The 115,343-nt window shown below is 29.3% G+C and carries 127 protein-coding genes, 3 tRNA genes, 2 rRNA genes and 2 other annotated features (1 of these 134 running past the window's edge); of the genes, 120 read left to right on the top strand and 12 right to left on the bottom strand.

Translation table 11 applies throughout. The annotated features are described in order from the left end of the window. The 4 genes from CLTHE_RS12385 to CLTHE_RS12400 all read left to right on the top strand — a co-directional run. Positions 1–125, top strand: a 23S ribosomal RNA gene (locus tag CLTHE_RS12385); the annotation flags it as partial. Positions 126–188: 63 nt separating this feature from the next. Beyond that, a 5S ribosomal RNA gene (rrf, locus tag CLTHE_RS12390) occupies positions 189–305 on the top strand. Positions 306–311: 6 nt separating this feature from the next. Continuing rightward, positions 312–387 (top strand) — tRNA-Phe (locus CLTHE_RS12395). A gap of 6 nt (positions 388–393) precedes the next feature. Continuing rightward, positions 394–467 (top strand) — tRNA-Cys (locus CLTHE_RS12400). 175 nt (positions 468–642) lie between these two features. Here CLTHE_RS12400 and CLTHE_RS12405 read toward each other — a convergent pair. Further along, on the bottom strand, positions 643–1,548 hold the full coding sequence (locus CLTHE_RS12405; protein WP_080023763.1) for a S66 peptidase family protein: 906 nt from the start codon (positions 1,546–1,548) through the stop codon (positions 643–645). A gap of 118 nt (positions 1,549–1,666) precedes the next feature. Next, on the bottom strand, positions 1,667–2,614 hold the full coding sequence (locus CLTHE_RS12410; RefSeq protein ID WP_080023764.1) for a magnesium transporter CorA family protein: 948 nt from the start codon (positions 2,612–2,614) through the stop codon (positions 1,667–1,669). A 275-nt stretch (positions 2,615–2,889) separates the two neighbouring features. Here CLTHE_RS12410 and CLTHE_RS12415 point away from each other — a divergent pair, with 275 nt between their 5' ends. Beyond that, a complete protein-coding gene (locus CLTHE_RS12415; RefSeq protein ID WP_080023765.1) occupies positions 2,890–3,372 on the top strand; it encodes a hypothetical protein in 483 nt (160 codons plus the stop codon). 46 nt (positions 3,373–3,418) lie between these two features. Here CLTHE_RS12415 and CLTHE_RS12420 read toward each other — a convergent pair whose 3' ends face one another. After that, positions 3,419–4,582 carry a zinc-binding metallopeptidase family protein gene (locus tag CLTHE_RS12420; RefSeq protein ID WP_080023766.1) on the bottom strand — a complete coding sequence of 388 codons (1,164 nt, stop codon included), beginning with the start codon at positions 4,580–4,582 and terminating at the stop codon, positions 3,419–3,421. Between the two features lie 128 nt (positions 4,583–4,710). Between CLTHE_RS12420 and CLTHE_RS12425 the strand changes: the two genes are divergently transcribed. The 7 genes from CLTHE_RS12425 to CLTHE_RS12455 all read left to right on the top strand — a co-directional run bounded on the left by CLTHE_RS12425 (position 4,711) and on the right by CLTHE_RS12455 (position 8,301). Beyond that, entirely contained in the window at positions 4,711–4,917 is a 207-nt protein-coding gene (locus tag CLTHE_RS12425; protein WP_143324079.1) for a sigma factor G inhibitor Gin, read from the top strand. Between the two features lie 12 nt (positions 4,918–4,929). Continuing rightward, positions 4,930–5,556 (top strand): dTMP kinase, encoded by a 627-nt coding sequence (gene tmk, locus CLTHE_RS12430; RefSeq protein WP_080023767.1) that lies wholly within the window; start codon positions 4,930–4,932, stop codon positions 5,554–5,556. 75 nt (positions 5,557–5,631) lie between these two features. After that, positions 5,632–5,961: a cyclic-di-AMP receptor gene (locus CLTHE_RS12435; RefSeq protein WP_080023768.1), complete on the top strand. Its 330-nt coding sequence runs from the start codon at positions 5,632–5,634 to the stop codon at positions 5,959–5,961. A 13-nt stretch (positions 5,962–5,974) separates the two neighbouring features. Then, the gene (locus CLTHE_RS12440; RefSeq protein WP_080023769.1) at positions 5,975–6,907 is read left to right on the top strand and encodes a DNA polymerase III subunit delta'; all 933 of its coding nucleotides are present in this window, start codon (positions 5,975–5,977) and stop codon (positions 6,905–6,907) included. A 3-nt stretch (positions 6,908–6,910) separates the two neighbouring features. After that, positions 6,911–7,816 carry a PSP1 domain-containing protein gene (locus CLTHE_RS12445; protein ID WP_080023770.1) on the top strand — a complete coding sequence of 302 codons (906 nt, stop codon included), beginning with the start codon at positions 6,911–6,913 and terminating at the stop codon, positions 7,814–7,816. A gap of 11 nt (positions 7,817–7,827) precedes the next feature. Next, positions 7,828–8,031 (top strand): heavy-metal-associated domain-containing protein, encoded by a 204-nt coding sequence (locus CLTHE_RS12450; protein ID WP_080023771.1) that lies wholly within the window; start codon positions 7,828–7,830, stop codon positions 8,029–8,031. A 99-nt stretch (positions 8,032–8,130) separates the two neighbouring features. Then, positions 8,131–8,301: a DUF362 domain-containing protein gene (locus CLTHE_RS12455; RefSeq protein ID WP_002598944.1), complete on the top strand. Its 171-nt coding sequence runs from the start codon at positions 8,131–8,133 to the stop codon at positions 8,299–8,301. A 37-nt stretch (positions 8,302–8,338) separates the two neighbouring features. Here the strand turns inward: CLTHE_RS12455 and CLTHE_RS12460 are convergent, their stop codons facing one another. Beyond that, on the bottom strand, positions 8,339–9,016 hold the full coding sequence (locus CLTHE_RS12460; protein WP_158082732.1) for an MBL fold metallo-hydrolase: 678 nt from the start codon (positions 9,014–9,016) through the stop codon (positions 8,339–8,341). A gap of 153 nt (positions 9,017–9,169) precedes the next feature. Between CLTHE_RS12460 and CLTHE_RS12465 the strand changes: the two genes are divergently transcribed. The 12 genes from CLTHE_RS12465 to CLTHE_RS12520 all read left to right on the top strand — a co-directional run bounded on the left by CLTHE_RS12465 (position 9,170) and on the right by CLTHE_RS12520 (position 20,648). Beyond that, positions 9,170–9,625 carry a CtsR family transcriptional regulator gene (locus CLTHE_RS12465; RefSeq protein ID WP_080023773.1) on the top strand — a complete coding sequence of 152 codons (456 nt, stop codon included), beginning with the start codon at positions 9,170–9,172 and terminating at the stop codon, positions 9,623–9,625. Positions 9,626–9,636: 11 nt separating this feature from the next. Next, positions 9,637–10,167: a UvrB/UvrC motif-containing protein gene (locus CLTHE_RS12470; protein ID WP_080023774.1), complete on the top strand. Its 531-nt coding sequence runs from the start codon at positions 9,637–9,639 to the stop codon at positions 10,165–10,167. Between the two features lies 1 nt (position 10,168). Then, complete coding sequence (locus CLTHE_RS12475; protein ID WP_158082733.1) at positions 10,169–11,173, top strand: hypothetical protein; 1,005 nt, start codon at positions 10,169–10,171, stop codon at positions 11,171–11,173. Positions 11,174–11,227: 54 nt separating this feature from the next. Continuing rightward, complete coding sequence (locus CLTHE_RS12480; protein WP_080023776.1) at positions 11,228–13,657, top strand: ATP-dependent Clp protease ATP-binding subunit; 2,430 nt, start codon at positions 11,228–11,230, stop codon at positions 13,655–13,657. A 155-nt stretch (positions 13,658–13,812) separates the two neighbouring features. Further along, a complete protein-coding gene (trxB, locus tag CLTHE_RS12485; protein ID WP_080023777.1) occupies positions 13,813–14,748 on the top strand; it encodes a thioredoxin-disulfide reductase in 936 nt (311 codons plus the stop codon). 22 nt (positions 14,749–14,770) lie between these two features. Next, a complete protein-coding gene (locus CLTHE_RS12490; RefSeq protein ID WP_002598937.1) occupies positions 14,771–14,998 on the top strand; it encodes a glutaredoxin family protein in 228 nt (75 codons plus the stop codon). A 242-nt stretch (positions 14,999–15,240) separates the two neighbouring features. Then, positions 15,241–16,131 (top strand): phosphate ABC transporter substrate-binding protein, encoded by an 891-nt coding sequence (locus CLTHE_RS12495; RefSeq protein WP_080023778.1) that lies wholly within the window; start codon positions 15,241–15,243, stop codon positions 16,129–16,131. A 26-nt stretch (positions 16,132–16,157) separates the two neighbouring features. Further along, positions 16,158–17,051, top strand: a complete 894-nt coding sequence (pstC, locus tag CLTHE_RS12500; RefSeq protein ID WP_080023779.1) for a phosphate ABC transporter permease subunit PstC — start codon at positions 16,158–16,160, stop codon at positions 17,049–17,051. Beyond that, positions 17,051–17,932 (top strand): phosphate ABC transporter permease PstA, encoded by an 882-nt coding sequence (pstA, locus tag CLTHE_RS12505; protein WP_080023858.1) that lies wholly within the window; start codon positions 17,051–17,053, stop codon positions 17,930–17,932. The genes pstC and pstA overlap by 1 nt, the downstream gene beginning before the upstream one ends. A gap of 12 nt (positions 17,933–17,944) precedes the next feature. Continuing rightward, complete coding sequence (pstB, locus tag CLTHE_RS12510) at positions 17,945–18,694, top strand: phosphate ABC transporter ATP-binding protein PstB (protein ID WP_002598933.1); 750 nt, start codon at positions 17,945–17,947, stop codon at positions 18,692–18,694. A gap of 14 nt (positions 18,695–18,708) precedes the next feature. Further along, positions 18,709–19,365, top strand: a complete 657-nt coding sequence (phoU, locus tag CLTHE_RS12515; protein ID WP_080023780.1) for a phosphate signaling complex protein PhoU — start codon at positions 18,709–18,711, stop codon at positions 19,363–19,365. Positions 19,366–19,520: 155 nt separating this feature from the next. Continuing rightward, entirely contained in the window at positions 19,521–20,648 is a 1,128-nt protein-coding gene (locus CLTHE_RS12520) for an SLC13 family permease (protein WP_080023781.1), read from the top strand. A gap of 92 nt (positions 20,649–20,740) precedes the next feature. Here the strand turns inward: CLTHE_RS12520 and CLTHE_RS12525 are convergent, their stop codons facing one another. Together CLTHE_RS12525 and CLTHE_RS16785 are read right to left on the bottom strand one after the other, a co-directional pair. Next, the gene (locus tag CLTHE_RS12525) at positions 20,741–20,971 is read right to left on the bottom strand and encodes a glutaredoxin family protein (protein WP_002598930.1); all 231 of its coding nucleotides are present in this window, start codon (positions 20,969–20,971) and stop codon (positions 20,741–20,743) included. 78 nt (positions 20,972–21,049) lie between these two features. Further along, positions 21,050–21,220, bottom strand: a complete 171-nt coding sequence (locus tag CLTHE_RS16785) for a hypothetical protein (protein ID WP_158082734.1) — start codon at positions 21,218–21,220, stop codon at positions 21,050–21,052. Between the two features lie 134 nt (positions 21,221–21,354). On the opposite strand from CLTHE_RS16785, the gene CLTHE_RS12530 reads away from it, so the two are divergent. The 4 genes from CLTHE_RS12530 to disA all read left to right on the top strand — a co-directional run bounded on the left by CLTHE_RS12530 (position 21,355) and on the right by disA (position 25,463). Further along, a complete protein-coding gene (locus CLTHE_RS12530; protein WP_002598928.1) occupies positions 21,355–22,077 on the top strand; it encodes a GntR family transcriptional regulator in 723 nt (240 codons plus the stop codon). Next, positions 22,074–22,802, top strand: a complete 729-nt coding sequence (gene nagB / locus CLTHE_RS12535; RefSeq protein ID WP_080023782.1) for a glucosamine-6-phosphate deaminase — start codon at positions 22,074–22,076, stop codon at positions 22,800–22,802. The genes CLTHE_RS12530 and nagB overlap by 4 nt, the downstream gene beginning before the upstream one ends. Before the next feature lie 210 nt (positions 22,803–23,012). After that, positions 23,013–24,380, top strand: a complete 1,368-nt coding sequence (radA, locus tag CLTHE_RS12540) for a DNA repair protein RadA (protein ID WP_080023783.1) — start codon at positions 23,013–23,015, stop codon at positions 24,378–24,380. An 18-nt stretch (positions 24,381–24,398) separates the two neighbouring features. Further along, entirely contained in the window at positions 24,399–25,463 is a 1,065-nt protein-coding gene (disA, locus tag CLTHE_RS12545; protein ID WP_002598925.1) for a DNA integrity scanning diadenylate cyclase DisA, read from the top strand. A 60-nt stretch (positions 25,464–25,523) separates the two neighbouring features. On the opposite strand, the gene CLTHE_RS12550 is transcribed toward disA, so the two are convergent. After that, entirely contained in the window at positions 25,524–25,922 is a 399-nt protein-coding gene (locus tag CLTHE_RS12550; RefSeq protein WP_002598924.1) for a nucleoside triphosphate pyrophosphohydrolase family protein, read from the bottom strand. 289 nt (positions 25,923–26,211) lie between these two features. Here CLTHE_RS12550 and CLTHE_RS12555 point away from each other — a divergent pair, with 289 nt between their 5' ends. The 65 genes from CLTHE_RS12555 (at position 26,212) to CLTHE_RS12875 (ending at position 76,867) form a co-directional block, all read left to right on the top strand. Next, complete coding sequence (locus CLTHE_RS12555; protein WP_080023784.1) at positions 26,212–27,330, top strand: PIN/TRAM domain-containing protein; 1,119 nt, start codon at positions 26,212–26,214, stop codon at positions 27,328–27,330. A 13-nt stretch (positions 27,331–27,343) separates the two neighbouring features. Further along, on the top strand, positions 27,344–28,024 hold the full coding sequence (ispD, locus tag CLTHE_RS12560; RefSeq protein WP_080023785.1) for a 2-C-methyl-D-erythritol 4-phosphate cytidylyltransferase: 681 nt from the start codon (positions 27,344–27,346) through the stop codon (positions 28,022–28,024). 52 nt (positions 28,025–28,076) lie between these two features. Then, positions 28,077–28,257 (top strand) — a binding site (T-box leader). A gap of 76 nt (positions 28,258–28,333) precedes the next feature. Then, positions 28,334–30,049, top strand: coding sequence for a proline--tRNA ligase (locus CLTHE_RS12565; protein WP_080023786.1), 1,716 nt, complete (start codon positions 28,334–28,336; stop codon positions 30,047–30,049). Positions 30,050–30,067: 18 nt separating this feature from the next. Next, positions 30,068–31,471 (top strand): cysteine--tRNA ligase, encoded by a 1,404-nt coding sequence (cysS, locus tag CLTHE_RS12570; protein WP_080023787.1) that lies wholly within the window; start codon positions 30,068–30,070, stop codon positions 31,469–31,471. 71 nt (positions 31,472–31,542) lie between these two features. Further along, the gene (locus CLTHE_RS12575) at positions 31,543–31,959 is read left to right on the top strand and encodes a Mini-ribonuclease 3 (protein ID WP_080023788.1); all 417 of its coding nucleotides are present in this window, start codon (positions 31,543–31,545) and stop codon (positions 31,957–31,959) included. An 87-nt stretch (positions 31,960–32,046) separates the two neighbouring features. Continuing rightward, entirely contained in the window at positions 32,047–32,949 is a 903-nt protein-coding gene (gene rlmB, locus CLTHE_RS12580) for a 23S rRNA (guanosine(2251)-2'-O)-methyltransferase RlmB (protein ID WP_080023859.1), read from the top strand. A 14-nt stretch (positions 32,950–32,963) separates the two neighbouring features. Beyond that, the gene (locus CLTHE_RS12585; RefSeq protein ID WP_080023789.1) at positions 32,964–33,476 is read left to right on the top strand and encodes an NYN domain-containing protein; all 513 of its coding nucleotides are present in this window, start codon (positions 32,964–32,966) and stop codon (positions 33,474–33,476) included. 104 nt (positions 33,477–33,580) lie between these two features. Continuing rightward, entirely contained in the window at positions 33,581–34,201 is a 621-nt protein-coding gene (gene sigH, locus CLTHE_RS12590) for an RNA polymerase sporulation sigma factor SigH (RefSeq protein WP_080023790.1), read from the top strand. Between the two features lie 79 nt (positions 34,202–34,280). Further along, positions 34,281–34,356: transfer RNA gene (locus tag CLTHE_RS12595), tRNA-Thr, on the top strand. A 60-nt stretch (positions 34,357–34,416) separates the two neighbouring features. Continuing rightward, positions 34,417–35,610, top strand: coding sequence for an elongation factor Tu (gene tuf, locus CLTHE_RS12600; protein WP_002598904.1), 1,194 nt, complete (start codon positions 34,417–34,419; stop codon positions 35,608–35,610). A gap of 194 nt (positions 35,611–35,804) precedes the next feature. Further along, positions 35,805–35,954: a 50S ribosomal protein L33 gene (rpmG, locus tag CLTHE_RS12605; protein WP_040413720.1), complete on the top strand. Its 150-nt coding sequence runs from the start codon at positions 35,805–35,807 to the stop codon at positions 35,952–35,954. Positions 35,955–36,005: 51 nt separating this feature from the next. Continuing rightward, positions 36,006–36,230 carry a preprotein translocase subunit SecE gene (gene secE / locus CLTHE_RS12610; protein ID WP_002598915.1) on the top strand — a complete coding sequence of 75 codons (225 nt, stop codon included), beginning with the start codon at positions 36,006–36,008 and terminating at the stop codon, positions 36,228–36,230. A 29-nt stretch (positions 36,231–36,259) separates the two neighbouring features. Continuing rightward, the gene (gene nusG / locus CLTHE_RS12615) at positions 36,260–36,793 is read left to right on the top strand and encodes a transcription termination/antitermination protein NusG (protein WP_040414221.1); all 534 of its coding nucleotides are present in this window, start codon (positions 36,260–36,262) and stop codon (positions 36,791–36,793) included. Positions 36,794–36,875: 82 nt separating this feature from the next. Continuing rightward, the gene (gene rplK / locus CLTHE_RS12620) at positions 36,876–37,301 is read left to right on the top strand and encodes a 50S ribosomal protein L11 (RefSeq protein ID WP_002598913.1); all 426 of its coding nucleotides are present in this window, start codon (positions 36,876–36,878) and stop codon (positions 37,299–37,301) included. Between the two features lie 53 nt (positions 37,302–37,354). Beyond that, positions 37,355–38,044 carry a 50S ribosomal protein L1 gene (gene rplA, locus CLTHE_RS12625; RefSeq protein ID WP_080023791.1) on the top strand — a complete coding sequence of 230 codons (690 nt, stop codon included), beginning with the start codon at positions 37,355–37,357 and terminating at the stop codon, positions 38,042–38,044. Positions 38,045–38,087: 43 nt separating this feature from the next. Next, positions 38,088–38,211, top strand: a sequence feature (ribosomal protein L10 leader region). Positions 38,212–38,244: 33 nt separating this feature from the next. Then, a complete protein-coding gene (gene rplJ, locus CLTHE_RS12630; RefSeq protein ID WP_080023792.1) occupies positions 38,245–38,748 on the top strand; it encodes a 50S ribosomal protein L10 in 504 nt (167 codons plus the stop codon). 55 nt (positions 38,749–38,803) lie between these two features. Further along, positions 38,804–39,169, top strand: a complete 366-nt coding sequence (rplL, locus tag CLTHE_RS12635; RefSeq protein WP_002598910.1) for a 50S ribosomal protein L7/L12 — start codon at positions 38,804–38,806, stop codon at positions 39,167–39,169. A gap of 356 nt (positions 39,170–39,525) precedes the next feature. Beyond that, positions 39,526–43,227, top strand: coding sequence for a DNA-directed RNA polymerase subunit beta (gene rpoB, locus CLTHE_RS12640; protein WP_080023793.1), 3,702 nt, complete (start codon positions 39,526–39,528; stop codon positions 43,225–43,227). A gap of 20 nt (positions 43,228–43,247) precedes the next feature. Beyond that, positions 43,248–46,784 (top strand): DNA-directed RNA polymerase subunit beta', encoded by a 3,537-nt coding sequence (gene rpoC / locus CLTHE_RS12645; protein ID WP_080023794.1) that lies wholly within the window; start codon positions 43,248–43,250, stop codon positions 46,782–46,784. Positions 46,785–47,062: 278 nt separating this feature from the next. Continuing rightward, positions 47,063–47,437 (top strand): 30S ribosomal protein S12, encoded by a 375-nt coding sequence (gene rpsL, locus CLTHE_RS12650; protein ID WP_002598907.1) that lies wholly within the window; start codon positions 47,063–47,065, stop codon positions 47,435–47,437. A 157-nt stretch (positions 47,438–47,594) separates the two neighbouring features. Beyond that, on the top strand, positions 47,595–48,065 hold the full coding sequence (rpsG, locus tag CLTHE_RS12655; protein WP_080023795.1) for a 30S ribosomal protein S7: 471 nt from the start codon (positions 47,595–47,597) through the stop codon (positions 48,063–48,065). 74 nt (positions 48,066–48,139) lie between these two features. Beyond that, positions 48,140–50,212, top strand: coding sequence for an elongation factor G (gene fusA, locus CLTHE_RS12660; protein ID WP_002598905.1), 2,073 nt, complete (start codon positions 48,140–48,142; stop codon positions 50,210–50,212). Positions 50,213–50,367: 155 nt separating this feature from the next. Continuing rightward, positions 50,368–51,561, top strand: coding sequence for an elongation factor Tu (gene tuf, locus CLTHE_RS12665; RefSeq protein ID WP_080023796.1), 1,194 nt, complete (start codon positions 50,368–50,370; stop codon positions 51,559–51,561). Between the two features lie 749 nt (positions 51,562–52,310). Beyond that, the gene (gene rpsJ, locus CLTHE_RS12670) at positions 52,311–52,619 is read left to right on the top strand and encodes a 30S ribosomal protein S10 (RefSeq protein ID WP_002598903.1); all 309 of its coding nucleotides are present in this window, start codon (positions 52,311–52,313) and stop codon (positions 52,617–52,619) included. Between the two features lie 77 nt (positions 52,620–52,696). Beyond that, positions 52,697–53,326: a 50S ribosomal protein L3 gene (rplC, locus tag CLTHE_RS12675; RefSeq protein WP_002598902.1), complete on the top strand. Its 630-nt coding sequence runs from the start codon at positions 52,697–52,699 to the stop codon at positions 53,324–53,326. Between the two features lie 25 nt (positions 53,327–53,351). Further along, positions 53,352–53,972, top strand: coding sequence for a 50S ribosomal protein L4 (gene rplD, locus CLTHE_RS12680; RefSeq protein ID WP_080023797.1), 621 nt, complete (start codon positions 53,352–53,354; stop codon positions 53,970–53,972). Further along, on the top strand, positions 53,972–54,265 hold the full coding sequence (gene rplW / locus CLTHE_RS12685) for a 50S ribosomal protein L23 (protein WP_002598900.1): 294 nt from the start codon (positions 53,972–53,974) through the stop codon (positions 54,263–54,265). The genes rplD and rplW overlap by 1 nt, the downstream gene beginning before the upstream one ends. 64 nt (positions 54,266–54,329) lie before the next feature. Next, a complete protein-coding gene (gene rplB, locus CLTHE_RS12690) occupies positions 54,330–55,163 on the top strand; it encodes a 50S ribosomal protein L2 (RefSeq protein WP_080023798.1) in 834 nt (277 codons plus the stop codon). A gap of 66 nt (positions 55,164–55,229) precedes the next feature. Further along, positions 55,230–55,505, top strand: coding sequence for a 30S ribosomal protein S19 (gene rpsS, locus CLTHE_RS12695; protein WP_002598898.1), 276 nt, complete (start codon positions 55,230–55,232; stop codon positions 55,503–55,505). Positions 55,506–55,528: 23 nt separating this feature from the next. Further along, entirely contained in the window at positions 55,529–55,864 is a 336-nt protein-coding gene (gene rplV, locus CLTHE_RS12700; RefSeq protein ID WP_002598897.1) for a 50S ribosomal protein L22, read from the top strand. An 18-nt stretch (positions 55,865–55,882) separates the two neighbouring features. Next, positions 55,883–56,551, top strand: a complete 669-nt coding sequence (rpsC, locus tag CLTHE_RS12705) for a 30S ribosomal protein S3 (protein ID WP_002598896.1) — start codon at positions 55,883–55,885, stop codon at positions 56,549–56,551. A 26-nt stretch (positions 56,552–56,577) separates the two neighbouring features. Further along, the gene (gene rplP, locus CLTHE_RS12710) at positions 56,578–57,012 is read left to right on the top strand and encodes a 50S ribosomal protein L16 (protein WP_002598895.1); all 435 of its coding nucleotides are present in this window, start codon (positions 56,578–56,580) and stop codon (positions 57,010–57,012) included. Further along, positions 57,012–57,227, top strand: a complete 216-nt coding sequence (gene rpmC, locus CLTHE_RS12715; protein ID WP_002598894.1) for a 50S ribosomal protein L29 — start codon at positions 57,012–57,014, stop codon at positions 57,225–57,227. The genes rplP and rpmC overlap by 1 nt, the downstream gene beginning before the upstream one ends. 23 nt (positions 57,228–57,250) lie before the next feature. Then, a complete protein-coding gene (gene rpsQ / locus CLTHE_RS12720) occupies positions 57,251–57,505 on the top strand; it encodes a 30S ribosomal protein S17 (protein WP_002598893.1) in 255 nt (84 codons plus the stop codon). Positions 57,506–57,535: 30 nt separating this feature from the next. After that, complete coding sequence (gene rplN / locus CLTHE_RS12725) at positions 57,536–57,904, top strand: 50S ribosomal protein L14 (protein ID WP_002598892.1); 369 nt, start codon at positions 57,536–57,538, stop codon at positions 57,902–57,904. Between the two features lie 15 nt (positions 57,905–57,919). After that, on the top strand, positions 57,920–58,234 hold the full coding sequence (gene rplX, locus CLTHE_RS12730) for a 50S ribosomal protein L24 (RefSeq protein WP_002598891.1): 315 nt from the start codon (positions 57,920–57,922) through the stop codon (positions 58,232–58,234). A gap of 22 nt (positions 58,235–58,256) precedes the next feature. Further along, positions 58,257–58,796, top strand: a complete 540-nt coding sequence (rplE, locus tag CLTHE_RS12735) for a 50S ribosomal protein L5 (RefSeq protein WP_002598890.1) — start codon at positions 58,257–58,259, stop codon at positions 58,794–58,796. A 15-nt stretch (positions 58,797–58,811) separates the two neighbouring features. Beyond that, positions 58,812–58,997 carry a type Z 30S ribosomal protein S14 gene (locus CLTHE_RS12740; RefSeq protein ID WP_002598889.1) on the top strand — a complete coding sequence of 62 codons (186 nt, stop codon included), beginning with the start codon at positions 58,812–58,814 and terminating at the stop codon, positions 58,995–58,997. A 32-nt stretch (positions 58,998–59,029) separates the two neighbouring features. After that, the gene (gene rpsH, locus CLTHE_RS12745) at positions 59,030–59,428 is read left to right on the top strand and encodes a 30S ribosomal protein S8 (protein WP_002598888.1); all 399 of its coding nucleotides are present in this window, start codon (positions 59,030–59,032) and stop codon (positions 59,426–59,428) included. Between the two features lie 61 nt (positions 59,429–59,489). Further along, positions 59,490–60,029: a 50S ribosomal protein L6 gene (gene rplF / locus CLTHE_RS12750; protein WP_002598887.1), complete on the top strand. Its 540-nt coding sequence runs from the start codon at positions 59,490–59,492 to the stop codon at positions 60,027–60,029. A gap of 21 nt (positions 60,030–60,050) precedes the next feature. Further along, on the top strand, positions 60,051–60,410 hold the full coding sequence (rplR, locus tag CLTHE_RS12755; protein ID WP_002598886.1) for a 50S ribosomal protein L18: 360 nt from the start codon (positions 60,051–60,053) through the stop codon (positions 60,408–60,410). Positions 60,411–60,430: 20 nt separating this feature from the next. Beyond that, the gene (rpsE, locus tag CLTHE_RS12760) at positions 60,431–60,928 is read left to right on the top strand and encodes a 30S ribosomal protein S5 (protein WP_002598885.1); all 498 of its coding nucleotides are present in this window, start codon (positions 60,431–60,433) and stop codon (positions 60,926–60,928) included. A 12-nt stretch (positions 60,929–60,940) separates the two neighbouring features. After that, positions 60,941–61,120 carry a 50S ribosomal protein L30 gene (gene rpmD / locus CLTHE_RS12765; RefSeq protein WP_002598884.1) on the top strand — a complete coding sequence of 60 codons (180 nt, stop codon included), beginning with the start codon at positions 60,941–60,943 and terminating at the stop codon, positions 61,118–61,120. A 17-nt stretch (positions 61,121–61,137) separates the two neighbouring features. Next, positions 61,138–61,578, top strand: a complete 441-nt coding sequence (gene rplO, locus CLTHE_RS12770; protein ID WP_002598883.1) for a 50S ribosomal protein L15 — start codon at positions 61,138–61,140, stop codon at positions 61,576–61,578. Positions 61,579–61,580: 2 nt separating this feature from the next. Further along, positions 61,581–62,861, top strand: coding sequence for a preprotein translocase subunit SecY (gene secY / locus CLTHE_RS12775; protein WP_002598882.1), 1,281 nt, complete (start codon positions 61,581–61,583; stop codon positions 62,859–62,861). A gap of 24 nt (positions 62,862–62,885) precedes the next feature. Continuing rightward, positions 62,886–63,530 carry an adenylate kinase gene (locus CLTHE_RS12780; protein WP_080023799.1) on the top strand — a complete coding sequence of 215 codons (645 nt, stop codon included), beginning with the start codon at positions 62,886–62,888 and terminating at the stop codon, positions 63,528–63,530. A gap of 1 nt (position 63,531) precedes the next feature. Next, positions 63,532–64,278 (top strand): type I methionyl aminopeptidase, encoded by a 747-nt coding sequence (gene map / locus CLTHE_RS12785; protein ID WP_002598880.1) that lies wholly within the window; start codon positions 63,532–63,534, stop codon positions 64,276–64,278. A 76-nt stretch (positions 64,279–64,354) separates the two neighbouring features. Then, positions 64,355–64,636 carry a KOW domain-containing RNA-binding protein gene (locus CLTHE_RS12790; protein WP_080023800.1) on the top strand — a complete coding sequence of 94 codons (282 nt, stop codon included), beginning with the start codon at positions 64,355–64,357 and terminating at the stop codon, positions 64,634–64,636. A 7-nt stretch (positions 64,637–64,643) separates the two neighbouring features. Further along, positions 64,644–64,862, top strand: a complete 219-nt coding sequence (gene infA / locus CLTHE_RS12795; protein ID WP_002598878.1) for a translation initiation factor IF-1 — start codon at positions 64,644–64,646, stop codon at positions 64,860–64,862. 42 nt (positions 64,863–64,904) lie between these two features. Continuing rightward, positions 64,905–65,018, top strand: a complete 114-nt coding sequence (gene rpmJ, locus CLTHE_RS12800; protein ID WP_003373491.1) for a 50S ribosomal protein L36 — start codon at positions 64,905–64,907, stop codon at positions 65,016–65,018. 224 nt (positions 65,019–65,242) lie between these two features. Further along, the gene (gene rpsM, locus CLTHE_RS12805; RefSeq protein ID WP_002598877.1) at positions 65,243–65,608 is read left to right on the top strand and encodes a 30S ribosomal protein S13; all 366 of its coding nucleotides are present in this window, start codon (positions 65,243–65,245) and stop codon (positions 65,606–65,608) included. Between the two features lie 16 nt (positions 65,609–65,624). Continuing rightward, positions 65,625–66,014, top strand: coding sequence for a 30S ribosomal protein S11 (rpsK, locus tag CLTHE_RS12810; protein WP_002598876.1), 390 nt, complete (start codon positions 65,625–65,627; stop codon positions 66,012–66,014). Between the two features lie 29 nt (positions 66,015–66,043). Then, on the top strand, positions 66,044–66,664 hold the full coding sequence (gene rpsD, locus CLTHE_RS12815; protein ID WP_002598875.1) for a 30S ribosomal protein S4: 621 nt from the start codon (positions 66,044–66,046) through the stop codon (positions 66,662–66,664). Between the two features lie 78 nt (positions 66,665–66,742). After that, a complete protein-coding gene (locus tag CLTHE_RS12820) occupies positions 66,743–67,690 on the top strand; it encodes a DNA-directed RNA polymerase subunit alpha (protein ID WP_002598874.1) in 948 nt (315 codons plus the stop codon). Positions 67,691–67,702: 12 nt separating this feature from the next. After that, a complete protein-coding gene (rplQ, locus tag CLTHE_RS12825) occupies positions 67,703–68,044 on the top strand; it encodes a 50S ribosomal protein L17 (protein WP_002598873.1) in 342 nt (113 codons plus the stop codon). 292 nt (positions 68,045–68,336) lie between these two features. Beyond that, positions 68,337–69,191, top strand: coding sequence for an energy-coupling factor transporter ATPase (locus tag CLTHE_RS12830; protein ID WP_080023801.1), 855 nt, complete (start codon positions 68,337–68,339; stop codon positions 69,189–69,191). Further along, complete coding sequence (locus CLTHE_RS12835) at positions 69,176–70,036, top strand: energy-coupling factor transporter ATPase (protein WP_080023802.1); 861 nt, start codon at positions 69,176–69,178, stop codon at positions 70,034–70,036. The genes CLTHE_RS12830 and CLTHE_RS12835 overlap by 16 nt, the downstream gene beginning before the upstream one ends. Before the next feature lie 15 nt (positions 70,037–70,051). Continuing rightward, the gene (locus CLTHE_RS12840; protein ID WP_080023803.1) at positions 70,052–70,852 is read left to right on the top strand and encodes an energy-coupling factor transporter transmembrane component T family protein; all 801 of its coding nucleotides are present in this window, start codon (positions 70,052–70,054) and stop codon (positions 70,850–70,852) included. Beyond that, entirely contained in the window at positions 70,852–71,586 is a 735-nt protein-coding gene (gene truA / locus CLTHE_RS12845) for a tRNA pseudouridine(38-40) synthase TruA (protein WP_080023804.1), read from the top strand. Before CLTHE_RS12840 ends, truA begins: the two co-directional genes overlap by 1 nt. 168 nt (positions 71,587–71,754) lie before the next feature. After that, positions 71,755–72,189: a 50S ribosomal protein L13 gene (gene rplM, locus CLTHE_RS12850; protein ID WP_002598868.1), complete on the top strand. Its 435-nt coding sequence runs from the start codon at positions 71,755–71,757 to the stop codon at positions 72,187–72,189. A gap of 30 nt (positions 72,190–72,219) precedes the next feature. Next, positions 72,220–72,612 carry a 30S ribosomal protein S9 gene (gene rpsI, locus CLTHE_RS12855; protein WP_002598867.1) on the top strand — a complete coding sequence of 131 codons (393 nt, stop codon included), beginning with the start codon at positions 72,220–72,222 and terminating at the stop codon, positions 72,610–72,612. 301 nt (positions 72,613–72,913) lie between these two features. Then, entirely contained in the window at positions 72,914–74,533 is a 1,620-nt protein-coding gene (locus tag CLTHE_RS12860; RefSeq protein ID WP_423237266.1) for a Na/Pi cotransporter family protein, read from the top strand. Positions 74,534–74,640: 107 nt separating this feature from the next. Then, complete coding sequence (locus CLTHE_RS12865; RefSeq protein WP_080023805.1) at positions 74,641–75,324, top strand: N-acetylmuramoyl-L-alanine amidase; 684 nt, start codon at positions 74,641–74,643, stop codon at positions 75,322–75,324. 131 nt (positions 75,325–75,455) lie between these two features. Then, complete coding sequence (locus CLTHE_RS12870; RefSeq protein WP_080023806.1) at positions 75,456–76,298, top strand: fumarate hydratase; 843 nt, start codon at positions 75,456–75,458, stop codon at positions 76,296–76,298. A gap of 11 nt (positions 76,299–76,309) precedes the next feature. Further along, positions 76,310–76,867, top strand: coding sequence for a Fe-S-containing hydro-lyase (locus tag CLTHE_RS12875; RefSeq protein WP_080023807.1), 558 nt, complete (start codon positions 76,310–76,312; stop codon positions 76,865–76,867). A 42-nt stretch (positions 76,868–76,909) separates the two neighbouring features. On the opposite strand, the gene CLTHE_RS12880 is transcribed toward CLTHE_RS12875, so the two are convergent. Continuing rightward, complete coding sequence (locus tag CLTHE_RS12880; RefSeq protein WP_002598862.1) at positions 76,910–77,767, bottom strand: YitT family protein; 858 nt, start codon at positions 77,765–77,767, stop codon at positions 76,910–76,912. Between the two features lie 221 nt (positions 77,768–77,988). Here CLTHE_RS12880 and CLTHE_RS16790 point away from each other — a divergent pair, with 221 nt between their 5' ends. From CLTHE_RS16790 to iadA, 11 genes are all read left to right on the top strand, one after another. Then, a complete protein-coding gene (locus CLTHE_RS16790) occupies positions 77,989–78,153 on the top strand; it encodes a hypothetical protein (protein ID WP_158082735.1) in 165 nt (54 codons plus the stop codon). A 114-nt stretch (positions 78,154–78,267) separates the two neighbouring features. After that, positions 78,268–78,951 carry a response regulator transcription factor gene (locus CLTHE_RS12885; RefSeq protein WP_002598860.1) on the top strand — a complete coding sequence of 228 codons (684 nt, stop codon included), beginning with the start codon at positions 78,268–78,270 and terminating at the stop codon, positions 78,949–78,951. Beyond that, positions 78,929–80,857, top strand: a complete 1,929-nt coding sequence (locus CLTHE_RS16555) for a sensor histidine kinase (RefSeq protein WP_143324080.1) — start codon at positions 78,929–78,931, stop codon at positions 80,855–80,857. The genes CLTHE_RS12885 and CLTHE_RS16555 overlap by 23 nt, the downstream gene beginning before the upstream one ends. Further along, positions 80,857–81,213, top strand: coding sequence for an arsenate reductase family protein (locus CLTHE_RS12895; protein WP_080023808.1), 357 nt, complete (start codon positions 80,857–80,859; stop codon positions 81,211–81,213). The genes CLTHE_RS16555 and CLTHE_RS12895 overlap by 1 nt, the downstream gene beginning before the upstream one ends. A 369-nt stretch (positions 81,214–81,582) precedes the next feature. Continuing rightward, entirely contained in the window at positions 81,583–83,805 is a 2,223-nt protein-coding gene (locus CLTHE_RS12900; protein ID WP_080023862.1) for a ribonucleoside-diphosphate reductase subunit alpha, read from the top strand. 13 nt (positions 83,806–83,818) lie between these two features. Further along, a complete protein-coding gene (locus tag CLTHE_RS12905; RefSeq protein ID WP_002598856.1) occupies positions 83,819–84,862 on the top strand; it encodes a ribonucleotide-diphosphate reductase subunit beta in 1,044 nt (347 codons plus the stop codon). A 556-nt stretch (positions 84,863–85,418) separates the two neighbouring features. Next, positions 85,419–87,035, top strand: coding sequence for a phosphoenolpyruvate--protein phosphotransferase (gene ptsP, locus CLTHE_RS12910; RefSeq protein ID WP_080023809.1), 1,617 nt, complete (start codon positions 85,419–85,421; stop codon positions 87,033–87,035). Positions 87,036–87,178: 143 nt separating this feature from the next. Beyond that, the gene (locus tag CLTHE_RS12915; RefSeq protein ID WP_080023810.1) at positions 87,179–87,709 is read left to right on the top strand and encodes a chromate transporter; all 531 of its coding nucleotides are present in this window, start codon (positions 87,179–87,181) and stop codon (positions 87,707–87,709) included. Positions 87,710–87,714: 5 nt separating this feature from the next. Then, positions 87,715–88,242: a chromate transporter gene (locus tag CLTHE_RS12920; RefSeq protein ID WP_080023811.1), complete on the top strand. Its 528-nt coding sequence runs from the start codon at positions 87,715–87,717 to the stop codon at positions 88,240–88,242. 6 nt (positions 88,243–88,248) lie between these two features. After that, complete coding sequence (locus CLTHE_RS12925) at positions 88,249–89,475, top strand: tetratricopeptide repeat protein (RefSeq protein ID WP_080023812.1); 1,227 nt, start codon at positions 88,249–88,251, stop codon at positions 89,473–89,475. Between the two features lie 18 nt (positions 89,476–89,493). Further along, positions 89,494–90,666, top strand: coding sequence for a beta-aspartyl-peptidase (gene iadA, locus CLTHE_RS12930; protein WP_080023813.1), 1,173 nt, complete (start codon positions 89,494–89,496; stop codon positions 90,664–90,666). A gap of 54 nt (positions 90,667–90,720) precedes the next feature. On the opposite strand, the gene CLTHE_RS12935 is transcribed toward iadA, so the two are convergent. Beyond that, complete coding sequence (locus CLTHE_RS12935; protein WP_080023814.1) at positions 90,721–91,143, bottom strand: zinc ribbon domain-containing protein; 423 nt, start codon at positions 91,141–91,143, stop codon at positions 90,721–90,723. Positions 91,144–91,209: 66 nt separating this feature from the next. Further along, positions 91,210–92,178 carry a DUF4003 family protein gene (locus CLTHE_RS12940; RefSeq protein WP_080023815.1) on the bottom strand — a complete coding sequence of 323 codons (969 nt, stop codon included), beginning with the start codon at positions 92,176–92,178 and terminating at the stop codon, positions 91,210–91,212. A gap of 305 nt (positions 92,179–92,483) precedes the next feature. Between CLTHE_RS12940 and pulA the strand changes: the two genes are divergently transcribed. The 4 genes from pulA (at position 92,484) to CLTHE_RS12960 (ending at position 99,023) form a co-directional block, all read left to right on the top strand. Then, positions 92,484–94,463 carry a type I pullulanase gene (pulA, locus tag CLTHE_RS12945; protein WP_080023816.1) on the top strand — a complete coding sequence of 660 codons (1,980 nt, stop codon included), beginning with the start codon at positions 92,484–92,486 and terminating at the stop codon, positions 94,461–94,463. A gap of 24 nt (positions 94,464–94,487) precedes the next feature. Next, positions 94,488–95,468 carry an ROK family protein gene (locus CLTHE_RS12950; RefSeq protein WP_080023817.1) on the top strand — a complete coding sequence of 327 codons (981 nt, stop codon included), beginning with the start codon at positions 94,488–94,490 and terminating at the stop codon, positions 95,466–95,468. Between the two features lie 302 nt (positions 95,469–95,770). Then, on the top strand, positions 95,771–97,339 hold the full coding sequence (locus tag CLTHE_RS12955; RefSeq protein ID WP_080023818.1) for a nitrite/sulfite reductase: 1,569 nt from the start codon (positions 95,771–95,773) through the stop codon (positions 97,337–97,339). Between the two features lie 238 nt (positions 97,340–97,577). Further along, positions 97,578–99,023, top strand: a complete 1,446-nt coding sequence (locus tag CLTHE_RS12960; RefSeq protein WP_080023819.1) for an NADP-dependent glyceraldehyde-3-phosphate dehydrogenase — start codon at positions 97,578–97,580, stop codon at positions 99,021–99,023. Between the two features lie 612 nt (positions 99,024–99,635). Here CLTHE_RS12960 and CLTHE_RS12965 read toward each other — a convergent pair. Both CLTHE_RS12965 and CLTHE_RS12970 read right to left on the bottom strand, forming a co-directional pair. Then, positions 99,636–100,259: a cell wall hydrolase gene (locus CLTHE_RS12965; protein ID WP_080023820.1), complete on the bottom strand. Its 624-nt coding sequence runs from the start codon at positions 100,257–100,259 to the stop codon at positions 99,636–99,638. Between the two features lie 62 nt (positions 100,260–100,321). Then, the gene (locus CLTHE_RS12970; protein ID WP_080023821.1) at positions 100,322–101,311 is read right to left on the bottom strand and encodes a hypothetical protein; all 990 of its coding nucleotides are present in this window, start codon (positions 101,309–101,311) and stop codon (positions 100,322–100,324) included. A 161-nt stretch (positions 101,312–101,472) separates the two neighbouring features. Between CLTHE_RS12970 and cdaA the strand changes: the two genes are divergently transcribed. The 12 genes from cdaA to CLTHE_RS13030 all read left to right on the top strand — a co-directional run. Continuing rightward, complete coding sequence (gene cdaA, locus CLTHE_RS12975) at positions 101,473–102,324, top strand: diadenylate cyclase CdaA (protein WP_080023822.1); 852 nt, start codon at positions 101,473–101,475, stop codon at positions 102,322–102,324. Further along, on the top strand, positions 102,294–103,655 hold the full coding sequence (locus CLTHE_RS12980) for a CdaR family protein (RefSeq protein WP_080023823.1): 1,362 nt from the start codon (positions 102,294–102,296) through the stop codon (positions 103,653–103,655). The genes cdaA and CLTHE_RS12980 overlap by 31 nt, the downstream gene beginning before the upstream one ends. Positions 103,656–103,670: 15 nt before the next feature. Beyond that, positions 103,671–105,266, top strand: coding sequence for an NAD(P)/FAD-dependent oxidoreductase (locus tag CLTHE_RS12985; RefSeq protein WP_080023824.1), 1,596 nt, complete (start codon positions 103,671–103,673; stop codon positions 105,264–105,266). 295 nt (positions 105,267–105,561) lie between these two features. Then, complete coding sequence (gene ptb, locus CLTHE_RS12990) at positions 105,562–106,470, top strand: phosphate butyryltransferase (protein WP_002598839.1); 909 nt, start codon at positions 105,562–105,564, stop codon at positions 106,468–106,470. 24 nt (positions 106,471–106,494) lie between these two features. After that, positions 106,495–107,562 (top strand): butyrate kinase, encoded by a 1,068-nt coding sequence (gene buk / locus CLTHE_RS12995; protein ID WP_080023825.1) that lies wholly within the window; start codon positions 106,495–106,497, stop codon positions 107,560–107,562. Between the two features lie 195 nt (positions 107,563–107,757). Then, positions 107,758–108,069: a YerC/YecD family TrpR-related protein gene (locus tag CLTHE_RS13000; protein ID WP_002598837.1), complete on the top strand. Its 312-nt coding sequence runs from the start codon at positions 107,758–107,760 to the stop codon at positions 108,067–108,069. 61 nt (positions 108,070–108,130) lie between these two features. Next, entirely contained in the window at positions 108,131–109,477 is a 1,347-nt protein-coding gene (gene glmM / locus CLTHE_RS13005; protein ID WP_002598836.1) for a phosphoglucosamine mutase, read from the top strand. A gap of 514 nt (positions 109,478–109,991) precedes the next feature. Then, the gene (gene kdpF, locus CLTHE_RS17240; RefSeq protein ID WP_080023863.1) at positions 109,992–110,069 is read left to right on the top strand and encodes a K(+)-transporting ATPase subunit F; all 78 of its coding nucleotides are present in this window, start codon (positions 109,992–109,994) and stop codon (positions 110,067–110,069) included. A gap of 18 nt (positions 110,070–110,087) precedes the next feature. Continuing rightward, complete coding sequence (gene kdpA / locus CLTHE_RS13015; RefSeq protein WP_080023826.1) at positions 110,088–111,773, top strand: potassium-transporting ATPase subunit KdpA; 1,686 nt, start codon at positions 110,088–110,090, stop codon at positions 111,771–111,773. A gap of 13 nt (positions 111,774–111,786) precedes the next feature. Then, positions 111,787–113,856, top strand: a complete 2,070-nt coding sequence (gene kdpB, locus CLTHE_RS13020; protein ID WP_080023827.1) for a potassium-transporting ATPase subunit KdpB — start codon at positions 111,787–111,789, stop codon at positions 113,854–113,856. Between the two features lie 10 nt (positions 113,857–113,866). Continuing rightward, the gene (locus CLTHE_RS13025) at positions 113,867–114,463 is read left to right on the top strand and encodes a potassium-transporting ATPase subunit C (RefSeq protein ID WP_080023828.1); all 597 of its coding nucleotides are present in this window, start codon (positions 113,867–113,869) and stop codon (positions 114,461–114,463) included. Between the two features lie 43 nt (positions 114,464–114,506). Continuing rightward, a protein-coding gene (locus tag CLTHE_RS13030; protein WP_080023829.1) for a universal stress protein crosses the window boundary here: on the top strand, positions 114,507–115,343 show its 5' portion. 321 nt of this gene lie beyond the right edge of the window; 837 of the gene's 1,158 nt are visible here — the first part of the coding sequence; the start codon lies at positions 114,507–114,509; its stop codon lies beyond the right edge, outside the window.

Here is a 115,343-nt window from a genome sequence, read left to right on the forward strand (position 1 = left end):
AAGATTAGATTTCCCATAGCGTAAGCTAGTAAGATCCCTTGAAGAACACAAGGTTGATAGGTTAGGGGTGTAAGCATGGTAACATGTTCAGCTGACTAATACTAATAGATCGAGGGCTTGACCAATAAAAATATCAACTATTTTCATATACAATTTTCAGAGAACAAACTCTAAAAAAGTAGTTAAGATCTAGTGATGATGGCATAGAGGAAACACTCCTTCCCATTCCGAACAGGAAAGTTAAGCTCTATAACGCCGATGGTACTGCATGGGAGACTGTGTGGAAGAGTAGGAAGTTGCTAGGTAAGTGTGGCTCGATAGCTCAGTCGGTAGAGCAGAGGACTGAAAATCCTCGTGTCGCTGGTTCGATTCCAGCTCGAGCCACCATATTATGGCGCTATAGCCAAGTGGTAAGGCAGTGGTCTGCAAAACCTTGATCCCCAGTTCGAATCTGGGTGGCGCCTCCATTAGAACCTGTAAACACTGTTTACAGGTTTTTTATTTTCAAAAAATATATATAGAAAATAAATTAAAAATGAATCCACAAAATTTAAAATATAATTTATAGTTATCAACAAAAAAATATAAAATTGTGCATAACTAATGATATTATTATATTAATTTGTGGATATTTTATATGAATTAAATAAGAGCATTTTCTGTTATAATTAGTTTTTTAGATTTGCTAGAGTAATGTGCACTTACTCCTAGAGGAAAAGTTAAATTAGGATAATCGTGACCAAAAGGAACATTAAATATTATTGGTATTCCTAATTTATTTAATTTTGACAGTAATAATTCAGAAGTAGCAAAGCTAAATTCTGAATTAGAAGTACAATTTGTAAAATGACCTAATAATATTCCTTTACAATTATTAATAGTTTTCGATAGTAATAATTGAGATAATAAGCGATCAATCACATAAGGTTCTTCATTGATTTCTTCTAATAATAAAATAGAATTTTTAAAATTTATCTCATAAGGGGTTCCCATCATAGAGCAAATAATAGATAGATTTCCTCCTATTAAATTTCCTTGCATATCTTTATTATTTATAACTAAATTATTTTTAAAATCATAAATATAGCCTTTAGAAGGATTTAACATAAAATGTTTTAAAGTAGATAATGTTAAGGAATCTTTTATAAAATCAGATTTTATTAATGGTCCATGAAAAGTAGGTATTTTGTTTTGGGCAAAATAATTTAGTAATACTGTTATATCGCTATAACCACAAAAAAACTTTGCATTTTTTTTTATTATAGATAAATCAAGATAAGGAAGCATACGAATTGCTCCAAATCCTCCCCTAAAGCAAATAATTCCTTCAACATCTTTATCTAAAAACATGTTCATTAAATCATAAGCTCTTGAATAATCATTTCCTGCTAAATATCCATACTTATCATAAATAGCGTTTGTATATTTAACTTTAAACCCAATATTTTTAAAATTTTCAATAAATTGATCAATTATTTTAATATCACTACATCCGGAAGGGGCTAATATACCGATTGTCGAATCTGAAGTCAGCCTTTTGCCACGCATAAAAAAATCTCCTTATAATTATTAAAAAAAGAGCTTCATAAATGAGCTCTCTTTTGTTTATTATAATAATATGCTTAATTTTTCATAATAGTTAAATTTTTTTATAAATATTAAAATTTTATCTGAACATATCTTTTTTGTGAAGAATCCATGCAACTGTTCCACAAATTAATAGAGTTAATAAAGTTATTACATAAAAGGTATTAATGCTATCTGTATTGAATGGAAATACTATATTCATACCCATAATTCCACTAATCATAGTTGGAATTGACATTAGAATAGTAACAGAAGCAAGTACTTTCATAACTATATTAAGATTATTTGAAATTACAGATGCAAAGAAATCCATAGTACTTGCAAGTATATTACTATATATTTCTGTCATTTCAATTGCTTGCTTATTTTCGATAATAACATCCTCTAAAACATCTTTATCTTCTTCATATTTTTGAATTATATCTAGTTTAAGCATTTTTTCTAAAGTAATTTCATTTGCTTTAAGAGAAGTAGAGAAATAAACAAGAGATTTTTCTAATGAATGTAATTGTATAAGTTCTCTATTTTTCATTGATTTATGAAGCCTTTTTTCTATCATAAGACTCTTCTTATCTATTTGCCTTAAATATAATAAAAAATAAGTAGAAACTCTGCTTAATATCTGGAGAGTAAATCTAGATTTTTTATAAGTAAAGAAAGTTTTAACTTTTCCATTTATAAAATCAGTTAGTATTTTACTGTTTTTAAGACAAACTGTAATAAGTATATTTTCAGAATGAATTATTGATAGAGGATATGTATCATAAGTTAAAGAATTATCTTCCATTTCTGTGAATGGTATATCCACTATTACAGACAATATATCGTCTTCAATATCTATACGAGATGTTTCTTCATCATCTAATGAAGCATTTAATAACTCTAATGGAACTGAAGCTTTCTTAGATATTAAAATAAGTTCTTCTTCTGATGGGGCAACTATATTAATCCAACATCCAGGTTCAATATTATCTAAAGGAACTAATTTTAATGGCTTATCATCAAGTGTTTTAAATATCTGTATCATGCCGTCCTCCTAAATCTTTATATTATATATTTTACAATATAAATTAATAAAATTACAGTTTTAAAAAAATACTAAATTTTAGGATTATGACTTAGCGTTCTATTAAGAAAAAGAGAAAGAAATTAAGATATAATAAGAAAATATGAGAATTTCTTATTATATAGCCTTTAAATATAGAAAATAGAATATATTTACTATGGAATAATGTTTTAAATGTTAGTATAATCTCAATATAACATTTAAATTTGCATGTAATTTTCGGGGGATTTTTTATTATGATGCATAGGGAGATAGTCGTCAGGAAAAAGGCGCCTGTTATAGCTATTAGTTTAGTAATTATAACTTGTATGCTTTATATTCATGAAGGACTAAAATTTATAAAGTTTGAAAGTATTAATACTTTAAAGCTTTGTAATATTATTATAATAGCTTTTACTATTTTAATTTTATTAAGAGAAATACTTTCATGTAGCATTTCTTATAAGTATGCTGTTATAGCAGACAAGCTTATAGTAAACAAGATATTTAGATCTAATGAAAGAAATTTAGCTAGTGTAAAGATATCAGATATACAATATATAGGACCTAAATCAGATGCTCCTAAAGGCATTAAATGTAAATCAGTAGGTTCTTTTGCTTGTAATCTATTTGGAAAAAGCACTTGCACTTGCATATATAAAAGAGATAATCAATATTACAGATTTTCATTTGAACCTAGTAGTAAATTTATTTGTAGAATAAATGAAAAATTAATTTAAATTTTAAAGCCTATAGTATATTTAATTAATACTATAGGCTTTAATTTTATTTAGAAATATTTTTAAAAAATTCTTGTTTAGCTTCTGATAAAAGTTCTTTATTAGTTATTAAATCCAATCCTGTTAAAGCTAATGAAATTCCAGCTTTCTTACATTGTTCTAAAGCAAAAGGTTCAACTGTTGCTTTTGCAAATTCTTTAGTACCATATTTTATAGTATCACTTTCTATTATTTTTATATATGAATGTATGCAAGGAACTTTTTTACTTATACAACCTATACCAAGAGAAGCATTTATATTTCTAGATTCACAAATATTTATTATTCCAGATTCTTTTAGATTATTATTTAAAAGTCTGTTTAAAGTAGAATTTGATAATAACTCTTCATTTGGTGGTTCGTATAAAGAAAATTTAGGAGGCATATTCATTAAATCTCCTACTGTTTTAGCAATTATTTTTATTTTTTCTTCACCTTTAGAAGCAAGGCACATATCCTTTGCTCTAATATAGAATTTTCCCTCAACAGTTCCAGGGACTAATAAAGGAGTTTTTCCACCTTCAGATAGTATTGAATGTATTTCTAAATCATTGCAAAATCCTTTTGATAATGTATTTAGGATATTAAATGTAAGTAATATAGCATCTAATGCTGTATATTTTGATTCACTTAAGAAACTTAATTCATTTTTTCCTGTAAACTTAATACTAAGTGGAATAACTGCTGATGAAGTACCACTTTCACAAGTGACTACATCAGGATGAATAACCATGACAGAGTCAATATCATCAAAAACTCCTTGCTTAGCCATTACTTCTTTTGTACCTCCTAAGTACTCACCTGGACATCCTATTATTATAGATGAACCATAATCTAGATTATCTACAGCATTACCTAAACACAGTCCTGCAAGAGTAGAAATTGCAGATAGCATATTATGTCCCGTTATATGTCCTTCATTTGGAATTGAGTCATATTCACAAAGAAAACAAATTTTAGGGTGACCGTTACCTTTATAAGCATAAAAAGAATTTTTTATATCTAAAATATTTTTCTCAACTTTAAAACCATGTTTATTTAAAACTTCACAAATAAACTCTGATGATTTTTCTTCTTTATAGCTTTCTTCAGGGTGACTATAAAGAAATTTACAAATGTTTTCTATATCATTTTCACAAACACTAAGATATTTTTTAACATCATGTTTCATAAAGCTCTCCTCCAAAATAAATATTTATTAATATTTTTACCTAAAAACTCAAAAATATTTATTTTTTATAGATTAAGAAAAATATAGATGGCAATAATTAAAATAAAAGATTTGGAGGGTGGACAAGTATGATTAATAAAGAAATAGAAAAAAGAGTTTGTGTAATTTGTAATATGGAAAATGAAAGTTATTTATATGATAACTACATTGATGGTATAATTGTAAATGGTGAATATATCTGTAGACATTGCGAAAAAGAGATTATAGAAACCAGTGTAGAAGAAAATAAGTATGATGATTATGTAGATAAAATAAAGGTAGTCATATATAAATAAAGGGGAATATACATGAAAAAAGGTTTGTTTGTTGCATTTGAAGGTGGAGAAGGATCAGGAAAATCAACAATTATTGAAAAGATATATATTTGGCTTAGAGAAAGTGGACATGAATGTATTTTAACTAGAGAGCCGGGTGGAATAAAAATATCTGAAAAAATAAGAGCAGTTATTTTAGATAAAGAAAATACTGAAATGGATGGTAGAACAGAAGCACTTTTATATGCAGCTGCAAGAAGACAACATTTAGTAGAAAAAGTTATTCCAGCTATAAATTCTGGAAAAATAGTTTTATGTGATAGATTTGTTGATTCATCGTTAGCTTATCAAGGATATGCTAGAGGGCTTGGCATAGATGAGGTTTTTGAAATAAATAAATTTGCTATTAATGATTGTATGCCAAATATTTCAATATTATTTGATATAAATCCAGAGATTGGACTTGAAAGAATAAGAAAAAATTCTTCAAGAGAAGTTAATAGATTAGATTTAGAAAAAATCGATTTTCATAATAAAGTAAGAGAAGGGTATACTAAAATTTATGAAAATAATAAAGATAGAATGATAAAAATTAATGCTGAGCAATCTATTGACCAAGTTTTTGAAGAAGTAAAAAGAATATTTTTAGACTTACTTTAATAAAAAAATTAATTATATTTAAGTTTAGAAGTTTATGGTAAAATAGGGTAGGGGTTAATTTATGGAGGTATTTATATGAAGTTATTAATTGCTATTGTAAATGATGATGATTCGGATGATTTAATAGATACATTAACAAAAAAGGACTTTAGAGTTACAAAACTTGCTACATCAGGAGGCTTTTTAAAAGCTGGAAATACAACTTTGATGATGGGAGTAGAGGATACTAAAACTGAAGAAGTTATAAGTATAATAAAAGATATTTGTAAGGAAAGAGATGAGATAATTCCATCTCCAATACCCATTACTGAAAGTCCTGAAATTTATATTCAATATCCTATTGAAGTTAAAGTTGGAGGGGCTACTGTATTTATAATAGATGTAGAGCAATTTATAAAAATATAAGGAGAGACTCGTATTGGAAGAATACATTGGACATAATAAAATAATTGATGGATTTAAAAAGAGAGCTGAATCTAATACTTTATCACATGCTCATTTAATAGTGGGAGCTAATGGAATAGGAAAAAGTAAGGTTGCAGATATATTTTCATCATTGATATTAAATAAAGAATTGTTTAAGGCTAATGTAGATTCTATCGAATATAGACCTAAAAAAGCAAGTATTGGAGTAGATGATGTAAGAGAAATTATTGAAGAAGTTAATAAGAAGCCTTATGAAGGAGATAAAAAAGTTATTACTATATTTTCTGGTGAAAAATTAACTATTCAAGCTCAAAATGCGCTTTTAAAAACTATAGAGGAACCACCAAAAGGAGTATTTATAATAATACTAACTACTTCTATAGAAATTATATTAGAAACAATAAAATCTAGATGCCAAATATACAAATTAACACCATTATCAAATGAAGAGATTCAATCGTACATATTAAAGAAATATGGAAATATAAATACTATTGATTTTTCACCAGCACTTTCTTATGCAGGTGGAATACCTGGAAGACTAGAAAAATTTATTGATGATGAAGATTTACAAGAAGCTAGGAAAGTAGTTTTAGAACTTATAAGAGAAATAAATGATAAGAATGTTGAGAGCATTTTAAAATATGAAAAGAAGTTATTAAAATATAAAGATGAAAAAGAAGAGCTATTAGGTATAATTGAAGGATTTATTAGAGACATAATAGTATATAAAGAGGTTAGTGATAAAAAGTTTATAATAAATTCAGATAAGAAAAAAGAAATAGAGGAATTAGTTAATTTAATGTCTTATAAAAAACTTAATAGTATGATAGATGCAGTTAAGGAATTAAGAAGAAATTTGGAATCAAATTCTAATTTTTCAATTAATCTAAACATTATGCTTATGAGCTTTTTGGAGGGATAATTAATGTTAAAAGTTATAGGAGTTAGGTTTAAAAAAGCGGGAAAAATATATTATTTTGATCCTCAGGACCTAAATGTAGAAAAAGACAGTTATGTTATAGTCGAAACTGCTAGAGGAATAGAGTTTGGACAATGCGTAATTGGAGAAAAAATGATAGATGAAAGCGAGATAATTGCACCTTTAAAAACAGTTATAAGAGTTGCAGATGAAAATGATATAGCTAAGCATAAAGAAAATAAAGAAAAAGAAGAAGAAGCACTAAGAATATGCACAGAAAAGATATGGGATCATAAGCTTGATATGAAGCTTATAGATGTTGAATATACTTTTGATAATAATAAAGTAATTTTTTATTTTACAGCTGATGGAAGAGTTGATTTTAGAGAACTTGTAAAAGATTTAGCAACTATTTTTAAAACAAGAATAGAACTTAGACAAATTGGAGTTAGAGATGAAGCTAAAATGATAGGTGGACTTGGTCCTTGCGGAAGAACTATGTGTTGTTCTTCATTTTTAGGTGATTTTACTTCTGTTTCAATAAAAATGGCTAAAGAACAAAATTTATCTCTTAACCCAACTAAAATTTCTGGTATTTGTGGAAGACTTATGTGTTGTCTTAATTATGAGCAAAGTACTTATGAAGATATAAGAAAGAGATTACCAAGAGTTGGATCAATTGTTGAAACTGAACTTGGAACTGGAGAAGTAGTACAAAATAATATTGTAAAAGAATCTGTAAAAGTTAAATTAAGAAATGGCGAAGAAGAATTTATAGAACAATTTAATATAAATAATATAAAGATGATAAAAGGTGATTACGAGGATGTAATTGATGAATCAGACATAAGATTAGAAGTAGACTCACCAGAAGATAAAAAGCTTATAAAACAGCTTATAAAAGAAAAGTAGGAGGAAGTGTAATGAAGGCGGTATTAAAAATAGTAGGAATAAATAATTCTACTGATGTGAGAAAAGCTCAACAAGCTATATCAAGTAATACTGGAGTAATTGCAAGTGAAATCAGTGTTTCTAAGAAAGAAGTTACTATAATTTATAATGAAAGCTATGTAAAATTAGATAATATTATTGATTCAATTGAAGCTTTAGGTTATATCATAATATAATTAGAAAATTATAAATTTATCAAAATAACTTTAAAACTAAAAAAAAACGTGTTAAAATTAAGAAGGTATAACTACCATAAAAATTAGGAGGTGTTTTATATGGCATTTGTAATTCAAGATTCATGCGTAAGCTGTGGAGCATGTGCTGCTGAGTGTCCAGTTAACGCTATAAGCCAAGGAGATACTATATTCGTAATCGATGCTGATACTTGTATTGATTGTGGAAACTGTGCTAATGTTTGTCCAGTAGGAGCACCAGTTCAAGAATAGTATACTAAAAAAAGATCGTGTCTGCGATCTTTTTTTTTTATATAATATTATTTACTTTAATTGGAGATATAAGCACCGTATTCATATATTCAGAGAAATCTTTTTCTAATTTATCTTTATTTATAAAAAAGCTATCATCTTTTATTCTAGTTATATTTTGAGATAAAAGTAAAAATTCTTCAGGTCCCTTAAATATAAAGGAATATGAATTATATTTATAATTCATAGGTATAATTATTTTAGGATTTATTTTTTTAGCTAATTTAAATGCGGTTTTTCCATTTAAAGTGATATTACTTCCTATTGGAAGAAATAAGATATGGCAGTTTTTTAATAATTCTAATGTATCATAACCTAATGTGTGTCCTAAATATCCTAAATGACATATTTTAAGACCATCAATATTATAAATAAATATTGTATTTTTACCTCTTTTCAATCCATTTAAATTATCATTGAATGATGATATTCCTTTTATAATTCCTAAATCAGTGTTAAATTCTCCTTTTTCAGATATTAGTTTAATATCTTGAGATAGATTAGTAATGCAGTCACATTTAAAATCATTAGAGCTTAAAGTAATTATATTTGGATTAAAATCTTCTATTTTGCAACTGTGAAATTTATTTATTGGGTCTATTAAAATTCTTTTTCCTATAGAAGTTTTAATTAAAAAACTAGAATTACCAAGCCAAGATATAAAAATATTAATCACCTCCAATAGATAACATTAATATGTTTCCCAAAAAAATGAAAATAATTCTAAAAATAAAAAATAAAATAAAGAAATAAACTTGATAAGAATTAAATTTAATATTAATATATGGTTAAAGGTCAAAGTAAGTCAAAAGCAAAGGAGAAGATATATATGGCAAGACTAACAGATGTTATAGAAAAATTTATAAAAGATATGATTATTAATGATGATAATCATCAAGCTTTAATACAAAGAAATGAATTAGCAGATCAATTTAGATGTGCACCATCTCAAATAAACTATGTTTTAACAACAAGATTTACTTATGCAAAAGGATATGTAGTAGAAAGTAGAAGAGGTGGAGGGGGATATATAATAATAAAAAGAATAACTCATTCATGCTCTAGTGATATAAAAAGATTAATAAAAGAGTCAATTGGCAATAGTATAACATATCATAATGCAATAGCACTTTTAGATAATTTATTAGAAATAGAACTTATTAATAAAAGAGAATATGAAATCATAAAAATAGCTATAAATGATAATACTCTTACTGTTTCTGATAATAAAAATAAATTAAGATCAGATATTTTGAAAGGAATGGTTATGGTAATAATGGAATAGGGGGTACTTTTATGATATGTGAGAAGTGCAAAGAAAGAGAGGCTATATTAAATTTAAGCCAAATGATTAATGGAGAAATTACTGATATTTGGTTGTGCGAAAAATGTGTTAAAAAATTTGGAAAAACTATTTTTAACGATATTAATGGAGATAGAGAGAATTATGCTTCTTTCAATAATTTGTTAAGTATTATTTTTGAAGATATAGGAAAGAAAAAAGAAAAAGCTAAAATACAATGTATTAAATGTGGAACTACGCTTAAAGATATTGAAAATAGAAGACTTATAGGATGTGAGGAATGTTATAAAATTTTTGAAAAAGATATAACAAAAATGGTTGAAAAAAATAATACTTATAATGAACATAAAGGTGAGATACCTAATAGATTGGGTGAAAAAATAAAGAATAAGAGAATAATTAGAGAGTTAGAAAAAGAATTAGAAATAGCTATAGCTATAGAAGCTTATGAAAAAGCAGCTAAACTTAGAGATGAAATAAAAAGGTTAAAAGGTGAAATGAGAAATTTTGAGGGGGAGAAATAAATTGGAAAGCCTATTAAATAATAAAAATTTGATAAGTAGTAGTGTGATTTTATTTAGAAATGTAAAAGGCATAAACTTCCCTATAACTATGAAAGCGGAAGAAGGAAAGTTGTTTTCAGAAAAAATAATTGAGAAAATATTAGATATTAAAGATGATATGAAAGTTTTCAGGCTTTGGAATGATGAAATAAAATTTGAGAAATTAAAAGAAACTAGAGTTTTAAGAAATAAAACTCTTAAAAACAAAGAAATGGTAGCTTATTTAGAAAGTGAAAAAAATAATTTTAAAATTATTTTAAATGAAGAAGAGCATATAAGATTACAATGTACTAAAAGTGGATATAATATAGAAGAAATATACAATTATGTTAAAGAATTCGATGTGCATTTGGAAAGAAAAATAGATTATCTATTTGATGAAACTATGGGATATTTAACTTCTAATCCAAATCATATTGGAACTGGACTTATATTAGAGGTAATGGTGCATTTGCCTATGTTAACTCTAAATGATAAGATAAGCAAATTATTTTCTCATAAAGATAAATCTATGTTTGAATTAGAAGGTAAATATGGAGAAAAAGGTAAGGCATATGGAAGTATATATATAATAAGAAATACAGCAACTACTGGAATATCTGAAAAAGAATTAATAGAAGAATTAAACGAACTTATATTATATGTTTTAAATGAAGAAAAAAAGGAAAGAGAAAAAGCTTTCGAAAAATATAAAAATGAAATTTCAGATAAAATTCATAGGGCATATGGAGTACTTAAAGAAGCTATAATTTTAGAATCAATAGAAACTTTAGAATTATTATCATATTTGAGATTTGGAGCAGAAGAAGAAATACTAGATATCTCTATAGATGAGATAGAGAAAGCTGTTTTATTTTCTAGAAATCCATTTGTTAAAGAAGCACTGCAAGGAGAAAATAATTTAGAAAAACTAAATTTGAAAAGAGCAGATATTATAAGAGATATTTTGAAACAAAAGGTTTATTAGAGAACATAAATAATAAAACCATATAAATTATGTATAGGAGGATAAAAAGAATATATGAGCGAAAATAGATTCTCAGAAAGGACAGAAACTGTTCTTTTAGAAGCAAAAAAAGAATCCTTAAATTTTAGACATGGGTATATAGGTACAGAACATATATTACTAGGTATACTTAAAGAAGATGGATATGCAAAGGGAATATTAGAAAAAAATGGTGTTGATTATTCAAAAATAAATAAAACTGTAGACAAATATCTTGGTAAAGGAGAAATAGTCATTCCAAAATCTGAATTATTATTTACTCCAAGAACTAAAGTGCTATTTGATGAAGCTTTTAAAGAAGCAAAAAAATTATCTCATAAAAAAATAAATCCAGAGCATTTATTATTATCTATATTAAATGAAAATGACGGAGTAGCATACACTATGCTTACTTTTACAAAAATTAATTTAGATAAATTAAAAAATGATATAAAAGATTTTTTAGAAAGTGATGTGGCAAAAGATAATTCTCAAGAGATCGAGGAAGATGATTTAGATGAAAAAATGCCAATGTTATCAAAGTATAGTTCGAATTTAACTAGACTTGCAAGACAAGGAAAATTAGATCCTGTAATAGGCAGAAGTAAAGAAAATCAAAGAGTATTAGAAATTTTGTGTAGAAGGATTAAAAATAATCCTTGCTTAATAGGAGAACCAGGAGTAGGAAAAACTGCTGTAATTGAAGGATTAGCACAGAGAATAATTGATGGTAATATACCAGAAATATTAAAAGGAAAACAAATTTATTCTTTGGATTTAACGAGTTTAATAGCTGGAGCTAAATATAGAGGTGAATTTGAAGATAGGCTTAAAAAAGTTATGGCAGAGATAAAAGATAATAAGAATATAATAATTTTTATAGATGAAATACATTCTATAATAGGAGCTGGTGGGGCAGAAGGGGCAATAGATGCCTCAAATATATTAAAACCATCACTAGCTAGAGGAGATATACAATGTATTGGGGCCACAACTATAGAAGAATATAGAAAACATATAGAAAAAGATTCAGCTTTAGAAAGAAGATTCCAACCTGTATTAGTTGAAGAGCCAACTAATGACGAAACTTTAGAAATTCTAAGAGGAATTAGAGGTAAATATGAAGAGCATCATAAAGTTAAAATAACTGATGAAGCATTAGAAGCAGCAGTGAATATGTCTGACAGATATGTTTGTGATAGATTTATGCCAGATAAAGCAATAGATTTAATTGATGAAGCATCTTCAAAAATTAGGATTGAAACACTTGTAGATCCGCCTGATTTAAAAGAATTAAATGATAAAATATCAAGAATTAAAAGAGAAAAAGAAAATTGTATTCAGATTCAAGAATTCGAGAAAGCTGCATCTTTGAGAGATGAGGAAAGAAAATTGAAAAATGAATTAGAAGAATTTTCAAATGAATGGACAAAAAATAATTCTGAAAAAATTCTTATAGTTAAAAAAGAAAATATAGCAAAAGTTGTTTCAAGTTGGACTAATATTCCTGTTGAAAAATTAACTGAAGAAGAAAGTAATAAACTTTTGAATTTAGAAGAAAATCTTCATAAAAGAGTAATTGGTCAGAATGAAGCTATAGAACTTGTTGCTAAAGCAGTTAGAAGAGCGAGAGTTGGACTTAAAAATCCTAATAGGCCTATAGGAAGTTTTATATTCTTAGGACCTACTGGAGTAGGGAAAACAGAACTTAGTAAAGCACTAGCAGAATCTATATTTTCTCATGAAAACAATATGATAAGAATAGATATGTCAGAATATATGGAAAAGCATTCAGTATCAAAACTTATAGGTGCACCTCCAGGATATGTAGGATATGATGAAGGGGGTCAGCTTACTGAGGCGGTTAGAAGAAAACCATATAGTGTTGTATTATTAGATGAAATTGAAAAAGCACATCCTGATGTATTTAATATATTACTTCAAATATTAGAAGATGGAAGACTTACTGATGGAAAAGGTAAAGTTGTAAATTTCAAAAATACAATAATAATAATGACATCTAATGTAGGTGCACATAATATTAAAAAACAAAAGAATGTTGGGTTTTTTACAGATGATAATTGGAATAAAGAATATGATAGTATGAAAGAATCTATTTTAGAAGAACTTAGAGCAACTTTTAAACCAGAATTTTTAAATAGAATAGATGATACCATAGTTTTTCATAAGCTTAGAAAAGAGGATATGCTTAAGATAACTAATATAATGCTTAAAGAAGTAAAAAGAAGATTAGATGAAAATGAAATTTATATAGAATTTACTGACGAGAGTAAAGATTATATAATAAATAAATGTGATGTTAAAGAATTTGGGGCAAGACCTTTAAGAAGAGTTATAACAAAAGAAATTGAAGATAAAATAAGTGAAGAACTTTTAAATGGAAAAATAAAAAGATTAGAAGGATATGAAGCTAAAATAAAAGAAGATACTTTAGTTTTTGTATAATTAAATTTTAAGCTATCTCAAATAACTTTTGAATTATTGGAAAGAATAATCAAAGGTAAGAGATAGCTTTTTTGATAAAAATACTATTGAAAAGATAAAAAATAATGTTATAATAATTTTAAAAGATACCCCTAGGGGGTAAAGGAGCTGGGTATATGGAAAAAGAAATTAAAGATATTGATTTGATAATAATTGGTGGTGGTCCAGCAGGATTAACAGCTGGAATATACGCATCAAGAGCAAAAATGAATATGTTATTATTAGAAAATGAAATAGTTGGTGGACAAATAAGAAACAGCTATTTAGTAGAAAATTATCCAGGATTTAAAAAAATTTCAGGTGCTGAACTTTCTGATGCCATACAAAGTCAAGCAGAGGAATGTGGAGCTGTCATTGATGAATTTGATATAATAGAAAAAGTTAAATTTATGGACAATGAAAAAATAATTGAAACTGAGAGCTATATATATAAGCCAAAAGCTGTAATAATAGCAACTGGAGCATCACCAAAAAAATTACCAATAAGAGGTGAACAAGAGTTTTTAGGAAAAGGAGTTCACTATTGTGCAGTTTGTGATGGTGCAATGTATGAAGATAAAATTGTAGGAGTTGTAGGAGGCGGAAAAGCCGCATTAGAAGAAGCAATTTTTCTAACAACATTTGCTAAGAAAGTATATATAATAAGAAGGCATGATTACTTTAAAGGTGAGCAATCAGTAATAGATGAAGCTATAAACAATGAAAAAATAGAAATTCTTTATAATGAAGATATTTTAGCTGTTGAAGGCTCAGATTTTGTAGAGAAAGCAATAATTAAAAATACAAAAACTGGTATTGAAAGAGAATTAGAATTAGAAGCTGTATTTGGATATATAGGAACAGAACCAAAAACAGATTTGTTTAAAGATTATATAGAAATGGATAGTTATGGTTATATAAAAACTGATGAACAAATGAGAACTAATGTAAAAGGAGTCTATGCTGCTGGTGACGTTAGAGTAAAAGAATTTAGACAAATAACAACAGCTGTATCAGATGGAACAATAGCAGCTTTAGGTTCGGAGAAATATGTAAAAGATTTAGAAAAATAATAAAAAGAAAAGGAGAATAATTATGGTAAAAGTTTATTCAACATCTTGGTGTCCAGGATGTATAAAATTAAAAAAATACTTAGATATGAAAGGTATTGAATATGCAACAGTAAATGTAGCAGATGCTCAAGAAGAAAGATTAGAAGTAATTAAAGTTTCAGGTCAAAAAACAGTGCCAGTTTTAGATTATAATGGAGAAATTGTAGTTGGTTTTGATAAAAAAAGAATCGATGAATTAATCCAAAAATAAATTAAATAAAAGTATATATAATAAAATTTTATTTTATAAGGTGTATTACGCATTTAGATTGGAAACAATAAGTTTTGAATCTTGGCATAATACACTTTTTTTATTTTGAAAATTTAGTTGAATTAAAGTTATGTTAAAAAATTTTAATAAAAGTATAATACTATTTAACTTAAAGCTAATATACGGTTAATTTGAGTAGATTATTGTATAAATATAGAGTTATAAGGAGGAATGGCTTTTATATGGGTAATAGAAAAATGAAATTTTTAATTGGATTCTTATCTATAGCGATAATAGGGATCATATATCTTAGTTTTAATGCAAAAAAATTTAAAGATGATGGAAATACTAGATCTATTACTATTAGTGGTTCAACTGCTTTACTACCACTTATGGAGGTATCAGTTAATAATTTTAACAAAATACATTATGGAGACATTATAAATGTTCAAGCAGGGGGATCAGGAACAGGATTAACTCAAGTTTTGGATGGGACAGTTAACATAGGAAATTCTGATATGTTTGCAAATCAAAAACTTACAAAAGAACAATCAGATGAATTAGTAGATCATAAAGTAGTTGGGGAAGGATTTTGTATAGTAGCGAGCAAAGGATGCGGAATTACAAATCTTACTACAAAACAAATAAGAGAAATATTTTCGGGAAAGATAAAAAATTGGAAAGAGCTTGGTGGAAATAATGAACCAATTTTAGTAATACATAGACCTGCATCATCAGGGACAAGAGATACATTTACTAATACTATTTTAGGTGGAAATAAAGATTTAGAAAATGATGGGATTGGTGCAGTTCAAGATAGTAATGGAGCAGTGCTTCAAGCTATGAAAAGAAGTAAAGGTGCCATAAGTTATATGGCTTTAACATATATGAATAATAAAGAAGCAAAGGAAAATTTACAAATAATAAAAATAGATGGAATGAGTCCAACTATAAAAAATATAGAAGATGGTAATTATAAATTTTGGTCTTGGGGGCATATGTACACAAAAGGAAAAGCAACAGGATTAGCAAAAGAATTTATTGATTATGTAATGAGTAAAGAAAATACTAAAGAAGTTGAAAAGTTAGGTTTTATACCTGTGCATAATATAAAAGTACAGCCAATTTTATAAAACAAAAGATGTAAAGGAAGGGAAATATGAAAAAGAGGAGTTTGAAAGAAAAACTTGTTACTGAATATGTTGGGAAAGGATTTTCAACATTATGTGGTTTATTAATAATAGTTGTAACTTTATCTATAATATTTTTTATTGGTTCAAAAGGAATTCAATCTTTTACTAAAAGTGGATTAAATTTTTTTACATTTGTTTTTAGTGATAATTGGAATCCAGCTGGAAGTCCAGCTACATATGGAGTATTAGCATTTGTTTTAGGTTCAACTTTTGTTTCAGTAGGAGCATTAATAATTAGCGCACCTATTGCAGTAGCTTTAGCGGTTTTTACAAATATAATTTCTACTAAGTTTGGTGAAAAGTTAATAAAGCCATCATTAGAGATATTAGTCGGAATACCATCTGTAGTATATGGATGGGTAGGATTAATGGTTTTAGTACCATTTATAAAAAATCATTTTGGGGGAGTTGGATTTTCATTATTAGCAGGTATATTAGTACTTTCATTAATGATATTACCAACAATAGCCACTTTATCTATAGATGCAATAAATGCAGTTCCTAAAATGCATATAGAAGCATCTTATGGGCTTGGAGCAACTAGATGGCAAACTATAAAGAATGTATTAGTTCCGGAGGCTAAAACTGGAATTTTAACTGGAGTGATTTTAGGTCTTGCTAGAGCATTTGGAGAAGCATTAGCAGTTCAAATGGTTATAGGAAATACAGTGAAGATTCCAAATGGAATAATAGATTCCACTTCTACATTAACAAGCATTCTTACTATGGATATAACTAATACAGTAAGTGGAAGTGCATGGAATAATGCGTTATGGAGTATGGCTTTTATACTTCTTATAATATCTTTCATATTTATATTAATTGTAAGATTAGTAGAAAGAAGAGGTACACTTAAATGATAAATCCTAGAAAAGCAGATAAGATAGCAACAGGTATTTTATATCTAATTAGTATTTTTATAGTTTTTATATTAGCTTCATTTATAATTTATATATTTTATAAAGGTGGAAAAATGCTAACACCACATTTTATATTTAGCAAACCTAACATTATTGGAGAAGGAGGGGGAATAGGTCCTCAAATATTTAATTCAATTTATATGCTTATTATATCTTTAATAATAACTGTACCAATTGGAGTTGGAGCAGGAATATATTTAGCAGAATATGCAAAAGAGGGACCTGTAATAAAAATGATAAGACTTTGCTTAGAAGCAATGGCTTCTCTTCCTTCAATAGTAATAGGAATGTTTGGATTATTAGTATTTGTTAATATGGCTGGGTTTGGATATTCAATTTTAGCTGGTGCATTATCAGTAAGTATTTTAAATATTCCAATAATGACTAGAATATCAGAAACAGCAATTAGAAATGCATCTAAAAAAGTAAAAGAAGCCTCTTTAGGTTTAGGAGCTACAAAATGGCAAACAGTAGAAAATGTAATTTTACCTACAGCTGGAAAAGAAATTTTAACAGGAATAATATTAGCTGCTGGAAGAATATTTGGAGAAGCAGCAGCACTTTTATACACAGCAGGATTAAGTTCAAGTGGATTAAATTTTAAAGATGTGAGTTTTGTAGGGCAAACATCAGCTTTCTCACTTTTTAGACCAGCAGAAACTTTAGCAGTGCATATATGGAAATTAAACTCAGATGGAATAGTTCCTGATGCAACACAGATAGCTAATGGGACAGCAGCAGTACTGGTAATAATGGTTTTATTATTTAATATTTTAGCTAAGATAGTGAGTAGAAAATTAGAAAAATCAACGGGGTTATAGGAGGAGATACTAATGAAAGTGATAGAAACTAAGAATTTAAATTTGTATTATGGAACACATAAAGCGTTAAAAAATATAAATATAAGTTTTGAAAAAAATGAAGTAACTGCATTAATAGGACCTTCAGGATGTGGTAAATCAACTTTTTTAAGGACTATAAATAGAATGAATGACTTAATAGATGGAGTTAGAATAGAAGGTAAAGTTTTATTTGAAGGGGAAAATATATTTGAAGATTATGATGAAATAACATTAAGGAAAAGAATTGGTATGGTATTTCAAAAGCCAAATCCATTTCCTATGAGTATATATGATAATGTAGCTTATGGTCCTAGGATACATGGAATAAGAGATAAAAAGAAATTAGATGAAATAGTAGAGAAAAGTTTAAAAGGAGCAGCACTTTGGGATGAAACAAAAGATAGACTTAAAAAAAGTGCAATGGGACTTTCAGGAGGACAGCAACAGAGACTTTGTATAGCAAGAACTCTTGCTATTTCACCAGAAATAATTCTTATGGATGAGCCAACATCAGCTTTAGATCCTATATCTACAGGCAAAGTAGAAGAGCTTATAGAAAATTTAAAGAAAGATTATACAGTAATAATAGTTACACATAATATGCAACAAGCCGGAAGAATCGCAGATAAAACAGCATTCTTTTTAAGTGGAGAAGTAATTGAATATGGAAAGACAGAAGATATTTTCTATAAGCCTAGAGATAAAAGAACTGAAGATTATATAACAGGAAGATTTGGATAAAGGAGAGTAAAAATATGAAAAGAGAGATTCATACTATAAAGATAAATGCTATAAATAGTAAATTAAAGTACATGTCTGAATTAGTAAGTAATCAATTAGAAGCAGCTATGATTGCTTTAAGTGAAAATAATCAAAATCTTGCAGAAGAAATTATGGAAAAAGATAATGAAATAGATGATCTTCAAAAAGAAATAGAGGAGGAATGTATCAAGTTTATTGCTACTGAACAACCCTTAGCTAAAGATCTAAGAAGGGTATTTACAGCATCAAAGATAGTAACAGATTTAGAGCGAATGGCAGACCTTACAGTTGATATATGTAAGATAATTAGCAACAATGACTTCAAAGAGTTTATAGAAGAGGCTAACAGTGTATGGGAAATGGAAAAGGAAATAAAAAATATGTTACACTTATCTATGGAAGCTTATCTAGAGAGAGATACAAGATCAGCATATGACATATGTAAGCTTGATGATAACATAGATTTATACTATAAGGAAGTGTTTAAAAATACATTGAAATATGTAAAAAACAATGAAAATAAAATAACTTTAGGTACTCAAATATTATTCATAAGTAAATATTTGGAGCGAATGGGAGATCATATAACAAATATATGTGAATGGATTATTTTTAGTAAAACAGGTGAATATGTAGATTTAAATGAATAGTTTCAATTATAGAGTGTTAAAATTTTTGGCACTCTATGAATTGCGTTAAAAATGTTAATAATAAATATATTTATTGTTTATTGATATATATTTTTATGCAAGTTAAAATAAAATTGTTAACCTTATTTTAAATTCTACATTGAGAAGGAGACGTCATGAATTTAAACACGCTAGATAAACAAAGGGTGAAAGATTTTTGTAAAAAAGAAATAATATTGCTAATAGCAGTTGTATTATCAATAATTACTTCTTTTATATCTCATCCTAAATTAAGCTACATTAACTTTAAGGTGTTAATATTATTATTTAATTTAATGGTGGTGGTTACAGCATTAAAAAGTTTTAAGTTTTTAGATTATATTGGGACAAGTTTATTACATAAGGATAAAAGTTTAAGAAGTATATATCTTATAATGATATGTTTAACATTCTTTAGTTCTATGTTAATTACAGATGATGTTGCATTAATAACATTTGTACCAATTAGTTTGATATTAGCTAAAAAAGCAAATTTTAATCCTATGAAGCTTATAATATTACAAACTATATCGGCAATATTAGGATGTTCATTAACTCCGATGGGTAGTTCTCAAAACTTATACATTTATACGCACTTCAATTTAACTGATAAGCAGTTTTTTGGGGTTACAATACCAATAACTATAATCGCATTTATAGTTTTATTAATATTAACATGTACGCAAAAAAACAGAAAGCTAAGTGTTACTATACATGAGGTTAAAGTTGAAAAGAAAAGTATGATAGTGGTTTATATAATATTATTCTTAATAGTTCTAGGATCAGTTTTCCATTTAGTAAACTATAAAATTGCGTTTGTAATAGTAATAATAGTGACATTAATTATAGATAGAAAACTATTTCTACACATAGATTATTCTTTAATAATAACATTCACTGCATTTTTTATATTTATAGGAAATATATCAGCAATTCCAGAAGTAAAAAGATTAATATCAGGTTTTTTAGTAAGCGACTTGCATACCTATTTTATAGCACTGGGGATTAGTCAATTTATAAGTAATGTTCCAGCAACGCTGTTATTAGCACCATTTACACATAATTATAAAGCACTTATATATGGAGTAAATAATGGTGGATTATTCTCTTTAATAGGATCAATGGCAAGTATAATATCTTATAAATTTGCTATAGCAAATGGTGAAATAAAATCTTTTGATTATATAAAGACATTTGCATTTTATAGTTTAATTATATTAATAGTACTTATACCGGCATCTATTATACTTATTAAAGTTATATAATTAGAATTAGAGTATTTACAGATTAAAGAAAAACTTTAGTCTGTTTTTTTTATAAATAAAAGCACACAAAGAAATCTTTGTGTGCTTTTCTATTAAGCTTGTGATAAAGCTTCATCTATTTTAGGTTTATCGAAACCTACAATGAATTTCCCGTTTATGTCAAGAACAGGTACACCCATTTGCTTAGTTCCTCTAACCATTTCTTCTCTAGCTTCCATGTCTTCTTGTACATTTAACTCAGTGAATTCTACACCTTTACTCTTTAAGTAATTTTTGGCTTTAACACACCAAGGACAAGATTCAGTTGTATAAACTTTAACCATTTGTCTACCTCCTATGTATTGTTAATTATAATTATAAATTTTACTCCAAAACAAAAGCTTGTTCAAGGAAATAAATGTTTATTCAATAGTATGATCATTATTCAAAGTAGAATTGATTATTAAATTTTCAGCTTCATCTTTATCTTGATTTACATCAAAATTTTGACTGATATTAGTTTGAATTGGTGATTTAAGTGGATTTTCAACAATAGAGTTTTTGGGATTTAATAAGTTTAATTTATTAAACATAGTAGCACCTCCTAAATAGTTGTATAATTATTATTTGTATAAAAAAATAATTTATTCAAATAATAAAAATAAATTGTATAGTGGTCTAGACAACTATATAAATTTTATATATAATTTAATTAGGAGGAAAACTTATGATAGATAAAAATAGTCCAATACCTGTTTATTATCAAGTAAAAGAAGAAATAAAAGAAAAAATATCAAAAGGAATATGGAAGGTAAATGAATGTATAGCAAGTGAAAGAGAGCTTGTAGAGCAATATGAAGTAAGCAGAATGACTGTGAGACAGGCTTTAGGAGAATTAGTCCAAGAAGGAATTCTTGTTAGAGAAAAAGGAAAAGGAACTTTTGTATGTGAACCTAAAGTGAAACAAAAAGATGTTATGAGCTTTACAGATATAATTAAAAAATCTGGTGGAGAATTAGAAACAGAAGTTTTAGAGTTTGACTTAATAGATACACCAGAAGAACTTATTGATGTTTTAAAGTCAAAAAAAGTTTATAGAATTAATCGTATGAGAAAAGTAAATAACGAATGTATTGCAAATGAAATCGTACATATTCCAGAGAAAACTTGTAAAAATTTAAGTAAAGAAAAATTAAAAGGATCTTTATTTAAAATAATAGAAGAAAATGGATATGTCATAGATCATTCAGAATCAGAAATAACAGCATTAATTATGGATGATTATTATAAAAAAATATTTAATTTATCAGAAGTTGCACCACTTATAAGAACATATGGAAAAACATTAGATGACAAAAAAAATATACTCTTTATTGAAGAGTCAATATATAGATCAGATAAATATATTTTAGAAGTAAATATTTCAAGACGAGAGGGGATTTTAAAATGAGATTAATTGTTGTTAAAGACTATGATGAAATGAGTAAAGCAGCTGCAAAGGAAATGGCGGCAGTAGTTAATTTAAATCCAAAAGCTATATTAGGGTTAGCAACTGGAGGAACTCCAGAAGGAATGTACAAAGAATTAATAAGAATGAATAAAGCAGGGGAAATTGATTTTAAAGATGTTACTTCAGTAAATTTAGATGAATATGTAGGACTAGGAGGAGATCATCCTCAAAGTTACAGATATTTCATGAATAATCATTTATTAGATCATATAAACATAGATAAATCTAGAACTTTTGTACCAAATGGATTAGCAGAAGATGTTAATGAAGAAGGTAGAAAATATGATCAAATGATTGATGATCTAGGTGGAATAGATATACAATTATTAGGTGTAGGTACTAATGGACATATTGCATTTAATGAACCAGATGGAGAATTAGTAGCAGGAACTCACCTAACAGGATTAACTAAAAGTACTATTGAGTCAAATTCAAGATATTTTGATTCAGAAGATGATGTTCCAAAAACAGCAGTAACTATGGGACTTGGACAAATAATGAAATCAAAGAAAATACTTTTAATAGCTAGTGGAGAAAATAAAGCAGAGGCTATGAAAGAATTATTTAGTGGAAAAATTTCAACAAGCTGTCCTGTAACAATGCTTCAAATGCATAAAGATGTAACAGTTATTTTAGATGAAGCAGCAGCAAGTTTATTAAAATAATTAACTTAAGATAATAAAAAGATATTCTAGCTAAATCTAGGATATCTTTTTTTACATATAAGATGTTTAAAATTTCCTGAAAAAAATAATAAAGATATTACTAAATTAAATTTATTATATTCTATAAATAAGATATAATTAAAAGTATGGTATTCAATATAAGAAAAATTATATTTTGTACATAAAAATAAGATAGTAAAGGGTGTTTTTATGGCGAAAATAAAATCTATATTCACTTGTCAAAAATGTGGGTATGAAAGTCCAAAATGGTTAGGGAAATGTCCAGACTGTAATGAATGGAATACATTTGTAGAAGAAGTTAAAGATGAAAAAGCAATAGCAAAAAACCAAATAGCTAAATCTATAACAATAGATAATATGCCAAAAAGCATAAAAGATATAAAATCTGGAGAAAGAGAAAGATTAGACACTGGTTTAAATGAGTTAAATAGAGTTTTAGGTGGCGGTCTTGTAAAAGGTTCTTTAACTCTTATATCAGGAGATCCTGGAATAGGTAAGTCAACACTTTTACTGCAAACTGCTAATAATATCTCAAATAAATATGGAAAAGTTCTTTATGTTTCTGGAGAAGAATCAGAAGAGCAAATAAAAATAAGGGGAGATAGACTAGGGGTTAAATGTAATGAGCTTTATATAGTATCTGAAACTAACTTAGATAAAATTGAAGTTTATATAGATGAGATAGAGCCGAAGTTTGTTATAATTGACTCTATACAAACAATATATAAAGAAACTGTTACATCAGCTCCAGGAAGTGTATCTCAAGTAAAAGAATGCTCAAATCAATTGATGAGAATAGGGAAAAAGAAAAATATTCCATTGTTTATAGTTGCTCATGTAACTAAGCAAGGAGAACTTGCTGGGCCAAGAGTATTAGAGCATATGGTTGATACGGTTTTACATTTCTCAGGAGAGAGAACAGAAGAGTTTAGAATTCTTAGAACAATGAAAAATAGGTTTGGAACTACAAGTGAAATTGGAGTTTTCGAAATGAGACAAGAAGGGTTAACTGAAGTTTATGATCCATCGAGTATATTTTTAGAAGATACAAATTTTAATCAAGAAGGTTCTGTAGTTATTGGTGTAATGGAAGGTTCGAGACCAATACTTGTAGAAATTCAAGCGCTTGTTACGGAAACTAAGGCAGTTATACCAAGAAGAACGGCAGTAGGAATAGATAATCAAAGGTTGAGTCTTATACTAGCTGTTTTAGAAAAAAAATTAAAAGTACCTTTTTATAATTGCGATGTTTATGTCAATGTTGTTGGTGGTTTAAACATAGATGGAACAATAGCTGATCTAGGATTATCAATAGCACTTATTTCAAGTTTGAAAAATCAAGGAATAAATTTACCAAAAGTATTAGTAGTAGGAGAAGTAGGACTTACAGGAGAAATAAGACCAATAACATCAGCGGAAAGATTAGTTAATGAAGCTGAAAAGATGGGATTTGAAAATATAATAATTCCATGGAGAAATAAAGATAAACTAATGGGAAAAAAGGCAAATATAATAGGGGTAAATAATATTAGAGAAGCAATAAAAAAGATATTTTAAAATAGGTGAGTAAGCATTATGAGGTTAGAAAGAGATGTAGAAATAAAAAAAATACTTAAAATAATGTGCCCAGGAACAGCTTTAAGAGAGGGATTGGAAAATATACTTAGAGCAAAAACAGGAGGACTTATAGTTCTAGGTGATAGTGAAGATGTTATGGAACTAGTAGATGGTGGATTTAAAATAAATGCGGATTATTCACCAGCATATGTTTATGAACTTGCCAAAATGGATGGAGCAATAGTTTTAAGTAAAGATTTAAAAAGAATAGTATGTGCGAATACACAATTAGTACCAAGTGCTGATATTCCAACAGTAGAAACAGGTACTAGACATAGAACAGCTCAAAGAGTGGCTAGACAAACTAACAAAATAGTTATAGCAATATCTCAAAGAAGAAATATAATAACTGTTTATAAAGGTGATATAAAATATGTTCTTAGAGAAAGTAGCGTAATTTTAGCAAGATCAAATCAGGCTATTCAAACACTAGAGAAATATGTATCAGTTCTTGATAGAGTTATAAATAATCTAAATCTATTAGAATTTCAGGATTTAACAACACTTTTTGATGTTGTTACAGCTATTCAAAGAACAGAAATGGTTATGAGAATAGTTGAAGAAATTAGAGTATATATACTTGAATTAGGGAATGAAGGTAGACTTATTTCAATGCAATTAAATGAGCTTATAAGATATGTAGAAAGAGATGGTATCTTATTGATAAGAGATTATTGTTATTATGAGAATGAGTTTAATGATATTTATGATGCAATTCAAAAACTAACATCAGAAGAGTTAATAGATCTAGAGGCAATAGCTAGAACATTAGGACATGGATATACAGTTCTTGCAGATACACTAATATCTCCAAAAGGATATAGAATATTAAGTAAAATTCCAAGAATACCTTCAACAGTAATAGAAAATCTAATAAAACATTTTGGAAGCTTTAATAAAATAATAACTGCTGAAATTGAAGATTTAGATAAGGTAGAAGGAATAGGTGAGGCAAGAGCAAGAGCAATAAGAAATGGATTAAGAAGAATAAATGAGCAAATTTCTTTAAAAGCTGAATTATAAAAATAAAAAGTGAGAATAATAAAGTCGATATCTAGATGGCATTCTAGATATCGACTTTTATTATCTAAAATCAAATTTACCCAAAGCATTAACTTTTTGGTGTTCTTTTAAAAGAACATCATAAAGGTTAATGTCTAAACTATTACAAAGTGAAGTTAAATAAAAAATATGATTCCCCATTTCTCGTTCAATTACTTCTCGGCAATTATCGCATATTTTACCATCTAAGTGACTTTTAAAACAATTAGCCAACTCAGTTAAAGTTTGTTCTTCAGTTGGAACACATTGCTTATGAGCATTTATTTTTATGCATCCACAATCAGTTACAGCTTTAACAATAGCTCTATTTACTCTTGCGCTTGATTCAGAAAACTTACTAGTTATATCTAATATGCTTTTATGTCTAATTAATGAGTCCATCACAATATCCTGAAATTCATCAAATATTACATCTTTCATAAAATCAACTCCTTTGATTGAAAATAAATAATTAATATAAAAGGTAGAGGCAATAGTGCTAAAGAGAAAGTTTGTTTCTCTTAGTTGTATAATATACTAGGACAATTAAAAAAAATAGGGGGTATTGTCTAATAAAATTAAAATAGATTTATATATTTTTTTAATAAAAACTTAATTCAAGAACATAATTTAATATGTTATACTTGAATTAATAATGAATTTATTAACAAATAAATTACAAGTATTAATATATTTATTATGGCAATAATTAAAATGAGGAGGTGACAAGATGTTAAAAAAATTAATGAGAGGAATCTTTACTCTAATTGGAGTACTTTTAGGGTATATAGTTGGAGAAGCTGTACTAAAAATTGAGGCTGTTAGAGAGATTAGTTATCTTTCAACAACTTTAGGTTCGGTATTATTTCTTATTTTTATTTCTTTATTATTTGGTGTTATTTTATTTGCAGTTTCACCTATTATATACAATTTAATTTTTAATCTTATGGAGTATGCAGAGGGAAATATGAGAAGTGTTTCTATAGCAGAAATAACATATGGAGCTATAGGAGCATTGGTGGTGCTTATAATAATGTACTTTTTAGGAAAACCTTTAAGCAATATCTATCTTATAGGGCCAATATTGTATGTTTTATTAAATATAATTGGTGCCGTACTTGGTATGAAAATTATGATAAGTAAAAAAGATGACTTAAATAATTTATTTATGTCAATAAAAAAAGCTGGAATAAATAGAGAAAAACCAATAAAGGAAAAGAAAGAAAAGGTTCAAAAAGGACAAAAAGGATATAAAGAAATACCAAAAGTTTTAGATACATCTGTTATTATTGATGGGAGAATATATGATATTTGTCAAACAGGTTTTATAGAAGGACCTTTAGTTATACCAAGCTTTGTATTAGACGAATTAAGACATATTTCTGATTCATCAGATTCTTTAAAAAGAGTTAGAGGAAGAAGGGGTCTAGATATACTTAACAAAATACAAAAAGAAGTTGAGATAGAAACTCAAATTTGGGAAGGTGATTTTCCTAAAATTCAAGAAGTAGATGCTAAACTTTTAAAATTAGCTCAAACTTTAGAAGGAAAAGTAATAACAAATGACTATAACTTAAATAAAGTAGCAGAGGTACAAGGTGTTCCTGTATTAAATATAAATGAGCTTTCTAATGCAATAAAAGCAGTTGTAATACCAGGTGAAGAAATGGTAGTTGAAGTTGTTAAAGAAGGTAAAGAGCAAACTCAAGGAGTTGCATATTTAGATGATGGAACTATGATAGTAGTTGAAGATGGTAAAAAACATATGACTAAAACAATAGGTGTTATAGTTACTTCAGTGCTTCAAACAGCTGCTGGTAGAATGATATTTGCAAAGCCTAAGGAATAGGAGAATATAAAAAATGAATAGTGCAATTATATTAGCTGGCGGAAGAGGTAAAAGAATGAACTCTAAAGTTAGTAAACAATATATTGATATAAATGGTAAACCAATTTTATATTACACTATAAAAAAATTTATGGATTGCGATAGTATAGATAATATTGTAGTTGTTATTCCAAAAGACGAAATAGAATATTTTGAGAGAGAAATAGTAATTAAATATGATTTAAAAGTAGATTTAATTGTTGCAGGAGGTACAGAAAGACAAGATTCTGTGTTTAACGGATTAAAAGCTATAAAAAATACTGATATAGTTTTAATTCATGATGGTGCAAGACCTTTTTTAAGCAAAGATCTAATTGAAAAAGGAATAGAACTGGTAAAAATTCATAAATCAGTTGCACCAGGAGTTATGCCTAAGGATACAATAAAAGTAAAAGATGAAAATTCATTTTCAAAAGAAACTTTAAATAGGTCAAGTCTTGTAGCAGTTCAAACACCACAAATATTTGATTATAACTTAATTTTTGAATGTCATAAAAAAGTAAAAGAAGATAAAGCAATAGTTACTGATGATACTTCAGTAGCAGAACTTTATGGAAATAAAGTCTTTTTATATGAAGGTGAATACACTAATATAAAAATTACTACACCTGAAGATTTAGTTCTTGCTAGATATTTAGCTGAAACTAATTTGTAGACTTATTGACATTGAATTTTTAAAAAGATATAATTAAAAATCATAACTTCATATTATTACGTTGAAGAAGAATAGTAGAAATCGTCTTTTCAGAGAGAAAATCCATAGGCTGTAAGATTTTCAAATAGATTTTGAACCAGCTTTGGAGTTTATAGAAAAACTATCGGTTTAATACCGTTATCATTATTAAAGAAATAAATTTAGGTGGTACCGCGATTTAAGTCGCCCTATATAACATAGGGGGGCTTTTTTTTATTCAAGTAAATAATAAAATTAAAATAATCATATATTCTAGGAGGAATTTTTAACATGAGAATGTCAAATATGTTAATAGCAACATTAAGAGAAGTTCCAGCTGAAGCAGAAATTGCAAGTCATCAATTAATGCTTAGAGCAGGATTAATAAGAAAGATGTCTTCAGGTATTTATAATCATCTACCATTAGGGGTTAAAGTACTTAAAAATGTAGAAGAAATAATAAGAGAAGAAATGGAAGCTAAAGGGGCTCAAGAATTACTTTGCTCAGCGATTATTCCTGCAGAATTATGGCAAGAATCAGGCAGATGGGATGCTTATGGAGCTGAAATGTTCAGAGTTAAAGATAGAGGAAATAGAGACTATTGCTTAGGACCAACTCATGAAGAGGTGTTCACAAGCACTGTTAAAAATGAAATAAAATCATACAAACAATTACCAATAAACCTTTATCAAATACAAACAAAATATAGAGATGAAAGAAGACCAAGATTTGGAGTTATGAGATCAAGAGAATTCATAATGAAAGATGCTTATAGCTTTGATAAAGATCAAGAAGGATTAGATATAGCATTCAATAAAATGCATGATGCATATGTTAATATATTTAATAGATGTGGATTAGATGCAAAATGTGTTGAAGCAGATTCAGGTGCTATTGGAGGATCAAATTCAGCTGAATTTATGGTTAAATCAGAAGTTGGAGAAGATGATATAGTGTTCTGTACAGCTTGTGATTATGCTGCAAATATAGAAAAAGCAGAAGCTATAGCTGAAAAAGCCGAAGAAGAAGCATTACAAGAAATGAAAAAAGTAGAAACTCCAAATAGCAGAACTATAGAAGAAGTTTCAGAATTTTTAAATGTTGACACTAAAAAGACAGTAAAAACATTATTATATAATGTAGATGGAAAAACAGTAGCTGTTTTAGTTAGAGGAGATAGAGAAGTAAATGAAGTTAAAGTAGCAAATGCTTCAAATGCAACTGGAGACATAGAATTAGCTAGTCATGAACAAGTTATGGAAGCTACAAACGCACAAACAGGATTTGCAGGACCAGTAGGAATAAAAGCAGACTTATTATTAGTAGATGAAGAAGTTAAAAATATGTATAACATTATAGTGGGTGCTAATGAAACAGGATATCATTTAACTGGTGTTAATTATGGAAGAGATTTCGAAGGTGTTGTAGGAGACTTTAGAAATGTTGAAGAAGGAGAAAAATGTCCAAAATGTGGTGGAAAAATAACTATTGCAAAAGGAACAGAAGTAGGACATATCTTTAAATTAGGAACTAAGTATTCAGAATCTATGAATGCTAAATTTATAGATGAAAACGGAAAAGAGCAACCATTTATAATGGGGTGTTATGGTATAGGTGTAACAAGAACTGTTGCATCAATAATAGAACAGCATCATGATGAAAATGGTATAATTTGGCCGTTAGAAGTAGCTCCATATAAAGTTTCAGTTATAGCTGTAAACTCAAAAGATGAAGAACAAATGAAAATCGCAGAAGAAATATACAATAATTTAAGAAGTTTAGGATTAGATGTATTATTTGATGATAGAAAAGAAAGAGCTGGTGTTAAATTTAAAGACGCAGAATTAATGGGAATTCCAATGAGAGTTGTAGTTGGTAAGAAAATTACTGATGGAGAAGTGGAATTTAGATTAAGAACTAGCTCAGATAATGAAATAATAAAAATTGATGAAGTAGAAGGAAGAATAAGAACTGAATTCGAAAAGAATGGACTAAAATTAAGATAATATTTTAGGAGGCTAGTTATGAGACTATATAATACGTTAACGAGACAAAAAGAAGAATTTAAACCAATTAAACCTGGTGAAATTAAAATGTATGTTTGTGGTCCTACAGTATATAACTTTTTCCATATAGGTAATGGGAGAACTTTTATTGTTTTTGACACAATAAGAAGATATTTTGAGTATAGAGGATATAATGTTAAGTTTGTACAAAACTTCACAGATATTGATGACAAAATGATAAAGAGAGCAAATGAAGAAGGTAGTACTGTTAAAGAAATAGGAGATAAGTATATAAAAGAATATTATACTGATGCAGATGCTTTAAATATAGAAAGAGCAACTGTGAATCCAAGAGCAACTGAATATATTGGACAAATAATAAAATTCGTAAAAGAATTGATAGAAAAAGGATATGCTTATGAAGTAGATGGAGATGTTTACTTTAGCACAAAGAAATTTAATGATTATGGTAAATTATCAAAACAAAACCTTGATGAGTTAAATTTAGGTAACAGAGTAAGTGTAGATGAAAGAAAAAAAGATCCAATGGATTTTGCAATTTGGAAAGCAAAAAAAGAAGGAGAACCTGCTTGGAAATGTCCATGGGGAGAAGGAAGACCAGGATGGCATATTGAATGTTCTTGTATGGCAAAAAACATATTAGGAGATACAATAGATATACATGCAGGAGGGATGGATTTATCTTTCCCACATCATGAAAATGAAATAGCTCAAAGTGAATCATTAACAGGAAAACCATTTGCAAATTATTGGATGCATTCTGCTTATGTTAATGTAGATAATAAAAAAATGTCTAAATCATTAAATAATTTCTTTACAGCAAGAGAAGTTTTAAAAGATTATGATTCAGATGTTATAAGATTTTTAATGTTATCATGTCATTATAGAGTACAATTAAATTATTCTAAAGATTTACTGGATTCAGCGAAAGCTTCAGTTGAAAGACTATATAATGCGATAGGTAATTTAGAAAATTTAATAGAAGAAGTCAAATTAGAAAAAATGACTGATGAGGAAAAAACATATTTAGAAAGTTTAAACAAATATAGAGAAAAGTATATAGAAAAAATGGATGATGATTTTAATACTGCGGATGCAATAACTGCTATATTTGATTTAATAAAGGATACAAATACAAACATTGGAATAAATTCATCAAAAGAATTAGCTGAAAATGCTTTGGCTCTAATAAGAGAGTTAGGAGCGCCACTTGGAATATTACAGAAATCAACTAAAGATGCAGAACTTGCAGAAGAAGTTGAAGGATTAATAGAACAAAGACAAGAAGCTAGAAAAAATAGAGATTTTGCTTTAGCTGATAAAATTAGAGATGATTTAAAAGCTAGAGGAATAATTTTAGAAGATACACCACAAGGTGTTAGATGGAAAAAAGTTAATTAAAACATTAGGGGATGCTTCAAAATAGGATTATTAAAGTTTTGAGGCAGCCCCTTTATTTAAAGGAGATAAAAATGATAGAAAATTTAAGAGTAAGAGAATTTTCTAAAGATGAAGCTAGACAGTTGAATCCTCTTCAATTGGCATTAATTGGGGATGGAGCATATGAAATTTTTATTAGAAATTATATACTATCTAATAATACAAGTTTATTAGCAAATAAAATGCATAGAGAAGCAATAAAGTTTGTAAAAGCCAAAAGTCAAGCAAATATAATGTATGAAATAGAAGACACTCTTACAGAAGAAGAGCTACATATTTATAAAAGAGGAAGAAATACAAAATCAGCTACGGTTCCCAAAAATGCAGATGTTAGAGACTATAGAATGGCAACAGGATTTGAAGCGTTAGTAGGATACTTATATTTAATAAATGATGTGAAAAGACTCGAATATATATTTAATAAATCTATAGAAGTGTGCAAAAAATAAAATACATGATATATTAAATGTAATTATTTATTTAAGGAGAATTAAAATATGAAAAAACCTAAAAAAAGTTATAGAGAACTAAAAAAAATGAGAGAAGAAAGAGAAGATAGAATTAAAAAAAGAGATTCTAGAAGTGATAACAATACTAGAATTATAAGAGGAGAAAGAAATAAGGCTAGAAAGAGTGCAAGAGCAGAAGAAAAATATGTTAAAGTAGAGAGAATTGAAAGAGAAGAGTTTATAGAAGTAAGAGAAGATTTAGTTATAGGAAGAAATGCGGTTATGGAAGCTTTAAAAAGTGATAAAACTATAGAAGCTCTTTACATAACTAATGGTTCAAGAGAAGGATCTATAAATGCTATAATTGGATTAGCTAAAGATAAAAAAATAGTAATAAAAGAAGTGGAAAAAAGAGCATTAGATTCTATGGTGAATGGAATAGTTCACCAAGGGGTAGTTGCCAAAATAACTCCTTATAACTATTGTGAGGTTTCAGATATATTAAAGAGAGCAGAAAGAAAAGGTCAAGATCCGTTTATAATTATATTAGATGAAATAGAAGATCCTCATAATTTAGGTTCAATAATAAGAACTGCAGAAACTTGTGGAGTTCATGGTATAATAATACCAAAGAGAAGAAATGTTGGAGTTACTCCTACAGTTTATAAATCTTCAGTTGGAGCTGTAGAGCATGTTAGAATTGCAAAAGTAACAAATATAAATAAAGCAATTGATGAATTAAAAGAAGCTGGAGTTTGGATTTATGGAGCTGATATTGAAGGAAAAGAATATAGTCATGAAGTAAACTTTAGTGGACCATGCGGAATTGTTATTGGAAGTGAAGGAAGAGGAATATCAAAATTAACTCTTAAAAAGTGTGATAAGTTAGTTAGAATACCAATGATAGGTAGAATAAATTCATTAAATGCATCTGTTGCAGGTGGAATAATGATGTATGAGGTCTTAAAAGGAAGACTAAATAATAAATAAAAGAGGGATGAAAGGTGAAGATAATCTTTGTAGATGGATATAATGTTATAAATAGTTGGCCTAATCTTAAAATAGATAAAGAAGAGGGATTTGAAGGAGCTAGACAAAAACTCATAAGAATAATGGAAAACTATGGAACATATAAAAACGATAAAATAATAATTGTTTTTGATGCACATATGGTTCAAGGTAGCATAGAGAAGCAAGAGAAAATAACAAAACTTCTTACTATTGTATTTACAAAAGCAGGAGAAACTGCGGATGCATTTATAGAAAGAGAAGTTGATGCTATAGGTAGAAAATATGAAGTGTGTGTAGTAACATCGGATAATCTAGAGCAACAAACAATATTCCAAAGAGGTGCTTCAAGAAAATCTTCACCTGAATTCTATAAAGAAGTTTTAATGGCTGAACATAAGATAAAAATAGAAACTGAAAAAAATAAAATTAGTCATAAAAATAATCTTTCAGATAACATAGATTATGATACTCTAGCAAAATTAGAAGCAATTAGAAGAAGTGAGTAGATTAAAATCCAAAAGTTGACTAAAAATTGTAATTTAATGTATAATTAAATTTAAATGTAAGGTCTAGTTCGGAGGAGAAAAAGTGGAGAAAATGGTGGGGATATATGAATAAAGACATGTTATTTGATAAGAAATCAGATGAAGAAGTGGTCTTATATGCAAAGAATGGTAATTTTTATGCTCAAGAATATTTAATAAATAAGTATGAGAATTTTGTAAAGTCAAAATCAAAATCGTATTTTCTAATAGGAGCTGACAAAGAAGATATATATCAAGAAGGAATGATTGGGCTTTATAAAGCTATAAGAGATTTTAATCCAGAAAAACTTACTAGTTTTAGGGCTTTTGCAGAATTGTGCGTTACAAGACAAATAATAACTGCAATAAAAACAGCAACTAGACAAAAACATATACCACTTAATACTTATGTATCATTAAATAAACCTATATATGAAGAGGAATCTGAAAGAACATTATTAGATGTTTTAGCAGGGCTTAAAATTACAGATCCTGAAGAACTTGTAGTTAGTCAAGAAGAATTGGTAAGAATGGAAGGAAAAATTCAAGAGGCTCTTTCAAGTTTAGAACTTAAAGTTCTTAATTCTTATTTAGATGGTAAATCTTATCAGGAAATAGCATGTGATTTAGATAGGCAAGCTAAATCAATAGATAATGCATTACAGAGAGTAAAAAGAAAGCTTGAAAAATGCTTGGATATAAAGTAACTATTTATATTGACAAATAAAAAGAATAATAGTAAACTTTATAATTGGTATATTGAAAAAATAAGTATACTAGAGAGTTGCTCATGTAGCTCAGTAGGCAGAGCGTCGCCTTGGTAAGGCGGAGGTCGTCGGTTCAATCCCGATCATGAGCTCCAACTGTCAAAAAAGACAAAACGCTAGGCAAGGTTTATTTAGAATTAAAGGAGGAATTTACAATGTCAAAAGCAAAATTCGAAAGAAGTAAACCACACGTAAATATCGGAACTATCGGTCACGTTGACCACGGTAAAACTACATTAACAGCAGCTATTACTACAGTATTAGCTAACAAAGGATTCGCTGAATCATTCAAATATGACGAAATCGATAAAGCGCCAGAAGAAAAAGAAAGAGGAATCACAATCAACACTGCACACGTTGAGTATGAAACAGAAAACAGACACTATGCACACGTTGACTGTCCAGGACACGCTGACTACGTTAAGAACATGATTACAGGAGCAGCACAAATGGACGGAGCTATCTTAGTTTGTTCAGCAGCAGATGGACCAATGCCACAAACAAGAGAGCACATCCTTCTTGCATCAAGAGTTGGAGTTGACCACATCGTAGTATTCTTAAACAAAGCAGATATGGTTGATGACGAAGAATTATTAGAATTAGTAGAAATGGAAATCAGAGAGTTATTAAGCGAATACAACTTCCCAGGAGATGATATTCCAGTAATAACAGGATCAGCTTTAAAAGCATTAGAAAACCCAACTGATCCAGAAGCTACTAAATGTATAGATGAATTAATGGCAGCTGTAGACAGCTACATCCCAACTCCAGAAAGAGCTACAGATAAAGCATTCTTAATGCCAGTAGAAGATGTATTCACAATAACTGGTAGAGGAACTGTTGCTACAGGAAGAGTTGAAAGTGGAATACTTCATGTAGGAGACGAAGTTGAAATCGTAGGATTACAAGAAGAAAGAAGAAAAACTGTAATAACAGGAATAGAAATGTTCAGAAAATTATTAGACGAAGCGCAAGCTGGAGATAACATCGGAGCATTATTAAGAGGGGTTCAAAGAACTGAAATCGAAAGAGGGCAAGTTTTAGCTAAACCAGGATCAGTTAACCCACACAAAAAATTCGTAGGTCAAGTATACGTACTTAAAAAAGAAGAAGGTGGAAGACACACTCCATTCTTCGATGGATACAGACCACAATTCTACTTCAGAACAACTGACGTTACAGGATCAATCAAATTACCAGAAGGAATGGAAATGGTTATGCCTGGAGACCACATTGATATGGAAGTTGAATTAATTACTCCTATCGCTATGGATGAAGGATTAAGATTCGCTATCAGAGAAGGTGGAAGAACAGTAGGTTCAGGAGTTGTTACTAAAGTTTTAGGATAATTAGTAAATAATTTCTAAATTTAAATAAAGGGCTAGGTTTTATATTGAATCCTAGTCCTTTAAAAAGAATGGAATATTGACAGTTTTAAAAATTTGTGATAATGTGTGAAGGTAATTCATCAATTACAAACAATAAGACAGTAAGAGGACAATACGTCTCTTAGAATATATATCAAAAACTGGAGGTGCACATCGTGAGAGTAAAAATAACTTTAGCATGCACAGAGTGTAAACAAAGAAACTATAACTCAATGAAGAATAAGAAAAACAACCCAGATAGAATTGAAATGCAAAAATACTGCAAATTCTGCAAAAAGCACACTCTTCATAGAGAAACTAAGTAATTAGCGATTTGAAACAGACACAGACTTAAATAAGCTTAAGGATGTGAAATTATGACTGGTAATAAAGTGAAAAATGCTCCTTCTAATAAAGGAGGGTTAATAAGTTTCTTAAAAGGGGTTAAAAATGAATTCAAAAGAATTGTTTGGCCATCTAAAGAAGAAACAAAGAAAGCATTGATTGCTGTTCTAGGATTCACCATAATATACGTAGTTATGGTTGGTGGATTTGATTATATTTTTCAAAACCTCTTCGAAGTAGTTTTGAAACTGAAATAAAGGAGGTTTAGGTGGTAACGCCGATTAATATGAGTGAAATAGCAAGATGGTACGTAGTACATACGTATTCTGGATATGAAAATAAGGTAAAAGTTAACATCGAAAAAACTATTGAAAATAGAAACCTTCACCACTTAATTCAAGATATACAAATACCTATGGAAGAAGTAATTGAAGAAGGTAAAAAAGATAAAGATGGTAATCCAAAAATTACTTATAAAAAGAAGTTTCCTGGATACGTAATAGTAAAAATGCTAATGACAGACGAATCATGGTATGTTGTTAGAAACACAAGAGGTGTAACAGGATTCGTAGGACCTGGTTCTAAACCAGTGCCTCTTACTGAAATGGAGATTGAGTCTATGGGAGTGATAGAGCTTCCAAAAGACATAGATCTTGAAGTTGGTGAAAGCATAAGAGTTACCTCAGGACCACTGAGAGAATTCGTTGGAACTATTCAAGAAATCAATCTTGAGAAGCTAAAAATTAAAGCTTCAGTTGATATGTTTGGCAGAGAGACTCTTGCTGAACTAGATTTTAACCAAGTAGAAAAATTAGTTTAATTTTAGTCTAAACTAAGACTAATGTTTTAATTAAGTGGGAGGGCAGAAGCCCGTATTACCACAGTATAGGAGGAATAAAAAAATGGCTAAGAAAGTAACTGGAATGATCAAACTTCAACTTGCTGCAGGAAAGGCAACTCCAGCACCACCAGTTGGACCAGCACTAGGACAACATGGTGTAAATATTATGGGATTCTGTAAGGAGTTCAATGCGAAAACTGCTGACAAAGCTGGATTAATAATACCAGTAGTAATTACAGTATACCAAGATAGATCTTTTAGTTTTATCTTAAAAACTCCTCCAGCTGCAGTACTAATTAAAAAAGAATTAGGACTTGAAAGCGGATCAGGAGTACCAAACAGAACTAAAGTTGGTAAATTAACTAAAGATCAAGTAAGAAAGATCGCAGAAATGAAAATGCCAGATTTAAATGCAGCTAACATTGAAAGCGCTATGAAAATGATCGCTGGAACAGCTAGAAGCATGGGCGTAACTATTGAAGAGTAATTCACAAAAATAGTGGGAGGTAAAAACCGCTAATACCACAAAGGAGGCTTATTATGGGAAAGAAATATGTTGAAAGTGCAAAATTAATAGATAAAAGTGCTTTATATAATGTAACAGAAGCGTTAGAGCTTGCTGTTAAAACTGCAAAAGCTAACTTCGATGAAACAATCGAATTACATGTAAGACTTGGAGTAGATCCAAGACATGCAGACCAACAAGTTAGAGGAGCAGTAGTTTTACCACACGGAACTGGTAAAACAGTTAGAGTTTTAGTTTTCGCTAAAGGAGATAAAGCTAAAGAAGCTCAAGAAGCGGGTGCAGATTTTGTTGGAGCTGAAGAATTAGTTCAAAAGATCCAATCAGAAAACTGGTTTGATTATGATGTAGTAGTTGCTACTCCAGATATGATGGGTGTAGTTGGTAGAATTGGTAGGGTTTTAGGACCAAAAGGTTTAATGCCAAACCCTAAATCAGGTACTGTAACATTTGATGTTGCTAAAGCAATTGCTGATATCAAAGCTGGTAAAGTTGAATATAGAGTTGATAAAACTGCTATAATCCACTGCCCAATTGGTAAAAAGTCATTTGGTGCTGATAAATTAAAAGACAACTACAATACTTTAGTTGATGCTATAGTTAAAGCTAAACCAGCTGCAGCTAAAGGTCAATATATTAAGTCAATTAGTGTATCAAGCACAATGGGACCAGGAGCAAAAATAAATCCAGCAAAAGTTATTGATTAGTTATTGACTTATATAAAATTAAGTGATATAATCTAATATGTTGTGAAAAGTTAAAAATATTCCGTAGACCGTAGGTGCTGATAAGCGTAACGTATACAACCTACCGAGGGTGATTAGAATGTTTAAGATCTTCCTCTGTCTACGGGAAGATCTTTTTTAATACGATAAAGCAGTTAATACTGTGAGGAGGTGGACACACAGTGAACAAGAACAGAGAATTAAAAGAAGCAAAAGTTGCTGAAATTAAAGAAAAGTTAGAAAAAGCTCAAGGAGTTGTTTTAGCTGATTACCAAGGTCTTACAGTTGAAGAAGATACTCAACTAAGAAAGAGCTTAAGAGAAGCTGGTGTAGAATATAAGGTATACAAAAACAAATTAGTAGCAAGAGCTGCTGATGAGTTAGGTTTAGGAGATGTTACTAAATATCTTGAAGGACCAGTATCAATAGCATTCGGATATGAAGACGCTACTGCTCCAGCAAGAATATTAAATGATTTTGCTAAAGATCATAAAAAACTTGAGTTAAAAGCTGGTATAGTTGATAAAGTGGTTTACGATAAGGATATGATCGCAAAAATCGCTACAATACCATCAAAAGAAGTTCTTATTGCAAAACTTCTTGGAAGTATCAAGGCTCCATTATCAAACCTTGCATACTTATTAAGTGCAATAAAAGATAAAAAAGAAGCTGAATCAGCTGAATAATTTATAACTATAAGAGAATAGTTAGTGTTTTAAAATTTTTGGAGGTGCAATTAAAATGACAAGAGAAGATATAATTCAAGCAATAAAAGAAATGAGCGTTTTAGAATTAAACGAATTAGTAACAGCTTGTGAAGAGGAATTTGGAGTAAGCGCTGCAGCACCAGTTGCAGTTGCAGGTGCAGTTGCAGGTGGAGCTGCTGCTGAAGAAAAAACTGAATTTGATGTAATCTTAGCTAACGCTGGAGCAAACAAAATCAAAGTTATAAAAGCAGTTAGAGAAATAACTGGATTAGGATTAAAAGAAGCTAAAGAAATAGTTGATGGAGCTCCTAAGACTCTTAAAGAAGCAGTATCAAAAGAAGAAGCTGAAGATATGAAAGCTAAATTAGCTGAAGTTGGAGCTGAAGTAGAAGTAAAATAATTTACTTTAACTGATAACTATATATGGAAAGGTGCTTTTAAAGCACCTTTTTATATTCACAAAGAAACTATATAAAATATCCCTAACTAAATATGGATAATTTTATATAGTTTTATTTATAATTATTTAAAAATATTACTATATAAAATAAAAAATAAGCTTATTTTATTGACAATGAAAGTATAATATGATACTATCATTTAATGTACTATTCATAATGGATAAGTATATTTAGTTGAAAATGAGTATGTCTAGAATATGAGATAGATATACTAAAAAAGATGCTGTCCGAAAGCGAAAGTCCTTAGGGAAATTACGCTTTTGGTTATTTTAGTTTATACAAGGGGTGAAAATTCATGGTACATCCTGTCCAATCTGGAAAAAGAACAAGAATGAGTTTCGGTAAAGTTAAAGCCGCTGCGGATATGCCGAATCTTATAGAAGTACAATTAGATTCATATGAATGGTTTCTAAAGGAAGGTCTTCATGAAGTGTTTGATGACATAAATCCTATTGGAAATTTTACAGGAAATCTAGTACTTGAGTTTGTAGATTACAAACTTGATATGGATAATATCAAATATTCAGTGGAAGAGTGTAAGGAAAGAGACGCTACTTATGCTGCGCCACTAAAAGTATCAGTAAGACTTACTAATACTGAAACTGGAGAAATAAAAGAGCAAGAAGTGTTTATGGGAGATTTTCCATTAATGACTGAACAAGGAACTTTTATAATTAATGGAGCTGAAAGAGTTATAGTAAGCCAATTAGTTAGATCTCCAGGAGTATACTATAGCCAAAGCCGCGATAAGCATGGTAAAAAGTTATTCTCATCTACTGTTATTCCTAACAGAGGGGCTTGGTTAGAGTATGAAACAGATTCTAATGATATAATATATGTTAGAATTGATAAAACAAGAAAGCTTCCTATAAGTATTTTAGCAAGAGCTATGGGTATGGGAAGTGATCAGGAACTTCTAGAATACTTTGGTGAGGAAGAAAGATTCCAAGCAAGTATAGAAAAAGATAATACAAAGACTAAAGAAGAAGCTCTTTTAGAAATCTATAAGAGATTAAGACCAGGTGAACCACCAACAGTTGATAGTGCTGTTTCTTTAATTGATTCTTTATTCTTTGATGCAAAGAGATATGACCTATCAAGAGTTGGTAGATACAAGTTTAATAAAAAACTTGCTATAAACTTAAGAATAGCAAATCAAGTTGCTGCTACTGATATTATTAATCCATCAACTGGTGAAATAATGGTAGAGCAAGGTCAAAAAATAACTAGAGAAATGTCTCAAGATATCCAAAATGCTGGTATCAATGTTGTAGATGTTTTAGTAGAAGACAAAATTATTAGAGTTATTGGTAATAACTTTGTAGATATTACAAAACATATTTCATTTGATATAAGTGATTTAAATATTAAAGAGTTAGTTCACTATCCTACTTTAAAAGAAATTCTTGATAACTTTAGTGATGAAGAAAGTATTAAAGAAGAAATAAAGAAAAATATTAATAGACTAATACCTAAACATATAATAAGAGATGATATATTCTCAACTATTAGTTATGAATTAGGATTAGCATATGGAATAGGATATGTTGATGATATTGATCACTTAGGGAACAGAAGACTTAGATCAGTTGGAGAGTTATTACAAAATCAATTTAGAATTGGTTTATCAAGAATGGAGAGAGTAGTTAAAGAAAGAATGACTATTCAAGACCAAGAAGCAATAACTCCACAAATGCTTATAAATATAAGACCAGTTGCTGCAGCTATCAAAGAATTCTTTGGTAGTTCACAATTATCACAATTCATGGATCAAACAAATCCTTTATCAGAATTAACTCATAAGAGAAGATTATCAGCTTTAGGACCAGGAGGACTTTCAAGAGAAAGAGCTGGTTTCGAAGTTAGAGACGTTCACCACTCACATTATGGTAGAATGTGTCCTATAGAAACTCCAGAAGGACCAAATATAGGACTTATAAACTCATTAGCTACTTATGCTAGAGTTAACGAATATGGATTTATAGAAACTCCATATAGAATTGTAGATAAAGCAAATAAGAGAGCTACAGATGAAATTAGATATTTTACAGCTGATGAAGAAGATCAATATCTAGTAGCACAAGCAAATGAACCTATGGATGAAAATGGATACTTTACACATGATAAAGTAACTGTTAGATATCTAGAAGAGGTAATGGTTGTTCCTGCAAGTGAAGTTGATTTAATGGACGTTTCACCTAGACAAATCGTATCAGTTGCGACAGCAATGATTCCATTCCTAGAAAATGACGATGCTACAAGAGCACTTATGGGTTCAAACATGCAACGTCAAGCAGTACCACTATTAAAGCCACAAGCACCTATAGTAGGAACGGGAATAGAATATAGAGCGGCTGCAGATTCAGGGGTTTTACCAAAAGCTAAAAATGCAGGGATAGTAACTTATGTAAGTGCTAGCGAGATAAGAGTTAAGAGAGATGTAGATGGTGGAACAGATACTTATAAATTATTAAAATTCAAGAGAAGTAACCAAGGAACTTGTATAAATCAAAGACCTTTAGTTAATCTTGGAGAAATGGTATTTAAGAATCAAGTTCTTGCAGATGGGCCATCAACAGATTTAGGAGAAATAGCGTTAGGTAAAAATATCAGAATGGGATTCATAACTTGGGAAGGTTATAACTATGAAGATGCTATGCTTATTTCTGAAGAATTAGTTAGAGAAGATGTATTCACATCTATTCATATAGAGGAGTATGAATGTGAGGCTAGAGACACTAAGTTAGGACCTGAAGAAATAACTAGAGACATACCTAATGTAAGTGAAGATACATTAAAAGATATAGATGAAAGAGGAATAATTAGAATCGGTGCTGAGGTTAGATCAGGAGATATACTTGTTGGTAAAGTAACACCAAAAGGTGAAACTGAATTGACTGCAGAAGAAAGATTATTAAGGGCTATATTCGGTGAAAAAGCTAGAGAAGTTAGAGATACTTCATTAAGAGTACCTCATGGAGAAGCTGGTATAATTGTAGATATTAAAGTATTTACAAGAGAAAATGGAGATGAATTAAATCCAGGAGTTAACGAATTAGTTAGATGCTATATTGCTCAAAAGAGAAAAATTTCTGTTGGGGATAAAATGGCTGGACGTCACGGTAATAAAGGGGTTATTTCAAGAGTACTTCCAGAAGAAGATATGCCATTCTTACCAGATGGAAGACCACTTCAAATATGCTTAAACCCATTAGGGGTTCCATCACGTATGAATATAGGGCAGGTATTAGAAGTTCACTTAGGTTGGGCTGCAAGTCAATTAGGATGGCATATAGCTACTCCTGTATTTGATGGAGCAACTGAAAGTGATATAGAAGAATGTTTAGTTAAAGCAGGATACAATGCACATGGTAAAACAGTTCTTTATGATGGAAGAACTGGAGAAGCATTTGACAATGAAGTAACAGTTGGTATAATGTATATCTTAAAACTTGCTCACTTAGTAGATGATAAGATACACGCAAGATCAACTGGTCCATACTCATTAGTAACTCAACAACCACTTGGAGGTAAAGCTCAATTTGGTGGTCAAAGATTTGGGGAAATGGAAGTTTGGGCACTAGAAGCATACGGTGCTGCTCATACATTACAAGAAATATTAACTGTTAAGTCTGATGACGTTGTAGGAAGAGTTAAAACTTATGAAGCAATTGTTAAAGGTGAAAATATTCCAGAACCAGGAGTTCCAGAATCATTCAAAGTTCTTATTAAAGAATTACAAGCACTTTGCTTAGACGTTAAAGTTTTAAATGATGAAAATGAGGAAGTTAGACTAAAAGAATCAAGTGAAGAGGATTCAGCTGATTTAGAAGTTAATATTGAAGGAACAGAAGAATTTGTTCCTGGAGAAACTGTTATTGATACAGAAGATAGTTATACTTCTGAAGATGAAGTTGAGGAAGAAGAATTTGACGGATTCCAACTTGAAGATTTAGAAGATAATTTAGAGCTTGATGATTTTAATGATGAACACTAATTTTGAAGGGAGGATTACCCTTGTTTGAATTAAATAATTTTGATGCAATACAAATAGGTTTAGCATCTCCTGAGCAAATAAGAGCATGGTCAAGGGGAGAAGTAAAGAAGCCAGAAACAATTAACTACAGAACTTTAAAACCAGAAAGAGATGGTTTATTCTGTGAAAGAATTTTCGGACCAATAAAAGACTGGGAATGTCATTGTGGAAAATACAAGAGAGTAAGATATAAAGGTATAGTTTGTGACAGATGTGGTGTTGAAGTTACAAAAGCCAAAGTGAGAAGAGAAAGAATGGGGCACATTGAGCTTGCTGCTCCAGTTTCTCACATCTGGTATTTTAAAGGAATTCCATCAAGAATGGGATTAATTTTAGATATGTCACCAAGATCTTTAGAAAAGATACTTTATTTTGCTTCATATGTTGTTATTGATCCAAAAGAAACTCCATTATTAAAGAAACAACTTCTTAATGAAAAAGAATATAGAGAAGCTGTAGATAAATATGGAGAAGAAAGCTTCATTGCGGGAATGGGAGCTGAAGCAATTCAAGAGTTACTAGGAGAAATAGACTTAGAAACTCAAGCTAAAGAATTAAAAGAAGAATTAAAGCAAAGTACTGGTCAGAAAAAAGTAAGAATAATTAGAAGATTAGAAGTAATCGAATCATTCAAAGCTTCAGGTAATGATCCAAGATGGATGATTATAAATGTTATACCAGTAATTCCACCAGATTTAAGACCAATGGTTCAATTAGATGGGGGAAGATTTGCGACTTCTGATTTAAATGATTTATATAGAAGAGTTATTAACAGAAATAACAGACTTAAAAAACTATTAGATTTAGGAGCTCCAGATATAATTGTTAGAAACGAAAAAAGAATGCTTCAAGAAGCAGTGGATGCTCTTATTGATAATGGTAGAAGGGGAAGACCAGTAACAGGACCAGGTAATAGACCATTAAAATCTCTTTCAGATATGCTTAAAGGTAAGCAAGGAAGATTTAGACAAAACTTGCTTGGTAAGAGGGTTGACTATTCAGGAAGATCTGTTATTGTTGTTGGACCTGAATTACAAATGTATCAATGTGGATTACCAAAAGAAATGGCATTAGAACTATTTAAGCCATTTGTAATGAAAAAATTAGTTGCTGATGGTGTTGCCCACAATATTAAAAGTGCTAAAAGAATGGTTGAAAGAGTAAGTCCACAAGTTTGGGATATTCTAGAAGAAGTAATTACTGATCATCCAGTTTTACTTAACCGTGCCCCTACTCTACACAGATTAGGAATTCAAGCATTCCAACCTGTTTTAGTAGAAGGAAGAGCAATAAAGTTACATCCACTAGTATGTACAGCATATAATGCGGATTTTGATGGAGACCAAATGGCTGTTCACGTACCTTTATCAGTTGAGGCTCAAGCAGAAGCAAGATTCTTAATGCTTGCAGCAGGAAACATTATGAAACCATCTGATGGTAAGCCAGTATCAGTACCAACACAGGATATGGTACTTGGATCATATTACATTACTATGGATAAAGAAGGCGCTAAAGGTAGCGGAAAATACTTTACTTCTAAAGATGAAGCTATAATGGCTTATCAAGTAAAAGCAATTGAAATTCATGCTGACATATTCGTAAGAATGTATAGAGAAGTAAATGGGGAAATGAAATCAGGAATAATTAAAACTACTGTAGGTAAATTAATATTCAATGAATCAATTCCTCAAGATTTAGGATTTGTTGATAGAGAAAATCCAGAAGAAATGTTTAACTTAGAAGTAGATTTCTTAATAACTAAAAAATCTTTAGGAACTTTAATAAATAAATGCTATATGAAACATGGAGCAACTAAAACTTCAATAATGCTAGATAAAATAAAAGCATTAGGATATCATTATTCATCAATAGGAGCAATAACAGTTGCTGCTTCAGATATGATAGTACCTCATGAAAAATACGATTTATTAAAAGATGCTGATGAAACAGTGGAAAAAATAGAAAAAATGTATAAAAGAGGATTTATATCAGAAGATGAAAGATATGAAAGAGTTATAGAAAAATGGACTAAAACAACCGAAGATGTTGCCAATGTACTTATGGATAGTTTGGATAAATTTAACCCAATATTTATGATGGCAGATTCAGGAGCCAGAGGATCTAAATCTCAGATTAAGCAATTAGCTGGTATGAGAGGACTTATGGCGAGTCCATCAGGTAAAATTCTTGAGTTACCAATTAGAGCATCATTCAGAGAAGGTCTTGATGTACTTGAATACTTCATGTCTACTCACGGAGCTAGAAAAGGTAACGCTGATACAGCACTTAAGACTGCTGACTCAGGATATCTAACAAGAAGACTAGTTGATGTTTCACAGGATGTAATTGTAAGATCAGAAGATTGTGGAAGTACAAATGGTATAGTAGTTTCTGAAATTAAAGAAGGAAACGAAGTTATAGAAGGATTAGAAGAGAGATTAACAGGAAGATACACAGCTGAAGATGTAGTAGATCCTACTACTGGTGAAGTTTTAGCTCCATTTGATACTTATATGGATCAACCATTAGCTGAAAAAATCACTAAAGCTGGTATTAAAAAAGTTAAAATTAAATCACCATTTACTTGTAAATGTAAAATTGGAGTTTGTTCAAAATGTTATGGTATGAATATGGCAACTGCTCAAAAAATTAATATTGGTGAAGCTGTTGGTATAATAGCTGCTCAATCAATAGGAGAGCCAGGAACACAACTTACAATGAGAACATTCCATACAGGAGGAGTTGCTTCTGCTGGAGATATTACACAAGGTCTTCCAAGGGTTGAAGAGTTATTTGAAGCTAGAAAACCTAAAGGGCTTGCAATAGTAAGTGAAATAGATGGAACAATCAAAATAGAAGAAACTAAGAAAAAGAGAACTGTTCATGTAATTGGGGCAGATGGAGAAGAAGTAAGTTATGATATTCCATTTGGGTCAAGAATAAAAGTTTCAAATGATGATGTTATAGAAGCTGGAGACGAAATAACTGAAGGTTCAGTTAATCCACATGATATAATGGCAATAAAAGGTGTTGATGGAGCTAGAAGATATCTTTTATCAGAAGTTCAAAAAGTTTATAGACTTCAAGGGGTTGATATCAATGATAAACACTTAGAAGTAGTTGTTAAACAAATGACTAGAAAGATAAAAGTAACTGAATCTGGAGATACTAACTTATTACCAGGAACAACTATAGATATATATGATTTTGATGAAGAAAATGATAGAGTTAGAGAGTTTGGTGGAGAAGAAGCTAAGGGTGAGCAAGTATTACTTGGAATCACTAAAGCTGCTCTAGCAACTGATAGTTTCTTATCAGCAGCTTCATTCCAAGAAACTACAAGAGTTCTTACAGAGGCAGCGATTAAAGGTAAGATTGATCCATTAGTTGGATTAAAAGAAAATGTTATTATCGGTAAACTAATCCCTGCTGGAACTGGTTTAATGAAATACAGAGGTGTAAGATTAGATATAGAAGAAGAGACAGTTGAGGAAGAAATTGTCGGAATAACTGAGTAATTTATTTTATTGACATCTTATTTCTAAAATGATACAATACGAGTTGTGTGTTTTAGGCACACAACTCATATATATTAATTATAAATTAAGCAAGAAATAACAAGTAAAAGTTATAAAAATTTGTAGATTTTACTGAAAATTTATTGTATAATTTACATTAGTTCGCTAAAATACTTTTATAGTATTTGAAAGTTGGATTGGTAGTCAAATATAAGGACTATTAACTTTGATTTATCTAATATTTATATATAGATAAATAAAATTCAGGAGGTGAAAAAATGCCAACTATAAGCCAATTAGTAAGAAAAGGAAGAAAAGTTGCTGTAAGTAAATCAAACTCACCAGCACTTAAAAACTGTCCACAAAGAAGAGGAGTATGTACAGTAGTTAAAACTTCAACTCCAAAGAAACCTAACTCAGCCCTAAGAAAGGTTGCCAGAGTAAGATTAACAAACGGATATGAAGTTACTGCATACATTGGTGGTGTAGGTCACAACTTACAAGAACATAGTGTTGTTCTTATAAGAGGTGGAAGAGTAAAAGACCTTCCTGGGGTTAGATACCACATCGTAAGAGGAGCACTTGACTGTGCTGGTGTAGCTAACAGAATGCAAGGAAGATCAAAGTACGGTGCTAAGAGACCTAAGAAATAGGATTCTTAAACTAATGTAGTGCTTATCTTCGGCATTTACATAGATTTTATAAATGGTATATTATTTAGTTTATATAGATGTAGAGAGAAGCACTTTACGGTAATTTATTACCGAGTACCAATGAACTTAAATTTAAATTGTTAAGGAGGGAAGAAAAGTGCCAAGAAAAGGACATATCGCAAAAAGAGACGTTTTACCTGATCCAGTGTACAATTCAAAAGTTGTTACTAAATTAATAAATGGAATCATGTTAGACGGTAAAAGAGGAGTAGCTCAAAAGATTTGTTATCAAGCTTTTGAAGCTATAGCAGAAAAAACTGGTAAGGATGCCTTAGAGGTGTTTGAAGAAGCTATGAATAATATCATGCCATTATTAGAAGTAAAGGCAAGAAGAATAGGTGGAGCTACTTACCAAGTTCCAATCGAAGTTAGAGCTGAAAGAAGACAGACTTTAGGTATCAGATGGCTATTATTAGCTGCTAGAAAAAGAGGCGAAAAGTTAATGTGTGAAAGATTAGCAGGAGAATTAATGGATGCTGCTAATAACACAGGAGCTGCAGTTAAGAAAAGAGAAGACACTCATAAAATGGCTGAAGCTAACAAAGCATTCGCTCACTACAGATACTAATTTCAAAACTGTTTTGGCTTTGGCCAGGACAGTTTTGTCGAATATAAAATTACTCATTGAGAGGAGGAATTATTGTGGGAAGAGAATTTCCTTTAGAGAAGTTTCGTAATATAGGAATTATGGCTCACATAGATGCTGGTAAAACAACAACTACAGAGCGTATATTATTCTACACTGGTAGAACACACAAAATTGGTGAAACACACGATGGTGCTTCACAAATGGACTGGATGGCACAAGAGCAAGAAAGAGGTATAACAATTACTTCAGCTGCAACTTTCTGCCAATGGAAAGGTCACGCTATCAATATAATTGATACTCCAGGTCACGTAGATTTTACAGTTGAGGTTGAAAGATCATTAAGATGTCTTGACTCAGCTATAACTGTATTAGATGCTAAAAGTGGAGTTGAGCCTCAAACTGAAACAGTTTGGAGACAGGCAGACAATTATGGAGTTCCAAGAGCAATATATGTAAATAAAATGGATGCTACTGGAGCAGACTTCTATAACTGTATAAATTCAGTTAGAGATAGATTAAAATCAAACGCAATTGCAATACAAATTCCAATAGGTGCTGAAAGTACATTCGTAGGAATGATAGATTTAATTGAAAATATAGCACTTATTCATAAAGATGACTTAGGAAAAGACATCGAAAGAGGAGAAATCCCAGCTGAACTAAAAGATAAAGCTGAAGAATACAGAAACATAATGATAGAAGCTATAGCTGAAACTGATGAAGAGTTAATGATGAAATATTTAGATGGTGAAGAGTTAACTGTTGAAGAGTTAAAAGCTGCTTTAAGAAAAGCAACTATAGCTAATGAAATAGTTCCTGTAATCTGTGGTTCATCATATAAAAACAAAGGTGTTCAAGAAATGATTGACTTAGTTGTTGATTACTTACCATCACCTTTAGATATACCTCCAGTTAAAGGAGTAGAAGTTGATGATCCAGAAAAAGTTCTTGAAAGAGAAGCAAGCGATGATGCACCAATGTCAGCATTAGCATTCAAAATCGCTACTGACCCATTTGTTGGAAGATTAGCTTTCACAAGAGTTTATTCAGGAGTTATGGAGAGCGGTACATATGTACTTAACTCAACTAAAGGTAAAAAAGAAAGAATCGGTAGACTTGTTAAAATGCACGCTAACTCAAGAGAAGAAATCAGTGAATTAAGAGCTGGTGACTTAGGAGCTATAGTTGGATTAAAGAACACAACTACTGGAGATACTTTATGTACTGAATCAGCTCCAATCATACTAGAAAGTATGGAATTCCCAGAACCAGTTATATCAATTGCTATTGAACCAAAAACTAAAGCTGGGCAAGAAAAGATGGGATTAGCTTTAGCTAAATTAGCAGAGGAAGATCCAACTTTTAAAACATGGACTGATCAAGAAACAGGCCAAACAATCATCGCTGGTATGGGTGAATTACACTTAGATATCATTGTTGATAGACTTCAAAGAGAATTCAAGGTTGAGTGTAATGTTGGTGCACCTCAAGTTGCTTACAAAGAAACTATCAGAGAAGCTGTTAAAGCTGAAGGGAAATTTGTAAGACAATCAGGTGGTAAAGGACAATATGGTCACTGTTGGATTGAAATGATACCACATGATGGAGAATACGAATTCGAAAATGCTATCGTTGGAGGAGCTATTCCAAAAGAATATATTCCTGCAGTAGATAACGGAATAAGAGAAGCATCTGAAAGCGGAGTTATAGCTGGTTATCCAACTATAAACTTTAAAGTTAAATGTTATGACGGTTCATATCATGATGTCGATTCATCAGAAATGGCATTTAAAATAGCTGGATCAATGGCATTTAAAAATGCTATGAAGAAAGCTAACCCAGTATTACTTGAACCATCAATGAAGGTTGAAGTAGTTGTACCAGAAGAGTACATGGGAGATGTTATGGGTGATATCAACTCAAGAAGAGGAAGAATTGAAGGTATGGAAGCAAGAAATGGTGCTCAGGTTATAAGAGCATTTGTTCCATTATCTGAAATGTTTGGATATGCAACTACATTAAGATCAAGAACTCAAGGTAGAGGAACTTATGTAATGGTATTTGATCATTATGAAGAAGTACCTAAGAGTATTCAAGAAGATATAGTAGGAAAAAGAGAAAAGTAGAATTTCCTAATTAAATATAAATAGAAGATGACGTATAATCGTCATCTTCATAAAAAATATTAAGAATTTCAAATAAGTTATTCATAATATTGACTTAATAAGTTATAATATGACTGAGATATTATTAAATAAAGGACATAAGGGAGGAATTTACAATGTCAAAAGCAAAATTCGAAAGAAGTAAACCACACGTAAATATCGGAACTATCGGTCACGTTGACCACGGTAAAACTACATTAACAGCAGCTATTACTACAGTATTAGCTAACAAAGGATTCGCTGAATCATTCAAATATGACGAAATCGATAAAGCGCCAGAAGAAAAAGAAAGAGGAATCACAATCAACACTGCACACGTTGAGTATGAAACAGAAAACAGACACTATGCACACGTTGACTGTCCAGGACACGCTGACTACGTTAAGAACATGATTACAGGAGCAGCACAAATGGACGGAGCTATCTTAGTTTGTTCAGCAGCAGATGGACCAATGCCACAAACAAGAGAGCACATCCTTCTTGCATCAAGAGTTGGAGTTGACCACATCGTAGTATTCTTAAACAAAGCAGATATGGTTGATGACGAAGAATTATTAGAATTAGTAGAAATGGAAATCAGAGAGTTATTAATCGAATACAACCTCCCAGGAGATGATATTCCAGTAATAACAGGATCAGCTTTAAAAGCATTAGAAAACCCAACTGATCCAGAAGCTACTAAATGTATAGATGAATTAATGGCAGCTGTAGACAGCTACATCCCAACTCCAGAAAGAGCTACAGATAAAGCATTCTTAATGCCAGTAGAAGATGTATTCACAATAACTGGTAGAGGAACTGTTGCTACAGGAAGAGTTGAAAGTGGAATACTTCATGTAGGAGACGAAGTTGAAATCGTAGGATTACAAGAAGAAAGAAGAAAAACTGTAATAACAGGAATAGAAATGTTCAGAAAATTATTAGACGAAGCGCAAGCTGGAGATAACATCGGAGCATTATTAAGAGGGGTTCAAAGAACTGAAATCGAAAGAGGGCAAGTTTTAGCTAAACCAGGATCAGTTAACCCACACAAAAAATTCGTAGGTCAAGTATACGTACTTAAAAAAGAAGAAGGTGGAAGACACACTCCATTCTTCGATGGATACAGACCACAATTCTACTTCAGAACAACTGACGTTACAGGATCAATCAAATTACCAGAAGGAATGGAAATGGTTATGCCTGGAGACCACATTGATATGGAAGTTGAATTAATTACTCCTATCGCTATGGATGAAGGATTAAGATTCGCTATCAGAGAAGGTGGAAGAACAGTAGGTTCAGGAGTTGTTACTAAAGTTTTAGGATAATTAGTAAATAGCTTTTAATATAATAAATAGTTAGGGAGACGTCCCTAACTATTTTTTTATAAATAAGAATTTAATTTTGATATGTAATCAATAGAAAAATTAAAGATTATTGGGAGATTGATTAAATGTAAAAATTTAGAATGCAAATTTGATATTAGTAATATACATTAAAATATATTAACAATTATATCCAATTTGAAATTTTTAATATAAAATAATGATTAATAAATATGTAAATTATATATTTAAAGTTTATGATTATATAATATGAATAATATTATATAATAGTTATATAAAAAAATAATATAGATGTATAAGAAAAATAAAATTTTTAAAATTATGTGTGAGTATAAAAGCTAAAAACATATAATTTTAAAAAATTTTTTATTGGTAAAATACAGATAATAAATACCAATAAATAAAATGTAAAAAAAGCTTGATATTTTATCTAAATACATATAGAATATAGAGAGCGAATGAGAAAAGAATAAAATTTATTTATTCAAAAGGCTTGAAATGCTCATATAAAAATAGTATAATATAGGAGTTGTATAGCATGCGGCGATGAGTCAAGAGGTTGCCGGACTTCCGGGGAATTCTTGATGAGTATGTCAGGATCTAGAATCCGACGACAGGGATTCTATACATTTGATTTGTTTCTAAAAAATATGAAACACCAGGAACAGTTTATAGAATAACCGCTGTTGTACGTTAGAAGTAAAGCGTACATGAAAAGGAGGGAAACCGAGATGTCAAAACAAAAAATAAGAATCAGATTAAAAGCTTTTGATCACACTATATTAGATCAATCAGCTGAAAAAATCGTTGAAACTGCAAAGTCAACAGGTGCTAAAGTTGTAGGACCAGTTCCATTACCAACTGAAAAAGATGTTGTTACTATATTAAGAGCAGTTCACAAATATAAAGACTCTAGAGAGCAATTCGAAATAAGAACTCACAAGAGACTTATAGATATCGTTAATCCATCACCAAAAACTGTAGATGCATTAATGAGATTAAATCTACCAGCTGGTGTAGATATCGAAATAAAGCTATAATAATTAGCTAAAAATATTAAGACATTGAACTATTAAGATTGGAAACAATCCGCTAGTAGTTTGGGAGGTGTAAATACATGAAAAAAGCTATAATAGGTAAAAAAATAGGTATGACTCAAATATTCGATGAGAATGGTAAAGTTGTTCCTGTAACTGTAGTTGAAGCTGGTCCATGTGTTGTTGTTCAAAAGAAAACTATTGAAAAAGATGGTTATGAAGCAATACAAGTTGGTTTTGGAGACATAAGAGAAAAATTAGTTAACAAACCAAGAAAAGGGCAATTTGCTAAAGCTGGAGTTTCATTAAGAAGAACTCTTAAAGAATTTAGATTAGAAAGCGTTGCTGAATATGAAGTAGGTCAAGAAATTACTGCTGACGTATTTGCAGCTGGAGACAAAGTAGATGTATCAGGTGTTTCTAAAGGTAAGGGATACCAAGGTACAATTAAGAGATGGAATGCTCAAAGAGGACCAATGTCACACGGTTCTAAATTCCACAGAGCACCAGGTTCAATGGGAGCATCTTCAGATCCTTCAAGAACATTCAAGAATAAGAAAATGCCAGGACATATGGGTGCTGAAAATAAAACTGTTTTAAACTTAGAAGTAGTAAAAGTAATAGCTGATAAAAACTTAATACTAATCAAGGGTGGTATCCCAGGACCTAACAAAGGTACAGTAGTAATAAGAAATACAGTAAGAGCTTAATTTCTAGAAGAAAGGAGGAAGCAGGATGCCTACAGTAGGATTATTTAATAAAGAAGGTAAAAAAATGGAAGATATTCAATTAAATGATGGAATCTTCGGAGTTGAAATAAATGAAAGCGCAATGCATCAAGTAGTTGTTGCTTTATTAGCTAACAAGAGACAAGGAACTCAATCAGCTAAAACAAGAGCTGAAGTTAGAGGAGGCGGAATTAAGCCTTGGAGACAAAAAGGAACTGGTAGAGCAAGACAAGGTTCAATCAGAGCTCCACAATGGATCAAAGGTGGTATAGTATTCGCACCAAAGCCAAGAGATTATAGAATGGCAACACCAAAGAGCATGAAGAGAGTAGCAATGCTTTCAGCTTTATCTAGCAAAGTTCAAGAAGGACAAATGTTAGTAGTTGAAGATTTAGCTTTTGATTCAATCAAAACTAAAAATGTTGTAAACTTCTTAAATGCTATAGAAGCTAAGAAAACTTTAATTATTACAGCTGAATCAAATGAAGTAGTTTATAAGTCAGCTAGAAACATTGAAGGTGTTGCGGTTATACCTGCAAACAACATCAACGTTTATGACTTACTTAAATTTGAAAAAGTAGTTATGACTAAAGATGCCGTATCAAAAATTGAGGAGGTGTACGCATAATGAAATTAACAAGCCATGATATCATAAGAAAACCTGTTATTACTGAAAAAAGTATGGCAGCAATGGCAGAAAATAAGTACACTTTCATAGTTCACATCAATGCTAACAAATCTCAAATAAAGAGAGCTGTTGAAGAAGTATTCAACGTAAAAGTTGCTGATGTTAAAACATTAAGAACTATGGGAAAAACTAAGAGAATGGGTGTTCACGTAGGAAAGAGAGCAGACTTCAAAAAAGCTATGGTTACATTAGCTGAAGGAAGCTCAATAGAATTCTTCGAAGGAATGCAATAGGCCCATTAGGTGATTTATTGGCATATTAAGATGCCAGATAAGCTGAATTAAGGAGGGAATTTAAATGGCAGTTAAAACATTTAGACCTACTACCCCTTCAAGAAGAAACATGACAATGGCTACATTTGATGAGATTACAACAAACTCACCAGAAAAGTCACTTTTAGTTTCTTTAAAGAAAACAGGTGGTAGAAATGCACAAGGTAAAATAACTGTTAGACACCATGGTGGTGGTGCAAAAAGAAAATACAGAATAATAGATTTCAAGAGAAATAAAGATGGTGTTCCAGCAAAAGTTGCTACTATCGAATATGATCCAAACAGATCAGCATATATTGCTCTTGTAGTTTATTCAGATGGAGAAAAGAGATACATAATTGCTCCTAACGGATTAAACGTTGGTGACGTTATAGTATCAGGTGCTGATGCAGATATCAAACCAGGAAATGCATTACAATTAGCTAATATCCCAGTTGGTACATTCATACACAATGTTGAATTACAAGCTGGTAAAGGAGCTCAATTAGTAAGAGCTGCTGGTGGATCAGCACAATTAATGGCTAAAGAAGGTAAGTATGCAACATTAAGATTACCTTCAGGAGAAATGAGATATGTAAGAATCGAATGTAGAGCTACAATCGGTACTGTATCAAATCCAACTAACGATATCGTTAAGATTGGTAAAGCAGGTAGAAAAAGACACATGGGATGGAGACCTACAGTAAGAGGATCTGTTATGAACCCTTGTGATCACCCACACGGAGGAGGAGAAGGAAGATCTCCAATCGGAAGAAAGAGTCCAGTTACTCCATGGGGTAAACCAGCACTTGGTTACAAAACTAGAAAAACTAAGAAATACTCAGATAAATTTATTATTAAGAGAAGAAATAGTAAGTAATATGAAGAGAATACTTATTCTCTTCATGGCTGAGAATGTAAAAGTTCTGAAGGGAGGCAATATATAATGAGTAGATCAACTAAAAAAGGACCATTTGTTCACGCTAAACTATTAAAGCAAATAGAAGAAATGAACGCTAATGGAGAACACAAAGTTGTTAAAACTTGGTCAAGAAGTTCAACAATATTCCCACAAATGATTGGACACACAATTGCTGTTCATGATGGAAGAAAACACGTTCCTGTATATATATCAGAAGATATGGTAGGACACAAACTTGGTGAATTCTCACTAACTAGAACATTCAAAGGACATGATGATAAAACATCAAAAAGAAAGTAGTACCCTGGAAAGGAGGAACATAAATGGAAGCTAGAGCTATAGCTAAATATGTAAGAATGTCTCCAATAAAGGTAGGAGCTGTTCTTGATTTAATAAGAGGAAAGAATGTTAAAGAAGCTTTCGCTATCTTACAATATACTCCAAGAGAAGCTGCAGTAGTAATTAACAAAGTGTTAAAATCAGCTGTTGCAAATGCAGAAAATAATTTTGCATTAGATACTGACAAATTAGTAGTATCAGAAGCATACGTAGGTCAAGGTCCAACATTAAAAAGATTTAGACCACACGCTCAAGGAAGAGCATTCAGAATCAACAAAAAAACAAGCCATATAACAATAGTTGTTAAAGAAAGAGCTTAGAAGAAGGAGGGAAACGAAGTGGGTCAAAAAGTAAATCCTCACGGACTTAGAGTAGGAGTTATCAAAGGCTGGGATGCAAAATGGTATGCTAATAAAAAAGATTTTGCTGACAACCTAATTGAAGATAACAAAATCAGAAATTTCGTTAAAAAAGAACTTTTCACAGCTGGAATTTCAAAAATTGAAATAGAAAGAGCTGCAAAAAGAGTTAAATTAAATATACACACTGCTAAGCCTGGTGTTATAATCGGAAAAGGCGGAGCTGGAATTGAAGCTTTAAAGAAAAAATTAGCTCAATTCACTTCAGGTAAAAACCTATTAATCAACATCGTTGAAGTTAAAAATGTAGAAAGAGATTCTCAATTAATGGCTGAAAATGTTGCAGCACAATTAGAAAAGAGAATTTCATTCAGAAGAGCTATGAAACAAACTATCCAAAGAGCTATGAAGCACAATGGAGTAAAAGGAGTTAAAATAGCTTGTTCAGGAAGATTAGGTGGAGCTGAAATCGCTAGAACTGAACAATATCATGAAGGTACAATTCCACTACAAACTTTAAGAGCTGATATTGACTATGGATTTGCAGAAGCAGATACAACTTACGGAAAAATCGGAGTTAAAGTTTGGGTTTATAATGGAGAAGTTCTTCCAACTAAAAAAGTTGAAAAGGAAGAAGTTAACGCATAGGACGCATTGGAAAGGAGGAATAAATCATGTTAATGCCTAAAAGAGTTAAGCATCGTAAGGTACAACGTGGTAGAATGAAAGGTAAAGCTACAAGAGGAAACTTTTTAGCTTACGGAGATTATGGAATTCAAGCTACAACTTGTGGATGGATCACTAGTAATCAAATAGAGTCTGCCAGAATTGCTATAAATAGATATATCAAAAGAGGAGGAAAACTTTGGATAAAGATCTTCCCAGATAAACCAGTTACTGAAAAGCCAGCTGAAACAAGAATGGGTTCAGGTAAAGGTTCACCAGAATACTGGGTAGCAGTAGTTAAACCTGGTAGAGTATTATTCGAACTATCAGGAGTAAATGAAGAAGTTGCAAGAGAAGCTATGAGACTTGCATCACACAAACTTCCTGTAAAGACTAAGTTCGTTACAAGAAGAGATTTTGAGGAAATGGGTGGTGAAGAATAATGAAGGCTAGAGAATTAAAAGAATTAAGAGCAAGTAATCCTCAAGATTTAAAAGCTAAATTAGGAGAACTTAAAGCTGAATTATTCAACTTAAGATTCCAATTAGCTACAGGACAATTAGAAAATCCTATGAGAATAAGAGAAGTTAAAAAATCTATAGCCCAAATAAAAACCATCTTAAGACAAGAAGAGTTAAGGGCTGTTGAACAACAGTAATTACTGGAAGGAGGTATGCCCTAATGGAAAGAGGTTTAAGAAAAAAGAGAATCGGAAGAGTTGTTTCTGATAAAATGGATAAAACTATTGTAGTTGCAATAGAAACTAAAGTTAGACATCCACTATATGGAAAAACTGTTAACGTAACTACTAAGTTCAAAGCTCATGATGAAAATAATGAAGCAGGAATTAATGATAGAGTATTAATTATGGAAACAAGACCATTATCAAAAGATAAAAGATGGAGACTTGTTGAGATAGTTGAAAAAGCTAAATAATAGCTTTAGGACTGAAAGGAGGGTAATTCAATGATACAACAACAAACTAGACTTAAAGTTGCTGATAACTCAGGTGCTAAAGAAATCATGTGTATCAGAGTTTTAGGTGGTTCTAAAAGAAAGTATGGTAACATTGGAGATATAATCGTTGCTAGCGTTAAAAGTGCAACACCAGGCGGAGTTGTTAAAAAAGGTGACGTAGTTAAAGCTGTTATCGTTAGATCAGTAAAAGGAATGAAAAGAGCAGACGGTTCATACGTTAAATTTGATGAAAATGCTGCTGTTATAATAAAAGATGATAAGCAACCAAGAGGAACTCGTATCTTCGGACCTGTTGCAAGAGAGCTAAGAGATAAAGAATTTAACAAAATTTTATCATTAGCACCAGAAGTTCTATAAGAGGAGGTGGCTGATTTGAAAATACACGTTAAAAAGAACGACACAGTTATGGTTATATCAGGAAAAGATAAAGGTAAAACAGGTGAAGTTTTAAAAGTATATCCAAAAACTGGCAAAGTACTAGTTCAAGGAGTTAATATAGTAAAGAAGCACCAAAAAGCAACTAGAACTCAAGCTGAAAGTGCTATTATAGAAAAAGAAGCTGCTATAAACAGCTCAAAAGTTATGTTATATTGTACAAAATGCAAAAACACTACTAGAATTAGCAACAAAATCTTAGAAGATGGAGCTAAAGTTAGAGTGTGCAAAAAGTGCGGAGAAACATTCTAGAATCTGAAAGGAGGGCATCGATATGACAAGACTTCAAGAAAAGTATGAAAAAGAAATAATTCAAGCAATGATGGAAAAGTTCGGTTATAAAAACATAATGGAAGTTCCAAGACTTGAGAAGATAGTAATTAATATGGGAGTTGGAGAAGCTAGAGAAAACCAAAAAGTTTTAGAATCAGCTGTATCTGACTTAACTTTAATAGCTGGTCAAAAGCCAATATTAACTAGAGCTAAAAAATCAGTTGCTAACTTTAAAATAAGAGAAAACATGGCATTAGGATGTAAAGTTACATTAAGAAAAGCAAATATGTATGAATTTGCTGATAAATTAATGTCAATTGCTTTACCAAGAGTTAGAGACTTTAGAGGAGTTTCAAGTAAGTCATTTGATGGTAGAGGAAACTATTCTCTAGGAATTAAAGAGCAATTAATATTCCCAGAAATTGAGTATGATAAAATCGATAAAGTAAGAGGAATGGATATAATCTTCGTTACTTCAGCTAAGACTGACGAAGAAGCAAGAGAATTATTAAGATTCCTTGGAATGCCATTTGCTCAATAATAAGGAGGGAAACTTATGGCACGTAAAGCAATGATAGAGAAATGGAACAGAGAACCTAAGTATAAGACTAGAGCTTATACTAGATGCAGAATATGTGGAAGACCACACTCTGTATTAAAGAAATTTGGTATTTGCCGTATCTGCTTTAGAGAACTTGCATACAAAGGTCAAATCCCTGGTTGTAAAAAAGCAAGTTGGTAATACTGAAGATATAGCGAAAGGAGGCACAATAAATGGTTATGACAGATCCAATAGCAGATTTGCTAACTCGTATAAGAAATGCAAATGCTGTTAAACACGAAATAGTTGAGGTACCTTCTTCAAACGTAAAGAAGGCCGTTGCAAATATATTATTACAAGAAGGATACATCAAAGAAATCGATGAATATAACGATGGTGTAGTTCCAATGTTAAGAATAGCTCTTAAATATGGAGCTAACGGTGAAAAAGTAATCACTGGTCTTAAGAGAATATCAAAACCAGGATTAAGAGTTTACTGCAAAAAAGATGAAACTCCTAAAGTACTTAATGGTTTAGGAATAGCTGTTATATCAACTTCAAAAGGAATAATGGTTGATAGAGAAGCTAGAAAGAACCAAGTAGGTGGAGAAGTTCTTTGCTACGTTTGGTAGTACTAAATTTTAGAGATTAAGTTAAATTTATATAGATATATAAAATACAGGAGGTGCAATTATGTCAAGAGTAGGTAGATTACCAATAGCTATACCTGCTGGCGTAACTGTTACTGTAACACCAGATAACGTTGTTACAGTAAAAGGGCCAAAAGGTGAGCTAGTTGAAGCTATGCACAAAGACATTAATATAGCAGTTGAAAACAACGAAGTAGTTGTTACTAGACATAGCGATGTTAAAGAGCACAGAGCTCTTCATGGATTAACTAGAGCTTTAATAAACAACATGATAATTGGAGTTGAAAAAGGATTCCAAAAAACATTAATATTAAATGGTGTTGGATATAGAGCTCAAAAACAAGGAAGCAAACTTGTAATGAACCTTGGATATTCACATCCAGTTGAAATAGAAGCAATCGAAGGCGTAGAATTCGAAATACCAGAAGCTACTAAAGTAGTTGTAAAAGGAATCAACAAGCAAAGAGTTGGTGAAGCAGCTGCAAAAATCAGATCATGGAGAAAACCTGAACCATACAAAGGTAAAGGAATTAGATACGAAGACGAAGTGATCAGACGTAAAGAAGGTAAAACTGGTAAGTAATAAAAGAAAGGAGTGATTTTTATGTTCAAGAAGGTAGACAGAAAATCAAAAAGACTAAGACGTCACCTTAGAGTACGTAAGAAAGTTTTCGGTACTCCTGAAAGACCAAGACTTTCAGTATATAGAAGTGAGAAAAACATATATGCACAAATTATTGATGATATAAATGCTATAACTTTAGTTTCAGCTTCAAGCTTAGAAAAAGATTTCTCTGCTAAAGGTGGAAATAAAGAAGGCGCTAAATTAGTAGGTGAATTAGTTGCTAAAAAAGCAATTGAAAAAGGATTAACTGAGGTAGTATTCGACAGAGGTGGATATGTATACCATGGTAGAGTTCAAGCATTAGCTGAAGGCGCAAGAGAAGCAGGACTTAAATTCTAATAAAACAAGGAGGGAAATCAATGAGAATCGATCCTAGTACACTAGACCTTAAAGAAAAGGTTGTTAATATAAATAGAGTTACTAAGGTTGTTAAAGGTGGTAGAAACTTCAGATTCGCAGCACTAGTTGTTGTTGGAGACGAAAACGGACACGTTGGAGTTGGTATGGGTAAATCTATCGAAATACCTGAAGCAATCAAAAAAGGAATAGAAGATGCTAAGAAAAATTTAGTTTCAGTTGCAATAGTTGAAAACACTATTCCTCACGAAATACATGGTAAATTTGGAACAAGTGATGTTCTAATAATGCCAGCTAAAGAAGGTACAGGAGTTATCGCTGGTGGGCCAGCAAGAATCGTACTTGAATTAGCAGGATTAAAAGATGTTAGAGCTAAATCATTAGGTTCAAATAATCCAAATAACATGGTAAAAGCAACAATCAGCGGATTAGCTAACTTAAGAACAGCAGAAGAAATTGCTAAATTAAGAGGAAAATCTGTTGAGGAAATATTAGGTTAGGGGGAAATTGCAATGGCTAAATTAAGAGTTACATTAGTTAAAAGCTTAATCGGTAGAAAGAAAGACCATATTGCTACTGCTAATGCCCTAGGACTTAAAAAGATCGGTAAAACAGTAGAGCATGAGGGAACTCCTCAAATAAATGGTATGATCAATAAGATAAACTACTTAGTAAAAGTAGAAGAAATATAAGAGGAGGTGCACTTAGTATGAAACTTCATGAATTAAAACCTGCTGCTGGTAGCAGAAAAGCTCCTAAGAGAGTTGGTAGAGGTACTGGTTCAGGGTTAGGAAGAAATGCTGGTAAAGGTGAAAAAGGACAAAACGCTAGATCAGGCGGTGGAGTTAGACCAGGATTCGAAGGAGGTCAAATGCCTTTATACAGAAGACTTCCTAAGAGAGGATTCACTAACATCTTTGCTAAGAAAATCGTTAGCATAAACGTTGATAGATTAAATGTTTTTGAAAACGGAACAGAAGTTACTCCAGAATTATTACTTGAGAGAAGAGTAATATCAAAAGTTATGGATGGAGTTAAAATTCTTGGTAACGGAAATTTAGATAAGAGTATAACTCTTGTAGGATGTAATTTCTCAAAATCTGCTAAAGAGAAGATCGAAGCAGCTGGAGGAAAAGTTGAGGTGAAATAATAATGCTATCAACCCTACGTAATGCCTGGAAAGTTCCAGAGTTGAGAAAAAGATTTTACTGGACAATATTTTTAGTAGCAATTTTCAGGATAGGAAGTCATATTCCTGTTCCTGGGATTAGCACAGAATATTTAAAGCAAATGGCTCAATCTGGTAGTCTAGTTGGCTTCTACGATTTAATATCTGGAGGAGCCTTCAGTAGATTTAGTATTTTTGCATTGGGAGTAATGCCATACATCAATGCATCTATCATAATGCAGTTGTTAACAATTGCTATACCTTCTCTTGAGCAACTTTCAAAAGAAGGGGAAGAAGGAAGAAAAAAGATACAAAATATAACTAGATATGTATCTATGATTATATCAGTAATTCTTGCAATTGGGATGTTTATGACTATATCAAGAGTTCCGGGAGCAACAGCAGGTATGAAAACAGAACAAATTATTATTGTCATACTTGCATTAATTGTTGGGTCAACTTTTTGTATGTGGTTAGGTGATCAGATAACAGTAAAAGGTTTTGGAAATGGTATTTCAATATTGATTTTCATAAATATTATTTCTAGATTACCTATGGAATTAAACTCAATCTTAATGCTAAAAAGCCAAAATGAAATTAGCATAGTTGAAGTTGTATTATTTATAGTTTTTGCTCTTGTGGCATTAGCTGTAGTAATATATTTCTCTCTAGCAGAGAGAAGAATTCCTGTTCAATATGCAGGAAAAGCTGTTGGAAATAAGATGACAAAAGCTCAATCAACTCACATACCTTTAAGTATTGTTGGTTCTGCGGTTATTGCGATCATATTTGCAATGTCTGTTATGCAATTTCCACCAACTATAGCTGGATTTTTCCCAGATAAGTCATGGTCTATCTGGATAAGAAGTAATAGCATGAGTATATTTAATACTCAAACTTGGATGTATCCAGTTGTTTATGCTATATTAACAATCTTCTTTACATGGTTCTATACTCAGGTTACGTTTAAGCCAGATGAGATGTCAGAAAATCTGCATAAATCTGCTGGATTTATTCCAGGAATAAGACCTGGTGAACCTACAACAGAATACTTTGAAAAAGTTTTAAATAGAGTGTCAGTTATTGGTGGTATATTTGCAGCTATATTAGCTGTAACACCTATATTGATTTCAAATTATAGTTCACTGAAAGGTGTTCAATTTGGAGGAACAGCACTTCTAATTGTAGTAAGTGTTGCATTAGACTTTATGAGAAGACTTGAGTCTCAATTAGTGATGAGACATTACAAAGGATTCCTTAAATAAGAATTAATAATGGAGATGATGCCAGTGAAGATTATATTATTAGGTCCTCCTGGAGCAGGTAAGGGAACACAGGCAAAATCAATTAGTAATAGATATTCAATACCTCACATTTCAACTGGAGATATTTTCAGAAAGAATATTTCTGAAAACACTCCATTAGGGGTAGAGGCAAAGAAATATATTGATAATGGGCAGTTAGTTCCAGATTCCGTTACTATAGACATGGTAAAGGATAGACTTCAACATGATGACTGTAAAAAAGGATATCTACTAGATGGATTTCCAAGAACAGTTGCTCAAGCTGAAGCTTTACAAGAATTCTTAGATAGTAGAAATGAAAAACTAGATACAGCTTTATGTATTGAAGTACCTAGTGAGTTTATACTTGAAAGAATGACAGGTAGAAGAGTTTGTCCATCATGTGGAGCAAGTTATCACATTAAATTTAACCCAACAGCGGTAGAAGGAAAATGTGATGTTTGTGGAAGTGATGTTATACAAAGAAAAGATGATACAGTAGATACTGTAAAAGAAAGGCTTGATGTATATGAAAGACAAACACAACCACTAATTGATTTTTATAAAGACAAAAATTTACTTTCAACTGTTGATGGAACTCAAGCTATTAATTCAGTTTTTGAAAGTATCTGCAAAGTTTTAGGAGAATAAGATGATATTCAGAAAGAATGAATCTGAAATTTCTAAAATGAGAGCTGCAGGAATAGTAGTAGGTAAAACGCTTCTACTATTAGAGAAAAATATTAAGCCTGGTATAAGCACTGCAGAATTAAATAGGTTAGCAGATGAGTTCATAACTAAGCAAGGAGCCAAACCTTCCTTTAAAGGATTGTACGGATTTCCAGCAGCACTATGTATTTCTGTAAATAATGAAATTATTCATGGAATACCAGGAGAATATATCCTCAAAAATGGAGATATTGTAAGTATTGATTGTGGAGCTTACTTAGATGGGTTTCATAGCGATGCGGCTAGGACATTTCCAGTTGGGGAAGTAACCGAAGAAGCTTTAAAACTTATTGAGGTTACAAAGCAATCTTTCTTTGAAGGTGTGAAATACGCTAGAGTAGGAAATAGATTGTCAGATGTATCACATGCAATACAGAGTTATGCTGAAAAATATAATTTTTCAGTGGTTAGAAATTTTGTAGGGCACGGGATAGGCAGAGATCTACATGAAGATCCTGAAGTACCTAATTTCGGTAATCCAGGTAAAGGTCCAATTTTAAGAGAGGGTATGGTTTTAGCTATAGAACCAATGATAAATGTTGGATCATTTAGAAATAAGACTCTCAAAGATGGTTGGACAGTTGTAACAAGTGATGGAAGCCTATCAGCACATTACGAAAATACAGTTGCAATATTATCAGATGGACCCGAAATACTAACACTAATTTAAAAACAAGTGTTGCTTAGTTATAAATTTGCATAGAGTTATGCTGTTTATATCTAAGGTAATCATCGAGGTGAATAATTTGCAAAACAATGACTTGATTGGGAAAGTGGTACTTTCTTTATCTGGTAGAGATAAAGATCATTTCTATATAGTAGTAGATTCTGATAAAGCCCAGAATTTATTACTAGCAAACGGAAAGAATAAAACTGTGAGCAATCCAAAAAAGAAAAATATTAAGCATTTATCTTTTATAGATGATATAGATGATGAACTTAAGACTACCATTATAGATAATAAGAAAAATGCTGACTTAAAGATTAAGAGGTTTCTAAAATTAAGATACATTGTTAAGGAGGGTTGATTACCTTATGTCAAAAGATGATGTTATAGAAATGCAAGGTGTGGTTTTAGAATCACTACCAAATGCAACGTTTCAAGTTGAACTTGAAAGTGGGCATAAAATTCTAGCACATATATCAGGAAAATTAAGAATGAACTTTATAAGAATTTTACCAGGTGATAAAGTTACTGTAGAACTTTCACCATATGATTTAACTAAAGGTAGAATTACTTGGAGAGCAAAATAAGATAGGATAGGATCCTATGCAATACTACAAGGAGGGTTAGCGATGAAAGTAAGACCATCAGTTAAGCCTATTTGCGAAAAGTGCAAAGTAATAAAAAGAAAAGGAAGAGTAATGGTTATCTGTGAAAATCCTAAGCACAAGCAAAAACAAGGCTAATATAGAGTATTAGGCAAAAAATACAGTTTAAGTATTTAAAATTAGTTGACTTTTTATTAAAAGTCAAATATGATTATATAGGCATTTAATTCAATAATTAGATTTTAGGGCGGCTGACAATAGGGGAACAAATTCTCACTATTGGCCTAAAATTTTATTATATATATTTTTAAAATTATCATATAGATAATAGGCATTTCAATTACCAGGAGGTGTAAATTTTAATGGCAAGAATAGCAGGTATTGACCTACCAAGAGAAAAAAGAGTTGAAATAGGTTTAACTTACATTTACGGAATTGGGTTACCTACTTCACATAAGATATTAGCAACAACAGGAATCAATCCTGATACAAGAGTTAAAGACTTAACAGAAGACGAAGTTAATGCTTTAAGAACTTACATTAAGGAACTTACTATTGAAGGTGACTTAAGAAGAGAAGTTGCTCTAAATATCAAGAGATTAGTTGAAATTGGTTGTTATAGAGGAATTAGACATAGAAAAGGTCTTCCATTAAGAGGACAAAAAACTAAGACTAATGCGAGAACAAGAAAAGGTCCTAAGAAGACTATCGCAAATAAGAAGAAATAGTTAAGGAGGGAAGGCAATGGCAAAGGTTAAAAAGACTAGAAGAAGAAAAGAAAGAAAAAATGTTGAGCACGGTGCTGCACACATAAAGTCAACATTCAATAACTCAATAGTTACTTTAACAGATGCAGCTGGAAATGCATTATCATGGTCAAGTGCTGGAGCTCTAGGCTTCAAAGGATCAAGAAAAAGCACTCCATTTGCAGCTCAAATGGCAGCAGAAACTGCAGCTAAAATAGCAATGGAACACGGATTAAAGAGCATAGAGGTTTATGTTAAAGGACCTGGAGCTGGAAGAGAAGCAGCTATCAGATCATTACAAGCAGCAGGATTAGAAGTAACATTAATAAAAGACGTTACTCCAATTCCACACAATGGATGTAGACCACCAAAAAGAAGAAGAGTCTAGTATCGATTCAAAATAGGAGGTGTAATTAAATGGCAAGATATACTGGAGCTACATGTAGATTATGTAGAAGAGAAGGTATGAAATTATTCCTTAAAGGGGATAGATGTTATACAGATAAATGTGCTGTTGTTAGAAGAAGTTATGCACCAGGACAACACGGAGCAGCTAGAAAGAAATTATCTAACTACGGTGTACAACTAAGAGAAAAGCAAAAAGCTAGAAGAATATACGGTGTACTAGAAGGTCAATTCAGATCATACTATGAAAAAGCTGAACACATGAAAGGTATCACTGGGGAAAACCTATTAAAGTTATTAGAATTAAGATTAGATAACGTTGTATATAGATTAGGTTACGGAGCTTCAAGAAGTGAAGCAAGACAATTAGTTAACCACGGACATTTCTTAGTAAATGGTAAAAAAGTTGATATAGCTTCATACAAAGTAGCTGTAAATGACATAATTACTGTTTGCGAAAAGAGCAGAGGAAGCGAAAAGTTCAAAACTTTTGTTGAAAATCCAAAGACTTTACCAAAATGGTTAGAAGCTAACGTTGAAAACTACGAAGGCAAAGTAGTTGCTATGCCAGAAAGAGAAGACATTGACGTACCAGTTAATGAAACTCTTATCGTTGAGTTATATAGCAAATAATTGAAGTATTTGTTTTAAGCAGATATGAATCAGTTGCCCTCAAATAAGGTTGCCATTTTAAAATAAAGGAGGGTTCGTATGTTAGAAATCGAAAAGCCAATAATTGAATGTGTAGAAGCAAGTGAAGATGGTACTTATGGTAAGTACTGTGTTGAACCACTTGAAAGAGGATATGGGATAACTCTAGGGAATGCTCTTAGAAGAATATTATTATCATCTTTACCAGGTGCAGCAGTTACTTCAGTTAAAATTGATGGAGTACTTCATGAGTTCTCTACTATCCAAGGAGTTAAAGAAGATGTTACTGAAATAATTCTTAACATCAAAGCTTTAGCTTTAAGAATGAATGGTGAAGGTCCAAAAACTATTTATATAGATGCAAAAGGGCCAGGTGTTGTTACAGGAGCAGATATAAAAACTGACGGAGATGTTGAAGTTGTTAATAAAGACTTACATATTGCAACTTTAGACAATGATGGAAGACTTTATATGGAGCTTACTGTTAATAGAGGTAGAGGATATGTTACTCAAAATAAAAATAAGAGTGATGAATTACCAATCTCAGCTATCGCTGTAGATTCTATATATACACCAGTAAAAAGAGTTAACTTTAAAGTTGAAAATACTAGAGTAGGTCAAATTACTGATTACGATAAGTTAACTTTAGAAATCTGGACAGATGGAACTGTTAAAATTGATGAGGCTATAAGTTTGTCAGCTAAAATTTTAATAGAACATTTCAAACTGTTCATGTCATTAACTGACAACACTAATGATGTTGAGATAATGATAGAAAAAGAAGAAGATAAGAAGGAAAAAGTACTAGAAATGACTGTAGAAGAACTTGATTTATCAGTTAGATCATATAACTGTTTAAAGAGAGCTGGAATTAATACAGTTCAAGAACTTGCTCAGAGATCTATGGATGATATGATGAAAGTTAGAAATCTAGGAAAGAAATCCTTAGAAGAAGTTGAAAAGAAACTTAAAGAATTAGGGTTAAGTTTAAAATTAAGCGACGAGTAAGGAGGTAAATCCATGGCACAACAACGTAAGTTAGGTCTTCCTACTGATCAAAGAAGAGCTATGTTAAGAGGTCTTGTAACTAGTTTTTTAAAGTATGGTAAGATTGAAACAACTGAAACTAGAGCAAAAGAAACTAGACGTATAGCAGAAAAGATGATAACTCTTGCTAAGAGAGGAGATCTTCACGCTAGAAGACAAGTTTTAGCTTTTGTTCAAGAAGAATTAGTAGTTAAAAATTTATTTGATAAAATAGCTCCACAATACACTGAAAGAAACGGTGGATATACTAGAATCATTAAAAAAGGTCCTAGAAGAGGAGACGGAGCTGAAGTAGTTATACTTGAATTAGTATAATTATTTCAGAAAGGGGATTAAGTTTTTACTTAATCCCCCTTTTTTATATGAAAAAATAATTAAAGAATATTCGAAAAATTTTAAATAGCTAGATTTTAGTATATAATGTGATTAAGAAATAAATTATTATTTATATACTTGAAATAAAATAATGTTAAATTTTATTAGTGATATTATTTATGATTGATTTGTATATAGATTAACTTAAATAATTCATTAATAAAATTTAATTTTTAATCAATTAAAATTAATATATATTTATAATTTAAATTGAATTTAGTTGGAGGTATTTATGTCTAGAGAAGATATGATTAAATGTGAAAAGCTATCTTTTAAATACACAACAGATGAAGAAAATGGAGTAGTTGAAAAGTATGCTATTAAAGATATAGATTTAACAGTTAAAAAAGGAGAATTTTTAGTTGTTTTAGGACATAATGGTTCGGGAAAATCAACTGTTGCTAAACATATGAATGCATTGCTTATTCCATCTTCGGGTACTATTTATGTTGATGGATTAGAAACTAAAAATGAGGAAAATATTTGGACTGTTAGATCTAAAGCAGGAATGGTTTTTCAAAATCCAGATAACCAAATGGTTGCAACTATTGTTGAAGAGGATGTTGCATTTGGACCAGAGAATTTAGGAATAGATCCTAAAGAGATTAGAAAACGTGTAGATGAAAGTTTAGAAAAGGTCGGAATGAGTGAGTATAAAAGACATGCTCCGCATCTTTTGTCAGGAGGACAAAAGCAAAGGGTAGCAATAGCGGGTATATTAGCTATGCAGCCGGAATGCATAATTTTTGATGAACCAACAGCTATGTTAGATCCTTCAGGAAGAAGAGAAGTACTTGAAAATATAAAGGAAATAAATAAAGAACATGGGATTACTGTTATTCTTATAACACATTATATGGATGAGGCAGCACAAGCAGATAGAGTTGTTGTTATAGATGGTGGGAGTGTAGTATTAGAAGGAAAGCCTAAACAAGTATTTTCAAATGTTGAAAAGATGAAAAGTTTAGGATTAGATGTACCACAAGTAACTGAAATTGTATATGAACTTAATAAAAAAGGTTTTAATTTAGATAAAGAAATTTTAAATGTAGATGAAATGGTGGATGCGTTATGTCAATTAAAATAGAAAATTTAAAACATGTTTATATGCCAGGAAGTCCTTTTGAAAAAACTGCTCTAGAAGATGTAAATCTTGATATTAAGACTGGAGAGTTTATAACTCTAATAGGTCATACTGGCTCAGGAAAGTCTACTCTTATACAACATATGAATGGACTTTTAGAAGCAACTGAAGGAAAAATAATAATTGATGGAGAGGATATAACGGCAAAAGGCACTAAACTTTCCGATGTTAGAAAAAAAGTTGGGCTTGTATTTCAATATCCTGAATATCAATTATTTGAAGAAACTATAGAAAAAGATATTCAATATGGACCAAGAAATTTAGGGCTTAGTGAAGAAGAAATCTTTAAAAGAGTAAAGAAATCTATGGAAATGGTTGGTTTAGATTATGATACTTATAAAGATAAATCACCTTTTGATTTAAGTGGTGGACAAAAAAGAAGGGTGGCAATAGCAGGAGTTATTGCTATGGAACCAAAAACACTTATATTAGATGAACCTACTGCAGGATTAGATCCTAAAGGTAGAGATGATATATTAAATCAAATACAAATACTGCATAAGCAATATGGAATGACTATAATACTAGTTAGTCATAGTATGGAAGATGTAGGCAGAATAGCTGAACGAATAATAGTTATGAATAAAGGGCGAGTTGCTCTTCAAGGTACACCAGGAGAAGTTTTTAAAGAGATAGATACTTTAGAAGCTATTGGACTTGGAGTTCCACAGGTTACTTATTTAGCTAAAAAGCTTAGAGATAAAGGATATCCTATAAGAGAGGATGTTTATACTATAGAGCAATGTAAAGAAGAACTAATTAGAATTTTTGGAGAAAATAATGCTTAGAGGGGAGAAAGATTTGTGATAAAGGATATAACAATAGGACAATATATTCCTGGAGAGAGTTTTGTCCATAAATTAGACCCAAGAACTAAAATAATAATATCAATATTATTTATTGCAGTATTATTTGTTATAAATAAATTTGTTGGATATATCTTTGTTGTAGCTTTTTTAGCAGCTATAATAATAAATTCAAAAGTACCGATTAATTTTATATTAAAAGGACTTAAACCAGTTATATTTTTGGTAATTTTGACATCAGTTCTTAATATTTTTATGATAAAAGGTACTCCAAATAGTTTATTATTTCATTTTAAGTTTATAAGTATATATAAAGAAGGACTTGTAACAGCTGGTTTTATGGCATTAAGATTAATTTTCTTAGTTGCAGGTACATCTCTTTTAACTTTAACAACATCACCAATAGAATTAACTGATGGTATGGAATACTTATTAAGACCAATAGGAAAGGAATTATCACATGAGCTTGCCATGATGATGACGATAGCTCTTAGATTTATTCCTACATTAATAGATGAAACTGATAAAATAATGAAAGCACAAAAAGCAAGAGGAGCTGATTTTGATACAGGAGGTATTATAAAGAAAGCAAAAAGCCTCGTGCCTTTATTGATTCCACTTTTCATAAGTTCGTTTAGACGTGCTGATGAACTTGCTATGGCAATGGAATCAAGATGTTATAGGGGTGGAAGTGGAAGAACTAGAATGAAGAAGCTTATGTTTACTAATAAAGATATTATAGCCACTATAATATTTATAATTTTATTTGCAATAAGTATAGGTGTGAGGTTTATATAATGAGAAATATAAAGTTAACTATTGAATATGATGGTACACTTTACTCAGGATGGCAGAAGCAAAATAATGCAAAAACTATACAAGAAACTATTGAGAAAGCCTTAAGTAAAATACTTAAGGCTGAAGTTTCTATTACAGGAAGTTCTAGAACAGATTCAGGTGTGCATGCAAAAGGAATGGTTGCTAACTTTTTTACTGATTCTAGAATACCTGCAGAAAAGTTTAGAGAGGCTATAAATACAAAGTTGCCTGATGATATAGCTATAATAAAATCAGAAGAGGTAGATTTAGAGTTTCATGCTAGATATTTAAGTAAAGGGAAAACATATTGTTATACTATTATTAATAGATATGAGAAAGTAGCTCTTTATAAAAATTATAGTCATCATGTAAGAGAAAAATTAGATTTGGAGCTTATGAATAAATGTTGTAAGATGTTTATTGGAAAGCATGATTTTTCAGCTTTTAAGACGGTAGGAAGCTCTGTAAAGACATCTGTGAGAACTATAAGTGATTTACATATAGAAAAAGAAGATGATTTTATAAAAATTTATGTAACAGCTGATGGTTTTTTATATAATATGGTAAGAATAATAGTAGGAACTTTAATTGAAGTTGGCCAAAATAAACGTAGCATTGAAACTGTTAAAAAGGCTATAAATAGTTGTAATAGAGAAGATGCAGGGTACTGTGTTCCGCCAAATGGATTAATATTAGAAAAAGTTTATTATTAATTAAAAAAAATAATAGAAATTTATTGACACGCCCGTAAGCGTGTATTATAATAATGTATGTTTGTTAGAATATTTATGTATTAGAGATCCAATAAACCTGGATCTTGACATAAATGCGGAACTTTAAAAAGTAAAGCACACAATGTAAGTTCAGGGAGGGAAATGAAGATGAAATCATACATTGCAAAAGCACAAGACGTTCAAAGAAATTGGTATGTTATTGACGCTGCTGGTAAGCCACTAGGAAGAGTTGCTAGCCAAGTTGCTTCAATACTAAGAGGAAAAAATAAACCAACATTTACACCAAATGTTGACTGTGGAGATTTCGTAATAGTTATCAACGCAGAAAAAGTTGTTTTAACTGGTAAGAAGTTAGATCAAAAAATGTTAAGAAAACACAGCTTATATGCTGGTGGATTAAAAGAAACTCCATACAGAGAAGTATTAGAAAAGAAACCTGAATTCGCTTTTGAAGAAGCTGTAAGAAGAATGCTTCCAAGCGGTGTTTTAGGAAGAAAAATGTTAAAGAAACTAAATGTGTACAGAGGTGAAGAGCACAATCATGCAGCTCAAAAACCAGAAGTACTTGAGTTAAAATACTAATTTGAAAGACGCTCGGGAGGAGGAGTTATAATGGCAAAAGTTCAATACATGGGAACTGGTAGAAGAAAAAAATCAGTTGCAAGAGTAAGACTAGTACCTGGAAATGGTAAAGTAGTTATAAATAAAAGAGACAGTGAAAATTATTTTGGTTTAGAAACTTTAAGAGTTATAGTTAACCAACCATTAGTTTTAACTGGAACTAAAGAAAAATTTGACGTATTAGTTAACGTTCACGGTGGTGGATTCACAGGTCAAGCTGGAGCTATCAGACACGGAATAGCTAGAGCGTTAGTTAAATCAGACGAAGCTTTAAAATCAGAATTAAAGAAAGCTGGATTCTTAACAAGAGACCCAAGAATGGTTGAAAGAAAGAAATACGGTCTTAAAAAAGCAAGAAGAGCTCCACAATTCTCAAAAAGATAATTTGTTGGACTCAAGAAAAAGAGAGCATATTATATATGCTCTTTTTTTATGAGTTTTAGGATTATATAAATTAATGGTTAATAAATAAGTATAATATTTATTATGTAAAATTCTAAAAAACTTATTTTTTCAAGAATATAAATCTAAAAATGTAAAATAAAGTATTCTTATGTTAAATCTAAGTTAAAAATATTCCTAAATTATTAACAAAAGTTAATAAATAATGTACAATCTAAGTATATTAAATGAACAAGAAATGATTGTTTTAATAAATAGGAATATAATCTTGGAGGAGATATTTGTGAATTCTACAATTATGACAATAATAACTTTAATGGGTGGATTAGGATTATTCATCTATGGAATGAAATTAATGGGAGATGGTCTTGAAAATGCGGCAGGAGAAGGATTAAAAAAGATACTTGAAAAAGTAACTTCTAATCCTATAGTTGCAGTATTAGTCGGAGCAGCGGTAACAGCGGTTGTACAAAGTAGTAGTGCAACTACAGTAATGGTTGTTGGGTTTGTTAATGCAGGATTAATGAATCTTTCACAAGCAGTAGGAATTATAATGGGAGCTAATATTGGGACAACTATTACTGCTCAATTAGTTGCATTTAAATTAGATACTATTGCACCTATATTTGTTTTTGCTGGAACAGCATTAGTAATGTTTGCAAAAGCTAAAAAAAGAAAAGAGATTGGAAACATAGTGTTAGGATTCGGTATCTTATTCATGGGAATGGGAATTATGAGTGGAGCCGTTAAACCTTTAGCTTCATCACCAGTATTTGCTCAAATTTTAGCACAAGTTTCAGAGCATTGGTGGATAGGAGTTATATCAGGAGCAGCAATTACAGCTATTTTACAAAGTTCATCAGCTACAACTGGTATTTTAATAGCTCTTGCAGGTTCAGGTGTACTTAATATAGGAATGGCACTTCCAATATTATTTGGATGTAATATTGGGACATGTATTACAGCTATGATAGCTACAGTAGGAACTAATAAAACAGCTCATAAAGCAGCATTATTACATTTAATATTCAATGTTGGTGGTACAATAATATTCTTACCTTTCTTAAGCATTTTAGGAATGTTAGTTACAAAAATGAGTCCTGGAGATGTTGAAAGACAAATTGCAAATTCACATACTGTATTCAATATTGTAAATACTTTAGTTATGTTACCACTTAGAAATTACTTGATAATTGCAGTTAATAAATTAGTTCCTGGAGAAGATGAGATAGAAAAAATAGGTCCTAAATATATAGATGATAGATTATTAGAAACTCCAGTTATTGCAGCTGGACAAGTTATAAAAGAAACTATTAGAATGGCTAATAAAGCTAAAGATAATTTACAAATTTCAATGAATGCTTTTATTAGAGAAGATTCTGATTTAATTAAAAAAGTTCATGAAAATGAACAAATAATAAATGTTTTAGAAGAATCAATAACTAGTTACTTAGTTAAACTTTCTAAATGTCAATTATCAGATAAAGAAAAAGGTATAGTAGCATCAACATTCCATATAGTAAATGATATAGAGAGAATAGGTGATCATGCTAAAAATTTAGTTGAGTTAGCTGCTCAAAAGATAGATGATAAAATTGAATATAGCGAAGATGCGATTCAAGATTTAAAGGAAATATATGATTATACTAATACAGCTCTTCAAATATCAATAGATAGTTATGAAAATAGAGATGTAAAGAAAGCAACAACAATATTACCTATAGAGGATAAAATAAATAAAGCACAAAGAAGCTATAGAGATAAACATATAAAAAGATTATATGATGGAAAATGTAATGCATATGCTGGAGCAATATTCCTAGATGCTATAAGTAACTTTGAAAGAATAGGTGATCATGCTACAAATATTGCTGAGAGTGTTATTGAAAATAATGCAGTATAGAATATAGTAAATTTAAGACATATTGGCTAAAAGTCAATATGTCTTTTTTGAATTAAAAAATATATATCTTCACATAATAAGTATATTAAAAGTTATAGGAGGAATATATGAATAATTTTAAAGGAAAAATATTTATATTGGTATTGACTATTTCTTTAGCATTAGGTATTAAAGTATTTGCAAATGAAATTAATTTTGAAAAGAATGAAGATACTAATTTACAAAAAGTAATTTTAATTGATCCAGGACATGGAGGAAGTGATGGAGGAGCTCGTTCTAATAGTGGAGTTCAAGAAAAAGATATAAATTTACAAATATCACTTAAATTAAAAAAGAAATTAGAGGAAAGAGGATATAAATCATTTTTGACACGAGAAAGTGATATGGAATTAGCTCCTAAAAAGAAAGATGATTTAGAGTTAAGATGTAAAAAGAAAGATGAAGTAAAGAGTGATGTATTTATTTCTATTCACCAAAATAAATTTGGGCAAGAAAGCTGTTGGGGTTCACAAATATGGCATGCAAGTAATGACAAAAGTAAATTGTTAGCTGAAAAAATTCAATCTTCAATTAAAGAAAATTTACAAAATAAAAATGAAAGAGTACCTAAAGATGCGAAAAAAGCTTTTAAAATTTTAAGAGATGGAAATAAAGAAGCCAATATAATATTAGAGTGTGGATTTATTTCAAATTATAAAGAAGAAAAGAATTTACAAAATCAAGATTATCAAAATAAATTAGTAGAAGCAATTATAAAAGGAATAGATGAATATTTTAAGGTAAGTAAATAATTATTTAAGAGTTTGAGTTTAATTATAGAGATTAAATTTAAACTCTTTTTAATTTGCATAAAAGATTAAATACTTGTAAAAATAGGATAAAGTTACTAAACTATAGTTATAACATATAAGGAGTGAATTAAATGAGAGAGATAAGTGTTAATTTAATTAAGGATAAAATAAGAGATTTATGTATAGATGCAAATTATTTTTTGGGAGATGATATAAAAGATTCTCTTATACACTTTAAAAATAATGAAAAAAGTGAAATAGGTAAAGATATTTTAGGAAATATAATAGAAAATGCAAAGATAGCAAAAGAAGAGCAGCTTCCAATATGTCAGGATACTGGGGTTGCTTGTGTATTTTTAGAAATAGGACAAGATGTTCATTTAATAGACGGAAATTTAGAAGAAGCAATAAATTCTGGAGTTAGAGAGGGATATGAAAAAGGATATTTGAGAAAATCTGTAGTTAAAGACCCTATAAATAGAATTAATACAAATGATAATACACCTGCTATGATATATTATGATATAGTTCCAGGTGATAGAGTTAAAATAACAGTTGCACCAAAAGGATTTGGTTCAGAGAATATGAGTAAATTAGCTATGTTAAAACCTTCTGATGGGTTAGAAGGGGTTAAAGATTTCATATTAAAAGTTGTAGAAGAGGCAGGACCTAATCCATGTCCTCCAATGGTTGTGGGTGTAGGAATAGGAGGAACTTTTGATAAAGCAGCTTATTTAGCTAAGAAAGCTCTTTTAAGACCAGTAAATGAAGAAAATAAAAATGAGTTTTATGCAAATTTAGAAAAAGAATTACTAGAAAAAATAAATGATCTAGGAATAGGTCCACAAGGATTTGGTGGATTAACTACAGCTATTGGAATAAATATAGAGGTATATCCTACTCATATAGCAGGATTGCCTGTAGCAGTTAATATAAATTGTCATGCAACAAGACATAAGGATTGTATAATATAGGAGGGAATATTATGATAAAGAGAATAAGTACACCTTTAACTGATGAAAAAGTTAAAGATTTAAAAGTAGGGGATTCTATATTATTAAGTGGGGTTATATATACAGCAAGAGATGCAGCACATAAAAGATTAGTTGAACTTTTAGATGAAGGAAAGGAATTGCCAATAGATATAAAAGATTCAATAATATATTTTGTAGGACCTTCTCCAACTAAACCAGGATATGCAATTGGTTCAGCAGGGCCAACTACAAGTTATAGAATGGATGCATATTCTCCAAGATTATTAGATTTAGGTCTTAAAGGAATGATTGGAAAAGGAAAAAGAAATAAAGATGTAATATGTTCTATGATAAAGAATACAGCAGTTTATTTTGGAGCTATAGGTGGAGCAGCAGCTCTTATAGCTAGAAGTATAACTAAATGTGATATAGTTGCTTATGAAGATTTAGGAGCAGAAGCAATTAGAAGATTAGAAATAAAAGATATGCCATTAACTGTTGTTATTGATTCAGAGGGAAATAATTTATATGAAATAGGAAGAAAAGAATATTTAAGTTCTTTAAAATAAAAAAATGATGAAAAAGTAAATTTACTTTTTCATCATTTTTATTTATATATTTCTAAACCCTTTTCCTTTAACTTCTGATATATCCATAATTGTTATAAAAGCACGTTCATCTACGGCATATATCTTATTTTTAAGGTTTAACATTTCTCTAGTTGTAACTATACAATATAGCATTTTTTTCTTTTTATGAGTGTATTCACCTTCAGCAGGAAGTGAAGTTACACCTCTATTTAAATCTTTAAGAACATAATCTATAATTTCGTCGTCCTTATCAGTCAATATAAGTAACAGTTTTTTACTGTTAAGTCCTTTTAGAACTTTATCTAAAACTAATCCTTGTACGAATATTGAGAGTAAAGTGTATAGGGCTTTTGGAAGACCAAATATTACAGCACCTATAATTACAATTATACAATTTAAAATAAATCCTAATTTTCCAATTTCAAAATTTGAATATTTTTTTCTAATTAACATAGTTATTATATCTGTTCCACCAGTAGAACCATTTCTTAAAAAAACAATTCCATAACCAGCACCACATAATGCACCACCATATAGACAATAAAGTAAAACATCATTTACTCTAATAACATTAGATAATGGTTTTGTTATTATAAGTGCAGCAGATAATGAAAGCATTCCTATACCTGAATATAAAGTAAAGGATGGACTTAGTTTTTTAAAACTAACAATAAATAATGGAACATTAAGTAAAAATACTACAATACCTGCTGGAACATTAGATAAATATTGAATTATTAAGGCTATTCCAGTAGCTCCTCCACTAAGTAATTTAGCATGTGTCAAAAATAAATTTACCCCTAATGAAGCAATTAGACATCCTAAAAATATAAAAATAACATCTAAGATGAATGTCTTGCTTTTTAATATTGTTTTCATAAAAATCTCCTATTATGTACATATAATTCAAAGTTAATTATATAGAAAAAGTAAATTAAAGTTAAACTTTAAAAATGGCTAAATCTGACGATATTTAGTTAAATTTTATTGATACATAGGATTAATGATATAAAACTCCCAAGTTTTATTAAATGATATGAATTAAATGAATAATCATGTTAAAATTAATAAAGAAAAACTAGTATTATATGGAGGATAAAATGTTTAGATTTAATTTACCTGGAAATCCTAGAATAAAGAAAATAATTTTAATTATTTTAGTGATAATAGTATTAGGAATACTTTTTAATTTTTATAAGACTAATAAGCAAGATAAAAGTAACAACAATAAAATTAATATAGAAACTCAAATAAATTCTAAATAACATTATAAATAAAAAATTTATAAAAATAAGATTAATAGTTAAGAATTTTGTAACAAAACTAGATATTAATTTTAAAAAAATTAAGTTAAGATAAATAAGGAGGGAGATGATAATATGTTTAATATATTAGTTGTTGATGATGAAAAAGAAATAAGAGATGCTATAAATATTTACCTAAGAGGTGAAAAGCTACAAGTCTATAATGCAAGTAATGGACTAGAAGCTTTAGATATAATCGAAGAAAAAAATATACATCTAGTTATTTTAGACATAATGATGCCTAAAATGGATGGTATAGAAACTTGTCAAAGAATTAGAGAAAATCATAACATACCAATAATTATGTTATCAGCCAAAGGTGAGGATTCAGATAAAATTTTAGGATTAAATGTTGGTGCAGATGATTATATAACAAAACCATTTAATCATTTAGAATTAGTTGCAAGAGTTAAATCTCAACTTAGAAGATATGAGAGTCCTTTATCAATAGATAGTAAAGACTTTATAAAAGTAAGAGATTTAGAAATAGATACAGTTGCTAAAAAAATTACTGTAAGAGATGAAGAGATTAAAGTTACAGCAACAGAATATAAAATTCTAGTTTTATTAGCTTCAAATCTTGGAAGAGTTTTTTCAATAAAAGAGATATATGAAAAGGTTTGGGAAGAGCCATTTTATAAAAGTGAAAATACAGTTACAGTTCATATAAGAAGAATTAGAGAGAAGATAGAAATAAATACCAAAGAACCAGAGTATATAAAGGTGGTATGGGGAATTGGATACAAAATTGAAAAATAGCGTAAAAAGGTATTTTAAAACATTATGGCTAGTAGAAATATTATTACTTATTATTTTATCAGTAGTTAATGTAGAGATAGTTATAAATTACATAGGAAGTCCATCAACACAGGATGGTACAGGAGCTATAAATGCAATTGTCAATAGAAATAGTTTTTATGAAAGTTCGCTTAAAAATGATGTAAAAATAATTAGTCAAGATATTTACAATAAAACTGATAGTTTAAGTAAGTTATTAACAGATTCTAATATACAAATAGAATCAATGAGAGCAATGCTTTATAGCGATAATTTTTATACAAATACAGATCCGAATTCTAATGTTACAGGAACTAGTGGAAATAATATTCAAACAGTCCCAAATAATATATTCTTTGTAATTAGAGATAAATCTAATGGAAGAATTTTTTCAAATGATCCATTCTTACAAGGTACAGATAAATTAAGTGAAAAAGAAATGTATGATGCAATCAGTGAAAAATACAGAGGACAAAAAGTTGTTATATATAGTTGTAACAATGTGAATTTATATAATAAAAGTGTTCAAGAAGGATTAGTAACATATTCAACAAAAGTATTAAAGCAATTTGAAGAGGTTTATTATACTCCACAATCAACTTTTGCAGCAAATGTTGATGATGCAATTGATGATTTAATATTCTTTGGAATTAGTTTAGCAGTAAATATTATATTATTAATAAAATTAATAGTTGTATTTACAAATTCAAAAGGAAAAATTGAAATTAGCGGAAATTTTGTTGGGGATATGTTCTATATATTTAAATATGCATTTAAATATACAGGACCTAGAAGAACATTAATTACTAGCATAATTGCAAGTATAATATTCTATATAGTTTATTTATATCTATTGGCAATAGGTGGAATACAAAATAACATAATAGCTAAGTTTTTTACTGCGTATCCTTTTAAAGGAAGTATATTATTAGTTTTAATGCCAATGATAGGAGTTATGTATTCTGTAAAAAGAAACATAGAAATTGGAATGGTTAAGGATTCACTAAAAATAATAAATGATGGTAACTTCGAACATTCTGTTAGAGAAGTTGGTGGAGTTGAGATAAAGGAGCTTATAAGGAATATAAATAAGATGAAAGATGGATATAACATAGCTGTTGAAGAAGCTTTATATAACGAAAAATTAAAGACAGAACTTATATCTAATGTATCTCATGATTTAAAGACACCTTTAACTTCAATTATAAATTATGTAAATATACTTCAAGATAAAAGGATTTCTCCTGAAGAGAGGGAAGAATATCTAAAAATATTAGAAAGAAAATCTAGTAAGTTAAAAAGACTTATAGAAGACCTTTTTGAAGTTTCTAAAATAAATTCAGGAAAAATAGTATTAGATAAGGTAAAAATAGATATAACAGCCCTTATATATCAAGTTATAGGAGAGTATTCATCACTTTATGAAGAAAAACATATAGAATTTAAAGTTGAATGCAAAGAAGATGAAATAATAATGGATCTTGATGGAATTATGATATCAAGAGTTATAGAAAATATAGTAATAAATTCATTAAAGTATTCTCTTGAAGGTACTAGAGTTTATGCATCTATAATAAAAGAAGATAATGGTGTCTTAATATCATTTAAAAATGTTGCAAATTATGAAATGGATTTTGATGAAAATGAAATGTTTGAAAGATTTGCAAGAGCTGATAAATCAAGAACATCTACTATAGAAGGTTCAGGGCTTGGTCTTGCTATAACAAAAAGTATAGTAGACCTTCATAATGGAACAACAAGAATAAAGAGAGATGGAGATTTATTTAAAATTTATGTATTCTTACCTTTTGCAGATGAAACAGATGAGTTTATAAATAAGATAAACGAAGAAAGAGTTGCAAAAAAACTAAAAAAGGAGGAGAAGTAATGAAGGTTTTATTTATTGAATATCCAAAATGTACAACATGTAAGAGAGCTAAAAAGTGGTTAACTGAAAATGGTATAGATTTTGAAGATAGAGATATAAAGGAAAATAATCCAAGTAAAGAAGAATTAAAAGGATGGCTAGATAAGAGTGGTTTAGAAATAAAAAAATTCTTCAATACAAGTGGGGTCCTTTATAGAGAACAAGGAATGAAAGATAAAGTTAAAACTTTATCAGAAGATGAGCTTTTAGATATATTAGCATCAGATGGAATGATGGTAAAAAGACCTATAGTAGTAACAGAAAGTTCTGTTTTAGTAGGTTTTAAAGAAACTGAATGGGAAGAAAAATTAAAATAGTTTTAGAAGAGGACTTTACTAAAAAATTTAGTAAGGTCCTTTTTATGATTTATAAAAAATAAACTTATTTATGTAATTATTTTAATTTTAATAAGAAAAGAAAGTTATTTTTTTAAGAATTAACAGAGAAGTTTTTAAAATAAATTTTATTAGAAAAATTAAATTGTCAAAGAAGAAGAATTATTAAAAAAGAGAGATATTTAAAGATTAAAGCATAAAATTTAGATATTTAAGTCTATAGTGATAGTTTTAAAATTTTACATAATAAAATATTAAAACTATAATATATTAGTCAATATATTGTGTTGGTTTGGAGAAAATGCAATATAATTATACTATATATTGTTGAAAGGGGCTTGAGTGCATACAATGAAAGAACTTTGTAAAAAAGCTGTAGAAGAAATTAAAGATGAATACGGAACATATACTGAAGAAGTTTTAATAGAGAAGATGGAATTAATAGTTAGAGAAGGTATGACGGACGAGGAAATTAGAGATTCTCTTATACAAGTTTCATTAGAATTAACAACAGATATGGAGCCAAATTGGCAAAAGATAGCTGCAAGATTATATGTTGAAAAACTTTATGATGAAGTAAAGAAGAATAGAGGATTAGACTCCACAAAAGATTTATATAAAAATTTTTATGGATTTGTTAGAGAATTAGTAGATAATAAACTGTATGGAAAATATATATTAGAAAATTATACAGAAGAGGATATAAATGAGCTTGAGAAAGTTATAAAGCCAGAGAGGGATTTCTTATTCACTTATAGTGGAATAAAACTTTTATCAGGAAGATATTTAGTAGAAAATTTCAATAGAGAAGTTTTGGAATTACCACAACAAATGTTTATGGGAATTGCAATGCACTTAGCAATACCTGAAAAAAAAGAAAATAGACTTTATTGGGCAAAAAGATTCTATGATGTATTAAGTTCATTAAAAGCAACAATGGCTACTCCTACAATGTCAAATGCAAGAAAGCCATTTTATCAATTAAGTTCATGTTTTATAGATACAGTAAATGATAGTTTAAAAGGAATATATAAGTCATTAGATAACTTTTCAGAGGTTTCAAAATTTGGTGGAGGAATGGGGATTTATATAGGTAAAATAAGAGCATTAGGTTCACCAATAAGAGGATTTAAAGGAGCATCTGGAGGAATAATACCTTGGGTAAAATTATTTAATGATACAGCAATAGCAGTTGATCAACTTGGAGTAAGAAATGGGTCAGTTGCAATATGGCTTGATGCTTGGCATAAAGATTTACCAGAATTTTTACAAATAAGAACTAATAATGGAGATGATAGAAAAAAAGCTCATGATGTATTTCCTGGACTTTGTTATCCAGATTTATTTTGGAGACTTGCAGAAAATGATATAGATGCAGATTGGAATATGATGTGTCCTCATGAAATAAAAAATGTAAAAGGATATTCTTTAGAAGATTTTTATGGAGAAGAGTGGGAAAAGAGATATTACGAATGTGTTGAGGATGAAAGAATTGAAAAAAGAGTAATGAAAGTTAAAGATATAGTAAGACTTATAATAAAAAGTGCTGCTGAAACTGGAACACCTTTTGCTTTCTATAGAGATAAGGTAAATAAGATGAATCCTAATAAACATAAAGGAATGATATACTCATCAAATCTTTGTACTGAAATAATGCAAAATATGAGCCCTATGGATATACAACAAACAGAAATTATAGATGAAAATGGGGACAAAATAATAGTTGAAAAGACTAAAGCAGGAGATTTTGTTGTTTGTAATCTTTCATCAGTTGTTTTAGGAAATATTGATGTAACTTCAGAAGAAGAGATAGAATACGTAGTTGAGACTCAAATTAGAGGTATGGATAATGTTATTGATTTAAATTATTACTCAGTTCCATATGCAGAAGTTACAAATAAGAGATATAGAGCAGTTGGGCTTGGAACTTCAGGATATCACCATATGCTTGCAAATAATAGAATACATTTTACAGACGAAAAACATAAAGATTTTGTAGATAAAGTTTATGAAAATATAAATTATTATGCTATAAAAGCTAGTATGAAAATTGCAAAAGAAAAAGGAAGATATAAAGAATTTGAAGGTTCTGATTGGGAAAATGGACAATATTTTGAGTTAAGAGATTATAAGTCAGAGAGATGGAATTTACTAAGAGAAGAAATTAAATCTTATGGTATGAGAAATGGCTATTTAATGGCAGTTGCTCCAAATGGTTCAACAGCAACTCTTGCTGGAACATCAGAAGGAGTTGATCCTGTAATGTCAAGATTCTGGTTAGAAGAGAAAAAGGGAAGTATAGTTCCTAAAACAGCTCCAGGACTTTCAGAAGAAACATATTGGTATTATAATTCTGCATATAATATAGACCAAATTTGGTGTGTGCAAATGAATGGAGTAAGACAAAGACATATAGACCAAGGTCAATCATTCAATCTTTACATTACAACTAATTATACTATGAGACAAATTATGAATCTTTATATAGAAGCTTGTAAAAGAGGAGTTAAATCAATATATTATGTGAGAAGTAAATCACTAACAGTTGGTGATTGTGAAAGCTGTTCAGCTTAGGAGGAGTTTTAAGATGACTGAATTTGATATAAATAAAAAGCCACTTTTCAATGAGTTTGGAGATACAAAAACTTCAATGAAAAGAATGATAAATGGTAATACAACTAACCTAAATGACTTTAATAATATGAAGTATAATTGGGTTTCAGATTGGTATAGACAAGGAATGAATAATTTTTGGATACCAGAAGAAATAAATTTATCACAAGATTTAAAAGATTATAAAATATTGACAGAAGAAGAGAGAACAGCATATGATAAAATTCTTTCATTCTTAATATTTTTAGATTCAATACAAACAGCGAATTTAGGAAATATAAATAATTATATAACTGCAAGTGAGGTAAATCTTTGTCTTACAATACAAGCATTCCAAGAATCTGTTCACTCACAAAGTTACAGTTATATGCTAGATACTATTTGTTCACCAGAAAAAAGAAATGAAATTCTTTACCAATGGAAAGATGATGAAATACTTCTAACAAGAAATAAATTTATAGGTGAGCTTTATAATAATTTCTTAGAAAAACCTACAAAACAAAATCTTATGAAAACAATAATGGCTAACTATATTTTAGAAGGAATTTATTTTTATTCAGGTTTTATGTTTTTCTATAATCTTGAGAGAAATGGAAAAATGCCAGGTTCAGCTCAAGAAATAAGATACATAAATAGAGATGAAAATACTCATCTTTGGTTATTTAGAAGTATAATAAAAGAACTTCAAAAAGAAGAGCCAGAATTATTTACAGATGAATTAAAAGAAGAATTAAGATTAATGATGAAAACAGGTGTTGAACATGAAATAGCATGGGGACATTATGTTATTGGAGATAAAGTTCAGGGAATAAATAAAAAACTTATAGAGGATTATATAAAATATCTTGGTAATATGAGGCTAGAAGCTATAGGACTTCAAAGATTATATAGAGGATATGATGAAAATCCAGCTGAATGGGTAGATAGACAATCAGATGCAAATTCAGTAAAAACAGATTTCTTTGAAGCAAAATCTACTGCTTATGCAAAAGCAGCTACTCTTATAGATGATTTATAAGAGTAGTAGAAAGACTGTATTGTAAGAAATATCTTATGGTACAGTTTTTTTTATAAAATTATTTAATTATAAGGGAGAATAACATAGTAATTCTTTATTAAATTAATCAATTATAAGATGAAAACAAATACATGAATGAAAAAAGTGAAAATTTAAATTAAAATGCATTATATTAAAAAATTTTTCAAAAATAGTAAATGCATAAAAAGACAAAAAAACTAAAAAAATGCAAATGAAATTATGAAATTAGTTTATTTTTATAATCAAAAAAAAGAATAATTAAATAAAAAAATAAAATGAACTAACAAAACAGAATATTACAGGAAATTACTAATTTTTTTATAAATATACTTTAAAAGGAATAAATTATTATTAAACTATGAATAAAACGATTTAATAATAAAAAAAATAGCAAAAAAAATTAATATGGTGTTAACAATTATACAATTTGTGTTATAATGAATATGGGTTGTACTTAATATGTAAAAGTTATCATCATATGATAATGGATTTATGTACTTATTTATAAAGTAACATAATTAAGGAGGATTTTATTATGATTAAAGGTATCGCGGCTTCAAAAGGATACGCAATAGGACAAGTATTCTTACAAAAGCATGAAGAAATTATTATAACTGATGAAAAGGTTTCAGATGTATCTGCTGAGAAAGATAGATTACAATCGGCTTTAGATTCATCAAGGGAGCAATTAGAAAAAATTAAAGCTAAAGCAATGGTAGAAATGGGAGCAGAAAAAGCAGAAGTTTTTGAAGCGCATATCACATTATTAGATGATCCAGAATTTACTGGTGCAATGGCTATGGAAATAGAAAATAATTCATTAAACGCTATGAAAGCAGTTGAAACTGTAACAAATACATTTGTTTCTATATTTGAATCAATGGATGATGCCTACATGAGAGAAAGAGCTGCTGACATAAAAGATGTTTCTAAAAGAATAATAGCAAATTTAGCTGGAAAAGGTGGGGACGCATTTGCAATTACTGAAAATAATACAATAGTTGTTGCTCATGATTTAACACCATCAGATACAGCACAATTAGATAGAAGTAAAGTTGTAGCATTCTTAACTAACATTGGAGGAAGAACTTCACACTCAGCTATTATGGCGAGAACATTAGAAATTCCTGCAGTTGTTGGATTAAAAGATATAACTGAAGTTGCTAAAACTGGAGATATGGTTATAGTTGATGGTATTGAAGGGATAGCAATAGTTAATCCAGATGAAGCTACAGTTAAAGAATATACTGCTAAAAAAGAAAAATTTGAAGCAGAACAAGAAGAATTAAAGAAACTTATAAATGTTAAAACTACTACTAAATCAGGTAAGAGAATAGAAGTTTGTGGAAACATTGGTAAGCCAGAAGATGTTAAAGCTGTTATAGAAAATGGTGGAGACGGAGTTGGTCTTTTCAGAACTGAATTCTTATATATGGATAGAGATAATGCTCCAACAGAGGACGAGCAGTTTGAAAGTTATAAATATGTTTTAGAAAACATGAAAAAACAAGTAGTTATAAGAACACTTGATATTGGTGGGGATAAAACATTACCATACTTACCATTACCACATGAAATGAATCCTTTCTTAGGATATAGAGCAATAAGACTTTGTTTAGATAGAACTGAAATATTTAAAGTTCAATTAAGAGCATTATTAAGAGCTTCTGTTTACGGAAAACTTGCAGTAATGTTCCCAATGATTTCAGGATTAGAAGAATTCCAAGCTGCTAAGGAGCTTGTTGATGAATGTAAAGCTGAATTAAAAGCTGAAGGAAAAGAATATTCAGAAGATATTCAATGGGGTATCATGGTTGAAATTCCAGCAGCAGCAGTTTATGCAGATGAACTAGCTAAACATGTTGACTTCTTCTCAATAGGAACAAATGACTTAATTCAATATACATTAGCTGCAGATAGAATGAGTGAAAAGGTATCATATCTTTACAATCCAATGCATCCAGCTGTATTAAGATTAGTTAAAATGACTATTGATGGTGCTCATAAACATGGTAAATGGGTTGGAATGTGTGGAGAAATGGCAGGAGATGAAGCTGCTATCCCAACTTTAGTTGAATATGGATTAGATGAATTCTCAATGAGCGCATCTTCAATATTAACAGCTAAGAAGATAATATTAGAACAAGAATAAAATATAATATTTATTATATAAACAAGACGTGGAAAGTTATCCACGTCTTTTATTTTTTTATGGGTAAAGTTGTGGATAAGTTTGTATATATTGAGGGTTTTTGTGATAAAATATTTTTTAAAGAGACAAATTAGGGGGACTTTATGGAAAAATTAATACAAATGTTTTGGAGCTTTTTTAAAATAGGTGCATTTACCTTTGGAGGAGGATATGCAATGATTCCTCTAATAGAAGAGGAAGTTGTACATAAAAGGGAATGGGTAAGTAAAGAAGATTTTTTAGATATATTAGCTGTTTCTCAAGGATTACCTGGAGCTATATCAGTCAATTGCTCACTTTTTATTGGAAAGAAAATTGGGGGAGTATTGGGAAGTATAATTGCTTTACTTGGGGTAGCATTGCCTTCATTTTTTATAATACTTTTAGTTGCTAGTATTTTTATGGGTATTCGACATAATGAAATTGTTAATAGAATTTTTAGTGGAATTAGTAGTGGGGTTCCTATTTTAGTATTAGCAGGTGTTGTTAGTATTTCTAAAGGGGTAAAAAAGAATTGTAGAAATTTTATAATATTTTTTATAGCTTTGATTCTTTTAATTTTAGGATTAAACCCTATTTATTTAATTATAATATTCGCAGTTTATGGTGGACTTTTTTTAGGAAATAGGGGGTAATATTAATGGGAGTAATAATTCAATTATATTTTGTTTTTCTTAAGATTGGTGCATTTAGTTTTGGAGGCGGATATGCAATGCTTCCTTTTATACAAAAAGAAGTAATAGAGAAACATCAATTTATAAATCTACAAGATTTTTTAGATATAATAGGAATATCACAAATGACACCAGGTCCTGTTGCAATAAATTCAGCAACTTTTGTTGGATATAATGTAGGAGGAATCTTAGGTTCTATCTTTGCAACTATAGGAGTTGTATCTTGTTCATTCATCTTAGTTCTAATAATTTCAAAAATATTAGATAAATTTAAAGAAAGTAAATTTGTAAAGGGAGCATTAATTGGGATGAGACCAGTTTTGGTTGCCTTAGTAGTTAAAGCATTTATAGACTTAGCAACAGTTTCATATAAAGGTCTTTTTGATGTGATAATTGGAGCTATTATAGCAGTACTTATTTTTTATAAAAAAGTTAATCCAATGATATGTGTTGCTGTAGCAGGAGTTTTGGGAATTTTATTTTATGGGGGATAAATTAATATGGATAATAGGGTAAAAGAGAATTATAAGAAAGCTTTAAAATTATATACAGGTGGGGAAATTAATAAAGCATTAAAAGTATGTAATGAGTGTATGGCAGAAACACTTAAATTTGCACCTGTAATAAATTTAAAAGGACTTATTTTATATCAAAAAGGGAATTTAGAAGAGGCAATATCAACATGGAAAATAAATAGAGAAGTTAATGATGATATGCTTTCTAAAAATTATATAAAAGATGCAAAAGAAGATGAAGAGAGAGTAATACTTTATTTAAAAGCAGAAGATTATATTAAAGAATTAAAAATAACAGAAGCTTTAGAAGTTTTAATTGGATGTAGTGAAAGTGATTTTAACTCAATAAAAGTAAACACAGCTTTAGCTTTATGTTATTTTAAAAAAGGGGAGTATCCTTTATGTAGAGAGCATATAAATAAAGTTTTAAGTATAGATAAAAATAATATTGAAGCTAAAGAGATAAAAAAAGAACTATCAGAAGTATATGATGAAGTTAAAAATAATTCTAATAAGAAAGCTATTGGAATAGTTATTTTAATTTGTGTCTTATTAGGCTCAGGAGTTTTAGGAATGAATTATTTAGATAAAGGAAAAGCTAATGATAGTTTGAAAAATGAAAAGCCTGTTGTAAAAGAAGAAATAGTTGAATCTTCAGAAGAAAAAAAGAAAGATGATAAGAAAGAAAATAAGAAATCATTAGATTTAAGTAAACTAAATAACTCTATAAATAATAAAAATATGAAAGAAATATATTATCTAGTAGATGATATTGATGAAAATTCACTAAGTGAAAAAGAAAAGGAAGCTTATTATAAAGGATTAAAAATACTTAAAAAGGATGGAGCAATAGAGTTTTATAATAATGGTCAAAGTCTTTGTTCTGAAAAAAAATATAAAGAAGCAATTGAAGAACTTAAGAAGGCAAATAAATATGGAAAAGATATATATGTTTATGAACATGTACTTTATTACTTAGGACTTTCAGAAATAGGGCTTAAAAATGATACAGAAACAATAAAATATTTTAAAGAATATGAATCGAAATTTAGTAATGGAGTTTATATTCAAGAAGTTTTATATAATTTAGCTTTACTTAATAATAAATCTGGAAACTTAGAAGAAGCTAAAAAATATGCAGAAAGGCTAAAAAGTAATTTTTCAAAATCTATATATAATAATGAAAAAATAAATAAAATCATAGAAAAATAGATTTAGGAAGTGATAGTCTTGATAAAAATTATAAAAAATGCAGAAATTTATTCGCCAGAGTTTTTAGGAAAAAAAGATATTGTCATAGTTGGTGATAAAATTGAAGGAATTTATGAAAATATAAAAGTTCCGGAAGATTTTTTATCTGTTGAAGTTATAGATGCAGAGGGAAAAATATTAGTACCTGGATTTATTGATGCACATGTTCATTTAATTGGAGGAGGGGGAGAAGGTGGATATAAAACTAGAACACCAGAACTTCCTTTAAGTAAAATAACTAAAGCTGGGATAACAACAGTAGTTGGAGTGCTAGGAACTGATGGAGTATGTAGAAATATGAGAAGTCTTTTAGCTAAAGTAAAGGCTTTAAAAGAGGAAGGAATAACAGCATATTGTTATACAGGTTCATATGATATACCAGTAAAAACTATGACAGATAGTATAAAAGGAGATTTGCTTTTAGTTGAAGAAGTAATAGGAGTTGGAGAGTTAGCATTATCAGATCATAGAAGTTCTCAAGCAACGGTAGAACAATTTATAAATACAGTTGCACAGACAAGAGTAGGAGGCCTTCTATCAGGAAAAACTGGAATAGTTAATGTACATTTTGGTGGAGGAGCTAGAAAGCTTGAATATTTATTTAAAATGATAGAACAAAGTGAAATACCTCCAACACAAATTTCTCCAACACATATGTCTAGGACAAAAGAACTTTTAGAAGCAGGAGTAGAATGGGCAAAAGTTGGAGGATTTGTTGATTTAACAACAAGTTCAGATCCAGACCATTTAGAAGAGGGAGAACTTTTAGCTTCACAAGGATTAAAATATCTTTTAAATAAAGGTGTTCCAATAGATAATATTACTTTTACTTCAGATGGAAATGGAAGTATGCCAATGTTTGATGAAGAAGGAAAATTAATTGGGCTTGGGATATGTAGTGTAAGTACATTATTTGATGAAGTTAGAAAATCAGTTTTAATTGAAAAGATTTCATTAGAAGATGCACTTAAAACAATAACATCAAATCCAGCAAAAGTTTTAAAGCTTAAGGATAAAGGAAGAATAGAAGTTAATAAGGATGCTGATATAGTTTTATTAGATAAGGAAGATTTAAAAATAGATACTGTTATTGCATTAGGAAAGAAAATGGTTGAAAATAAAAATGTTTTAATTAAAGGGACTTTTGAATAATAAAAAAGATATTTAAATATATAAAAAGGTTGCCACTATGGCAACCTTTTTTTATCAAGTTTTCATTCTGAATTCATGAGAACATCTTTTACATGTAACTATAATTTTCTTTTGTCCTCTAGGTAATCTCAATTTTTGACCACACTTAGGACATGGAACTATTTTATATTTTCTATATTGTGTGAATTTGTATTTTAGGTGTGCAAAAGCTACTGGAATAGAATCAAGCTTTGCAATTGGTAAATTATAAGGAATACTTTTACCAAATCTATTTAAAATTTTATTTAAAAATCCTATAAACTTATAAAGCTCAGAAGTTCTTTTAGAAATATTTTTAGAAAATGTTCTGAAAACTGCAATAAGTAAAAGGACTAATCCTATTATGTTAGTATAACGATTAAAATTAAAAAATCCACTTATTATTACTAAAAATAAGGATAATACATCAATACCATATCTACCATAAAAAAAATTCATTTAATCACCTCTAAAACTTATTACATACATTTTATCATAAATATTCATAAAATGTATAATTAGAGATTAATCTATAAAGATTCTATTTATGGCAGTTTCTAAAAAAGCAGTTGTTGCTTTAGTTGAAATATTTAAGATAAACCAAAAAATTAATTGCATAGTATTTTTGTCATAAGTTGAATGTGTTAGAGTTAGTATTGTTAAACAACCAGATATTATAAACCTTAATTCTTCTTTAATTTTAAATGCGGAAAATTTATCATTAAGTTTAAGTTTTAAATCTATCTTTTTAAATGTATTTATAAAAGTTTCATGGTCATCTAATGTAAGAATTACAAATCCTAAAAGAGGTAATGAAATATCTCTAATTATAATTCCTTCTTTTTCTAAAAATCCTTGAAGACGAACAGCTGACATACATTTTTCTTTTAAAGGTTTTTCAGAAAATGATAGTATTTGAGAAAGTAATTGTACATTATTATTTGGAAAGAATTTAATATCCTTAAGATATTTATAGCAGCTTTCAGCTTCATTAATTTTTAAAAGAGTATTATTAAAGTTAGAATTTATTAAAGCACAAATGCTAATGTCTTCAGTTCCAGTTAAAAACCAATGTCTCTCTTTAAACAATGAATAAGTATGTCTTAAATCTTCAATTGATGTATCAATATTTAGCTTACTATTATAAGAACATAAAATTTCAGAAGTAAGAGATAAAAAGTTATTAGCATTAAAAAATACTTCAAGATTACTATAAGCATCTAAAACACAATCTAAAAAATCCTCACTATTTTCAGTTAAAGTTAAAAGCATAGTTAATATGTAATAATTCTCTTCTCTAAAAGGAGATTGTTCATCTGTTTTAATTGCAATTAAAGAGTGAATTTCTTCAATATTATCTAAATTTACTATTTCTCTGTATAATGTATAAGCTAATGCAGTAAATTTAACAGTAACACTATTTGCTTTATCTCCAAAAGCTTTATCAAGCAAGTAATTATTTTTCAAAAATAGCTCTAAATATTTTTCTTCCATTTAAATCACCTCATTTTAGTTTTTTAAATAAAAAGAAAACTATACTTATAAAATAAAAATAATTTTAAATAAAGATATTAAGTATAATAAAATACAATAAAGTGATATAGATTAATAAAATAATATTAAGTCAAAATAAGATTTGGAACATGAGAGAAATAAATGAATAAAATTTATAATGGATTCTATTAAAATATCTAAATATGAGAAATAAGAAATATTTATTTGAATATAATCTTAAGAAGATGAGTTTTGATTTGGATATTTTATTTAAAGTTATATAAAAGTATAAGTGAGGAAATATTATGAATATAAAAGAAATTTATTCTGAATATAAAAATAATAAAAGTGAAATTAAAAATATATTTTCTTCTAATGAATTTAAAAACTTATATCATTTTAATGGAATGTTAGGTGCTATTTATAGAAAAGAAGAAACTATGTTTAGATTATGGACTCCAGTTGCAAAAGAAGTTAAAGTAAAAATTTATGAGAAAGAAGGAAAAAATAATTTTAAATTTTTATTTGAAAAAAAGCTTTCTGATTTAAATGGAATTTTTGAAGGAATTATTTTAGGAGATTTATCTAGAAAGTATTATAGATATGTTGTAAATATAAATGATAAAATTCAAGAAGTAGTAGATCCATATGCGAAAGCTGTTTCTATTAATGGAATTTATGGAATGATAATAGATTTAGAAAAAACAAATCCAGAAGGTTGGACAAATGATATAAAACCAGAATTAAAATCACCTGTAGATTCAATAATATACGAAACTCATGTTAGAGATTTTACAATAGATATAAATTCAGGAGTTAAAAATAAAGGAAAGTTTATAGGATTAATAGAAGAAAATACAAAATATAAAGATGTATCCACAGGTTTAGAACATCTAAAGGAACTTGGAATAACACATCTTCATTTATTACCTGTATTTGACTATAAAACTGTTGATGAAGAAAAAGAAAGTGGAGAGTATAATTGGGGATATGATCCTTTAAATTATAATTCTTTAGAAGGCTCATATTCATTAAATCCTTATAATGGTGAAGAAAGAATAAAAGAGTTTAAAGAAATGATATTAAATCTGCATAAGTCTGGTATAAGAGTTGTGATGGATGTAGTATATAATCATGTATTTCAAGTTGAAAATTCAAATTTTGAAAAAATCATTCCTATGTATTATTTTAGAGAAAAATATGATGGAAGTTTTTCAAATGGATCTGGATGTGGAAATGAAACAGCATCAGAAAGATCAATGGTAAAAAAATTTATATTAGATTCAATTTTATATTATACGGAAGAATATCACATAGATGGATTTAGATTTGACTTGATGGGATTACATGATATTGATATGATAAAAGAAATAAGATTAGAATTAGATAAAATTGATAAAAGTATAATTATTTATGGAGAAGGATGGGTTGGAGGAGAAAGTGTATTAGATTATAATAATAGATCTATAAAAGATAATATTTATAAGTTTGGTCAAATGCAAATAGCAGCTTTCAATGATGATATAAGAGATGCTGTAAAAGGAAATGTATTTGATGACAATAATAGAGGATTTGCAAGTGGTGGTATAGGGTATTGTGAAAAATTAAAATCTGGAATAGTAGCATCAACAAGACATAATGAAGTTTATTATAAATGGTGGGCAAATGAACCTTATCAAACTATAAATTATTCTTCATCACATGATAATTATACTCTTTGGGATAAACTACAAAAAAGCTTGAATTATGTTAGTGAAGATGAAAAAATAAAAATAAATAAATTAATAGCAACTATTATTCTTACATCACAAGGAATTCCATTTATTCATTCAGGAGAAGAGTTTTTAAGAACTAAAATATCACCTGATGGCCAACTAATAGAAAATAGTTATAATTCTGGTGATAATGTAAATAAATTGGACTGGAATAGGAAAATTAAATATAAAGATGTATTCGAATATTATAAAAAACTAATAAATCTTAGAAAAAATCATAAAATTTTTAGAATGGATAAAATGGCTGAAATTGAGGAAAATATAAGCTTTAAGCATTGTGGTGACAATTTCATATACTATGAAATTAATGGAGAAAACATAAAAGATTATTTTAAAAAATCAATTGTAGTGTATAATGGTTATGAGAGGATTTTAGATTTAGAAATTGAAGGTGGGGAATGGGACTTAATTTTAGATGGAAACGATATAGATGAACAGGGAATATCTAAAATTAAAAACAAGATTTCTATTGATGGTAGAACCGCAATAATTTTAGTTCAAAAGAAATAATTATTTATATGAGGTGATTAAAGCATGCAAAACGGATACTATATTGGTGTAGATTTAGGTGGGACAAAAATCTGTACAGCATTAGTAAATGAGGAAGGAAAAGTTTTTAAAGAAGTTACAGTACCTACTGAAGCTGAAAAAGGTGAATTAAAAATTGTAGAAAATATTAATAATACAATTAAAGAAGTTTTAGGGGATGTAAAAATAGAAGAAGTATTAGCAATTGGAGTAGGATCACCAGGACCATTAGATGTTAAAAATGGACTTATAGTAGAAACTCCAAATTTACCATTCAAAAACTTTAATATAGTTAAAGCTATAAAAGATGTGTATAATACAGAAGTATTTTTAGATAACGATGCCAATGCAGCAACATTAGGAGAATTCGTATTTGGTGCAGGAATGCTAACTACAAATATGGTATATGTAACAGCTAGTACTGGTGTAGGTGGGGGAGCTATCCTAAATGGAAGAATATTTAGAGGAAGCACTTCAAATGCAGTAGAAATAGGTCATACAACTGTAAATGTTCATGGTAGAAGATGTGGATGTGGAAACAGAGGGTGTGTAGAAGGAATATCATCAGGAACTGCAATAGCTAGAACAGCTAATGAAGCAGTTAAGAGTAATGTTCCAACATCACTTAAAAATTATGATGTAGTTACTTCAAAAGAAGTATTTATAGAAGCTGCTAAAGGTGATAGAGTTGCAAAAGAAATATTAGATGAAGCTTTATCATACTTAGGAATTTTATTCGCTAACTTAGCAAATTCATATGATCCTGATATGATAGTATTAGGTGGTGGAGTTTCAAATGGTGGAGACATTGTATTTGAAAAAATAGCTGAAGAAATGAATAGAAGAGCATTAAAACCAATAAGAGAACATTGTAAAATAGAAAAAGCTAAGTTAGGTGGAAGAGCTGGAGTTCTTGGAGCAGCAGCTTTAGCAATAACTGAACTTGAGCATAAAAATAAAAAAGATGGATATATAATTTATAACTAAAATTTATTTTATAGATGAGATTAGCTAATGAGTATCATTAGTTAATCTTATTTTTTTATACAAAAATAAAAATTTGATTTTTAAATGTTAAAAAATAAGTTATATATATAATTAATTAAAGTTTCGTTAGAGCTGAGAAATAGAAAATATAATTTTAATAATATTTAAATAAATTGTTATATCGTGATTATTGTTATAGCATTAATATTCGTATAATAGGTAAAATAATATTAAGATTATAAAAGATAATTATTTTACTAATATAGGAAATAGGGATAAAATTTAATATAGAGGTGATTAGTTTGAAAAAGCAATTAATAAGTAATGAACTTAAAGAAGTATTAAGAGAAGAAATTAGAGTTTTTAGAGAAAATGGACATAAATTTTTAAATAAGGAATTAACTGTACCACAATTCAAATCATTATCAGGTGGAATGGGATCATATGCACATAGAGGTGGGAAAGAATTTATGATCAGATTAAAGACACCTTCAGGAGTAATTTCAAAAGAAGACTTTAATCAAATATATGATTGGGCAGTTAAATATAAGAGAGAATGGATACATCCAACTACAAGAGAAGCAATCCAATTTCATGGAATGACAATAGATGAAGTATGCGATTTAATGGAAGAAGCTTTAGATTATGGAATATATAGTAGAGGTTCAGGCGGAAATTTTCCAAGAAATGTAGCAATATCTCCACTTGCAGGAGTTTCAAAAGATGAAGCTTTTGACGTTAGACCATATGCTGAAAAATTAAATGAATATATAATGAACAGAGTTAATCAATACAAGTTACCAAGAAAAATAAAAGTAGCAATGTCATCAGATAGAGTTGCAGAACCACATAGTACAACAACAGATTTAGGGTTTATAGCTGTAAAAGAAAATGGAAAAGATATGTTTAAACTTTTCATTGGTGGTGGACTTGGTAGAAATCCAAGAAAAGGTGTAGAATTCCCAGAACTTGTAGATCCAATGGAAGTTGTATATTACTTTGAAGCATTAGTTAGACTTTTCGTAGCTGAAGGTGATTATGAAAATCATGGTAAAGCTAGAATAAGATATATAGTTGAAAGAATGGGAGAAGAAGAATTTATAGCTTGCTATAAAAAACACTTAAAAGAAGTAAAAGATAACGAAGATTTAAGTTTTACTTTTGAACCAAAAAAAGTAACTAAAGCTGGAATAAAAACTTCAACTATTGATAATAGATTAATAGAGCAAAAGCAAGAAGGACTTTATGCAGTTTATTTCCATCCTGAAAAAGGAATATTAGAAACAAAACTTTTAGGTGAATTATTAGAACTTACTAATGAAATGGAAGAAGTAAGTTTTAGAATTACTATGAATGAAGGATTATATATTATAAACCTAAATGGAGCAGAAGCTGACAAAGTTTTAGAATTCACAAAAGGTAAAGGTGGAGAACTAAAAGTTATGCAAAGTGTTTCATGTATAGGAGTTCCAATATGCCAATTAGGAATAGGAAATAGCCAAGGATTAGTTTCTTCTATAATAGATAAATTAAAAGCAGAAAAAATAGAGAAAGACTTACTACCAATTATTCATGTATCAGGATGTGCAAATTCATGTGGTGTCCATGAGATTGGTCAAATTGGATTTACAGGTAAGACAAAAAGAGTAAATGATGCTCCTAGAAAATGTTTTGAATTACATGTTGGAGGAAAATTTGCATTAGATAATACTAAGCTTGGAGACATATACGGAGATATGTTAGAAGAAGAAATTCCAAACTTCATATATGATTTATATGAAGTGTTAGCAAAAGAAAATAAAGCTTTTGAAGTTTGGTATAAAGATAATAATGATTCATTTAAAGAATTAGCAAATAAATATTTAGTATAATAATTTAGCTTCATAGCCAATTAAGGTTATGAAGCTATTTTTTTCTAAGTATAAAGAATTTAGTAATGGTAAAAATAAATATGAAAATGTACAAGATGTATATTAAATGTACAAAATATATATTAAATGATAAAAAAATATTAATGTTGACTAAACTTATCGGATTAGTATAGATTTTTTTTTTAGAGTGATATATAATCTAGTCAGATAATATAAATTATCATAAGGAGGAATGATTATGTTTAACACAGAAGAAAACATTTATGGAAATCTTTTAAATGGAAAATGGATACATAATAAAGAAAATTTAATACATATAAAATCTCCTATAAATGGGGAACTAGTAGGATCTATTCATGCTATGAGTAGAGAAGAAGTAGATGAAGCAATTAATATAGCAAAGAAAGCTCAAAAAGAATGGGCACTTGTACCTACTAATGAAAAATCAAAAATTTTACATAATGTTGCAGATCTTTTAGAAGAAAGAGCAGAAGAAATAGCTAAAATTATGGTTCTTGAAATAGCAAAAGATAATAAGAGTGCAATTTCAGAAGTAAAAAGAACTGCTGACTTTATTAGATTCACAGCAGAAACTGCTGAAAATATAAAAGGAGAATCATTACCTGGAGATTCATTTCCAGGATTTAAAAACGATAAAATATCTATAGTAACTAGAGAAGCTTTAGGAGTAGTACTGGCAATTTCACCATTCAATTATCCAGTAAACTTAGCAGCTTCCAAAATAGCTCCAGCATTAATGGCAGGAAATTCAGTTGTATTTAAACCAGCAACTCAAGGAGCAATATCAGGTTTATATCTAGCAAAAGCATTTAAAGATGCAGGACTTCCAGATGGATTAATAAATACTATAACTGGTAGAGGTAGTGAAATTGGAGACTATGTTGTAACACATAAAGATATAGATTTTGTTAACTTTACTGGAAGTAGTGAAATTGGTAAAAGAATTTCAAGAATAACTGAAATGAAACCAATTTTAATGGAATTAGGGGGAAAAGATGCTGCAATAGTTTTAGATGATGCTGATTTAGATTTAGCAGCTAAAAATATAGTTGCAGGTGCATTCTCATATTCAGGACAAAGATGTACAGCCGTAAAAAGAGTTTTAGTAACTGATTATGTAAGTGATACTTTAGTTGAAAAAATAGTTGAAGAAATGAAGAAAGTTACTTATGGAAGTCCTTTAGAAGGAAACTTTACAGTGGGACCATTAATAGATACAAAATCAGCTGATTTTGTAGAAGGATTAATAAAAGATGCAGTTGATAAAGGTGCAACTCTTCTTGCAGGAGGAACAAGAGAAGGAAACATTATAGTTCCAACTCTTTTTGATAATGTAACTGTAGATATGAGAATTGCATGGGAAGAACCTTTTGGACCTGTTTTACCAATAATAAGAGTGAAAAACATGGAAGAAGCAATTAAAATAGCAAATGAATCAGAATATGGATTACAATCATCTATATTTACAAAAGATATAAATAAAGCATTTTATGTTGCAAGTAAATTAGAAGTTGGAACAGTTCAAGTTAACAATAAAACTGAAAGAGGACCAGACCACTTCCCATTCTTAGGAGTAAAATCATCAGGTATGGGAGTACAAGGAATAAGATATTCAATAGAGGCAATGTCTAGAGTTAAAGCAACTGTTATTAACTTAAAATAGTAAATTTATAGTGTTTTATATAAATAATTTAACTTAAAATACACATGGATAATTATTAAGAACTTAAAAGTTTTAAATGATTATCTATGTGTTTTTTTATTGAAATAAATTATAGATAAACTATAAGATAAATATATAATTTGTTATAGGAATTATTAGTTTGCAGTTCCATTTCACTTAAATGAATTGTTTAATGAAATGGAGGTATAATATTTTGATATGTTTTGAGTAATAAATGCTATATTAGTTGTAATATTAACTTCAATAATTGTTTATTTAACTAAAAAGAAAAATGGAGTAATATTTATAGATATAGGAGATTTTTATATTTGATATAATTTTTAATTTTAAGTATAGATAACCTATTATCAATATTTGTAGTTTCAATAGCTATATTGATTATGGCAGAAATATTTATAAGTATAAATATTAACACGTTTATAGTGAATGCAAATAATATATCTCATAGAATGAGAGTAATTAGGATTTTATCTCTTATATATAGGGATCATATTCAATTGGTCCTACTATTATGGAAATAATATTAGAAGAAAATTCAATTAATATTAAAGACCACATACTTAATATTGAGTATGTGGTCTTTTTACATTTTTAATGTTTAAAAAATGTATGATTTCCGATTACTTTAGAATCTTTTTTTGTTGTTTCTTTCATCCAACTACAAGTGGCTATTGAAGGATTATAGTAGAATAATGCTTCGTTAGTTGGATCTTTTCCACGAATTGCTTCATAAACAGCTTCATAACAAGATTCATTTGTCTGGGTATCTAGTTTTCCATTAACTACACATGAAAACGCATTTTTTTGGAAGATTACACCTTCAATTGTATTTGGAAATTTTGGACTCATAACACGATTTAAAACTACAGAAGCAACTGCTATTTTACCTTGAAATGGTTCGCCTCTGCTTTCTGCATAAACTAATTTAGCCATTAAATCTATGTCTGACTTTGTTATTATTAGTTGAGAACCTTTATGGTTAAAAACTTCTATTTCATTATTTTTGTTTTCAGATTTTACAGCTACACTTGAAGGTATTGCTTTTTCTCCTTCAAGATTAAAAGCTATTTTGCTAATAAATGGTTCATTACTATATAAGCCTTTAGAAGTTAAAGTTTCTATATCAGTAAATTTTAATTCAGCAGCTGAAACTGATATTGATTTACCTCCAAGTATTAATATAGATAGTAAAAAAAGACTGAAAAATTTTTTCATAAAAAACCTCCTTTTTACAACCCAGTCCAAAATATATTATTGACCAAATTAAAAAATTTATACTATTTATTCTTTAATTTATCAATATTGGTTAATAAATCATCGTAGAATTGTAAAAAGTCATTTCTTTTGCTGAAAGCTGAATCATAAAGATTTTGAGTATCTGAGTTGTTAGATAATTCTGCATTAACAGCATTTAATAAATTATCAATATAAAGATCATAAGAGTTTATGCAACTTTCTAGACTTTCAGAAATGACCTTTGCTGAATCAGGAAAAGATAGCATATAGTATTCTTCTGCAATTTTTGAAAAAATATTCTTTTTATTTTCTATATCTAATAAAAGTGTTGCTAAACTCCTATTATTTTCTCTTATATTCTTTATAGCTGGTTGCAAGTCTTCTTTTATTGAATTAAATTTATTAGTAATATCTGATAGTTTTAGTAAAAAATCTTTTTCTGAAGAATTTGAGATTTCATTTAATGCATTTAAATTTGAAAGTGTTTCAAAATAATTATAAGTATTTCTAAAGAAACTTAAAGAATTATTAGAAATAGGTGTATTTATACCAAATACTTTTAGTGTCTCTAAATCATCTAAATATAATGATAATGTATTTTTGAAATTATTAACCTTTTTATCAAGTTCATCACTGTCAGGAGACATATACATTGATAATGCTTGATTAGTTAATGATATATTTTTATCTAAGGCTTGATATACTGCATCTTTTACTTTTTGACTACTATTAGATGTTTCAATAGTTAGTAAGTTTTTCTTTGCAATATCTAAGTTAGATGTAACTAGAGGAAGCATATTTTTAGATACATCAGTATTTACACTATCATTTTCAATACCTTTAGCAAGGTCAGTATTTATCTTATTAATCTCAGTACAAAGATTATTCAAATTACGAATATCTGAATTTTGTGGATTAAGTTTTGTAATAATGAGCAACATTATAGGTATTAGGACAATTATTGAAGCAAAAGATAATGCTTTAAAATTCTCTTTAATGATAGTTTTGGCATTATTTATAAAACTTGACATTTAAAAACCTCCTTTTCATAATCTTATAAAAGTAATCTCATAAGATTATATTAAGGTTTGAGCTAAAATATTATAAAATTTAAAAAAAAGTAGTATCATTTGTGTGAAGACATAGAATATTTAGTGTATAATTAACGTGAATAAGATATGAGGTGAAAGCTGTGCAAGATTTTTTTCTAGGAACTTTAAATGCAATTAGAAATATTTCTGTATGGTCCATTATAGATATATTAGTAGTTTCATATATATTTTATAAAGGATACATGCTAATAAAAGAGACAAGAGCAGAACAATTATTGAAGGGTATTTTGTTTATAGTAGCATTAATACCAATAAGTTATATTTTAAGATTAAATATGTTGTATTTTATATTAAATAAGACTTTAACTATTGGAGTTTTATCTGTAGTTATAATATTCCAACCTGAGATTAGACGTGCTTTAGAGCATTTAGGGCAAAGTGCATTTAATGATATGTATAGTCCAAGAGATTCAGAAACAACAGAAAAAATGGTTGATCAAATAGTTATAGCTGTACAGAATTTAGCAGAAACTAAAACAGGAGCATTAATAGCTATTGAACAAGGTACTGGACTTGGAGAAGTATTAGAATCAGGAACAATAATTGATGCTGAAATAAGCTCAGCTTTATTAGAAAATATATTTGTTGTAAATACTCCACTTCATGATGGAGCTACTATTATAAGAAATGATAGAATACATGCTTCAGGATGTGTACTTCCTTTAACCTCTGATAATACAATAAATAAGAAACTAGGAACTAGACATAGAGCTGGAATAGGGTTATCAGAAAACTCAGATGCTTTAGTAATTATAGTTTCAGAAGAAACAGGAGTTATATCATTAGCTATAAGAGGAAGATTAACAAGAAATTATGATAAAGATAAATTAAAGACAACTTTAATGAATATAATGGAGCAAAAATCAAGTACTAGAAAAACAGCAAGTGAGAAGGTGAAATCATGGATAAAGGATCTGCGAAAGAAAGATTAATAATTAAACTTGTATGTGTTTTGTTATCTTTTTGTCTTTGGATATATGTAAATAATGTAGAGACAACAGTAAAGACATATACTTTAAAAAATGTTCCAGTAAAATTGGTAAATGTTGAAGCTTTAAAAAATTATGGATTAGCATTATCACCTGGACAAAAATTTGAAGTTAATCTTAATTTAGAAGGGCCTTCGAAATATATATATTCAGTGAATCAAAATGATTTTACTATACAAGCTGATTTAAGTGAATATGCACTTAAAAATGGAGAAAATAATATACCAGTTCAAATAATAAATTATCCTCAACAAGTAAATATAAAAAATAATGGATATTTAATTGTTAAGGTTAAGTTAGAGCCGCTAGAACAAAAAACTTTTGATACAGTTTCAGATGTAAATGTAACTTTTGCACCGAATGTTTATAAAGATTCTATAAATTTTACATCAGAAAAGGTTGAAGTATCTGGACCTCAAAGTGCAGTTAATAAAGTTAAAACAGTAGCTTTAGTAGGTTCATTAGATAATGTATCAGAATCAATGGTTAGAAGTTTTAAATATGAGGCTTTAGATGCTAACAATAATGTAGTTAAAGATGTAACATTAAGTAAAAGTTCAGGAGAATTATCAGTATTAACTAATACAGGTAAAAAAGTTAATGTTGTAGCTGAATTTAAGGGACAATTGCCAAATGGAATAACATTATTAAGTACAGAGATATCCCAAAATTCTGTAAATATAGTAGGGGACAAAAGTGCATTAGAGGGAGTTTCAACATTAAAGACTGAACCTATAGACTTAACTAATATAACAGGAAATACAAAGAAAACAGTTCAAATAGTTCTTCCAAGTGGAGTTAAAGTTGTGGGTGGAAATAATACTGTAACGGTAAATATTAATGTATCAGGGAATACTACTGATGTAGATAAAAATACACAAGAAAATAATAACAATAATAATAACAATACTACCAATAATAATAGTAATAATGATAATAATAACAACAGTAATAACAATAATAATACTACTAATAATAGTAATAATAATGTGGTTAAAAGTTTAGATATTCCAATTTCTTATACTGGATTACCTCAAAATTTAACATTGAAAAATAATCCTAGTACAGCAACAATAAAAATTACTGGTTCTCAAGATTTAATCAATAGTATAAGACCAAGTGATTTTAAGGGAGTTGTAGATTTGAGTAGTTATACAAATCCAGGATCTTATAAAGTTGAACCTAAAATAACCACTAGTAAAAATGTTGTAATTGAAAGTATTCCCGATTTAAGCATTACTTTAGATAAAAAGGATGCAGAAAAAAAACAATAAAATTAGGAGAAACTTATGACAATTAGAATAAATAATATTACGTTATCAATTGATGATGATATGAGTTTAATTAAAACTAAAGCATGTAAAAAGATAAAAGTTGCTGAAAGTAATATAAAAAACTTCAAAATACTAAAAGAGAGTATTGATGCTAGAAAAAAAGACAATATAAAGTTTAATTATTGTGTAGAACTTAATTGTGATAATGAAGAAAAAATAGTAAAAAGAGCAAAAGATAATAATGTAGTAATTGATTCTTATAAAGAAGAAAAAATAGTTTTTGGAAATAAAGAATTGAAAACTAGACCAGTAGTTGTAGGATTTGGACCTGCTGGGATTTTTGCAGCACTTACTCTTGCGCAAAATGGGTACAAACCAATTGTTTTTGAAAGAGGAGAAGATGTTGATAAAAGAACTAAAACTGTGGAAAAATTCTGGAGTGATGGGACTTTAAATTTAGAATCAAATGTTCAGTTTGGAGAAGGAGGAGCAGGAGCTTTCTCAGATGGAAAATTAACGACTAGAATAAAAGATAGAAGATGTAGTTATGTTTTAGAAGAGTTAGTTAGAAATGGAGGACCAGAAGAGATAATTTATTCTGGTAAACCACATATAGGAACTGATATACTAAAAATAGTAGTAAAAAATATAAGAGAAGAAATAAAAAGACTTGGTGGAGAAGTTCATTTTACTTCAAAACTACAAGATATTAATATATCAAATGGAAAACTGAAGAGTATAGTAGTTAATGGAGATGAAATCCAATGCGAAAGACTAATTCTTGCAATTGGGCATAGTTCAAGAGATACTTATGAAATGCTACATAGACAAAATATATTTATGGAGCAAAAACCTTTTGCAATAGGAGTTAGAATAGAACATCCTCAAGAAATGATAAATGTATCTCAATATGGAAAATTCGCAAATCATCCAAGACTTCATTCAGCTGACTATAGACTTACTTATCAAAGTGAAAAGTTTAAAAGAGGAGTATATTCTTTCTGTATGTGTCCTGGAGGAGTAGTAGTTGGAGCTGCTTCAGAAGAAAAAAGATTAGTTTCTAATGGAATGAGTTATCATGCTAGAGACTTAGATAATGCAAATTCAGCTTTAGTAGTGACAGTTGGATCAGAGGATTTTGAAGGAAATCATCCTTTAGCAGGAATGGACTTTCAAAGACATTATGAAAGACTTGCATATGAACTTGGAGGAGGAGATTATAAAGCTCCAGTTCAATTAATAGGAGATTTCTTAAAAGATAGGAACTCAACTAAACTTGGAAAAGTTATGCCAACTTATAAGCCAGGATTTGAATTTAGAGAATTAAAAAATTGTCTTCCTTCATATGTTGTAGAAACAATAAAAGAAGGAATTGGAGTTTTTGATAGAAGAATTAAAGGATATGGAATGGAAGATGGGGTTTTAACAGGAATAGAAACAAGAACTTCTGCTCCAGTTAGAATATCTAGAAATGAAAAACTTCAAAGTATATCTGTAGAAGGGTTATATCCAACAGGAGAAGGAGCAGGTTTTGCAGGAGGAATTATATCAGCTGCTGTTGATGGAATAAAAGCTGCTGAAAGTATAATGAAAGAATTTATAATTAAATAAAAAAAATAAATCCTTAGAATTTTTATTCTAAGGATTTATTTTTTTATAGCTAAGAGGTATTTAATATGGTGTTCGTAAAAAGCTGAAGCTTATATAAATATAATATTCAATATATATTGATGTGTTAATGAAATAATAAAATGATTTAATATTCTGAAAATTTGGTGTTTTGATGATTTTTCTGATACAATAAAGCTTAGATATTGTTATAAAATTAACGAAATAAAATTCCAAAAATGTATTATAATGATTAAATTTAATGATTATATGAATAAATGTTAAGAGGTGCAGTAATATGAGTAAGAATTTTGACGATTTATTATCAAAGGTTAAAAGTGTAAAATTAAAAAAGTTATCTGTAGCAGTTGCACAAGATGAACCAGTATTAGAAGCAGTTAAGTCTGCAAAAGAACAAGGAATAGCAGATGCTATATTAGTAGGAGATAAAAAAGCTATAAGAGAAATAGCAGAAAAAATAGGAATGGATTTAACTCAATATGAAGTTATTCATGAACCAGATATAAAAAAGGCAGCACTTTTTGCAGTTCAACTTGTTTCAAGTGGAAGAGCTGATATGGTTATGAAAGGATTAGTTGATACAGCTACTTTTTTAAGAAGTGTTTTAAATAAAGAAGTAGGTTTAAGAACAGGAAAACTTATGTCACATGTTGCTGTTTTTGAAATAGAAGGAATTGATAGATTACTTTATATAACTGATGCAGCATTTAATACTTACCCAGAATTAAAAGATAAAAAACAAATTATTGAAAACTCAGTTTTAGTAGCTCATGCCTGTGGACTAGCTATGCCAAGAGTAGCACCAGTTTGTGCTGTTGAAGTTGTAAATCCAAATATGCAAGCTACAATGGATGCTGCATTATTATCAAAAATGAATGAAAGAGGTCAAATAAAAGGATGTATAGTTGATGGACCTTTAGCTTTAGATAATGCTTTATCAGAAGAAGCAGCACATCATAAAGGAATTGGTGGACCAGTTGCTGGTAAAGCAGATATAATAATGCTTCCAAATATTGAAACTGCAAATGTAATGTATAAATGTTTAACTTATACTGCTAAATCAAGAAATGGTGGATTATTAGTTGGTACATCAGCACCAGTTATATTAACATCAAGAGCGGATTCATTTGCTACAAAAGTTAATTCAATAGCTTTAGCAGCATTAGTTTCAGAATCATTAAAATAATATAAAGTTTTGGAGGAATATAGTATGTCATATAAATTATTAATAATAAACCCAGGATCAACATCAACTAAAATTGGTGTATATGAGAATGAAAAAGAAATATTAGAAGAAACACTTAGACATTCAGCAGAGGAAATAGGAAAATATGCTACAATATTTGACCAATTAAGCTTTAGAAAAGATGTTATATTAAATGTACTAAAAGAAAAGAATTTTGATATAAAAGAATTAAGTGCTGTTGTTGGTAGAGGTGGTATGCTTAAACCAATTCCAGGAGGAACTTATGAAGTTAATGATGCTTTAATAGCTGATTTAAAAGAAGGAGTACAAGGACAACATGCTTCAAACTTAGGTGGAATATTAGCAAATGAAATTGCTAAAGAAGTTGGAGTAAGAGCATTTATAGTTGATCCAGTTGTTGTTGATGAATTAGATGAAGTTGCTAGACTTTCAGGAATACCTGAATTACCAAGAAAAAGTAAGTTCCATGCTTTAAATCAAAAAGCAGTTGCTAAAAGATTTGGTAAAGAAAGTGGAAAAGGATATGAAAATTTAAATCTTATTGTAACTCACATGGGTGGTGGAGTTTCAGTAGGAGCTCATAAATTAGGAAAAGTTGTTGATGTAAACAATGCTTTAGATGGAGATGGTCCATTCTCACCAGAAAGAGCAGGAGGAGTTCCAGCTGGAGATTTAATTAAAATGTGTTTTTCAGGAAAATATACAGAAAAAGAAGTATTTAGTAAATTAGTAGGAAAAGGTGGTATGGTAGCCTACCTAAATACTAATGATGCTAGAGATGTTATTAATGCAGCTTCAGAAGGAAATAAAGAAGCAAAATTAGTTTATGATGCATTTATATATCAAGTAGCTAAAAGTATTGGAGAAATGGCTACTGTATTAGAAGGAAAGGTAGATAAAATAATCTTAACAGGTGGAATCGCATATTCAGAAAAAGTTGTTAATGATATAACTAAGAAAGTTTCATTTATTTCAGAAGTTAAAGCTTATCCGGGAGAAGATGAATTATTAGCACTAGCACAAGGAGCTATCAGAGTTCTTGATGGAGAAGAAGTAGTAAAAGTATATTAATTAAATATGATATTAAAGCTCTAGAAATATAGAATAATTTTCTAGAGCTTTTTATTATTAAAAATAAGATTTGTTTTTGATATATGTAATAAAATATGAAAGATTATCTAGTGAATGCTTTTATTATATAAAGTTGTGAATTAAGAAAGTAAAATGTATAATTGAATATATATAATAAAAGGCGGAGGAACAAAAATGAGTTTATTAGATTCAAAGTTAAAAAGTGAAGAAATGGATCTATTTTTCAATGCTATATTAAAATTAGAAAATATAGAGGAATGCTATAAATTTTTTGAAGATGTAGCTACTATAAATGAAATAAAATCCTTAGCTCAAAGACTTCATGTTGCAAAGTTATTAAAAAATAAAAAAACTTACACTGAAATTGCAGAAATAACTGGAGCGAGTACCGCAACTATTAGTCGAGTTAATAGAGCTCTTAATTATGGAAGTGATGGTTATAATATAATATTAGAAAGACTTAAAGAGCAAAATATTGTCAAATAATAGAGGAGATTATATACTATAGTAGTGTATTAAACTTGAATAATAAGAAAGAGGTAGAAAAATGAGTAGAATATTCGGAACGGATGGAGTTAGAGGAATAGCAAACTCTGAACTTACAGCTCAGCTTGCATATAATTTAGGTAGAGCAGGAGCTTATGTATTAACAGAAGGAGCTCACAAGCCAAAGATAATAGTAGGAAAAGATACAAGAATATCAGGAGATATGCTTGAATCAGCATTAGTAGCAGGTATTTTATCTGTAGGAGCTGAAGCAATAATTTTAGGAGTTATTCCAACACCAGCAGTAGCTCATTTAGCTAGAGAATATGGAGCAGATGCAGGAGTAATGATTTCAGCATCACATAATCCAGTAGAATATAACGGAATAAAATTCTTTAATGGAAATGGATATAAATTATCAGATGAATTAGAAGATCAAATTCAAAGTGTAATAGAAGGTGGATTCAAAGGAGTGCCAAGTCCTGTAGGTTCACAAATAGGAAGAAAAAGAATAGAAGCTTCAGCTTTAGAAGATTATATAGAATTTGCTAAAAATACTACACCTTTTAAATTAGAAGGATTAAAAATTGCATTAGATTGTGCAAATGGTGCAGCATATGCGGCAGCAGTTCAAGCTTTTAGAGATTTAGGAGCAGAAGTATTTGTAATAAATGATAATCCAGATGGAACTAATATAAATGAAAAGTGTGGTTCAACACATCCAGAAGAACTTATGGACTATGTTGTAAGAAAAGGATGTGATATTGGATTTGCTTTTGATGGAGATGCAGATAGATGTTTAGCAGTTGATAATAAAGGAAATCTTGTTAATGGAGATTTTATATTAGCTATTTGTGCAAAACATTTAAAAGAAATTGGAAGATTAAAAGATGACACTTTAGTAGTTACAGTTATGAGTAACTTAGGATTAGATATAGCATGTAAGAATCTTGGAATAAATGTTATAAAAACTAAAGTTGGAGACAGATATGTTCTTGAAGAAATGGTTAAAGAGAAATACTCTTTAGGTGGAGAGCAATCAGGACATATAATATTCTTAGAAAATAATACAACTGGAGATGGATTAGTAACAGCTCTTCAAGTTGCATCAGTTGTTAAGAAAAGTGGTAAGACACTAAATGAACTTTGCTCAATTATGAAAGAGCTTCCACAAGTTTTAGTTAATGCAACAGTTCCAAATGATAAAAAGAATATATACTTAATAGATGAAGAAATAAAATCAGAGATAGAAAGAATGGAAAGATTAATGGATGGAAAAGGAAGAGTTCTTATAAGACCTTCTGGTACAGAACCATTAGTTAGAGTTATGCTTGAAGGCGAAAACCAAGAAGAAATAGATAAACTTGCGCATAATTTAGCAAATATGATATTAGAAAAATGTAAATAAAAAATTTTAAAATAATAGCCTACTTAAAGTATAGTATAAATTAGATTATATTATAGAATCTTTAAGTAGGTTTTTATTTTTTTATAAATTATTAGTAAAGGTTTTCTTTAAAGTATAAATAGTAAATAAATATAAAAGTAAGACATCTACAATTCAAATAATACAAAAAATGTTAATAAAAATAAGGAAACAAAACATAAAAGTGCAAGAAAATTTGCATATTTTATTAAAAATCTTGCAAAAAGATATATTTTAAGTCCATAAATATAGAATTAGATTTAAAAAATATGAATATAATTATTTAATCCTTGCAAAAATTATGTTAAAAGTTGTTTGGAAATAAGAGTAAATAAATTCAATAAAATGTAATAAATAAAATATGGAAAAGTAATTTATTATATATATAATTTTAATAAATAGAAATTTTAATATTAAAGTAAGAAACAGATTAAAAGTTAAGTAAAGTTATTATGAAAATTTAGGACAAGTCATTAGAGATTTGGAGGATTAAAATATGATTATATTAGGTATTATCATTATATTGATATTTGGATATTTGTTTTATGCATTGTTTAATCCAGATAAATTTTAACTTTAGGAGGAGAATACATTGGTTGGAGTACAATTAATTTTATTTTTAATTGTCTTTTTAATTATTATAGCTATAGTTGGAAAGTATATTTCTAATATAATAAATTTTAGAGATTATAAAACTAGTGCGTTATTTGATAAGATAGACAATTGTATATATAGAATATGTGGTATTAGTCGAGATGAAATGTCCTTTAAGGAATATGTTAAAGCATTATTAATAAGTAATTTTTTTATGTTCCTACTAGGATTTATAATTTTAAAAATTCAAGGGTTAATACCTATATTTAATTCTGCAAGACATGCTAAAAACTTTAGTTTTACATTAGCTTTCAATACTGCTGCATCTTTTGTAACTAATACAGACTTGCAACATTATGCCGGAGCAAGTGCAGTATCAAACTTTACTCAAATGTTAGTAATAACATTTTTAATGTTCACTTCAGCAGCAACAGGATGTGCTATAGCTTCTGGATTTATCAGAACTGTTGCTGGTAAAGAGAAATCATTAGGAAATTTTTATGTTGATTTTACTAGATTTTTAACAAGAGTATTAATTCCTTTTTCAGTAGTCATAGGAATTATATTAATTTTCTTTGGAGTTCCAGAAAGTCTTAAAGGAATAATAACAGTTAAGACTTTAAATGGTGGATTCCAAAACTTAATGTTAGGACCAATAGCATCTTTAGAAGCTATTAAGCATTTAGGAACAAATGGAGGAGGATTCTTTGCAGCAAACTCTGCACATCCATTTGCAAATCCAACATTAATAACAAATTATATAGAAATGATGTCAATGACAATATTACCAGGAGCCTTTGTAGTTGCTTTTGGAGATACAGTAAAAAATAAAAAACAAAGTATAGTAATTATAATAGCTTTACTTATTTTAGTTGCAGTTTCTTTCTTCATTATGTATCATTCAATCTCAAAAGGAAATGTAAGTTTAGAAAAACTTGGGTTATCTAAAGCTTTTAGTGGTTCAGAAGGTCAAGAATTAAGATTTGGTCATTTAGGGACAAGTTTATTCAGTACAATAACCACTACATTTACAACTGGTAGTACAAATGTAGCTTTAAATGCAATGAATCCAATGTTTATATTTGCAACTTTATGGGGAATGATGCTTAATACATTATTTGGAGGAACTGGTGTAGGATTCTTAAATATAATAATGTACGTATTATTAACTGTATTTATCTGTGGTCTTATGGTTGGAAGAACTCCAGAGTTTTATGGTAAGAAAGTTGAAGCAAAAGAAATTAAACTTATAGCAGTATCAATATTAATACATCCAATATTAATATTATTTTCTACAGTTATTGCGCTTCTTGGAGGATTTGCTGCTCACAGTGGAATTCATGGAGGTTTCCATGGATTTACTCAAATACTTTATGAATTCACAAGTGCAAGTGCAAATAATGGTTCATTAATGGGAGGATATATTAACAATGATACATTCTTCAATATGTTAACAGGATTTATAATGTTAATTGGAAGATATGCACCTATAATACTTCTTTTAGCTGTAGGAGTTTCTTTAGCTAATAAGAAAGCAGTGCCTAAGACTGTTGGTACATTTAGAACAGATAATGTAATATTTGGAGTAATGTTAATAGTTATTATATTAGTTATTGGAGCATTAACATTCCTTCCTGTGTTAGGACTTGGACCTATAACAGAACATCTAAGATTCTTAGCTTAGCGAGGTGAATATTGTGAGTGAAAAAGAACAAGATAAAAAGAAATTTTTAAATAAAGAAATAGTAGGAAAAGCTTTTAAGGATTCTTTTAAAAAGCTAAGCCCAAAGAATATGATTAAAAATCCTATAATGTTTTTAGTTGAAATAGGTTGTGTGATAGTATTCATATTAGCCATATTCCCAAACCTATTTGGGCATACTACAGGAACTGGTGATGTTAGAGTATATAATCTAATAGTTGCTATAATATTATTTATAACAATTCTTTTTGCAAACTTTGCAGAAGCTATTGCAGAAGGAAGAGGGAAAGCTCAAGCTAGTACATTAAAACAAACAAAACAAAATACAAAAGCAAAATTACTAGATGAAGCAGGAAATATTACAATTGTAAATGCAGATGAATTAAAAAAAGGTGATATTATCTTAATAGAATCAGGAGACTTAGTTCCAAATGATGGTGAAGTTATAGAAGGTATAGCATCTGTTGATGAAAGTGCTATTACAGGAGAATCAGCACCAGTAGTTAAGGAATCAGGTGGAGACTTTGCATCAGTTACAGGTGGAACTAGAGTAGTTTCAGACTGGATAAAAGTTGAGATAACAGTAACACCAGGAGAATCTTTCCTAGATAAAATGATTAAGCTTGTTGAAGGAGCTGAAAGAAAGAAAACTCCAAATGAAATAGCACTTAGTACACTTTTATTATCATTAACAATAATATTCTTAGTAGTTGTGGTTACTCTTTATCCTTTAGCAGGATATTTAAATGTTAAACTTTCTATAGCGACATTAGTTGCATTATTAGTTTGTTTAATACCAACAACAATTGGTGGATTATTATCAGCAATTGGTATAGCAGGTATGGATAGAGTTACTAGATTTAATATGATAGCTATGTCAGGTAAAGCAGTTGAATCTTGTGGTGATGTAGATGTTATGATATTAGATAAAACAGGAACAATAACTTTTGGTAATAGATTAGCAGCTGACTTTTTACCAGTTGGTGATGTTTCTAAAGAAGATTTAATAAAGCAAGCTCTTTTAACTTCTCTTTTAGATACAACTCCAGAAGGAAAATCAGTAGTTGATTTAGCAGAAAAGTTAGGAATAACTGATAGCATAGATAATTATAAAGATGCGCAATTTATAGAATTCCAAGCTCAAACAAAAATGAGTGGTATGGATTTAAAAGATGGGACAAGAGTTAGAAAAGGTGCTAGTGCTGCTGTAAAAGATTTTGTTAAAAATCTAGGTGGAGTAATTCCTAGTGATTTAGATGAAAAAGTAGAGCAAGTTTCAAAATATGGTGGAACTCCATTGACAGTTTGTGTTGAAAATAAAATTTATGGAGTTATATATTTAAAAGATACAGTTAAACCAGGGTTAGTTGAAAGATTTGCTAGACTAAGAGAAATGGGAATAAAAACTGTAATGTGTACTGGCGATAATCCATTAACTGCTGAAACAATAGCTAAAGAAGCTGGAGTTGATGACTTTGTAGCAGAATGTAAACCAGAAGATAAAATAGCAGTTATTAAAAAAGAACAAGAACAAGGAAAAATAGTAGCAATGACAGGAGATGGAACAAATGATGCTCCAGCTCTTGCACAAGCAGATGTTGGTATTGCAATGAATACTGGTACAACTTCAGCTAAAGAAGCTGCAAATATGGTAGATCTTGATTCAAATCCAACTAAAATTCTTGAGGTAGTTGAAATTGGTAAGCAACTTTTAATTACAAGAGGGGCGTTAACAACATTTAGTATAGCAAATGATATTGCAAAATACTTTGCAGTAATACCAGCTATTTTTATAACAGCAATTCCTCAAATGAAAGTTTTAAATGTAATGCATCTATATTCACCTGCATCAGCAATATTATCAGCATTAATATTCAATGCTATAATAATACCAATTCTTATACCAGTTGCTATGAAAGGTGTAAAATATAGACCAATGAAAGCTGAATTATTATTACTTAGAAATGTTTTAATATTTGGTGTAGGTGGAGTAATAACTCCTTTTATAGGAATTAAAATAATAGATATGTTAATAACTCCACTTTGTAGAATGTTAGGAATGTAGGAGGAAGAATATGAAACACATAAAAATAGGAATAAAAATAACAATATTCTTTGCAATTGTTTGTGGAATCATATATCCTCTAGTTTTAACAGGGATAGGTCAAGTTGCAGCAAACAAACAAGCAAATGGAAGTTTAATATATGTAGATGGAAAGCCAATTGGTTCAAAATATATAGGACAAAGTTTTAATAATGATCCAAAATATTTCCATGGTAGACCATCAAGTATAAATTATAATATGACTTTAGAGAAAACAGATAATGTTCCTAAATCAGGTGGAGCAGTATTAGCACCAAATTCTAAGAAATTACAAGAGCAAGTAAAAGAAGAAATTAAGCAATTCTTAAAACAAAATCCAGGAGTTCAAGCTAAAGATTTACCAGCAGAATTATTTACAGATTCAGCTTCAGGATTAGATCCAGATATATCTCTTAGAGGTGCTGAAGTTCAAATTGATAGAGTAGCTAAAAATACAGGAATAAGTAAAGATAAACTAAATCAATTTATAAAAGAAAGTGAAATTAGTGATTCGCCAAGTGGAACAACTTTGGTAAATGTATTAGAACTTAATTTAAATGTTGCTAAAGAAGCAAAATTAATAAAATAATAGAAAGCAGTCTTATGGCTGCTTTTTTTATGGAGGTTAGAATATGGATAGTAAGTGTACTGATTTTAGAATAGAAACCTTTCATAGAGATAGAGAAAACAAAAAAGAAGGAAAAGGAATATTTAAAATATATTTAGGATATTCACCAGGAGTAGGAAAAACATATAGAATGCTTCAAGAAGGAAATAAGATGCTTGAAGATGGTGAAGATATAGTTATAGGATATGTTGAAGATCATGATAGGTTAGAAACTAGACAACAAATTGGAAAATTAGAAATAATAGAAAGAACAAAGACAAAATATCGAGGAATAAATCTTGAAGAGATGAGTGTGTTAAATATTCTTAAAAGAAATCCTAATTGGGTTATTGTAGATGAACTTGCACATACAAATATACCAGCTTCAAAGAATAAAAAAAGATATGAAGATGTTTTAGAACTTTTAGATAATGGAATAAACATTTTAACTACAGTTAATATTCAACATATAGAAAGTTTAAATGATATGGTTTCTGAAATAACAGGAATAAAAGTTAGAGAAACTATACCAGATAGAATGCTTCAAATAGCTGATGATATTATGGTTATTGACCTTCCACCAGAAAGTCTTATAACTAGACTTAAAAGTGGAAAAATATATAAAAAAGAAAATATACAAAGGTCTCTTGAAAACTTCTTTGTAAAAAGTAATCTTATTGCATTAAGAGAATTAGCATTAAGAGAGGCAGCAAATGAAATTGATGATGATTTAACTATATTAAAAAGAAATAGAGAATTTAAAAATCATATAAGAATAAATGAAAAAGTTTTAGTTTGTGTAAGTTCTAATCCACAAAGTTCAAGGCTTATAAGACATGCATACAGAGTTGCTAGAAGGTAT

It is taken from the genome of Clostridium thermobutyricum DSM 4928, from assembly GCF_002050515.1.
Classification (GTDB): Bacteria; Bacillota; Clostridia; order Clostridiales; family Clostridiaceae; genus Clostridium; species Clostridium thermobutyricum.

Excerpts from the sequence above, each read along its gene's own strand:
- CLTHE_RS12405 (WP_080023763.1), bottom strand. The coding sequence starts at position 1,548 with ATGCGTGGCAAAAGGCTGACTTCAGATTCGACAATCGGTATATTAGCC.
- CLTHE_RS12410 (WP_080023764.1), bottom strand. The coding sequence starts at position 2,614 with ATGATACAGATATTTAAAACACTTGATGATAAGCCATTAAAATTAGTT.
- CLTHE_RS12415 (WP_080023765.1), top strand. The coding sequence starts at position 2,890 with ATGATGCATAGGGAGATAGTCGTCAGGAAAAAGGCGCCTGTTATAGCT.
- CLTHE_RS12420 (WP_080023766.1), bottom strand. The coding sequence starts at position 4,582 with ATGAAACATGATGTTAAAAAATATCTTAGTGTTTGTGAAAATGATATA.
- CLTHE_RS12425 (WP_143324079.1), top strand. The coding sequence starts at position 4,711 with ATGATTAATAAAGAAATAGAAAAAAGAGTTTGTGTAATTTGTAATATG.
- tmk (WP_080023767.1), top strand. The coding sequence starts at position 4,930 with ATGAAAAAAGGTTTGTTTGTTGCATTTGAAGGTGGAGAAGGATCAGGA.
- CLTHE_RS12435 (WP_080023768.1), top strand. The coding sequence starts at position 5,632 with ATGAAGTTATTAATTGCTATTGTAAATGATGATGATTCGGATGATTTA.
- CLTHE_RS12445 (WP_080023770.1), top strand. The coding sequence starts at position 6,911 with ATGTTAAAAGTTATAGGAGTTAGGTTTAAAAAAGCGGGAAAAATATAT.
- CLTHE_RS12450 (WP_080023771.1), top strand. The coding sequence starts at position 7,828 with ATGAAGGCGGTATTAAAAATAGTAGGAATAAATAATTCTACTGATGTG.
- CLTHE_RS12455 (WP_002598944.1), top strand. The coding sequence starts at position 8,131 with ATGGCATTTGTAATTCAAGATTCATGCGTAAGCTGTGGAGCATGTGCT.
- CLTHE_RS12465 (WP_080023773.1), top strand. The coding sequence starts at position 9,170 with ATGGCAAGACTAACAGATGTTATAGAAAAATTTATAAAAGATATGATT.
- CLTHE_RS12470 (WP_080023774.1), top strand. The coding sequence starts at position 9,637 with ATGATATGTGAGAAGTGCAAAGAAAGAGAGGCTATATTAAATTTAAGC.
- CLTHE_RS12480 (WP_080023776.1), top strand. The coding sequence starts at position 11,228 with ATGAGCGAAAATAGATTCTCAGAAAGGACAGAAACTGTTCTTTTAGAA.
- trxB (WP_080023777.1), top strand. The coding sequence starts at position 13,813 with ATGGAAAAAGAAATTAAAGATATTGATTTGATAATAATTGGTGGTGGT.
- CLTHE_RS12490 (WP_002598937.1), top strand. The coding sequence starts at position 14,771 with ATGGTAAAAGTTTATTCAACATCTTGGTGTCCAGGATGTATAAAATTA.
- CLTHE_RS12495 (WP_080023778.1), top strand. The coding sequence starts at position 15,241 with ATGGGTAATAGAAAAATGAAATTTTTAATTGGATTCTTATCTATAGCG.
- pstC (WP_080023779.1), top strand. The coding sequence starts at position 16,158 with ATGAAAAAGAGGAGTTTGAAAGAAAAACTTGTTACTGAATATGTTGGG.
- pstB (WP_002598933.1), top strand. The coding sequence starts at position 17,945 with ATGAAAGTGATAGAAACTAAGAATTTAAATTTGTATTATGGAACACAT.
- phoU (WP_080023780.1), top strand. The coding sequence starts at position 18,709 with ATGAAAAGAGAGATTCATACTATAAAGATAAATGCTATAAATAGTAAA.
- CLTHE_RS12520 (WP_080023781.1), top strand. The coding sequence starts at position 19,521 with ATGAATTTAAACACGCTAGATAAACAAAGGGTGAAAGATTTTTGTAAA.
- CLTHE_RS12525 (WP_002598930.1), bottom strand. The coding sequence starts at position 20,971 with ATGGTTAAAGTTTATACAACTGAATCTTGTCCTTGGTGTGTTAAAGCC.
- CLTHE_RS16785 (WP_158082734.1), bottom strand. The coding sequence starts at position 21,220 with ATGTTTAATAAATTAAACTTATTAAATCCCAAAAACTCTATTGTTGAA.
- CLTHE_RS12530 (WP_002598928.1), top strand. The coding sequence starts at position 21,355 with ATGATAGATAAAAATAGTCCAATACCTGTTTATTATCAAGTAAAAGAA.
- nagB (WP_080023782.1), top strand. The coding sequence starts at position 22,074 with ATGAGATTAATTGTTGTTAAAGACTATGATGAAATGAGTAAAGCAGCT.
- radA (WP_080023783.1), top strand. The coding sequence starts at position 23,013 with ATGGCGAAAATAAAATCTATATTCACTTGTCAAAAATGTGGGTATGAA.
- disA (WP_002598925.1), top strand. The coding sequence starts at position 24,399 with ATGAGGTTAGAAAGAGATGTAGAAATAAAAAAAATACTTAAAATAATG.
- CLTHE_RS12550 (WP_002598924.1), bottom strand. The coding sequence starts at position 25,922 with ATGAAAGATGTAATATTTGATGAATTTCAGGATATTGTGATGGACTCA.
- CLTHE_RS12555 (WP_080023784.1), top strand. The coding sequence starts at position 26,212 with ATGTTAAAAAAATTAATGAGAGGAATCTTTACTCTAATTGGAGTACTT.
- ispD (WP_080023785.1), top strand. The coding sequence starts at position 27,344 with ATGAATAGTGCAATTATATTAGCTGGCGGAAGAGGTAAAAGAATGAAC.
- CLTHE_RS12565 (WP_080023786.1), top strand. The coding sequence starts at position 28,334 with ATGAGAATGTCAAATATGTTAATAGCAACATTAAGAGAAGTTCCAGCT.
- cysS (WP_080023787.1), top strand. The coding sequence starts at position 30,068 with ATGAGACTATATAATACGTTAACGAGACAAAAAGAAGAATTTAAACCA.
- CLTHE_RS12575 (WP_080023788.1), top strand. The coding sequence starts at position 31,543 with ATGATAGAAAATTTAAGAGTAAGAGAATTTTCTAAAGATGAAGCTAGA.
- rlmB (WP_080023859.1), top strand. The coding sequence starts at position 32,047 with ATGAGAGAAGAAAGAGAAGATAGAATTAAAAAAAGAGATTCTAGAAGT.
- sigH (WP_080023790.1), top strand. The coding sequence starts at position 33,581 with ATGAATAAAGACATGTTATTTGATAAGAAATCAGATGAAGAAGTGGTC.
- tuf (WP_002598904.1), top strand. The coding sequence starts at position 34,417 with ATGTCAAAAGCAAAATTCGAAAGAAGTAAACCACACGTAAATATCGGA.
- secE (WP_002598915.1), top strand. The coding sequence starts at position 36,006 with ATGACTGGTAATAAAGTGAAAAATGCTCCTTCTAATAAAGGAGGGTTA.
- nusG (WP_040414221.1), top strand. The coding sequence starts at position 36,260 with ATGAGTGAAATAGCAAGATGGTACGTAGTACATACGTATTCTGGATAT.
- rplK (WP_002598913.1), top strand. The coding sequence starts at position 36,876 with ATGGCTAAGAAAGTAACTGGAATGATCAAACTTCAACTTGCTGCAGGA.
- rplA (WP_080023791.1), top strand. The coding sequence starts at position 37,355 with ATGGGAAAGAAATATGTTGAAAGTGCAAAATTAATAGATAAAAGTGCT.
- rplL (WP_002598910.1), top strand. The coding sequence starts at position 38,804 with ATGACAAGAGAAGATATAATTCAAGCAATAAAAGAAATGAGCGTTTTA.
- rpoB (WP_080023793.1), top strand. The coding sequence starts at position 39,526 with ATGGTACATCCTGTCCAATCTGGAAAAAGAACAAGAATGAGTTTCGGT.
- rpsL (WP_002598907.1), top strand. The coding sequence starts at position 47,063 with ATGCCAACTATAAGCCAATTAGTAAGAAAAGGAAGAAAAGTTGCTGTA.
- tuf (WP_080023796.1), top strand. The coding sequence starts at position 50,368 with ATGTCAAAAGCAAAATTCGAAAGAAGTAAACCACACGTAAATATCGGA.
- rpsJ (WP_002598903.1), top strand. The coding sequence starts at position 52,311 with ATGTCAAAACAAAAAATAAGAATCAGATTAAAAGCTTTTGATCACACT.
- rplC (WP_002598902.1), top strand. The coding sequence starts at position 52,697 with ATGAAAAAAGCTATAATAGGTAAAAAAATAGGTATGACTCAAATATTC.
- rplD (WP_080023797.1), top strand. The coding sequence starts at position 53,352 with ATGCCTACAGTAGGATTATTTAATAAAGAAGGTAAAAAAATGGAAGAT.
- rplW (WP_002598900.1), top strand. The coding sequence starts at position 53,972 with ATGAAATTAACAAGCCATGATATCATAAGAAAACCTGTTATTACTGAA.
- rplB (WP_080023798.1), top strand. The coding sequence starts at position 54,330 with ATGGCAGTTAAAACATTTAGACCTACTACCCCTTCAAGAAGAAACATG.
- rpsS (WP_002598898.1), top strand. The coding sequence starts at position 55,230 with ATGAGTAGATCAACTAAAAAAGGACCATTTGTTCACGCTAAACTATTA.
- rplV (WP_002598897.1), top strand. The coding sequence starts at position 55,529 with ATGGAAGCTAGAGCTATAGCTAAATATGTAAGAATGTCTCCAATAAAG.
- rplP (WP_002598895.1), top strand. The coding sequence starts at position 56,578 with ATGTTAATGCCTAAAAGAGTTAAGCATCGTAAGGTACAACGTGGTAGA.
- rpmC (WP_002598894.1), top strand. The coding sequence starts at position 57,012 with ATGAAGGCTAGAGAATTAAAAGAATTAAGAGCAAGTAATCCTCAAGAT.
- rpsQ (WP_002598893.1), top strand. The coding sequence starts at position 57,251 with ATGGAAAGAGGTTTAAGAAAAAAGAGAATCGGAAGAGTTGTTTCTGAT.
- rplN (WP_002598892.1), top strand. The coding sequence starts at position 57,536 with ATGATACAACAACAAACTAGACTTAAAGTTGCTGATAACTCAGGTGCT.
- rplE (WP_002598890.1), top strand. The coding sequence starts at position 58,257 with ATGACAAGACTTCAAGAAAAGTATGAAAAAGAAATAATTCAAGCAATG.
- CLTHE_RS12740 (WP_002598889.1), top strand. The coding sequence starts at position 58,812 with ATGGCACGTAAAGCAATGATAGAGAAATGGAACAGAGAACCTAAGTAT.
- rpsH (WP_002598888.1), top strand. The coding sequence starts at position 59,030 with ATGGTTATGACAGATCCAATAGCAGATTTGCTAACTCGTATAAGAAAT.
- rplF (WP_002598887.1), top strand. The coding sequence starts at position 59,490 with ATGTCAAGAGTAGGTAGATTACCAATAGCTATACCTGCTGGCGTAACT.
- rplR (WP_002598886.1), top strand. The coding sequence starts at position 60,051 with ATGTTCAAGAAGGTAGACAGAAAATCAAAAAGACTAAGACGTCACCTT.
- rpsE (WP_002598885.1), top strand. The coding sequence starts at position 60,431 with ATGAGAATCGATCCTAGTACACTAGACCTTAAAGAAAAGGTTGTTAAT.
- rpmD (WP_002598884.1), top strand. The coding sequence starts at position 60,941 with ATGGCTAAATTAAGAGTTACATTAGTTAAAAGCTTAATCGGTAGAAAG.
- rplO (WP_002598883.1), top strand. The coding sequence starts at position 61,138 with ATGAAACTTCATGAATTAAAACCTGCTGCTGGTAGCAGAAAAGCTCCT.
- secY (WP_002598882.1), top strand. The coding sequence starts at position 61,581 with ATGCTATCAACCCTACGTAATGCCTGGAAAGTTCCAGAGTTGAGAAAA.
- map (WP_002598880.1), top strand. The coding sequence starts at position 63,532 with ATGATATTCAGAAAGAATGAATCTGAAATTTCTAAAATGAGAGCTGCA.
- infA (WP_002598878.1), top strand. The coding sequence starts at position 64,644 with ATGTCAAAAGATGATGTTATAGAAATGCAAGGTGTGGTTTTAGAATCA.
- rpmJ (WP_003373491.1), top strand. The coding sequence starts at position 64,905 with ATGAAAGTAAGACCATCAGTTAAGCCTATTTGCGAAAAGTGCAAAGTA.
- rpsM (WP_002598877.1), top strand. The coding sequence starts at position 65,243 with ATGGCAAGAATAGCAGGTATTGACCTACCAAGAGAAAAAAGAGTTGAA.
- rpsK (WP_002598876.1), top strand. The coding sequence starts at position 65,625 with ATGGCAAAGGTTAAAAAGACTAGAAGAAGAAAAGAAAGAAAAAATGTT.
- rpsD (WP_002598875.1), top strand. The coding sequence starts at position 66,044 with ATGGCAAGATATACTGGAGCTACATGTAGATTATGTAGAAGAGAAGGT.
- CLTHE_RS12820 (WP_002598874.1), top strand. The coding sequence starts at position 66,743 with ATGTTAGAAATCGAAAAGCCAATAATTGAATGTGTAGAAGCAAGTGAA.
- rplQ (WP_002598873.1), top strand. The coding sequence starts at position 67,703 with ATGGCACAACAACGTAAGTTAGGTCTTCCTACTGATCAAAGAAGAGCT.
- CLTHE_RS12830 (WP_080023801.1), top strand. The coding sequence starts at position 68,337 with ATGTCTAGAGAAGATATGATTAAATGTGAAAAGCTATCTTTTAAATAC.
- CLTHE_RS12835 (WP_080023802.1), top strand. The coding sequence starts at position 69,176 with ATGTCAATTAAAATAGAAAATTTAAAACATGTTTATATGCCAGGAAGT.
- truA (WP_080023804.1), top strand. The coding sequence starts at position 70,852 with ATGAGAAATATAAAGTTAACTATTGAATATGATGGTACACTTTACTCA.
- rplM (WP_002598868.1), top strand. The coding sequence starts at position 71,755 with ATGAAATCATACATTGCAAAAGCACAAGACGTTCAAAGAAATTGGTAT.
- rpsI (WP_002598867.1), top strand. The coding sequence starts at position 72,220 with ATGGCAAAAGTTCAATACATGGGAACTGGTAGAAGAAAAAAATCAGTT.
- CLTHE_RS12865 (WP_080023805.1), top strand. The coding sequence starts at position 74,641 with ATGAATAATTTTAAAGGAAAAATATTTATATTGGTATTGACTATTTCT.
- CLTHE_RS12870 (WP_080023806.1), top strand. The coding sequence starts at position 75,456 with ATGAGAGAGATAAGTGTTAATTTAATTAAGGATAAAATAAGAGATTTA.
- CLTHE_RS12875 (WP_080023807.1), top strand. The coding sequence starts at position 76,310 with ATGATAAAGAGAATAAGTACACCTTTAACTGATGAAAAAGTTAAAGAT.
- CLTHE_RS12880 (WP_002598862.1), bottom strand. The coding sequence starts at position 77,767 with ATGAAAACAATATTAAAAAGCAAGACATTCATCTTAGATGTTATTTTT.
- CLTHE_RS16790 (WP_158082735.1), top strand. The coding sequence starts at position 77,989 with ATGTTTAGATTTAATTTACCTGGAAATCCTAGAATAAAGAAAATAATT.
- CLTHE_RS12885 (WP_002598860.1), top strand. The coding sequence starts at position 78,268 with ATGTTTAATATATTAGTTGTTGATGATGAAAAAGAAATAAGAGATGCT.
- CLTHE_RS12895 (WP_080023808.1), top strand. The coding sequence starts at position 80,857 with ATGAAGGTTTTATTTATTGAATATCCAAAATGTACAACATGTAAGAGA.
- CLTHE_RS12900 (WP_080023862.1), top strand. The coding sequence starts at position 81,583 with ATGAAAGAACTTTGTAAAAAAGCTGTAGAAGAAATTAAAGATGAATAC.
- CLTHE_RS12905 (WP_002598856.1), top strand. The coding sequence starts at position 83,819 with ATGACTGAATTTGATATAAATAAAAAGCCACTTTTCAATGAGTTTGGA.
- ptsP (WP_080023809.1), top strand. The coding sequence starts at position 85,419 with ATGATTAAAGGTATCGCGGCTTCAAAAGGATACGCAATAGGACAAGTA.
- CLTHE_RS12915 (WP_080023810.1), top strand. The coding sequence starts at position 87,179 with ATGGAAAAATTAATACAAATGTTTTGGAGCTTTTTTAAAATAGGTGCA.
- CLTHE_RS12920 (WP_080023811.1), top strand. The coding sequence starts at position 87,715 with ATGGGAGTAATAATTCAATTATATTTTGTTTTTCTTAAGATTGGTGCA.
- CLTHE_RS12925 (WP_080023812.1), top strand. The coding sequence starts at position 88,249 with ATGGATAATAGGGTAAAAGAGAATTATAAGAAAGCTTTAAAATTATAT.
- CLTHE_RS12935 (WP_080023814.1), bottom strand. The coding sequence starts at position 91,143 with ATGAATTTTTTTTATGGTAGATATGGTATTGATGTATTATCCTTATTT.
- CLTHE_RS12940 (WP_080023815.1), bottom strand. The coding sequence starts at position 92,178 with ATGGAAGAAAAATATTTAGAGCTATTTTTGAAAAATAATTACTTGCTT.
- pulA (WP_080023816.1), top strand. The coding sequence starts at position 92,484 with ATGAATATAAAAGAAATTTATTCTGAATATAAAAATAATAAAAGTGAA.
- CLTHE_RS12950 (WP_080023817.1), top strand. The coding sequence starts at position 94,488 with ATGCAAAACGGATACTATATTGGTGTAGATTTAGGTGGGACAAAAATC.
- CLTHE_RS12960 (WP_080023819.1), top strand. The coding sequence starts at position 97,578 with ATGTTTAACACAGAAGAAAACATTTATGGAAATCTTTTAAATGGAAAA.
- CLTHE_RS12965 (WP_080023820.1), bottom strand. The coding sequence starts at position 100,259 with ATGAAAAAATTTTTCAGTCTTTTTTTACTATCTATATTAATACTTGGA.
- CLTHE_RS12970 (WP_080023821.1), bottom strand. The coding sequence starts at position 101,311 with ATGTCAAGTTTTATAAATAATGCCAAAACTATCATTAAAGAGAATTTT.
- CLTHE_RS12980 (WP_080023823.1), top strand. The coding sequence starts at position 102,294 with ATGGATAAAGGATCTGCGAAAGAAAGATTAATAATTAAACTTGTATGT.
- CLTHE_RS12985 (WP_080023824.1), top strand. The coding sequence starts at position 103,671 with ATGACAATTAGAATAAATAATATTACGTTATCAATTGATGATGATATG.
- ptb (WP_002598839.1), top strand. The coding sequence starts at position 105,562 with ATGAGTAAGAATTTTGACGATTTATTATCAAAGGTTAAAAGTGTAAAA.
- buk (WP_080023825.1), top strand. The coding sequence starts at position 106,495 with ATGTCATATAAATTATTAATAATAAACCCAGGATCAACATCAACTAAA.
- CLTHE_RS13000 (WP_002598837.1), top strand. The coding sequence starts at position 107,758 with ATGAGTTTATTAGATTCAAAGTTAAAAAGTGAAGAAATGGATCTATTT.
- glmM (WP_002598836.1), top strand. The coding sequence starts at position 108,131 with ATGAGTAGAATATTCGGAACGGATGGAGTTAGAGGAATAGCAAACTCT.
- kdpF (WP_080023863.1), top strand. The coding sequence starts at position 109,992 with ATGATTATATTAGGTATTATCATTATATTGATATTTGGATATTTGTTT.
- CLTHE_RS13025 (WP_080023828.1), top strand. The coding sequence starts at position 113,867 with ATGAAACACATAAAAATAGGAATAAAAATAACAATATTCTTTGCAATT.